Origin of the sequence: Sinomonas susongensis (genome assembly GCF_005877005.1) — a bacterium.
Classification (GTDB): Bacteria; Actinomycetota; Actinomycetes; order Actinomycetales; family Micrococcaceae; genus Sinomonas; species Sinomonas susongensis.
The window spans coordinates 14249-127411 of the sequence record NZ_SSNH01000009.1; the positions used below are offsets into that span (position 1 = coordinate 14249).

The window sequence follows — 113163 nt, forward strand, 5'->3', positions numbered from 1 at the left end:
CCAACCCGCGGGGACGCCGCCCCCCGCCCTCCGCGGGGGGGCGGCGCCTCCCGCGGGGGACGGCGCCGCCCGCCGTCGGTCTCTGTTAGCGGACGCCGACCTCTGGGAGGGCGGCTTGGCGCATCAGAGTGCTGAGGGTGCCTCGTGCTTGGGGTACACGCTGCGGAGGAGGTGGGCGGTTTCGGACGGCGTCTTGCCGACCTTGACGCCAGCGGCCTCGAGGGCCTCCTTCTTCGCCTGGGCCGTGCCGGAGGAGCCGGAGACGATGGCGCCGGCGTGGCCCATGGTCTTGCCCTCCGGGGCGGTGAAGCCGGCCACGTAGCCGACGACCGGCTTCGTGACGTTGTTCTTGATGAACTCGGCCGCGCGCTCCTCGGCGTCGCCGCCGATCTCGCCGATCATGACGATCGCCTTCGTCTCGGGGTCGGCCTCGAACGCCGCGAGGGCGTCGATGTGGGTCGTGCCGATGACGGGGTCGCCGCCGATTCCGATGGCGGTGGAGAAGCCGAGGTCACGGAGCTCGTACATCATCTGGTAGGTGAGCGTGCCGGACTTCGAGACGAGCCCGACGCCGCCCTTGCCCGTGATGTTCGCGGGGGTGATGCCGACGAGGGCCTCGCCCGGGGTGATGATGCCGGGGCAGTTCGGCCCGATGATGCGGGTGATCTGGTTGCCGTTGGAGTCCTTCTTGGACTGCGCAAGGGCCCAGAACTCGGCCGAGTCCTGCACCGGGACGCCCTCGGTGATGACGACGACGAGACCGATTTCGGACTCGATCGCCTCGACCACGGCGTCCTTCGTGAAGGCCGGGGGAACGAACACGATCGAGGTGTCCGCGCCGGTCTCGGCCATGGCCTCCTTGACGGAGCCGAAGACCGGGAGCTCGACCGGCGAGCCGTGCTGGTCGTCGTGCTTCACGGTGGTGCCGGCCTTGCGCGCGTTCACGCCGCCGACGACGTTGGTCCCCGCCGCGAGCATGCGCGCGGTGTGCTTGGAGCCCTCGCTGCCCGTGATGCCCTGGACGATGACCTTGTTGTTCTTGTTCAGGAAGATCGACATTTTGCGTCCCTTACTTCACGGAATTGGACGAGTTGGCGAGCTCGGCGGCCTTGTCGGCGCCCTGGTCCATGTTCTCGGCGAGGGTGACCAGCGGGTGGTTGGCCTCGTGCAGGATGCGGCGGCCCTCGTCGACGTTGTTGCCGTCAAGGCGGACCACGAGCGGCTTGTTCGCCGTGTCGCCGAGCTTGGAGAGGGCACCGACGATGCCGTTGGCGACGGCGTCGCACGCGGTGATGCCGCCGAACACGTTGACGAAGACGCTCTTGACCTGGTCGTCGCCGAGGATGATCGAGAGGCCGTTCGCCATGACCTCAGCCGAAGCGCCGCCCCCGATGTCGAGGAAGTTGGCCGGCTTGACGTTGCCGTGCTTCTCTCCGGCGTAGGCGACGACGTCGAGCGTGGACATCACCAGGCCCGCGCCGTTGCCGATGATGCCGACCTCGCCGTCGAGCTTGACGTAGTTGAGGTCGAGGGCCTTCGCCTTCGCCTCGAGCGGGTCCTCGGAATCCTTGTCCGCGAGCTCCTCGTGGTCCTTGTGGCGGAACGAGGCGTTCTCGTCGAGGGAGACCTTGCCGTCCAGCGCGACGATGTCGCCCGAACCGGTCTTGACGAGCGGGTTGACCTCGACGAGCGTGGCGTCCTCGCCCTTGAAGACGTCCCACAGCCTGACGATGACGTCGGCTACCTTCTCGCGCAGCTCCGGGGCGAAGCCAGCCGCTTCAACGATCTCGTTGGCCTTGGCCTGGTCGATGCCCGTAGCCGGGTCGACGGGGACCTTCGCGAGGGCGTCGGGGCGCTCGACCGCGAGCTGCTCGATCTCCATGCCGCCCTCGACCGAGCACATCGCGAGGTAGTTGCGGTTCGAACGGTCCAGCAGCACCGAGAAGTAGTACTCCTCGGCGATGTCCGCGCCCTGGGCGATCATGACCTTCTTGACCGTGTGGCCCTTGATGTCCATGCCGAGGATCTTCTGGGCGTGCTCGAAAGCCTCATCCGCGGACTTCGCGACCTTGACACCGCCGGCTTTCCCGCGGCCTCCGACCTTGACCTGCGCCTTGACGACGGTCACGCCGCCAATCTTCTCGGCGGCAGCCTTCGCTTCCTCAGGGGTATGCGCAACGATTCCGGCAAGCACGGGCACACCGTGTGCCTCGAACAGATCGCGCGCCTGATATTCAAACAGGTCCACGGTTCAGTGTCCTCTACGTCGAAGTAGTTCTGACTCGGAACAACCATGGTTCGCCGTTGGGAGCTCCCCGTCGGCGGGCCCAGTGCTCCAAGGGGAAACTTTAGCCCCTCACCATGGGAGCAGTCCCCCGGGGGCCCTTTTCGTGACCAACCGCACAGCTCTACATCGTGTAGAATTTAGGGCCCCGCTGAGCTGTCCGGCTTCTCCGCCGAACGCTCCAGCTTCTCCGCCGAACTCCCCGGGGGGGGGGGGGGGGACCCGGGCGAACCCGGGCGAGCGCCCCTCGAATCCCTCAGCTCACCTTGGTCAAGGGCGCGTAGCGCAGCAGGAGCCGCTTCTCCCCCACGGGGAACGTGACCTTCGCGACGGTCTTGTCCCCCGAGCCCTCGACGCCGATGACAGTCCCGTCGCCGAACGCCGTGTGGTTGACCTTGTCGCCGATGGCCACGGAGATGATCTCCTTCTGGGGCTGCACGCGGTTGGCCCGGACGGCGGCCGGGGGCGACGAGATCGCGTCGAACTGGGCATTCCGGCTTGAGCCCGAGCCCCAGTAGGAGCCCGAGTACCGTGACGAGAAACGATCCCCCGCAGTACCGACCGCCGGCGGCCGGGCAGAGCCCTCGCGCTTCCACTCGATGAGCTCGGCCGGCACCTCGCCGATGAACTGGCTCGCGGGGTAGTACTCGCTCTGTCCCCAGAGGCTGCGCACCTCCGAGCGGGTGAGGTAGAGCCGCTCGCGCGCCCTCGTCAGCCCGACGTAGGCGAGCCGCCGCTCCTCCGCGAGCTCGTCCGGATCGGTGGCCGACCGGCGGTGTGGGAACACCCCGTGCTCCATGCCGGTGAGGAATACGACGGGGAACTCGAGCCCCTTCGCAGTGTGGAGCGTCATGAGCGTGACGACCCCTTGGCGCTTGGCCTCGGCGACGGCGGCTTCGACCTCCTCCTGCGAGGCACCGGGCGCGTCGGGGATCTGGTCCGCGTCGGCCACGAGCGAGACCTGCTCGAGGAAGTCGGAGAGCGTTCCCTCCGGGTTGTCGCGCTCGTATTCGCGGACGACGGCGACGAGCTCGGCGAGGTTCTCGACGCGCGACTCGTCCTGGGGATCAGTCGAGTTGCGCAGCCCTGCGAGGTAACCCGTCTGTTCGAGCACGGCCTCGAGCGAGGCCACGGCTCCGGAACCGGCAGCCACGACGGCGAGGTCGTCGAGGAGCTTCACGAAGCCCTTGACGGCGTTGACCGAGCGGGTCGCCATGGCCGGAGCCTCATCGGCGCGACGCATCGCAGCCATGAACGGGATGCGGTCGCGCTCCGCGAGAGCGGCGAGTGCACCCTCCGCACGGTCCCCGATCCCCCGCTTCGGCTCGTTGAGCACGCGGCGCAGGTTGACGTCGTCGTCCGGGTTGACGAGGACCCGCAGGTAGGCGAGCGCGTCCTTGATCTCCTTGCGCTCGTAGAAGCGCGTGCCGCCGACGACCTTGTAGGGCAGGCCGACCCGCATCAGGATCTCTTCGAGGCTTCGGGACTGGGCGTTCGTGCGGTAGAAGACGGCGAAGTCGCCGGGCCGATAGTCGCCCGTGTCCACGAGCCGGTCGATCTCGCCGGCGATGAACCGGGCCTCCTCGTGCTCGTTCTCCGCGGCGTAGCCGATGATCTTCTCGCCGTGGCCCTCGGCCGTCCAGAGGGTCTTCTCGGGCCGGTTGGGATTGCGGGAGATGACGGCGTTCGCCGCCGAGAGGATGGTCTGGGTCGAGCGGTAGTTCTGCTCGAGCTTGATGGTCCGCGCGTTCGGGTAGTCCTTCTCGAACTCGACGATGTTGCGGATGTCGGCCCCGCGGAACGCGTAGATGGACTGGTCCGAATCTCCCACCACCGTGAGTTCCGAGGCTTCCGCGCCCTCGCCCACAAGCTCCCGCACGAGCGCGTACTGCGCGTGGTTCGTGTCCTGGTACTCGTCGACGAGCACATGGCGGAACCGGCGGCGATAACCCTCAGCAACGGCCGGGAACGCGCGGAACATGTACACCGTCTCCGCGATGAGGTCATCGAAGTCCATCGCATTCGACTGCCGCAGGCGCTGCGTGTAGCTCCGGTAGACCTCGGCCACGCCGGCCTCGAACGGGTCGTTCATGTTGGCGCGCGCCGAGAAGTCCTCGGCGTCGATGAGCTCGTTCTTGAGGGCCGAGATCTTGTGCTGGACCGCCTTCGGGGCAACCTTCTTGGGGTCGAGCTCGAGCGCCTTGTGGACGAGCGTGATGAGCCGCAGGGAATCGGCGGCGTCGTAGATCGAGAAGTTCGAGTTGAGGCCGACTGCGGAGGCCTCGCGGCGCAGGATCCGCACGCACGAGGAGTGGAACGTCGAGATCCACATCCGCTTCGCCCTGTCGCCGACGAGCGACTCGATGCGCTCGCGCATCTCGGCCGCGGCCTTGTTGGTGAACGTTATGGCGAGGATCTCGCCGTGGTGCGCCCGGCGGGTCGCGATGAGGTAGGCGATGCGGTGCGAGAGGACGCGGGTCTTCCCCGAGCCCGCGCCGGCGACGATGAGCAGCGGGCTTCCAGCATGCACGACTGCCTCGTGCTGCTGGGGGTTCAGCCCTTCGAGCAGCTGCTCGGCCCTGGCGTCGGGCAAGACGTCGCGGACCGGAGCCTCGACGTCGTCCGGTTCCTGCGCACCCCCGGGCGTGCCGGGCTTGGGCAGGTCAGCGTACGGGTCGAAGAGCATCTCCATGATGCTTCCATTTTAAGGCCGAGTCCCGACAGTTGTGGGCGCGGGCCCGACGGAGGGTCGTCCCGGGCGGATCACTGCGGGGCCTGATCCCCCTCGGGCGGCTTCCGGACACCGTAGCGGTGCCCTTCAGAGTCGGTCTGGACGTCGATCCCGTCGAGCTCGCGGGACTCCTTGAGGTCCTCGGGGTTGTGGCCGTGGCTCGTGTCCTCGCGCAGGTCCCGATGCGCCGCGGGACCGTAGACGCTCCGCAGGTGCCCCATCGTCCTCATGAAGTGGCCGAGCCGCGAGTGCGGAGCCCCGGGCTCGTGCCGCAGCTCCGCGCGATCGACCTTCGCGTGGTGCGGCGCCGCATCCTTCGGATACCCGGACTCGCCCGATGCGGCCCCTCCAGTCTGGCCACTGCCGTTCTGGCCACTGCCGTTCTGGCCAGTCTGCACGTGGCGCCCGCCTTCAGCCCTGGACTCGCTCATGGTTCCTCCATCCTCTCCAAACGCCCCGGCGCTCTCCATTCCGGCAAGCTCGGAATCCCGCAGCTCAATCCGTCGTCGCCTCGACAGTCTCGCTGCTCTCGAACACCTCGCCCAGGAGCCCCAGAATCCGGTTCCTCGCCGCGAGCAGCTCGACCAGGATCCCTTCGAGGCGCTCGGCAATGCGGGCCTGGAGCCAATCGCGCGCGTAGACGGCGAGCGGTTCGTACGCCGCGACCGATCCGTAGAGGACTTCGAGCGCCAACGGCAGCACGGCAAGGTCGAGGATCGACTTGTCCGTCTTGCGCAGCACGGTGTTCGCCTCGTGGTTCAGGCCGTCGGCGGTGTGCACCGCGGGCACGGCGACGTTCCGCTCGAGGTCGGCGAAGATGTCCTCGACGACGGCGGCGTGGAGGCGGGCATCCTCCTGGAGGTCCCTCATGAGGGCGGCAACGGCCCGTCGCTGGGCGTTCTGCTCGAGTGTCCCGAGCGTCACGATGGCCCTGCGGCTCGTGCCGCGTGCGACGCCCAGACGGTACACGAAGAGCTCGTGGGCTTCGGTGAAGTATTCGAACACAGCGCGACCTCGCTTTCCGCGGACCTGCGCACCACGGACGCCAAGGCAGCGGCCGTGCCGAGCAGTCCTGCCTCAATTTTCCCGCGGAGCGGAGAGTGCGGCAACGCCCGGCGCGGCCGGAGGCCTCAGGCGTCAGCGCTGCGCTGCTGCTCCGCGATGTCGGCCGGATCGGCCTCGACGACCGCGTCCTCGTCGTCGATCACGACGTCCTCCTCGTCCCACACCGGCAGATCTGGCTCCACCGAGTAGTCGAGCGACGGGTCCTCGTCTTCGCTGAGGCTGCGGACCGGATCCTGGTTTTCGATACTGGCCATGATGCCCCTCCTAGCGATCGCTGACTGGGTCTTTCCAGCACAGCATTGCTTGCGGGATGGGTCAAGGCCGCCGCGGGTCAGGCGAATTGCACCTCGGCGAGCGCCGTGAGGATCTCGCCGACGGCCGTCGGCCCTCCTGCGACAAACCACGTGAGCCCGTTGACGACGACGGTACCGGTCGTTCCGCCGGCGGCCCCGAGGATGGCCTTGCCCGGCAGCCAGTCCCATTGCGGGCAGGAGTGCTGGAACCAGGCTCCGATCTCCCCCTGGGCGACTCGGGCCAGGTCGCACGAGCCGGAACCGAGGATGCGGATGGAGGCGGCCTTGACCGCGGCGTTGTGCCAGGGCATCGCGGAGAGCGGCTGCTCGAGCCAGCGGGGCTGGATCGAGGTGGCGGTGCCGAGCAGTGCCAGCGGGGCGTCCGCGGGACCGGCGAGCGGCTCGCCGTTGAGGGTCGCCGGCACCCCCTTCCCGCCGACCCAGAGCTTCTCCTCCTGCGGCTGGAAGATCGCGCCGAGGACGACGTCGGGGTCGGCCTCGGTCGTCGCGGCCTCGCCCCTGAGCGCGATGGCAGAGCACCAGTAGTGCGAGCCTGAGAAGAAGTTGAACGTTCCGTCGACGGGGTCGATCACCCACGTGCGCCCGGACGACGAGGGTATCGAGGCGCCCTCCTCGCCGAAGACGCCGTCGTCGGGGCGGCATCGCTGCAGCTGCTCGACGACGTACGCCTCCGCCGCCTTGTCCGCGGCGGTGACGATGTCGGAGACCGAGGTCTTCCGCTCGGCCGAGAGCCCGTCCGTCCGCATCCGCAGGGCGAGGCCGCCGGCGTTGCGGACGAGGGCGGCCGCGAGGGCGGCGTCGTCGAGGGCAGGGTCCAAGGCCAGGTCTTCCGTCAACTGGGGCACCCCTCCAGCCTAGCGATAATGGAATCATGTCCAAGACCCCCGCCCAACGCGCCCGCAAGCATGGCGAGAGGGCCGCCGTCGCTCCCTCGGGGCACCAAGGCGACACCCGCATTCCCGCCCCCCAGACGACGAGCGCCCATCCGGGGGATGGCAACCCGAGGCTGATCATCATCGCCGCCCTCGGTGCCACGCTCTTCATGTTCTGGTACTTCCACCTGCTGACGCTCACGCAGATGACGCAGCTCAGCAACGGCCTCGCCATGCCCGACTCGCTCATCGGCGGCTTCTCGAGCGGCTACGTCCAGCAGCTCCGCGGAGCCTTGAACTCCGATGCCCTGGGCCAGCTCAGCTACGTCCACAAGACGGCTGGGACGATCTTCGTCGTCGTCTTCAGCCTGACGTTCCTCCTCGTCTTCGGGGCATGGGCCAGGTCCCGGGCGGTTCGCCGGGCGGGCTTCGCGGGAGTCCTGCTGTTCGCCGTCGTGAGCATCTGGGGGCAGATCGCGATCGACGACGCCCTCGGCGCGCACGCGTTCGACGCGGGCCTCGCCGCCCTTGCCTCGGTGCTCGTGGTGCTCGGGTGGGTGCTGTTCGTCGTAGTCGTGCTGGGAGGCGGCGCCGTCGCCCTGCTCAACTGGCAGCGGAAGAAGGACGCGCAGCCCGCAGACGCCTGATCTCGGTCCTCTGGCGCCGCGCACCCGCGAAGACCACGGCGCCCATTGCCGCTATGCCGAACGTGATCGGGTAGGCCATGAAGCGTTCGAGCAGGCCTGGTTCGGGCACGTGGAGTCGCGTCGCGGCGCCGATGGCCGTAGAGACGAGCGAGATCAGCCCGAGTCCCAGAACCGCCCAGCCCGCGCGCGTGTGCGCGAGCCACTGCGCGCCCAGGACGACGAGGGCGAGCGAGGCACCGCCGAAGTAGAACCCCGCTCCCGTGAGGTGCAGCGCGTCGATCGAATCCTCCGGGACGAGGCCGACGACGACGAGTCCCGCACCTGCCGCGGCGAGCAGGACGCGGACGGCGGTCGTCGCCGTGAGCCCCTTCGGGGAGGGAACGTCGGGCCGAGCGGCGACCCCGAGCACGGTGGAGGTGATGAGCACCGCCGCCAGGAGCATGCCGAGGCCCTGCAGGACGAACGAGCCGTTCATGAGCCAGTTGAGCGGGGAGCACACTTCCCTGCCCGAGTGGATTCCGCAGTGGAGCGCCCCGAGGTCGCTGATGAAATTCGCCGTCGGGCTGTAGGGAGCGGGCCCGGCCCAGTGGAGCGCGACAACGAACTCGGCCGCGAAGAACTGGACGACGCTCACGGCCGACCATGCGCCGAGGTAGTGCCGGACGTCCGCCGGGGCGGGGAAGGTCTGCCGGGAGCGCATGAGGCCACACTAGCCAGCGCCGCCGGGGAGGTGGCGGAACCCGGCGCGGGAAAACGATATGCTAGAGAGCGTGCCCGGGCACCCGGGCCCAAGGCCCCCGTAGCTCAGTAGGATAGAGCGGCCCTCTCCTAAAGGGCAGGCCATCGGTTCGATTCCGGTCGGGGGCACTTGTCGTATTCAGTCCCGGATCTGTCCGCCTACCTGAGCGGCGTATGGACGGTCGAACGGACCCTCGTCGACCGTGCGACCGGTGCCCGGGGCACGTTCTCCGGGACCGTCACCTTCGGCCCTCCCGAAACCGCGGGCGACGACGGCGCCCTCCTCCAGCGTGAGAGCGGCCGCCTCCGCTGGGGGCAGCACGAGGCCAAGGCGACGCGCGAATACGTCTGGCGCCCGACCGCTTCGCCTGACACCATGGACGTCTTCTTCCCCGACGGGCGCTTCTTCCACACCGTGCGCCTGGGCGCAGTTCGGCCGGGCGCGGGCGATGGCGGCGACCAGGGTCCTAGGTGGCAGGCCGAGCACTGGTGCGCGCCGGACGACTACCGGGTCGCCTACACGGTGCTCGGACCGGATGAGCTGCAGTACGAGTGGGATGTCCGGGGCCCCCGGAAGGACCAGCTCCTCACCACCAGGCTGCGGCGCGACGTCGGCAGGGTCGGCGGCCACCCCTCCCGCTGAATCTCAGACGTTCTTGTTGAAGACGTCCAGGCCGAAGCGGTTGAGCCCCGGCGTGTTCGCGTACCCGAGGTACGGGAGATGGAAGAGGTCCTCGATGCTCGCGAGGAGGCTGTAGTGGTTGTACGGCGTTGTCGACCACGTGCCACCCGCCGTGGACGGCGAGAGAACGAGCGTCCCGACCCGGCCCCCGCCCATTCCCGCGATTCCCGGCAAGGGAGCATTCGGGCCCGGGCCCTCGCCGCAGCACGCCGTCGAATCCTGCTGCGGGCTGTCCGACTCGTCGAACGTGATGACGAGCACGCCGTCCTGCTTGAAGGCCGGGGAACCGGTGATGACCGGGACCCACTGCTTGAGCCACGCATCGGCCGAGACGAGTCCGCCCGGCTCGCCGTCGACGCATGGCGAATCGTGGCCGTCGTGGCAGAGGTTCGGAGTGATGAAGGAGACGTCCGGGGTGGACGAGACTGACGCCACGTCGTGCGTGAGGGCCGAAAGGTCGACGTCGTTCGTGGCGCACGACGGCGAGCCTGTGATGCCCGCGAAGTACACGAAGGGGTTGTGCCGCGCGGCGTACTGGTCGCCGACGCGCGCCTTCTGGGTGTCGTCCACTGCGCCGAGCTGGGGATGTCGGCAGGCGGTTCCCATGTCCTCCATGTAGCCCTTCCAGGACTTCCCCGCCCCTGCGAGCTGGTCCGCGAGCGTCGGCACGCCCGTCGGGTAGACGCAGCCGCTGCCTACGGCTTGGCCCGGCGAGACGGTTCCCGTCTGGGCGAACGGGGTGTAGCTTTGGCAGTCCGCCTGCGTCTGGTCGTTGGGGCCCTGGCCGGAGATCTCGGCGATGTAGTTGTCGAGGGAGTTGTGCCCGATGCCGTAGTACGAGTTCAGGAGCACTCCCTGCGAGCGCAGCGTCTGGGAGAGATAGGGCGCCTGCGAGCCGGAGCCCCACGTTTCGTCGTAGCCCTTGTTCTCGAGATTGACAACGAACACGTGGGCGGTCGGCGGAAGGTACTGCGGCGTCTTGGACGCGGCGGTCGCCTGCCCGAAGCCTCCGCGGAGGAGCCCTGCCGCGACGAGGAGGATCACGGCGACGGCGGCAAGGACGATGGCGGGCACGCGCCGCCGTGGCACGGCGAGGAGGGGGAGGCGGTTCATGCGAGGTTCCATCCTTCCGCGACGGCCTTCGTCTTGAGGGGTGTCCATTCGTCCTCGGGGTCGCCGCCGGGGAGGGGCGTACACGCCGGACCCGCCACGAACGGCGGAACGGTGAAGGCCGGCGCCGAGAGGTTCGGCGCCGCCGAGAAGTCGAGGACCTGAGCAATGTTGCTCGCGTTCGCGTCTCGCGGGGTGAGCGCCGGAAGGCCCCAGCGCCACTCGATCGCCTTGAGCACCGACGTGTGGTCGTAGACTCCGGACGCGACCGAGCCCCGCCGGGCGTAGGGCGAGACGACGAGGGCTGGCACGCGGAAGCCGCGCAGGGCGGTCGTCTGGCTCACATCGGGGGCCGTCGATGGTGCCACGTGGTCGAAGAAGCCGCCCCACTCGTCGAAGTTCACGACGAGGAGCGTTCTCGACCAGGCGGGCGACGTCGTGACGGCGTGGTAGATCTCGTTCAGGAACAGCTCGCCGGAGCGGACGTCGGCGTGGGGGTGGTCGTCCCCGGAAGTGCCGGAGCTCTCGTCGGTGAACCTCGGATCGACGAAGCTCACCGAGGGAAGGGTGCCCGCCGCACAGTCGCTGAGGAACTGGGCGTAGGGCGACGAGATCGGGAGGTACTTCGTGCCCCACAGCGCGAGGAACGGTACGTCGGAGTAGTAGTACTTGCCGGTCACGCCGGCGGAGGACAGGCGGTCCCAGATCGTGGGCATGGTGGCCGTCACGGTGGAGTTGTGGAGCCGGTCCGTCTGGGCCGCGTGCTGGTAGAAGCGATTGGGGTAGGTCTCGGCCATGACGGCGGCGTAGTAGTTGTCGCACACCGTCCAAGCGGGCGCGGCCTGGGCGAAGAACGCGAGATCGGCCGACGTGTAGTAGCCCACCGCGAACTCGTCGTTGTCCCCTGCACGGAGCCAGCCGTCGCACTTTCCGTTGTTGAACTCGATCCGTCCGCCCTCGTAGGAGTGGTCGGGGTCGGGGTGGCTGCAGCCCTGGTAGTCCGTGAGGTGATGGGTGCCGTGCGGTACCCCGTAGCGGTCGATGTAGGTGAGGCCGGCCTGCCGGCCGTTGGCGCCGGGGAGCCAGCCGAGGAAATGGTCGAAGGACCTGTTCTCCATCATCACGACGACGATGTGGTCGATCCCGGATGCGCCCGGGGCGGGCAGCGGCGCCTGCGCGGCGCTGCGGGCAGTCTGCGGCACCGCGCCGGGGAGGGCGGCTGCGCCGGCAGCTGCCACCGTTGCGGCGGAGAGGAAGTTGCGGCGGGAGATGCTCACGGCCCCTAAACCTACCGGCTAGTAGAACCTGCCGGGCGGGATGTCACCGAGCGTTCACCCGGAATTCGCGTGCCTGACCGAATGTGCCGTGACCCCATGTGCCGTCAGGCGCGACGGCGGGCCGTGAGCGCGGGGACGACATGGTCGGTCAGAAGCGGGGCGAGGTCTCCCGGAAGCTCGGCAGCGAGGTCGAGCCATCGGAGTTCGGCGATCTCCGCCGAGGCATGGACCCTCGAGGGCTCGTAGGTGCCCGGCGCCGTGAACACCGTGGCCTCGATGTCCGTCCCAGCCTCGTTGGCCGCGCGGGCGATCCAGAAGCCCATCGGTTCGAGCTCCTCTGCCGCCACCGCGATCCCGACCTCCTCGGCGAGCTCTCTGCTCGCAGCCTCTGCCGGGCTCTCGCCCGCCTCCGGCTTGCCGCCCGGATGCATGAAGCGGTGTGTCCCGCGCTTGCGCACGGTCAGCAGTCGGCCGTCCGGCGAGAAGACGCAGACGGCAGAAACCACGATGGGAGGAACCACTCCGCGAGCCTATCGCGGGGCGGGCCCTCTCCCTCAGCGGGCGACGTCGAGCCCGGAGTCTTCGGCGACGGCGACGGCCTGGGCGAACTGGGTGTTGTAGAGCTCGGCGTACCGGCCCTCGGCCGCGAGCAGGTCCGCGTGCGTCCCCCGCTCCACGATGCGCCCGTCCTCGACGACGAGGATCTGGTCGGCAGCCCGGATCGTCGAGAGGCGGTGGGCGATGACGAGGGCGGTGCGTCCCGCGAGGGCCTCCGTGAGGGCAGCCTGGACAGCCGCCTCGTTCGTCGAGTCGAGCGAAGCGGTCGCCTCATCGAGGATCACGACGCGGGGCTGGGCGAGCAGGAGGCGGGCGATCGTGAGGCGCTGGCGCTCGCCGCCCGAGAGCCGGTATCCGCGCTCCCCCACGACGGTCTCGAGGCCGTCGGGCAACGACCGGACCATGCCGTCCAGCCGGGCCCGCCGAAGGGCGTCCCAGATTTCGTCGTCCGTGGCGACCGGAGCGGCGAGTCGCAGGTTGGCCGCGATCGATTCATGCAGGAGGTGGCCGTCCTGGGTCACCATGCCCACTGTGCGCCGGAGCGAGGCGAACGTCGTGTCCCGGACGTCGACCCCGCCGATCCGGACCGCCCCGGAGTCGACGTCGTACAGGCGCGCGATGAGCTGCGCCGTCGTCGACTTCCCGGCGCCCGAGGAACCGACGAGCGCTACCGTCTGCCCCGGCTCGACGGCGAACGAGAGCCCGTGGAGGACCTGTTCGCCCCCGCGGGTGTCGAGTACGGCCACCTCTTCGAGCGAGGCGAGCGAGACCTTGTCCGCGGACGGATACGAGAACCGGACGTCGTCGAACTCGACCGAGACGGGGCCGTCCGGGAGTGGGCGGGCCGAGTCCTTCTCGCGGATGAGGGGGACAAGGTCGAGCACTTCGAAGACCCGCTCGAAGCTCACGAGCGCGCTCATGACGTCGACGCGGGCGTTCGAGAGGGAGGTGATGGGCGCGTAGAGCTTGGTGAGCAGCAGCGCGAGCACGACGACGTCGCCCGCCGCCATCTGCCCGCTCACCGCGAGCGCGCCGCCGACCCCATAGACGAGGGCGAGGGCGAGCGAGGAGACGAGCGTGAGCGACGTGATGAAAGCGAACGCGAGGACGGTGCTGCGGACGCCGATGTCCCGCACGCGCGTCGCCTTCGCGGCGAACTCGGCCGACTCCTCGTCCGGGCGGCCGAAGAGCTTGATGAGGGTCGCTCCCGGCGCCGAGAACCGCTCCGTCATCTGATTGCCCATCGCGGCGTTGTACGCGGCCGCCTCGCGTCGCATCTCGGCGATCTTCGTGCCCATGCGGCGCGCGGGGAACAGGAAGAGCGGCAGCAGGAGGAGCGAGAGGAGCGTGACGAGCCACGACTTCTGGAGCATGACGGCGACCGTCAGGATGAGCGAGACGCTGTTGCTCACGACGCCGCTGAGCGTGCCGGCGAACGCCGACTGGGCGCCGATGACGTCGTTGTTGAGCCGGCTCACGAGGGCGCCCGTCCGCGTCCGCATGAAGAACGCAATCGGCATCTTCTGGACGTGGTCGAAGACGGCGCGGCGCAGGTCGAGGATCACGCCCTCGCCGATGAGCGAGGACATCCACCGGGAGAGCAGGCTGAAGCCGGCGTCGGCGACCGCGAGGAGGGCGATGAGGACCGCGAGGAAGACGACGGGGCCGAGGCCCGAACGCGCGACGATCGAATCGACGACCTGCCCCGCGAGGACCGGGGTGGCCACGGACGCGATGGCGTCGAGGATCGAGACGACGACGAAGACGAGGATGCGCCAGCGGTACGGCCTTGCGAACCGGAGGACCCGCTTGAGGGTGGCCCTGGTAAAGGGATTGGACCCGTCCTTCGCCTTGCCCATGGCGTGCATGTAGCTCCACGCCGCCCGGTCCATGCTCATGCGCCGGTCACCGCCTTTCCGTGCCTTGTCAGGATAGGCCCGGACGCGGATCCCTCACACAAGTGAAGCGCCCGCCGGCTCGCGATTGGGGGGTGCGCGAGCCGGCGGGCCTGAATTCAGCATAGATCACCCTGCGGCGGTCGTAAAATCAGACTCGGCCGACACGCCGTCTGCCCCGGGAGCCGCCCGACCTGACCAGAAAGGTGCTGAATGTCCGTCTCCGCCGTCGCGTTCCAGCGCTGGATCAGCCAGCTGGCGCCCGGGTCGAGCACGGCTGACGTGTGCCGCCAGTCGGGCGTCAAGCGGAGCACCCTTGCCCAGCAGCTCGTGCGGGGGAAGGTCGCGGAGACGACCGTCGTCGCCGTCGCGCGGGCGTACGGGCGAAACCCCGTACTGGGCCTCGCGGAGTTCGACCAGTACCGCGAGCTGGCAGTGAGCGTCGCGCCGCCGACGGACGCGGAGGTCCTGAGCCAGACCCCGACGGCGCGCCTCCTCCAGGAGCTCCTCGTGCGGGTGGGCGCCCAGCCGGCCGGCCCCGCACCGGCGGTCCCGGCGGACGAGGGCTTGGGCGAGCGGCCCGCGGTGAGGCAGTGGGTCGAGGCGATCGACGACGGCGAACTCCGGCACCGCGTGAGCCTCGCCGCGGGCATCGCCCCGCAGAACTACTCGGCGCAGCTGAGCGCGAACCGGCTCACGCCCGAGCTGGCGGTCCGGACAGCGCGGGAGGCCGGCGTCGGGCTCCGCAACGGCCTCGTCGTGACCGGGCTCGTCACGGCTGACGAAGCCGGGTGGCCGCCGTCGGCAGTCCAGGACGCCCTCGGGCGGCTGAGCGACGCCGAGCTGACGCTGCTCGCGTCGGAGCGCCTCGCCGTGCTGGGCCGCTCGCTCAAGCGCCAGGAACACGACGAGCGGGCCGCCCGGCGAGCATGGGACCATCTAGCGTGATCTGGCTACAGTGGGCGACCTGCGCGGTCGTCACGATCCTCCTGCTGACGCGGCTTCCCGCGTTCCTGCACGGCCACAACCGACTCATGTTCTGGCTCATGACACTGCTGGATCTCGCAGTCCTGCTGAGCATCGAGGGCCCCTACCTCGCCGTCGATCGCCTGCTCGGGGGCCACAACATGGCGAACCTCATCCTCCGCTTCGTCATCTACGGCTTCGTCCTCCTGCTCGGCGTTCGAGTGGCCCGGGCGTTCTCGGGCTACCGGGCGGAGCGCGCGCTCCTCGGGCCGTTCGGGCTCGGGCTGCTCGCCGCGTCGAGCGCAGTCCTCGTGGCCTCCTTCGTGCTTTCCGACGTGACCACCTCGCGCGTCGGGTTCAACACGCCCGACCTCGAACTGTGGCCGGCGGTCTACGGCACGATGGGACGGATCTACCCGACGTTCACGGGCATCGTGCTGCTTCCGGTCCTCGCCTCGACGGTGCGGCGCCCCGGCCCGCCCCTCCTGAGGTGGGCCGCCGCGTTCCTCGGCCTCGGCTACGTGGACCTCGCCGTCTCGAACATCATCACTGTCCTTCCGAAGGAGGACCTGTGGCTCTCGCAGAGCATCAACTACAGCACCATCCTGCTGATCTGCGTCGGCCTGGCGCTCGTGTGGGTGTCGTCGGTCCTGGGCAAGGCGCGCTCGCGCAACTTTGTCGGCGCCGACGAAAAAAATCCACACACTTGATGAATAGGTTCACATATTCATTACTCTGTGTGAGAATCATGGATGTGTGAACGCGGCCGTCAGGGGGATGGGCGCTTCAGCATTGGGGGGATGAGTGGCGGCGGCCTTCGGGCCGCCTCCACTCAGCCAAGGAGTGGGCCCTCCGGATCCGGCCCTACGCGTCTCTCCTGAACCTCAGTGTCACGAGCTGGAACGGCCTCAGCACCATCGCCGCGGAGCTATCGGGGCCGCGCTCAAGGCGGGCAGCGGCCGCCTCGCCGCTCGCCCACGGACGCTCGAGGAGGTCCACAGAATCGACCGACGCCGCCGGGAATCCCGGAACCACGTTCGCTTCCGCCCGTTCGCCGCGTGACTCGTAGAGCCGCACCACGACGTCGCCCGTGCCGTCCTCGGCGAGCTTGACTGCCTCCACCACGACTGCCGCATTGTCGACCGCCACGAGCGGAGCAGCTGGGCGGGCACCGTTCACGAACCTCGGCTCGAGGTTCGTCCGGTAACCCTCCTCGACCGCATCCGCGATTCCCGCAGCGGGCCGTACGGTCACCGTGAAGGAGTGCCGGCCCTGGTCCGTCTCCGGGTCCGGGTAGCGCGGGGAGCGCAGCAGCGAGAGCCGCACAAGCGTCGTCGTGCCCCCGTCCGAGCGCACGCTCCGCGTGACGTCGTGCCCATAGCTCGAGGAGTTGGTGAGCGCGACTCCGAACGATCCCTCGCCGACATGGATCCAGCGGTGGGCGCACGTCTCGAACCGGGCCCAGTCCCACGAGGTATTGGTTGCGATCGGCCGGAACACGTGGCCGAACTGGATCTCTGAGGCGGATCGTTCCGCCCTGAGGTCGAGCGGGAAGCCGAGCTTGAGGAGCTTCTCGCGCTCGTGCCAGTCGACGGTGGTCTCGATGCGGAGCGACGGCGAGCCCGGCGCCAGCACGAGGCGCTGGCTGACGCTCGAGCCGCCGAATTCCCGCCGCACCTCGACCGCCGCCTCACCGTCCGCACCCGCCGACGCGTTGACCGACGATGCTTCCTCAAGCCTTGTGCTGGCCCGCCGGTAGAACACGTCGACGTCCCACGCATCCCACTCGTTCGGAGTGTCACGGTGCAGTTCGAGCAGGTTCCCCGCGTGGCCCGGCGATATCGTCTCGCGGCCTCCCCCGGCCTCGCGCAGCGACACGAGCAGGCCGCGTTCGTCGACTTCCGCCCGTACGAGCCCATTGTCGAGGACCCACGTGCGTCCGTCGGGCGTCGTCTGCTCGCTCACGTGCGCGCCCCGAGCCGAGGGCGCGACGTCGCCGGCCCCCAGCGCTGGAACGCCCCCGCGGGCGTGCGGCGCAGCGTTGAGCAGGAGGCGAGTCTCCCCCTCGCCGACGACGGCGCGGGCGGCCTCGGCGATGATGCGCTCAAGCTCGGCCTCGACGGCGGCATAGTTGCGCTCGGCGTCGTGATGGACCCAGGCGATGGCGCTTCCCGGCAGGATGTCGTGGAACTGCTGCAGGAGCACCGTCCGCCAGAGCCGCTTGAGTTCGGCAGCGGGATAGGTGGCGCCCGCCCGGACGGCCGCAGTCGCGCACCAGAGCTCGGCCTCGCGCAGGAGGTGCTCGCACCGGCGGTTGCCCCGTTTCGTCGCCGCCTGGGTCGTGTAGGTCCCACGGTGCTTCTCGAGGTACATCTCACCGGTCCACACCGGCGCGTCGCTGTACTCGGCCTCCGCTTCCGCGAAGAAGTCGCCGGGGCGCCCGAGCTCGACCCGGGGCGAGCCCTCGAGGTCCCGCGCGCGGTGCGCGGCCGCGAGCATCTCGCGCGTGGGCCCGCCGCCCCCGTCGCCGTAGCCGAAGGGCACGAGGCCCATGGTCGCGCGGCCCTTCTCGCGGAAGTTCCGCTCGGCGTACGCGAGCTCCGAGGCCGCGAGGTCCGAGTTGTAGTTGTCGGTCGGCGGGAAGTGCGTGAAGACGCGGCTCCCGTCGATGCCTTCCCAGTAGAAGCTGTGGTGTGGAATCCGGTTGACCTGGTTCCACGAGGTCTTCTGGGTGAGGAAGTAGCGGGCGCCGGCGGAACGGACGATCTGCGGGAGGGAGGCCGAGTAGCCGAAGGAGTCCGGCAGCCAGCACTCCTCGCACTCGACGCCGAACTCCTCGAGGAAGAAGTGCTTGCCCTCGACGAACTGCCGCGCCATCGCCTCACCGCCCGGCATGTTGCCGTCGGCCTCGACCCACATGCCCCCGACGGGCACGAAGCGCCCCTCGGCGACCTTCTCCTTGATGCGTTCGAACAGGTCCGGGTAGAGCTCCTTGATCCATGCGAGCTGCTGGGCGGAGGAGCACGAGAACGTGAACTCGGGATCGGCGTCCATGAGGGAGACCACGTTGGAGAAGGTCCGGGCGCACTTGCGCATGGTCTCGCGGACGGGCCAGAGCCAGGCCGAGTCGATGTGGGCGTGCCCAGTCGTCACGAGCCGGAGCGAGCTCGCGGTGGCCGGGGCAGCGAGCACGCCGGCGAGCGCTTCCCGTCCGGCCGCCGCCGTGCCGGAGACGTCGTCGGGGTCCACGACGTCGCACATGCGCTCGAGGGCGCGGAGGATCTCGTACCGCCGCGGACGGTCCATGGGAAGCTCGTGCATGAGCCCGCGGCTGCTGTAGACGTCCTGCACGAGCTCCCACACCTCGTGGTCCCGCTCGGCGAGCACCATCGGCCCGAGGCGGTAGAGGGGCTCGCGGCTCGACGTCTCGAGGTCGCCCTGGGCCGTGGGCACGAAGCCCCAGTTCAATGCAAGGTCAGGGTTGGCGGCCGCTTCGACGTAGAAGACGACGCGCGAGCCGCCGCCGAGCTCGGCGAGCGGCACGTAGCGGTTGCGCGGGTTGATGGCCTTGATCGGCGTGGCCTCCGGCGACCATGCGAGCCCCTCGCACTGGAAGCCCGGAACCTGCGGCGAGAAGCCGAGGTCGACGACGGCCTCCACGTCGAAGCCCTGCCCGCCCCAGTCCTCGGGCACCTCGGCCGAAAGCCGCAGCCAAGTGGTTCCCCACGTCGGCCCCCAGGCATCGCCTTCGGCGGTGGGCCGGTACGCCTGCTCGAGCGCTTCGTTCACGGAGACAGGCTCACCGGGAGCGTCCCAGCGTTCCGCCCTCAGGGGGAGGCTGCGGCGGTAGACGGCCTGTTCGAGCCGGTCGCGGAGAAACCTGTCGATGCGCGCTTCAGTGATGAGCCGATCGTCGTGCACGTGCGCTCTCGCTCCAATCGATGGAGTAACGGACCCCTTTTCCAACCTACTCGACCGTAGTCAGGAGTGGAAGCGCCCGCCGTCGGCCGTGGGCGGAGAACCAGGGGTCAGGAGAGCAGCCGCTCGTGCCCTGCGTAGACGTTGAACCCGGTGCCCCGGCTGAACCCGATGAGGGTCACGCCGGACTCCTCGGCGAGCTCGACGGCGAGCGAAGAGGGCGCGCTCACCGCCGCGAGCACGGGGATTCCCGCCATGGCGGCCTTCTGCACGAGTTCGAAGGAAGCGCGGCCCGAGACCTGCAGCACGGTGCCCGCGAGCGGGAGGCTGCCCGAGCGCAGCCCCCAGCCGACGACCTTGTCCACGGCGTTGTGCCGCCCGACGTCCTCCCGGAGGCACAGCAGCTCGGCGGAGGTCCCGCCGTCGTCCACCCGGAACAGCCCCGCCGCGTGCACGCCGCCGGTCTTCTCGAAGAGGGCCTGGGCTTCACGGAGCCGGGCCGGGAGCCCCGCGACGAGCTCGGGGAGGAGGCGCACGCCGTCGTCCGCGGGGCTGTGGTGCCCCGCGCGCCGGACGGACTCGATCGAATCCGTCCCGCAGATCCCGCACGAGCTCGACGTGTAGACGGCACGTCCCTTCTCCGGCATGGGGACGTCCGGGCGCAGTTGGGCCTGCACGACGTTGAACGTCTGGCGGCCCTCCTCGTCCTCGCCGCCGCAGAAGCGCTCGGCGATGATCTGCCCCGGCTCCCAGACGACACCCTCCGAGACGAGGAAGCCTGCCACAAGGTCGAAGTCGTCCCCGGGAGTGCGCATCGTGACGCTGTACGAGAGGCTCCCGGAAGGCGCCGCGAGGCGGATCTCGAGTGGCTCCTCGACGGCGAGCACGTCCTCCTTGTCCCGCACCGGGTACTCGCTGTCGAGGACGAACTTGCGCACGCGGCGCCGCTGGCTCAGCCGGCCCATGGGAATCCTTCCGTCGATGCTCGTGGGACCATCCTGCCCCTCTCGGCTCCTGAAGGCGAGGCGGGCCGCGCTCGGGGCGGCCTCACGCGTCGAGCCCGCTCCAGTCGACGGGTTCCTTCGACGTGACGCTGCGTCGCTTCGGCTTCGGTACTGCCAGCGTGGCGGGTTCCGCGAGCGGCCGCCCCCACGGGAGAGGCAGCGCCTGCACGGGTTCGCCGAGCTGGACGCCGTGCGGCGGGATCACCATGACGCCGTCGGCGCGCGCGAGCCCGCGGAGCATGCCCGCCCCGCTCGCTCCTGCGGGCGAGGCCATGCCGTACATGCGCCGGAACGGGACGAGGCGGGTCCGTCTGAGCTCGGGCTCGAAGACCGTTCCGGACGGCAGTTCCACGGCCCCAAGCGGCTCGCGCCCCGCGAGGGAAGCGAGGAGCGGCTCCCCCACGGCCAGGAATCCCATGACGGCTGCGAGCGGGTTGCCCGGGAGCCCCACGAAGAACCGGCCGTCGGGCAGTTCCGCCAGGACGGTGGGGTGCCCTGGCCGCATCGAGATGCCGTCCACGAGCAGGCGTCCGCCGAGTCGGGCCACGACGTCCCGCAGGTGATCGGACTCGCCTTTCCCTGTGCCACCCGTGGTGATGACGACGTCCGCCGGGCCCAGGGGGCCGGCCCCCGGCGCTGCCGGACCGCCAGCATCGTCGTCGGCAAGCGCGGCGTGCCACTCCTCTGCGCCGTCGCCGATCTTGCGCTGGCCCACGAGGACGCCGCCGTGGGCGGCGACGAGCGGCGGGATGAGGAAGCTGAAGACGTCGCGGACGCGGCCCGGCGCGGGGACCCCGGACTCGACCACCTCGGAACCCGTCCGGACGATCCGCACGAGCGGCCGCCCCTCCACTGGGAGCTCGTCGTACCCAGCAAGCGCCGCAAGCGCGAGCTGGGCCGGGCCGAGCTCGGTCCCGGCCGCCAGCAGCACGTCGCCAGGCTGCGCCTCCTCCCCCGCCGGGCGGATGTCGGCCCCGCCGGACGGCGCCCCGGGCGGGGCGGCGGGGCTGAGGCGCAGGTGTGGGAGGCCCTCCTCGTCGGGCGCGATCTCACCGTGTTCGCGGCGCAGGACGGCGCGGGTCCCCGGCGGCAGGACACCACCGGTCACGATGGGGCTCGCCTGGTGCGCGGCAAGGGGCTCCCCACGCTCGGCGAGGATCCACGGGCCGCTCCCGCTCACGGCCCAGCCGTCCATGGCCGACGACGCGTAGTGCGGCATCGGGGTGAGCGCGGTGAGGTCCTTGGCGAGGGCGCGGCCCGCGCACACGGAAAGCGGGGCTTCGACGGGCGGGATGGGAGAGCCCGCGGCCGCCGCCGCCGCGCGGGCCTCCGACCACGAGTGGTGCAGGGAGTGCGCGGCGCCCGCGGCGCCGTCGGTCATTCCCCGGACCCGGACCGTTCGGCCCGCGACTTCAGGGTCTTGCGCGCGAGGTCGATGGCCGATTCCATGGCGGTCTTCTCCCCGGCCTGGCCGCTGCCTGCGGCGAACCCGGCCGCGTAGGCCGCGATGAAGGTCGTGAGCGGTGCGGCGGGGCGCACGACTCCGTGGGCCGCCACTCCCGCGAGACCGAGCACGGCGTCGATGTCGACTTCGAGCCCATCGAGCTCGAAGGCCTCGACCAGCTCGGCGCACCATGCCCGCAGGATCTCGTCGTTGTCCGTCTCGGGCATCTCGGGCTCCTCGAACTCGCTCTGCGCGCCCGGTCCGTCCGGGCGGCGGATGCCCCAACGCTCCGCGGAGGACCACGTGTCGACATCGTCGGCGAGGCCGGGCGTCAGGCGCAGGGGCTGCACCGACAGCCTAGCAATGAGATCCCGCAGTGGACGGTCGGCGAGGCCGCCGCCGTCGGCCAGCGCGGCGAGGGCCTGCTCGAGGGGTCCCGAGCGGTAGACGCTGAGCAGCGGCTGCTGCCGGCCGGCGTCGTCCTCGCCGAGCACGACGTCGGCAGCCGGCTCGCGCGCGCAGGCCTCGAGGAGCGGCGCGAGCGCCTCGTCCGCAAGCGGGAGGTCGGCCGCCAGGACGGCAACCCACGGCGCTGCCTCCTCTCCGCCCCCGTCCTCGTGTGAGGCCGTGAGCGCGGCGACCCCAGCGCCGAGGGCGGCCACCGGCCCAGCGAACCGCGGCGACTCGCGCGCCCAGCTGAGAGGAGGGGCCGTCCCTGCTCGGGAGCCGACGCGCTGGCGCGGGCCGACGACGACGACCCGGCGGGCATCGCCCACCGCGGCGAGGGCGCGCTCAAGGAGCGTGACGCCCTCGTACACGAGCTGCGGCTTGGGGTAGCCCCCGAGTCGTGAGGCCCGTCCTCCGGCCAGGATGACGGCGTCGAAGGCAGGAACCGCCTGGGGCGTGCTCAGGCCGCCGACTCCGGGAGGAGGAAGGGGCTCCACTGGGCCACCGGCTTCTCGAGCTCCTTGATCTGCCAGACGGTGCCGACCGGTGCCTGGGGAATGAAGCGGAGCTTCCACCCCATCTCGCCGGGAGTGTGGTCTCCCTTGACGTTGTTGCACCGCAGGCAGCAGGCGACCAGGTTCTCCCACGTGTCCTTGCCGCCACGCGACCTGGGCAGCACATGGTCGATGGTGTGCGCCGTCTTGCCGCAGTACGCGCACAGGTGCCCGTCCCTGCGCAGGACCCCGCGTCTGCTGACCGTCGCGGTGTGCGTTCTCCGGGGTCTGATGTAGCGGTTGAGCAGGATCACCGACGGGCGTCCGAGCACATCGCGTGGACCGACGACTGGCTCGCCGTCCTCCGCCACGATGCTCGCCTTTCCGGCGAGGACAAGCACGAGCGCTCGGCGGAAGCTGACCACCGCCAGCGGTTCGTAACCGGCATTCAGGACGAGTGTGCGCATGCTGCGTTCCTCTTCACGGCCGCACCCGATCAGGGGCACAGGGCCGGCTGCCCTGTGCATGGTCGGGCTGATCGACTCTCTTAGAGTACTGAACGAATTTGCAGTTGTACGAACTGGCGTCGTCTTGGGGTGCAAGCTGTATCCGACTGTTCACTCTCGTGACACCTCGCGGGGGCACTCGGGACGAGCCGCGACATCGGCCGGCGGGAACGCACAACGGCGCCCCTCCGTCAGGAGGAGCGCCGTTCGAGCGGAAGGTCCGGGATCAGCGGTCGACGTGGATGAAGACCGGGCCGGAGCCGACGTTCACGCTGTAGAGGACGGTGTTGTCGCCGTCCCAGCCGCCGTGCACAGCCATGCCGTTGCCGACGTAGACAGCGATGTGGGCCATGCCCATGCCGCCGTTCTGGTAGTACACGAGGTCGCCGGGCTGGGCCGCACCGGCGCTCACGATGTGGCCGAGGGACATGTAGTCAGCCGGCCAGCCGTGGAAGTAGATGCCGACAGCGGCAAGCGCGTTCGTCACGAGCATCGTGCAGTCCTGGTGGACGCCGAGCTGGGCGTACGCGGCAGCAGCGATCGCGGCACCCTTCCCGCTCGAGGACGCGGCGGGAGCCGTCTGGACGGCGGCCGTCGCGGTTGCGGTGGTGGCGGCCGCAGGCGCGGGGGTGGTGTCCGCAGCCTGCGTGATGGTCGTTGCAGCCTGCTGCACCGCGGGGGCGGGCGTCGGGTCCGCGACAGGAGCCGGGGCCGGAGCGGCCTCGGAACCGACAGCGGGACGCTCGAAGCTCACCTGAGCACCAGCATCGGCGGCGACGTGGGCGTCGACGGCAGTCTGAACCTGGAGGGCGGTCGGCGCGGAGGCCTCACGCTGAGTGGGGAGCTCGGCGGCGTTGGCGGCAACGCCGCTGGTCAGGACGAGGCCCGAGGCGGCAGCGATCACAGCAGCCTGGCGGCCCATGCCGCCGGCGTTCTCCGTCATAGCCTTCGCGATGATGGCGATGGACGAGGTGTTCTCGGCCCGGTGCCGAGCGATTCCAGCACGAGTGGACATCTGGGGCGTTTCTCTCTTTCGTCGCCCGCGTGCCGTTGGGGGTCTGGCACACGGATGGGGTCGCGGCCGTTGGGGACGGCCGTGAACCCTCACGGTCAGGGGGTCAGCGGAACGTATAGAAACCGGAACCAGCGGCTTGCGGATGCAGGCCGGAAACCGACTTCTTTGACGCGACGACGCCCGCGGTACGGGCGCTGTCGACGTCGGAGAGGACCGAGGCTTTGCGCTGCAGCTTGTTTGACACGGGCGAGCCCGTGGCAATGGTCAAGCGTGCCGCAGCGGCGACGGCCGTACGACCGACGATGCCTGCGTCGCCAGGGGTGGCCGGAGCGACAGCCGCGGTGCGGCTGCTGCGGACCGGCGTGGCCCGACGACGCGCAATGACGTTGCGTGACGACACAGAGGTAGCCTCTCCCAATGCCTGCGAGGTGAGCTGTCGGGTTCGGACTGGAAGTATCCGGCCTCCCGGTGCAAGCACCGGGCTGCTTTACCCCAAGGACCTCCGTGAGGAGGCCCGAAATTGGTTCCCCCGCCCCTGCCATACGGTTGTGCGAACGGATTCCGGCCAGCGGCAGAGCTAGGCAATCTGACCGGATGTTCCATCTTGGTTGGAGTTGGAACAGGAATGAGCGTAGCCGACTTCGCACGGAAAGTCACATTAGGATCACAGCAAGATCTCAGATGATCACGGCTGGGGCTCGCCCGAGGCCCGAAAAGGGCTGAGAACAGGGAGTTTTGGCCGATTTGAGCCGTGATCTCCCACTTTCGGCCTTCGTGGTGGCCCCGTGTCGTTCATCACTGGGAGGGGTGGTCGTGATCTCCCCGTAACCTTTACTGAGACATCGCTCGCGGCTAACCCGACGGTGATTGTCCAAGAACTGGATTTTCTCGTCTCGGCGTGTTCGAACGTGTGAGGTCTTCCGGAGCAGCTAAGGTGCCCACACGCACCCTCCTTGGCCGTCAAGCCAAGAGCACGCTACGGGAGCGAGACGAACACGTGCGCGGCGACCTCGACCGGAAGCTCGAGTGCGCCGTCGACCGTAGGGGTCCGCACGGAGATGTAGTCGCCGACGCGTTCGAGCGCGAGCTCGGCGCCTGGGCGGATGCCACCCTCGTCGAGCTGCGCGAGAAGCTCTGGATCCACCTGGATGGGCTCCGCCAGCCGGCTCACGACGACACGGGAACCCGTCACATACGCACCCATAGCATCGACGAGCGTGACGACTCCCGCAGTGAAACCAGCCGCCGGCTCTCCCCCGAGCGCCTCGAGGCCGGGAATCGGATTCCCGTACGGGGACTCGCTCGGGCGGCCCAGGAGGTCGTAGAGGCGCCGCTCGACGCGCTCGCTCATGACGTGCTCCCACCGGCACGCCTCCTCGTGAACGTAGGCCCAGTCGAGTCCGATGACGTCGGAGAGCAGCCGCTCCGCGAGGCGATGCTTCCGCATGACCTCGGTCGCACGCTTCCGGCCGTGGGACGTGAGCTCGAGGTGGCGGTCCCCCGTGACGACCACGAGGCCGTCGCGCTCCATGCGGGCGACCGTCTGGGACACCGTGGGGCCCGAATGCCGAAGACGCTCTGCGATGCGCGCCCGGAGGGGAACGATCCCCTCCTCCTCGAGCTCGAGGATGGTGCGGAGGTACATCTCAGTGGTGTCGATGAGGTCGGTCATGCGGTCAGCGGCTCCTTGGCGGCAGAACAGCGGGGCCCGTATCCGCGGGAGGAGCAGGCGGCACGAGGCGATGCAGGGCCAGTCTAGCTTATTTTGAACTGCTCAGATTAGGGTTGATCCCGTCGGTCCGGGGGGCAGGGGTGCGTCGTGCCCGCGTCTCCAATTGGCCCGGAATGAAACGGGTGCGGCAGACTGTTCGGGGGCGGAAGGAGCCTCCGCCCGGAATCGTCGCAAGGAGCACCGTGAGCGAAACGACCAAGCTGGACATTCCTGCCGACCTCCTCCCGGCCGACGGCCGATTCGGGGCCGGCCCATCAAAGGTGAGGCAGGAGCAGGTGGAGGCGATTGCGGAAGCTGGGGCAAAGCTCCTCGGCACGTCGCACCGCCAAGCTCCGGTCAAGAACCTCGTCGGCTCGATCCGCGAAGGGCTCTCCTCCTTCTTCAAGGCTCCCGAGGGCTACGAGGTGATCCTGGGCGTGGGCGGCTCCACGGCGTTCTGGGATGCCGCATCGTTCGGGCTCGTGCGTTCGAAGGCCCAGCACCTCTCGTTCGGCGAGTTCGGTTCGAAGTTCGCCAAGGCCACTGACAAGGCGCCGTTCCTCGAGGCTTCGAGCATCCGCACGTCCGAGCCCGGCACGCGCCCTGAGCCCGAAGCCGAGGCCGGCGTGGATGTCTACGCGTGGCCCCAGAACGAGACCTCGACCGGAGTCGCGGCTCCCGTCCGCCGCGTCGAGGGCGCGGACGAGGGCTCGCTCGTCCTCGTCGACGCGACGAGCGCCGCGGGCGGCCTGGACGTCGACGTCGCCGAGGCGGACGTCTACTACTTCGCCCCCCAGAAGAACTTCGCGTCCGACGGCGGGCTGTGGCTCGCGCTGTTCTCTCCCGCGGCGCTCGGACGCGTCGAGGAGATCAAGGCTTCCGGCCGCTGGATCCCCGACTTCCTCGACCTGAAGACCGCGGTCGACAACTCGAAGCTCAACCAGACGTACAACACGCCGAGCCTCACGACGCTCGTGGGCCTCAACACCCAGGTGAAGTGGCTCAACGACCAGGGCGGCCTCGACTGGGCGGCGAAGCGCACGGCGGACTCCGCCAACCGCATCTATTCGTGGGCCGAGGCCTCCGACTTCGCGACCCCGTTCGTCTCCAACCCCTCGGAACGCTCGAACGTGATCGCGACGATCGACTTCGACGAATCTGTCGACGCAGCCCAGGTCGCCAAGATCCTGCGCGCGAACGGGGTCGTCGACACCGAGCCCTACCGCAAGCTCGGCCGGAACCAGCTCCGGATCGCGACCTTCGTGGCCATCGAGCCCGACGACGTCACCAGGCTCACGCAGTGCATCGACTACGTGGTGGGCGCGCTGCGCGACTGACGCTCGCGCCCTCAGTCGATTTCGTCGTCGATGTCCGTGATGCCCTCGGCCTCGAGCTCCTCCTCGGGGTCGAGGGCGTCGCCTGCATCGACCGGGTGGCCCGCGCCCTCGTCGGACTCGGCCTCGTCGGACTCGCCCTCGGACTCGTCGGCTTCGGCCTCGTCGGCTTCGGCCTCGTCTGATTCAGCCTCGTCGGCGACCTCGATGCCCTCGGCGGCGGCGTCGAGGATTGCCTGCTCCCGCTCCTCGGGCCTAATCCGCTCCGACCACGGAACCCACTCGGGCGCCAGCACGGAGTCCTCGCTCGGCAGGACGCCCAGCTCGCTCACCGTGACGATCTTCGACCGCGAAACCCTCGCGACCGTCACGTACCACTGCCAGCCCCGGTAGCCCGGGCGCACGCACTCGAAGAGATGCGTGACGAGCCGTTCGCCTTCGCTCTTTGCCCCGAGATGCCGGCCGACCTGTTCTGGTTCGACGACGTCGAGGAGCGCGGCACGAGCCGTCTCGACGGCTCCCGCAAGGAGCGTGTCCGGCTTGCCGACCCGCCAGACCGGCACGCCCGCGCGGGGCCTGATCGCTGCGCCTGTCGCCGCACCGACCGCAGTGCTCGGGGAAGGATCCTGACGCGCCATGTCAGACGTCGAGCTGATCGGCGACGCGGCGGAGGGCGGCCGCAATGGTCGCGCCCTTCTCGGGGTAGGTCCCCTTGGCAAGCTGCCCGGAAAGGTCGTCGAGGACGCTCACGAGGTCCTGGACGATCGGAGCGAGCTCGCGAGCGGGCATGCGCTTGGCCCGTGCGACGGATGGGAGCTTCTCGAGCACCCGAACGCCGAGCGCCTGCGGGCCGCGCTTGCCCTCTGCCACGCCGTACTCGAGCCGGGTTCCGGTCTTGATCTCCCCCGCGCCGGCGGGGACGGCGCTGCTCGGCAGGAAGACCTCGTGCCCGTCATCGCCCGCGATGAACCCGAAGCCTTTCGCCTTATCGAAGAACTTGACCTTGCCAGTGGGCACCGCCCTGACCCCAATCTGTTGACTGCTCGAAGAAGAGAGATAGCGGGCGCGATAGGCGCGAGCCGCTCTTCCTAGATTACTGCGTCCCGGCCAGCCACGGACGCGCCGAAGGCGCTCGCACTGTTAGGTTTGGATTTATGGCGCCAACATTCCGCCGCGTCGCCTCGTGGGGCGGCGCCGCCGTCGCAGCCTTCTCCTTCGCGATGGTCGCGCTTGCGTTCGCCCTGGCCGCCTCGGGGAGGACGCCTCCCGGCTGGATGGCCGCCGTCGTGCTCTACGGTCTGCCGCTCGCGTTCGCCTGCATGGGCGCATCGCTCCTCGCGGCTTTCCTCGAGAGGAGGAAGCGCTAGGGGCATGTCATCGATCCGCGCACTCGCCGAAGAACTCTCCGCTCGGGGCAACGACGCTCTACGACGCCTCTTCGCCGCCAGGCCGGACCTCATCACGCCCGGCGTTCCCGACTTCGCCGCGCTCGCCGCCCGCGCCTGCGCGAGGGTCAGCCTCCAGCGGGCCCTCGAATCCCTCTCCAAGCCCCAGCTCCAAGTCCTCGAGGCGCTCGTCCTCACGACGGACGAGGACGAAGGCCGCAGCGGCAGCGCCGTCGAGCTGCGCCACGCCGTCGGCAATGCGACCCTCGGGACTCTCGACGCGATCCTCGGGGAGCTCTCCCAGCTCGCACTCATCTACCGGGCAGACCCGCCGGACTCGATCCACTCGGCCTCGGGGAGCCGGCGGCGCTATTACCAGCCCGTCGCACGCGTCAGGGAGGTGCTCGGAAGCTATCCCGCAGGGCTCGGCCGCTGCTACACCGAGCTCACGTCGGTCTCACAGTTCTTCGCGGAAAAGGCCGCGGACATCGTCAACGCGATCCCGGCCGCCGCACAGCAGCAGCACGTCGAGCACCACATCGCCGCTGCGTACGCCCTCGAGCGCTGGGCAGGGCTCCCCGAGGCCCTCGAGAGCGCCCCCGCCAAAGCCCGCGAAGTCCTCGCCAAGTTCACGAACTGGCCCGTCGGCGCAGTGCCCCACGCGGAGGCGCGCGTGCGTCCCGGGAGGAAGACCGACAATCCCGTCGACTGGCTCCTCTCGCACGGCCTGCTCGTCCCCCTCGACGACGAGCACGTCGAGCTCCCCCGCCCTGTCGGCCTCGCCCTGCGCGGCGGCCGCATCGTCCCCGAACTCGCGCTCGACCCGCCGCCCGCGCCCACGGCGACCACGAGCACGGCCCTCCGCCGCAACGCGGCGCTCGGCGCGATCGGCGAGATCCTTCGGCTCGTGAGCGGGCTGGCGGTCGAAGCATCCGGACGGCCCATCGAGACGCTTCGGGCAGGCGGAGTCGGGACGCGCGAACTGCGCCGGCTGACCGCTGCCCTCAGGGCGGAATCCGACCAGACGGTCCTCGCCCTCGAGGTCGCCGCTGCCGCCGCCATCATCACGCTCGACGTCGACACCTCGACCTGGCGCGCGACGGGAGCAGAGGAATGGCTCGCGCTCCCGCGCCCCGACCAGTGGCTCCTCTTGGCGGCCTCGTGGCTCGACACGCCCCGGGTCGCGTCGCTGGCGATGGCCAGCGCGGGCAGCGACCAGCTGGCCCCCCTTGCGGGCGAGGGGCAGCGCCCCGACGCGGCGGCCGTCCGACGGCGCGTCCTCGAAGTCGCGGCCGAACTCAGCGGTGAGGCGAGCAGCTCGGAGGGGCGCGCCGTCGTCGTCCGCGCCGAGGACATCCGGGCCCGCCTCGAATGGGCTCAGCCCCGCCTCGCGCGGCGCCTGCGCGGACTTCTGGACGGAGTGCTCGCCGAGGCCACGATGATCGGATTCATCGGGTCCGGCGCGATGACCAGGGCCGGATCCGCCGTCCTGCGCGGAGACTACGACGGCCTGCGCTCGCTGCTCGACGAAATCCTCCCGCCGAGCGTCGACCGCGTGCATCTGCAGGCCGACCTCACCGCCGTCGCCCCCGGATACCTCGAGCCGGGCCTTGCGCGGCGCCTCGCCCTCCTCGCCGATCCGGAGGGGCGAGGGCCTGCCACGATCTACCGGTTCTCGGCGGCAAGCCTCCGCCGGGCCCTCGACGCGGGCGAGGACGCGGCGTCGATCTCCGCGTTCCTCACCCAGCATGCCGAGGCGGGCCTCCCGCAGCCCCTCGCCTACCTCATCGAAGACACGGCGGGCCGGTACGGGCGCATCCGCATCGGGCGGGCAGGGTCGTTCATCGCGAGCGACGACGAGGCAGCCCTCGCCGGCCTCCTCCGCGAGCCCTCGGCACAGCAGCTCGGCCTCACCCAGATCGCACCGACGGTCCTCGTCAGCAATGCGACGCCGCAGGAGGCCGCGACCGTCCTCCGCGAACTCGGCCTGGCGCCCGCCGTCGACTCCTCCTTCGACCCGCTCGTCCGGCTCCAGCGGGCGCGGGGCGGCACGGGGGCCACGTCACTCGCGAGGCCCGAGCCCCGGCCGCCCGTCCCGGCCGCGGACGACGTCGAAGCCCAGCTCGCGATCCTGCGGAACCAGTCGGCGGTGGTCGCCAACGGCGACGAGGCTGCGCCCATGCTCGGGATCGAGACCCTCCAGAAGGCCATCCGCCTCAAGCGCGCAGTACGCTTGAATATCGTCGACGCGCTCGGCAACTCCACTGTGGAGGAGCTGCGCCCGGTCTCCATCTCCGCGGGCCGCGTGCGCGTCTTCGACCCCGAACGGGAAACCGAGCGCGTGCTCAGCGTGCACCGCATCATCGACGTCGAGCTGGCCTGAACTGCGGCCGGCCCGCAAGGGAGGCCAGCATGCCGCATACCAAGGAAGCGCCGAACGGCGGGGAGCTCCCGTGACCGACGGGCCCCTCATCGTCCAGAGCGACAAGACGATCCTGCTCGAGGTCGACCACGAGCAGGCGACCGAGGCGAGGCACGCCATCGCCGCGTTCGCCGAACTCGAGCGCGCGCCGGAACACGTCCACACCTACCGGGTGACCCCCCTCGGCCTGTGGAACGCGCGCGCCGCCGGGATCGACGCCGAGACGGTCCTCGACACCCTCCTGCGCTATTCCCGGTTCCCCGTCCCGCATTCCCTCCTCATCGACATCGAGGACACCATGTCCCGATACGGCAGGCTGCGGCTCGAGAAGGACCCGCAGCACGGCCTCGTCATGCGGACCGACGACTACCCCGTGCTCGAGGAAGTCATGCGGGCAAAGAAGATCGCACCGCTGCTGGGCCCGCGCATCGACGGCGAGACCGTCGTCGTGCATTCCTCCGAACGCGGCCAGCTCAAGCAGGCCCTCCTGAAGATCGGCTGGCCCGCGGACGACCTCGCCGGCTACGTGGACGGCACCCCGCACCCCATTGCGCTCGAGGAGAACGGCTGGGCCCTGCGCCCCTACCAGCGCCTCGCCGCGGAGAACTTCTGGGCCGGCGGCAGCGGCGTCGTCGTCCTCCCGTGCGGTGCAGGCAAGACACTCGTCGGCGCCGCCGCCATGGCCCAGTCCTCCACCACGACCCTCATCCTCGTCACGAACACCGTCTCCGCACGCCAATGGAAACAGGAGCTCCTCAAGCGCACGAGCCTCACAGAGGACGAGATCGGCGAGTACTCGGGCTCCGTCAAGGAGGTCCGGCCCGTGACGATCGCGACCTACCAGGTCCTCACCGTCAAGCGCGGCGGCCTCTACCCGCACCTCGAACTCGTCGACCAGAACGACTGGGGACTCATCGTCTACGACGAGGTCCACCTCCTGCCCGCGCCGATCTTCCGCATGACAGCCGACCTCCAGGCCCGCCGTCGTCTGGGCCTCACCGCGACCCTCGTACGCGAGGACGGCCGCGAAGGGGAGGTGTTCTCACTCATCGGGCCGAAGCGGTACGACGCGCCGTGGAAGGACATCGAGGCGCAGGGGTACATCGCACCGGCCGACTGCGTCGAGGTCCGCGTGGAACTCCCCCGCGAAGAACGCATGGCCTACGCGATGGCCGACGACGCCGACAAGTACCGCCTGTGCGCTTCGAGCGAGACGAAGACCGACGTCGTCGAACGCCTCGTCGCGCGGCATGCGAACGACCAGCTCCTCGTCATCGGGCAGTACATCGATCAGCTCGACGAGATCGGCGAACGCATCGACGCACCCGTCATCAAGGGCTCGACGAGCGTCAGGGAACGGCAGCGGCTCTTCGACGCGTTCCGGTCCGGCGAGCTGAACCGGCTCGTCGTCTCGAAGGTCGCCAACTTCTCGATCGACCTCCCGGAAGCGGCCGTCGCAATTCAGGTCTCCGGCTCGTTCGGCTCCCGGCAGGAGGAGGCCCAGCGGCTCGGCCGGCTCCTGCGGCCGAAGGCCGACGGCCGGGCGGCCCGCTTCTACGCGCTCGTCGCGCGGGACACGCTCGACCAGGAGTTTGCCGCGAAACGGCAGCGCTTCCTCGCCGAGCAGGGGTACGCCTACCGGATCGTCGACGCCGGCGACCTCGCCAAGGGGTGAGGGCAGGAGTCGTTCCGCTCAGGCCGTGCCCACCCGGAGCCCAGCCGCGCCGTCACCCGCTCACAGACGACCACCAGCCGATTCTCAGAAACCGGGAGCACCATGGGAGCGTGAAGAAGACGGGACCAGAAGCCAAGCTCCTTGTCGTGGATGACGAGCCCAACATCCGCGAACTGCTCTCGACCTCCCTGCGCTTCGCAGGCTTCGAGGTGATTGCGGCGAGCAACGGGCGCGAAGCGCTCGCGGCGGCCGAGGAACAGGCTCCGGACCTCATGGTGCTGGACGTCATGCTCCCGGACATGGACGGGTTCACCGTGACCCGGAAGCTCCGCGCCTCCGGACGGTACGTTCCCGTGCTCTTCCTCACCGCCAAGGACGAGACCGAGGACAAGGTCCAAGGCCTCACAGTGGGCGGCGACGACTACGTCACCAAGCCCTTCAGCCTCGACGAGGTCGTAGCGCGCATCCGCGCCGTCCTCCGCCGCACGCAGCCCATCCTCGACGACGACGCGGTGATCCGGGTGGACGACCTCGAGCTCGACGACGATGCCCACGAGGTCCGGCGGGGCGGAATGACCATCGACCTGTCCCCGACCGAGTTCAAGCTCCTGCGCTACATGATGCTCAACCCGAACCGGGTCCTCTCGAAGTCGCAGATCCTCGACCACGTCTGGGAATACGACTTCAACGGTGACGCGTCGATCGTCGAGTCGTACATCTCGTACCTCCGGCGCAAGGTGGACGCGAATGGACCGAGCCTCATCCAGACCAAGCGTGGTGTCGGCTACGTCCTCAGGACCGCCGAGAAGCGGTAGCGTGCTAGCCCGCTGGAAGGGGGCGTCGCTCCGCTCCCAGCTCGTCGCCATCATGATGGTGCTCCTCACCGCCGCCATCGTCTTCACGAGCGCCGGCACGCTGACCCAGCTCCACCAGTTCCTGCTCGGTCAAGTCGACGGCAAGCTCATCGACGCGTCCGACTATGCCCAGCAGAACCAGAACATCGACCTGCTCACGACCCCGAATCCCGAGCTTCCGACCGACTACGTCCTGGTCCTCTACACGAGCGGTGCGCCGCCGCGCACCTACCCAGTGCCCAACCCGAACCAGGCGCGGCCCGATGTCGCCATGATCACGCCCGATCAGGCGCAGCAGATGCAGAGCCAGCACATCATCCGGCAGGCCAACGGGACGGACGGTGTCTCGGACTGGCGCTACATCGCCATCCCCGTCCGGATCACGAGCACCGGCGAGCGGGCCGCGATGCTCATTGCGCTACCGCTCACGAGCGTCGACGACGCCATGAACCACACGCTCCTGCTCGAGATCGGTGTCGGCGTGCTCACGCTCGCCATCGTCTTCTTCGTCGCGTCCTGGACCGTGACGCGCGCGTTCCGTCCGCTCCGCCGCGTCGAGAAGACCGCCGCGGCGATCGCAGCCGGCGATCTCTCCCAGCGCGTCGACGAGGAGGCGCCCGGCACGGAACTGGGACGGCTGTCGACCTCCCTCAACGCGATGCTCGCCCACATCGAGCGAGCGTTCCGCGACCGGACTGAATCGGAAGCGCGGATGCGGCGCTTCGTCTCGGACGCGTCCCACGAGCTGCGCACTCCCCTGGTCACCATCCGCGGCTTCTCCGAGCTCTACAGGCACGGCGCTCTCTCGACTCCGGAAGACGTGGGGACGGCGATGGGCAGGATCGAGAGCGAGGCCAAGCGCATGGGGACCATGGTCGAAGACCTCCTCACACTCGCACGGCTCGACGAGCAGCGGCCCGTCCTCCTGCGGCCCGTGGACTTCCTCCCGATCGGGCACGACGCCGTCGTCGACGCCCAAGCCTCCGCGCCGGACAGGAGCGTGCGCCTCGTAGGCCTTGCTCCCGGGATCGGTCCGGCCCCGGCGCCGGCTCTCGGCGACGAAGGCCGGCTCCGGCAGGTGGTCGGGAACCTCGTGGGCAACGCCCTGCGGTACACGCCGCCGGGGTCGCCGCTCGAGATCGCGGTCGGCACCCGCCCGCAGGAAGGCAAGGCCTTCTCGGTGCTCGAGGTACGGGACCACGGCCCCGGCATCTCGGAGAAAGACGCCCCCAAGATCTTCGAGCGGTTCTATCGGGCCGACACCTCCCGGACGCGCGACACAGGCGGGACTGGTCTGGGGCTCGCGATCGTCGCCGCGATCGTCGGGGCCCACGGAGGCACTGTCCGACACCGGCCGACGCCCGGGGGCGGTGCGACGTTCGTCATCGAGCTTCCGCATCAGACGGCCCCGGAGCAGCAGTCCCTGCCGCCAGACAGCCTTCCGGCTCTCGACACGGGCGGCCTCCGCCACGTCGACCCCGACTCCTCTTCCCCCCAAGGCAGCCAGATCTCCTGAGTTGTCCACATACGACGGCGGCGGCCTCCGCCGGGACTCCGCGGCTCCCTAGGCTCGTGGCGACGCCGGGCGACGGACCGGGCGTGAAATGCAGAGCGAACGGGGATAGCCATGGCCGTGTTGAAGGCGGATACCGAGCACATGAACGCGAGCGCCCAGAAGGTTGCCGCGGCAGTCGAGCGCGTACGGGCTGAGGTTCGAAGCCTCCGCGGGGATCTCGAGGGACTCGGCGCGAGCTGGCAGGGGCAGGCGGCGGCCAATTTCCAAGGGATCGTGGCCCAGTGGGCCGGAACGCATGTCCAGGTCGAGACCTCGCTCGACGCGATTGGTCTTGCGCTTCAGCAAGCGAGTGCTGGGTATCAGGAAATCGAGAGCAGCAACGCGAGACTCTTCCTCTGACCGCTGCTCTCCGCCTTGGCCGGGCCCGCTGCGCAGCTGGAAGCGGGCCCGGCTCAGGTTGTCCCCCTGTTCTGGCAGGATTGACGGCATGACAATCACCGCCGCTGCAGACGGTTCTGCCTTGGGTAACCCCGGCCCCGCGGGCTGGGCGTGGTACATCGACGAGAACCGGTGGCACGCGGGCGGCTGGCCGCACGGCACGAACAACCAGGGCGAGCTCATGGCCGTCCTCGACCTGTTCCGCTCCACTGCCCACGTGCCACATGAGCCGCTGCGGATCCTCTGCGACAGCCAGTACGTGATCAACTGCGTCACGAAGTGGATGCCGAACTGGAAGCGACGGGGCTGGAAGAAGGCGGACGGGAAGCCCGTCCTCAACGTTGACCTCCTGCGACAGATCGACGAGGAGCTCGCCGGCCGCACTTACACGTTCGAATGGGTCAAAGGCCATGCGGGCCACGCGCTCAACGAAGCCGCAGACGAACGCGCCCGTGCCTGCGCAACAGCCTTCCAGGCCGGTGCCGCTCCCGTGGTGGGGCCGGGTTTTGACGGATCGCTGCCGCGCGAGCTCCCCGCCGCGGCTCCCAGGGCCGTCCCGGAACCCCCTGCCCAAGCCCCGGAACCTGTTCAGGACGACCTCTTCGGCGTCGAAGTCCCGGGGGCCGAGCCACGGGAGGTCGAGGCCGTGGTCGAACTCGAGCAGGAACTGCTTGATCCCGAGACGCGGAGCGACTTCGGCCAGCTGGCCTATCTGCTGCATCCGGAGTATCGCGAGATCGGTCAGTCAGGACGGCTTTGGGTCCGGGATGAGGTCGTGGACGCCCTCGTGCAGGACCCTGAGCTCAGCGTGAGCTTCGAGCTCGTCGAGGCGAGCGCACTCTCCCCCGATCTCATCCAGGTGCTTTACCGCACCGCGAGCGCCGAGGGCTCCGCCTTGAGGAGCTCCCTCTGGCAGCGGGCCGACGGCCGCTGGCGCCTCCGTTTCCACCAGGGCACCCCAGAAGCCTGACCCACCCTCCCCCACCCTCTCGGGTACACCAACTCCCCTCCCCCACCCTCTCGGGTACACCAACTCACCTCCCCCAACCTCTCGGGTACACCAACTCCCCCTCCCCCACCCTCTCGGGTACACCAACTCCCCCTCCCCCACCCTCTCGGGTACACCAACTCCCCCTCCCCCACCCTCTCGGGTACACCAATTCCAGGCGTCCTGACCGATGAGGATCTGACATCCATCCAGAGGGTGGTTGGCGTACCCGAAACGGAGGGAGACGAGACTTGGCGTACCCGAAACGGAGGGAGACGAGACTTGGCGTACCCGAGACGGGGGCAGAGGGGACTTGGCGTACCCGAGACGGGGCGAGAGGGTGGTTGGCGTACCCGAGACGTCAGGGGAAGCGAAGGCGGGGTCCCCACGTGAGTGGAGACCCCGCCTTCATGCTGACGAACTACGGCTGGCTTACTGCCTTCAGCCGAGTTCTAGCCGAGCCGCTTCTGTCAGAAGCCGCCCATGCCGCCCATCTCGTCGCCGCCCGGCATCGCCGGGGCAGCCTTCTCGGGCTTGTCGGCCACAACGGCCTCGGTGGTGAGGAAGAGGCCGGCGATCGACGCCGCGTTCTGCAGGGCAGAGCGGGTCACCTTGACCGGGTCGTTCACGCCGGCGGCGAGGAGGTCCTCGTACTGGCCGGTGGCAGCGTTGAGGCCGTGGCCGGCGGGCAGGCCGCGGACCTTGTCGGCGACGACGCCCGGCTCGAGGCCGGCGTTGAACGCGATCTGCTTGAGCGGAGCCTCGATCGCGATCTTCACGATGTTGGCACCGGTCGCCTCGTCACCCTCGAGGGTGAGGTTCGCGAACGCCTTCGCGCCGGCCTGGATGAGGGCCACGCCACCACCGGCGACGATGCCCTCCTCGACGGCAGCCTTCGCGTTGCGGACGGCATCCTCGATGCGGTGCTTGCGCTCCTTGAGCTCGACCTCGGTGGCCGCGCCCGCCTTGATGACGGCGACGCCGCCGGCGAGCTTGGCGAGGCGCTCCTGGAGCTTCTCGCGGTCGTAGTCCGAGTCCGAGTTCTCGATCTCGGCGCGGATCTGCGCGACACGGCCGGCGATCTGCTCGGCGTCGCCGGCACCCTCGACGATCGTGGTCTCGTCCTTGGTCACGACGACCTTGCGGGCCTTGCCGAGGAGTTCGAGCGTGGCGTTCTCGAGCTTGAGGCCGACCTCCTCGGCGATGACCTGACCGCCGGTGAGGATCGCGATGTCGGTCAGCATGGCCTTGCGGCGGTCGCCGAAGCCCGGAGCCTTGACGGCGACGGACTTGAAGGTGCCCTTGAGCTTGTTCACGATGAGGGTCGCGAGAGCCTCGCCCTCGACGTCCTCAGCGATGATGAGGAGCGGCTTGTTGGCCTGCATGACGCGCTCGAGGACCGCGACGAGGTCCTTCACCGAGCTGATCTTGGAGTTGACGATGAGGATGTAGGGATCCTCGAGCACCGTCTCCTGGCGCTCGGCGTCGGTCACGAAGTAGGCCGAGAGGTAGCCCTTGTCGAAGCGCATGCCCTCGGTGAGCTCGAGCTCGAGGCCGAACGTGTTCGACTCCTCGACGGTGATGACACCCTCCTTGCCCACCTTGTCGAGGGCCTCGGAGATGAGCTCGCCGATCTGGGAGTCGCCAGCGGAGATGGACGCGGTTGCGGCGATCTCCTCCTTGGTCTCGATCTCCTTGGCGGACTCGAGGAGCTCGGCCGTGACGGCGTCGACGGCCTTCTCGATGCCGCGCTTGAGGGAGAGCGGGTCGGCGCCTGCGGCGACGTTGCGGAGGCCTTCCTTGACGAGGGCCTGCGCGAGGACGGTTGCGGTGGTCGTGCCATCGCCTGCGACGTCGTCGGTCTTCTTGGCGACCTCCTTGACGAGCTCAGCGCCGATCTTCTCGTACGGATCGTCGAGCTCGATCTCCTTGGCGATGGAGACGCCGTCGTTGGTGATCGTGGGGGCGCCCCACTTCTTCTCCAGGACGACGTTGCGGCCGCGCGGGCCGAGGGTGACCTTGACAGCGTCGGCCAGCTGGTTGAGACCGCGCTCGAGGCCGCGACGGGCCTCTTCGTCGAATGCAATGATCTTGGCCATGACGGCTTCTGTCCTTTCGGGACGATCTTTGTGGTGAGCGCACCCGCTGCAGCGCCCGCGACGGCCGGCGCCAGCCTTCCGTTCCTTAACGGTCGGCGGACGCCTCACCCCAGCGAGGTGTTCCCTTCCCCCCGCGGACGACGGCGGCCCGGCCGGGTCTTGCGACCCCGCCGACTTAGCAGTCGACCAGTGGGAGTGCTAGGTCAATAATTAGCACTCTGCAGGGTCGAGTGCAAGCGCCAGCGCGGCGTCGTGCCCCGCGTGAACGGGCCGCGTTCCCAGCGGCGCTCGCGCCCGTCTGGACGTCAGCGGGCGACGGCCTGCGTGCCCGCCTGGTGGGCCATATTGTCGGCCCCGTACCCCATGACCGTGAAGCTCGCCGTCGTGATGTCCCCGTTCGCATCGAACGCAATAGGCCCCGACTGCCCGTCGTAATCGACGGTCTTCCCCTTGGACTCGAGGGCGAGGCAGTCCGCGAGCGCCGTGCACTTGGTGCGCCCGCCCGAACCCTGCGCACCGGCTGTGCCGCCCGAGACGGCGATGAGGTGCGAGGCGATGGAGGCTCCGGCGTCGTCCTGCGCCTCCGCGGCGGCGAGGATCGCGAGCGCAGCCGCGTCGTAGGCTTCGGCGGCAAACGTCATGTCGCGCAGCCCGGGAGAGAGCTTGAGGATCTCCGTCTGGAAGGCGGAGCCCGGGAAGACTCCGGGCACGACGCCCCTTGCCCCGTCGAGCGCCCCACCCGCGAGCCCTGTTCCGTACTGGGCGACAGCGCCGTCGGCGAGCAGGAGCTTCGGGCCGGGGACTCCGGCGTCGTGCACCTGGGCGAGCACGGCCTGTGCCTCATCGCGGGCGACGACGACCACGGCCCCCGTGCCGGCGGCCTGGGCGGCGGCCGCCGCGGCCCCCGCGTCGTGGCCCGTGAACTCGCCGCTGCCCTTCTCAGCGAGCCCCGCCGCCTTCGCCGCACCGGCGACGGCGTCGCCGACGGTCTGACCGTACGTGCCCTTCTGCCGCAGGACGGCGATGCTCTTGGCGTCCCCCTCCTTGGCGAGCGCGACGAGCGCAGCTCCCTCCGCGGTCTCGGAGGGCGCGGTCCGGAAGTAGTAGCCTCCGCTCGAGTAGCCCGAGAGCGCCGGATCGAGGTTCGCCGGCGAGATGAGGACCGTCTTGGCCTTGTCGAGGACGTCGATCGCGGCCGGCGCGCGGCTCGAGTCGGTCGGCCCGATGACGACGTCGGCTTTGGCAGCCACGAGCTGGCGCGCGGCTGCCGCGGTGTCCGAGGTCACGGACGGTTCGATGAACTCGATCGGGCGGCCCTTGTGTCCCCCTGCGGAGTTCGCCTGCTGGATGGCGAGCTCGACGGCGGTCTGCTGGGCGTTGTTGAGATAAGCCTGGCCGCCGGTGTTGTCGAGCAGCATGCCGATGCGCAGCACCCCGTCCCCGGACGCCTCTGTCCGCGCAAGGCGGGCGTTGGTCGCGAAAACCGAGCACGCCGAGAGGGCGAGCGCGGCCAGGAGGGCGCTCGCGGCCGCGAGCGCCGCGCCACGCCCGCCCCGCGGAGCGCCGGACACTAGCCCGTGTACCCCGGACCGACCACGGCAGCGAGCGGATAGCCGAGCTGCTGGGCCTGGAGGACCGTGGCGATCCCGAGGTCTGCGGCGAGGGCGTCTGCTGACGCCTTCTCGCTGGGGTCGCGGTAGAAGACGACCGACGTGTTGACGGGGCTTCCCGACCAGTTCCCGACCGCCGCAACCGTCCACCCCGCGGAGCGTGCCGTCGTCGCGACGCGGGTGCCGAGGCCCGCGGTCGTGGTTGCGTTGTAGACGCCGACGGCCAGGCTCCGGTCGGCAGCGGCGGCGGACGTCGGGGCCGACGACGCGGACGACGTCGACCCTGAAGCCGTGGAGCTCGACGCCGGCGCCGAGCTGGGGCTTGCCGTCGCGGAGGGACTGGGCGCGCTGCTCGCCGTCGTGCGTGACGTGCTGGCGGGCGCCGGCGCTGCGGTCGGATGGAGGAGCTTGGGGACGAGGAACAGCGCTACGGCGACGAGGACGACGACGACTGCCGCCGCCACGAGGACCCATGCGAACGCGCCGCGGCGACCGGTCGCCGCGACCGTCCGAGTCCGGTGCACTCCTTGGCGCCGTGGCGTCTCGGGGATGTCGTCGAACTCGTCGCGGGGGTATGTGCTCATGGCGTCAGGTCCTCGTCCGATGCTCCGCTGGGGGGACCGCGGCAGGCTCACGCGCTGCCGCTCAGGCGACGGGCCGTGCGCGCGCGCTGCCGCGACGTCCTAAGTCTACGCAACCTCTTCACGAGCATCGGGTCGTGGGCGAGCGCAGCCTCGGTGTCGATGAGCGCGTTGAGGAGCTGGTAGTAGTGGGTCGCTGAGAGGTCGAAGAGCTCCCGGATGGCCTGTTCCTTGGCGCCGGCGTACTTCCACCAGTTGCGCTCGAGGGCGAGCATCTGGAGCTCGCGCTCCGTGAGCCGCCGTGGATCACCGAGTCCGGGCGCCTCGTGGTACTCGCCGTCGTGCTCCGCTGCCTCGCCCGACTCCGCTGCGCCCACGTCCACTCCCTTCGGCCCGCCTTCCGTGCTCCGACCAGTCTAGGAGGGAACTACACGCCTGTCATTCGCAGCCCGGGGCGCGCCCCCTCAGACGCTGCAGGTGCGAGACTGGGGACGTGATCGACACCGAGCCGCTCTTCGACCTCCCCGGCGAGGAGCCCCCCCGGGCCGCAGGCGACCACGCCAGCGCAGTGCTGCCGACTCCCGCGGAGGAGGCCGAGCACCTCGCCGCAATGGCCAGCGCGCCGCTCGATTCGCTCGTGCACCCCGAGTGGGCCGCGGCGCTGGCACCCGCAGAGCAGGCGCTCCGCAGGGCGCTGCGGGCAGCGGCCATGGACGCCGCGGCCGGCGCGGTCATCCTCCCGCCGCCAGACGCCGTCCTCCGCGCGTTCCGCGATCCGCTCTCCGCAGTCCGTGTCCTCGTCATCGGCCAGGATCCCTATCCCACCCCCGGGCACTCGATGGGGCTGTGCTTCTCCGTGCGTGCGGAGGTAGCGCCGCTCCCCCGGAGCCTCGCCAACCTGTTCCGCGAACTGGCGGACGACGTCGGCGCGTCGCCGTCCTGCGGCGACCTCACCCCGTGGGCGCAACAGGGCGTCCTCCTGCTCAACCGAGTGCTCACGGTGAGGGCCGGCGAGTCCGGCTCCCACCGGCGCGTCGGCTGGGAGGAAGTGACCGACGTGGCGGTGCGTGCCGTCGTCGCCCGCGGCGTTCCCCTCGTCGCCATCCTGTGGGGCAAGGACGCCCAGACTGTGCGCCCGCTCCTGGGCACGACGCCGGTCATCGCCTCCGCACATCCCTCGCCGCTGAGCGCGTCACGGGGGTTTTTCGGTTCCCATCCCTTCAGCCGGGCCAATTCGTTACTTGTCGAACAGGGCTCGGAACCGGTCGGGTGGTCCTGAACGGCTATTCTGGGCCGCATGACTTCAGCCACCACCACCACGGCTCCCGCCAAGAAGCCCCGCCCCACACTGGACCTGGTGGTGGCGCGGACCGAGTGGCTCACGCCGCACCTTGTGCGCGTCGTCGCGGGCGGTGCGGGGTTCAACGCCTTCGCCGACAACGGCTTCACCGACAAGTACGTCAAGATCGCGTTCCCCACGGAGCTGCCCGACGGGGTCTGGCCGGAGGGCCCCGTGGACCTCGCGGGACTCCATGAATCGCTCCCTTCCGAGCAGTGGCCCGTGACCCGCACGTACACGGTGCGCTCCTTCGACGCGGGGGCGCAGGAGCTCGCGATCGACTTCGTCGTGCACGGCGACGAGGGGATCGCGGGGCCGTGGGCGGCCGCCGCCAAGCCCGGTGACCGGCTGGTCTGCAGCGGCCCGGGAGGCGGCTACTCCCCCGATCCGGAAGCGGAATGGCACCTGTTCGCCGCCGACGAGTCCGCCCTGCCCGCCGTCGCGGCCGCCCTCGAGGCCCTGCCCGCCACGGCGCGCGGGATCGCGTTCCTCGAGACCGGGTCGGGCGCGGACGTCATGGAGCTCGAATCGCCGGCTGGTGTCGACGTGCGGTGGATATCCCGCGAGGGCGAGCCTGCCGGCGAGACGGTCGTCCTGGCGCAGGCCATCGCCGACGCCGAGTGGCTGCCGGGCACGCCGAGTGTCTTCGCCCACGGCGAGCGCGGGGCCATGAAGGAGCTGCGGGCGATCTTCAAGCAGCGCGAGCTGCCGCGCGAGAAGCTCTCGCTCTCCGGCTACTGGGCGCACGGCCGCGTCGAGGACCAGTTCCAGGCCGAGAAGAAGATGCCGGTCGGCCAGATCTGACCTGCCTGCCTCCACCGGCGCCCAACCGGTGGCGCCTGCCACAGGGGCGCCTGACCGGCGGCATACGGCCCGTCAGCGGCGCATCCACCGCCGGCGTCGGTCGACAGACCCCGTCTTCTGCGTGAACGGGCGGGCAAGGTGGTCGCCGAGCACGATCCCAGCCGCCGCCCCGAGGATGATCGCCATCGCTGTGAGCATGCCGCCCGCCCCGGTGTTCGTCTGGTTGACGTCGAGCGTCGCGACGTACATAGAGCGGAAGATCGTGAGGCCGGGCAGCAGGATGAGCGCTGCGGGCACGGCCACGACGAGCTGGGGGGCACCCATCCTGAGCCCGACGATCCGGGCCAGGAAGCCGATGACGACGGCGCTCGCCGCCGGGGCGACTCTGTCGCCGATGCCGACCAGCTGCACGCCGGTGAGGACGAAGTAGCCGACGACTCCCACGAGCGCCGTCGGGATCACGAGCCGCCGCGACGTCTGCTCGGTGACGGCGATGGCCGCGACCGATGCGCCGATGAGGATGACCTGGACCCAGTACGGATACGCGGGCGGGAACGTCTGTGTGACGTCGATCCGGGAAACCCCCAGGAGCTGCCCTGCGAGGAACGCTACGGCGATGCCTGCGACGAGCGCAGCGAACGTGAGGAAGGCCGAGAGGAAACGGCCCGCCGCCGTGACGGGGAAGCCGTTGATGGCGTCCTGCGTGGCGGAGACGAGCCGGGAGGTCGGCAACAGCAGGAGGATTCCCCCGACGACGACGATGGCCGGCGCGACCGTGATCTGGGCCCAGAACATGAGCAGCGCGATGAGCGTCACGAGGAACGCGCTCGCGAGCGTCGTGAAGAAGTCCGGCACGCGCCACCGCCCCATGACCCGGCTCACGAGCGAGACCCCGAGATTGCTGAGGAACGCGATGAGCGAGGCCATCAGACCCCCGCCGAGCACGCCGACGAACAGCGCCGCGAAGAGCGAGTAGGCCGCGGTGACCGCCCAGCGGGGAAACGGTTTGGACCGCTTCGTGATGCCCTGGAGGCGACGCATTGCCTCGTCCCGTCCCACGCCGCCCGCGGCGATCTCGCTAACGAGCTGGTGCACGAGGGCGAGGCCTGCGTAGTTGCTCGTCCAGGAGCGGACCACGCGGAGGAGCTGGATGGGGGTCTGGTCCCGGGGAGAGTAGTTGATCGCGACCGACTGGTTCGTGATGTCGACCTCGATGTGCTGGAGTCCGAGCGCGGCGGTCACCGCGATCATCGAGGACTCGACCTCGAGCGCGCCGGCGCCGTACCGGAACATCGTCTCGGCGAGGAGCAGTGCGAAGTCCAGGGTCCGGCGGGCAGACTCGTCCACTCCGCCGACCCGGATGGTCGGGTTCGCGTACGGGCTGCCCGCAAGCCGGTCAACGATCGAGAGGGGCGCCGTGGGCGGGCTGTCGCCCGAGATGAGCCGCCGCAGCATCCTGACTGCGGCGGCGTTGTTCGCCCGCGCCTGGGCTGGCGAGATGTGAGGCAGCGGCCGGGTGCGTGGATCCTCTTCTCCCATGGTGCCGGCCCTCAGTAGAACTGCTGGCCCGTGCGCCGGGTGTAGAGCTGGCGCGCGACGCGCTCGCCCGCCGTCGTCCACGCGGTGTAGCGGGGGACGTCGATCACGTAGTCCCACACCCCGACGAAGTCCGTGACCGACTTTGTGAAGGAGGTCTTGAAGAGGCCGAGGCCGTGGAACGGGTGGGACGTGTCCTTGAGCTTGTCGGCCGGCGGGGTGCCGCAGAAGTCGTATTCCGTGCAGCCGAGGGTCTTCATGTCGAGGATCGCGGTCCACTGGACGAGGTGCGAGTCGCCGTACTGGGTGCGGTGCTGGAGCGAGCCGCCGTCCTTGTAGGTCGCCTTGCGCCCGTAGTTGATGACGAACGCGCCCACCGAGGGGCGCCCGTTCTCGTACACGAAGTACAGCCGGCCCTGCCCCCGAGAAGTGAACTCCGTCCAGAACTGGCGGTAGTACTCGAAGCTCCGGACCTGCGCCCCGTTGCGGGACTTGGTGTTGAGGGTCCCCGTCATGAGGGAGTGCATCGTGCGGTAGTTCGCGAGGGTCGGCTCGGCCACCTCGACCTCGACGCCCTCGCGCTCGGCGCGCCTCACGGCGTTCCGCCCGCGGGAGTGGAGGCTGCGCAGGAGCGGACCCGGTTCCGGCGTGATGTCCAGGATCGCGGTCGAGTCGTTGGGCTGGAGGTTGAACGACTTCACGAGGCCTGCGTCCGTGAGCACGGCACGCGCCTCGTCCGTGTCCACGATGTCCGGCTCGATCTTGACCGCGAAGACCCCGAGCTTCTCGCGGGCCACGAATTCCCTGACGGCCTCGAGGGCCGGCGGTACGTCGTGCACGGAGGCCACGTCCGGCCCCTTGATGAGGTACCAGAGGCGGCCCATGAGGGGGAACGACTTCTCGAGGACGAGGTTGTAGCTGCTCGCGTCCGGGCCGTCGAGGACGAGATACCGGATGTCCCAGCCGAAGTTCTTCTTGACGGCGGCAAACGCGGCCGACTGCAGCAGGTTCCCGCCGTTGGGGTTCGCGGTGACGTGCTTGTCCCAGTGCTCGATCTCGTCCTGGCTCGCGAAGCGCGCGGTGAAGCTGCTCAAGGTAGGGTGCGTCCCTTCAAGTCGGGTCTCGGGGCCCTGCCCAGTCTAGTCGTCCGCGCGTCGGCGGTTTACGCCGGTGCGAGTGGGTAGGGACGACTTATGGCGAACAACATCAGTGGAAAGAAAGTTGCGTTCCTCCTGACCAACGGGGTCGAGCAGGTCGAGCTGACCGAGCCGTGGAAGGCCGTCCAGGAGGCTGGCGGCCAGCCCGTCCTCATCTCGCCCGAGGAGGGCGAGATCACGGCCATGAAGGGCGACTGGGAGTACGGGGACACGTTCCCCGTCGACCAGCAGCTCGCCCAGGCGAAGGCCGATGACTTCGACGCGATCGTGCTCCCCGGGGGCACGGTGAACGCCGACAAGATGCGGCTCGAGCCCGACGCCGTGGCGCTTGTTCAGGCGTTCGCCGAGGCCGGCAAGCCGATCTCGGCAATCTGCCACGCTCCGTGGCTCCTCATCGAGGCGGAACTCGTGAAGGACCGGAACATGACGTCGTACGCGTCGCTCGAGAGCGACCTCAAGAATGCGGGGGCGAACTGGGTCGATGAGGAGGTCGTGACCGACCGAGGCCTCACGACCTCGCGCAATCCGGGCGATCTCGAGGCCTTCTGCAGCAAGATGCTCGAGGAGATCTCGGAAGGACGGCACGCGGAGGTCTGATCCTCGGGTGCGCCCCTAGCACTCCACCACGTTGACGGCGAGGCCACCCATCGCGGTCTCCTTGTACTTGCTGCTCATGTCGCGGCCAGTCTCGCGCATCGTGACGATGACCTCGTCAAGCGAGACCCGGTGGGAGCCGTCGCCCCACAGCGCCATCTTGGCGGCGTTGATCGCCTTCGCCGCCGCGATGGCGTTGCGCTCGATGCACGGGACCTGGACGAGACCCCCGATCGGGTCGCACGTGAGGCCGAGGTTGTGCTCCATCGCGATCTCGGCCGCGTTCTCGACCTGGGCGGGGGTCCCGCCCATGACTTCCGCGAGCCCCGCCGCAGCCATCGACGACGCCGATCCCACCTCTCCCTGGCAGCCCACCTCGGCGCCGGAGATCGAGGCCTGCTCCTTGTAGAGCACGCCGACTGCGCCGGCTGCGAGGAGGAAGCGCACCACGACGTCGTCGCGGTGTCTCTGGGCGTCCCGCCCGGTCGCCCCCGCCATCCCGGGCGCGTAGTTCAACGCGTAGTACAGGACGGCGGGGATGATCCCGGCCGCCCCGTTGGTCGGCGCGGTCACGACACGGCCGCCCGAGGCGTTCTCCTCGTTCACAGCGAGGGCGATGAGATTGACCCACTCCTGCCAGTACAGCGGGTCGCGGTCCTTGTCCTCCTTGAGGAGGCGCTCGTGCCAGTCGGGCGCACGACGGCGGACCTTGAGCCCCCCGGGCAGCAGCCCCTCGCGCTTGAGGCTCGACTCGACACAGGCCTCCATGACGCGCCAGATGTGCAGGAGCCCCTCGCGGATCTCTTCCTCGCTGCGCGACGCCTTCTCGTTCACGAGCATTATGTCGCTGATCTTCAGGCCCTTCGAGGCGCACCGGCCCAGGAGCTCGGCGGCGGTGTGGAAGGGGAACGGGAGCTCCTTCTTGGACTCCTCGAGCTCCTTCTGGGCCGTCTCCTCCTCGCCCTCGCGGACGATGAAGCCGCCTCCCACGGAGAAGAACGTCGCCTCGTGCAGGGTGGCGCCCGCGTCGTCCGCGACCTGGAACCTCATGCCGTTCGTGTGCCGCGGCAGGACCGTGAGGGGGTGCAGGAGCATGTCGTCGACGGTGTAGTCGAGCTCGCGGCTCCCCGCGAGGTTGAGCCGGCCCGTCTGGGCCATCGCCGCGAGCCGTTCCTCGACCTGCTCGGGGAGGATCTCCTCGGGCTCGAATCTCTCGAGCCCGAGGAGCACAGCGGTGAACGTGCCATGCCCCCGGCCGGTGGCGGCGAGCGAGCCGTAGAGGTCGACCCGGAGCGACGCGACCTCCTCGAGCAGCCCCCGCTCGCGCAGCTCTCGAGCGAAGACGGCGCCGGCCCTCATCGGCCCCACCGTGTGGGAGCTCGAGGGGCCGATGCCCACCGAGAACAATTCGAAGACGCCGACGGCCATGTCGGATTCCTTCCTGAGAGTCGGGTGCCCAACGGGATGATGCGCCGGACGGGGACCGCGGTCGGCCCTAGAGCTCGCCGCCGTTCTTGGAGGCGTACTCCTCGGGGGAGAGCAGCGGGCCCTCAGCCGTGACGTCGACGGTGAAGAGCCACCCCGCGCCGTACGGGTCCTCGTTGACGAGGGCCGGGTTGTCGATGACCTCCTGGTTGACCTCGACGACCGTTCCCGTGACCGGGGAGTAGAGGTCGGAGACGCTCTTCGTGGACTCGATCTCACCGCACGTCGTGCCGGCGCTCAGCTCACTGCCGACTTCGGGAAGGTCGAGATAGACGACGTCGCCGAGCGCTTCCGCGGCGACGGCGGAGACTCCCACCTTCGCGGGGGCAGCGTCGGTGTCGAGCCACTCGTGCTCCTCGGAGTAGCGGAGGCCGCTCTGGACTTTGCTCATGGGATTACCTCTCACGCTTGTAGAACGGAAGTGCTACTACCTCGAAGGGCTCGGCCTTGCCGCGGAGGTCGACCTCGAGCTGGGTGCCGGGTTCGGCGAGTTCGACGTCGACGTAGGCGAGGGCGACAGGGTAGCCGAGGGTCGGGCTCGGCTGGCCCGAGGTGACCTCGCCGACCTGCCTGCCGTCCTTGAGGACGGTGTAATGCGAGCGGGCCGCGCGTCGCCCGAGGCCGCGGAGGCCCACGAGCCGCCTGCCGCCCGTGGTGCCCGCGCCGTCGTCCTTCTTGGCCTGCAGCGCTGCCCGTCCGACGAAGTCGCCGTCCTTGGACTTGAGGGCGACGACGCCGCCGAGGCCCGCCTCGAAGGGCGTGACGTCCCGGGAGAGCTCGTTGCCGTACAGCGGCATCCCGGCCTCCAGGCGGAGCGAGTCGCGGGCCGCGAGGCCGCACGGGATGAGGTCCCGGCCCTCGCCCGCCGCGCGGATGGCGTCCCACAGCCCGGCTGCGTGCTCATTGGCGACGAAGAGCTCGAAGCCGTCCTCGCCGGTGTAGCCCGTGCGGGCCAGGAGAACCGGGACGCCGCCGTCCCTGAGCTCGAGCTCGAGCCCCAGGGAGGCGTAGTACTTGAGGCCCGTGACGGCGTCGGCCTGATCCGCGGCGACGAGGGAAAGGACGATCTCCTGCGCGTTCGGGCCTTGGACGGCGATGAGGGAGGTCTCCGCTGAAGCGTCGCGCAGGCTCACCCCGCCGCCGTCCGAACCGAAGGCTTCGCGGCGCGCCTCGAGCTCGGCGGCCACCGTGTCGGCGTTGCCGGCGTTGGGGACGACGAGGTACTGCTCGGGGGCCACGCGGTAGACGATGAGGTCGTCGATGATGCCGCCGTCCTCGGCGCAGATGAGCGAGTACTTGGCCTTTCCGACCGCGATCGCGGAGAGCTTTCCGACGAGCGCGTAGTCGAGGAACGCGCCCGCGGCGGGGCCCGTGGCCCAGACCTCGCCCATGTGCGAGAGGTCGAAGAGTCCGGCGGCCTCCCGGACCGCGCGGTGCTCGGCGAGCTCCGAGCCGTACTTGAGCGGCATCTGCCAGCCGCCGAAGTCGGTGAAGCTTGCACCGAGCGCTTCGTGCCGCCCGTAGAGCGCGGTCCGCTTCTCGGTGGCCCCAGCTGTGGCCGGAGTCGTTGCCTGGGTTCCTGCAGTCATAGTCCGGTCCTTAGTTTTCGAAGGCTTCGAGGGGCGGGCACGCGCACACGAGGTTGCGGTCGCCGGCCGCGCCGTCGATGCGGCCCACGGGGGCGAAGTACTTGTCCTGGCTAGGGGTCCGGCCGGGGAAGGCGGCCTGCTCACGGGTGTAGGGACGGTCCCAGTCGCTGGCGACGACGGCGGCCGCCGTGTGGGGTGCGCGCCGCAGCGGGGAGTCCGCCAGCGCGAAGTCGCCGTGGGCGACCTGGTCGATCTCGGCCGTGATCGCGATCACGGCCTCGATGAACCGCTCGATCTCCCCGAGGTCCTCGGACTCGGTCGGCTCGACCATGAGGGTGCCCGCGACCGGGAACGCGAGGGTCGGGGCGTGGAAGCCGAAGTCGATGAGCCGCTTCGCGACGTCCTCGGCGGTCACCCCCGTCTTCGCGGTCAGTTCGCGCAGGTCCAGGATGCACTCGTGCGCCACGAGGCCGCCCTCGCCCGTGTAGAGGACCGGGAAGTAGGGGTCGAGGCGCTTCGCGACGTAGTTCGCCGCGAGCAGGGCCGACTTCGTGGCCTCGGTGAGGCCGTCTGCGCCCATGAGCTTCACGTACGCCCAGGAGATGGGCAGGACCCCGGCAGAGCCGAACCGGGACGCCGAGACCGGCAGGTCGTGCTGGTCCTGGCCGTCCTCGGTCCGGCCGGTCCAGGTCGCGGCGTCGCCCGGCATGAACGGGGCGAGGTGGGCCCGGGCCGCGACCGGGCCCACACCCGGGCCGCCGCCCCCGTGCGGGATGCAGAACGTCTTGTGCAGGTTCAGGTGGGAGACGTCCCCGCCGAACTTCCCGGGCTGGGCGAGGCCGACCAGGGCGTTCATGTTCGCCCCGTCGATGTAGACCTGGCCGCCCGCGGCGTGGACCGCGTCGCAGACCTCGCGGACGTCGGCGTCGTACACCCCATGCGTGGAGGGGTAGGTGATCATGATGGCCGCGACCCGGCCATCGTTGGCCTCGATCTTGGCCGCGAGGTCCCCGTGGTCGATCGTGCCGTCCGAGGCCGTCGCAACGACGACGACCTTCATCCCGGCCAGGACTGCCGAGGCCGCGTTGGTCCCGTGCGCGGAGGCCGGGATGAGGCACACGTCGCGCTGCGCCTCGCCCCGGGAGTGGTGGTAGCCGCGGATCGCGAGCAGGCCCGCGAGCTCGCCCTGCGAGCCGGCGTTGGGCTGGATCGAGACCTGGTCGTAGCCGGTGATGGAGGCCAGATCCTTCTCGAGGTCGGCGATGAGCTCGCGCCAGCCCTCCGTCTGCGAATCCGGGGCGAAGGGATGGATGCCGGCGAACTCGGGCCACGTGATGGCCTCCATCTCGACCGCCGCGTTGAGCTTCATCGTGCACGAGCCCAGGGGGATCATGGTCCGGTCCAGCGCCAGGTCACGATCTGAGAGGCGGCGCAGGTAGCGCATCATCTGCGTCTCGGACCGGTAGGCGGAGAACACCGGGTGCTTCAGGTACAGGCTCGTCCGGTGCACGGCGGGCTCGAGGCCGAAGGCGGGCGATGCCCCGCCGGTGGGCGCGTCCTGGCCGTCGCCCGCGGGGCCGGCGCCGAACACCCCGGCCACGGTGGCAACAGTGTCGGCCGTCGTCGTCTCGTCGCACGAGATCCCGACCGTGTCCGCGTCGACGAGGCGCAGGTTGATCCCCTTGGCCTCCGCCGCGGCCACGAGGGCTGCGGCGCGGCCGGGAACGCGGGCGGTGACGGTGTCGAAGAAGCTCCGGTGAGCCACCTCCACTCCGGCGGACTCGAGCGCGGCGGCGAGGGTGCGGGCGTGGGAGTGGGTGCGCTGCGCGATCGCCTTCAGGCCCTCGGGACCGTGGTAGACCGCGTACATCGAGGCCACGATCGCCAGCAGCGCCTGGGCCGTGCAGATGTTCGACGTCGCCTTCTCCCGGCGGATGTGCTGCTCACGGGTCTGCAGCGCGAGCCGGTACGCGGGCCGGCCGGCGTCGTCCTTCGAGACCCCCACCAGGCGACCCGGGAGCTGGCGCTCGAAGCCCTGGTGGACGGCCATGAACGCCGCGTGCGGACCCCCGTAGAACAGCGGGACCCCGAAGCGCTGGGCGCTGCCGACCGCGATGTCCGCCCCCTGCTCGCCCGGAGACTTGATGAGGGTGAGCGCCAGGAGGTCCGCCGCGACCGTCACCATCGCCCCGCGGCCCTTGGCTTCCTTGATCAGCTCGGTGGCGTCCGCGACCCTGCCGGACGCGCCGGGCTGCTGGATGACGAGACCGTTGATAGGCCCCTCCGGCAGGCCCTCGCTCAGGTCCGCGACCTCAACCTCGAAGCCCAGCGCCCGCGCACGGCCGGTGACGATCGCGATCGACTGCGGGAACAGGTCCGCGTCCAGCACCGTCCTGCCCTGGGAAGCGGCCTTGTCCCTGTTCGCGCGCCGCATGAGCAGCACCGCCTCCATCACCGCCGTCGCCTCGTCCAGCAGGGAGGCGTTCGCGATGGCCAGGCCCGTGAGGTCCTCGACCGCGGTCTGGAAGTTCAGCAGCGCCTCGAGCCGGCCCTGGGAGATCTCGGGCTGGTACGGGGTGTACGCCGTGTACCAGGCCGGGTTCTCCACGATGTTCCGGCGGATCACCGCCGGGGTTACCGTGTCGTAGTAGCCCTGCCCGATCATCTGAACGCGGGGCCTGTTCTTGCCTGCGAGTCGGCGGAGCGCCGCGAGCACCTCGGCTTCGCCCAGCGCCGGGGCCAGCACGAGCGGGCTCCCCTGCCTGATGCTCTCGGGGACTGCGGCGTCGGCCAGCGCATCTGCGCTGTCATGGCCGACCGCATTCAGCATGTGCTTGATGTCCTCGTCGCGCCGCGCACCGATGTGCCGGTCGACGAAGGCTGCGGGAACTGCGTGATCCGTCACGGGGGAACTCCAATACTCGGGCCGCGCACGCACGGCATCGATCGCGTTCCTCCCCGCTCTGTATCGGACCTGAGAGATTCCGCCGGCCCTGCGGGCCGGCTTGCACCGTCGGTGAGCCCGCGGCCGAAACCGGGACTTCTTTCCAGAGGCGCCTTGCCGCGGCGGTACAGGTGCCTGAGAGATTCCTGGGGAGGTGTTGCTCCTACGGCGCCTGCTTGCTCATGCTTGCAGGACTCTCCCGCCGCAGATCAGAGGCATGTTCAGTTGTGGGTATGCGGAAAGCCTGCCGCACAGCCCAATTCTGCTATGCCTCTTCCCGCTGAGCAAACGAAGTCTCCGTGGAGCGGACCTCGCCTACGGGTCAGCCGAGGCGGCGATAGCGGATGTGGGTGGCCAGCGGCGAGTGAAGCGCCTCGACGGGTTCGAAGCCGAAGGATTCAGCCCCCTCGAAGATGCGCTCGCCAGAACCGAGCAGGACCGGTGCGACGTCGAGGGTGAGCTCGTCGATGACGCCGGCGTCCAGGGCCTGCCTGACGGTCGAGGCCCCGCCGGCGATGTCCACGCCTCTGTCCCCTGCGGCCTGGCGCGCTGCAGAGTAGGCCGCGTCGAAGCCCTCGGTGACGAAGTGGAACGTCGTCCCGCCGTCCATCTGGATCGGGTCATGGGCGTGATGGGTCAGCACGAAGACCGGCGCATGGTACGGCGGTTCGGGTCCCCACCAGCCGAGCCATTCCTCGTCCCAGTCACCGCGGATCGGCCCGAACATGTTCCGGCCCATCACATACGCGCCACGCGGTCGCATGAGCCACCCGTTCGCGACCCTGTCGGCGTCGTTGGCCCGCGCGTCGCCCATGTGCCAGCCGTGCAGCTCGTGCCCCCGCTTGCCGAGGGGGTTCTCCCGGCTCTGGTCCGGTCCGGCCACGAAGCCGTCCAGCGAGATCGACATATGGCAGGTGGTGTCCGGCACCGCGAGCCTCCTGATTGATCGCGACGTGCACACGGTCGTCTGGGGAATTCGGGGGGAGCGTAGCACGCGCGGGACTGAGAAGCGATGGAGCAGCAGGGAACGCTGAAGGCCACCCCCGGAGGGAGGTGGCCTTCAGCCTCGTGGGGTTCAGTTGCAGCTCTGCGGCGCGACGTCGATGCCGAGGACGTTCGTCCCGCAGCCCTTCGACGGGGAGGGCGTGGGCGACGGCGATGCTGCACTCCGCGAAGGGGTGCCGCCCGACGTCGTCGCGGGTGCAGCACTCCGCGAGGGAGCAGCCGTCGGCGCCGCCGAGGGCGACGCCGCCGCGGCGGGGGTCTGGGGCTGCGCAGCCCCGCCGTTGCTGGCCGGAGCCCCTCCGGCCGACGAGCCGCCCGCCGCCGGGGCGGCGCCACCCGTGCCGGAAGTCCCCGAGCCGGGAGCCCCTGTACCCGACAGCGGGGCAGAGGACGGGGCGAGGGGAGGCCTTGGCGCCGCGAGCGCCGGCGGCGGCGTGAGGCCCGCCTGAGAAAGGCTGGGCAGGGACGACGGCGAGACGCTGCCGACGATCGACGCCGGCGCCGAGACGGCGCCCGACGGCGACTGCCCGGCGGAGAGCGGGCTCGAGAACCTGGCAGGGTTGGAGCCGAGCTGGACCGTCGGCGCGGGGGGCGCCGCGGTCGGCGCGCTCCCTTGGGGGAGCACGCCCCGCACAGCAACAGCGCCGGCCGAGAGGACCAAGGCCCCAAGGGTGGTCCAGAGGAAGGCCATGGGCACGACACCGGAGCCGCCGGCGCGGCGGGAGCTCAATCGCCAGAAGGAGGCGACAACCAGGACAAGGCCACAGGCCAGCATGACGGCAACGGGGACAGTTGCGAGGGCGAACAGGACGCCGGCCACTGCAACAGCCCCCGCGAACCAGAGGGGCGGGCGGCTCCAAGGGCTCGCTCGTCGGCGAGGCCGCCTCAGCCAAACAGGCGTTTCGGCGGCGTCCTTACGGGGACGGTTAGGAAACGACACCGTTGCAATGCTTCCAGAGCCAGCCCTGTCTGGCCAATCGAACGACCTAGTCCCGGGCCGCCCACTCCCCTCGGAGCACCCCGTAGACCACTGCGTCATGCAACTCGCCGCGCACCATGCGGGCCCGGCGGAAGCGGGCCTCCTCAGTGAAGCCGAGCTTCTCCCCCACCCTGCACATCCCCGTGTTTCCGCTCCAGGTGGCGAAATCCAGCCGCTCGCTGTCCGTGGCCCGGAACAGGTACGAGGTCCAGAGCTCAAGGGCTTCCGTGCCGTAGCCGCCCGACCAGTGCAGCGGGTCGAAGATCACAAGACCGAGCCGGCGCCACGGGAGGAGCCTCGTCCCGTCCGGCGACGGGTCGCCCGGCTTCTCCTCCCAGTACCACGACACCTGTCCCACGAACTCGTCCGTTGCCGCGTCCACGACCGCGAGGTTCTCGCGCACGTGCGGCCACGCGCCGTCGTGCGCCTTGAGGAGCAGCCCATCGCACCAGCGGTTCGCGCCGTCCGCGGTCCACCGCCCGTAGAACGGTCCGTCGTAGAGCTGCCAATCGTGCACGCCGCCGCCCTCGGGGGGCACGATCCACCGGCGGTATGCCTCGATGTCCGCCCGCGACCAGTCGCGGAGGGTCACGCGTTCGCCCCTGATGGTGAGGTCTTCGGCCACCGAGCCGCTCACTTCGTCAGGCCTGCGCGCCTCAGTGCCTCGGCGAGTGCGGTGTCGGGCGCGCCCTGAGGCCCGCGTCCGCGCCCGCGGTCGCCGCCGCGCGAGCGGTCGCCCGCCGGTGCCCCGTCGCCCTTCTGCGGACGACGCCGGTCCTCCCCCGCGCGCCGCTGCTCACCCTGCCGAGCCTGGCCCGGGTTCCGGTCCCGCGGCGTCCTGTCGTCGCGGTTCCTCTCCTCGTGGTTCCTGTCCTCGCCTGCGCGCCGGCCCTCGCCCGGGCGGGACACTTCGTCGTCGAGCCGCAGCGAGAGCGAGATGCGCTTGCGCGGCACATCGACGTCGAGCACCTTCACGCGCACGACCTGCCCCGATTTCACGACCTCCCGGGGATCTGAGACGAACTTCGAGCTCATGGCCGAAACGTGGACGAGCGCGTCCTGGTGGACCCCGATATCGACGAAGGCACCGAAGGCCGCGACGTTGGACACTGTTCCCTCGAGCACCATCCCCGGCTTGAGGTCCGCGATGGTCTCCACGCCCTCCTTGAGCACCGCGGTCACGAACTCCGGCCGCGGGTCCCGACCCGGCCGCACGAGTTCTGCCATGACGTCCTTGACCGTGGGGAGGCCGAAGCGCTCGTCGGCGAACTGCGCGGGATCGAGGGTCGCAACCGCCCCCGCCGTCGCCGCCCCCGGCGTCGCACTGCTTCCGGACCCCGCCTTCGCGCCGACTGCAGCGAGAATGCGGTGCGCGAGGCCGTAGGCCTCGGGGTGGACCGCGGAGGCGTCGAGGGGCTCGGAACCGCCCGTGACGCGAAGGAAGCCTGCGCACTGCTCGAACGCCTTGGCACCGAGCCGCGGGACCTTCGTGAGCTCGGCGCGGCTCGCGAAGGGCCCGTTCGCGTCGCGATACTCGACGATGCTGCGGCTGAGCAGCGGTCCGACGCCGGCAACGCGGGCCAGCAGGGACGGCGAAGCCGTGTTGACGTCCACGCCCACCGCGTTGACACAGTCCTCGACCACCGCGGCCAGGGAGCGCTCGAGCTTCGCCGGTGCGAGGTCATGCTGGTACTGCCCGACCCCGATCGACTTCGGCTCGATCTTCACGAGTTCCGCGAGCGGGTCCTGGAGCCTCCGGGCGATCGAGACTGCGCCGCGGAGTGAGACGTCGAGGTCCGGGAGCTCCGCCGAGGCAAGGGGCGACGCCGAATAGACCGATGCGCCGGCCTCGGACACGATGACTTTCGCGGGCTTGAGGGCAGGGCCGTCCGTCTGGCCACCCTGGTTCTGGTCGTCGTCCGTCTGGGCTGGTGCCGGATCCGCGTGCTGCGCGAGCCTGGCCAGAAGCTCGCCCGCGAGCCGGTCAGTCTCGCGGCTCGCTGTCCCGTTGCCGACGGCCACGAGCTCGATCCTGTGCTTGAGCGCGAGGGCTTCGAGCGTCGCGAGGGATTCCTTCCACTTCTTCGCCGGCGCGTGCGGGTAGATCGTCGCAGTGTCCACGACCTTCCCGGTCCGGTCGACGACTGCCACCTTGACTCCCGTCCGGAGTCCCGGGTCGAGGCCGAGCACAGCCCGGTTCCCAGCGGGCGCGGCGAGCAGGACGTCGCGGAGATTCGCGGCGAATACCTTGACAGCCTCCTCTTCGGCGGCTTCGAAGAGCCGCGAGCGGAGGTCCGATTCGAGGCGAGGCTGGAGACGGCCACGCCACGCGATCCGCACTGTCTGCGCAAGCCACTTCCCGCCCGGGGTGTCGGCTCCTCCGCGGATCCCCAGCGAGCGCGAGACGGCGTTCTCGTACCCAGCCCGGGCTTCGTCGAGCCCCGCCTCGTCGCGTGGATCGGCCTCTGCCACGGCGACGGTGAGGGCCCCCTCGCGTTCGCCGCGGAGGAGCGCGAGCACGCGGTGCCCGGGGAGGTTCTCGAGTGGCTGGACGTAGTCCGCGTAGTCCGCGTACTTCCCGGCGAGCTCGGGGGTCGCGCCGTCCGCGGCCTGTGCACGGACCCGTCCTCGTGCCCAGAGCCGTTCCCGCAGCTCGTGGACGAGCTCGGTGTCCTGGCCCACTCGCTCGGTGAGGATTGCCCTCGCCCCCGCGAGCGCCTCGGCCGGGCCCGGCACGCCCTTCTCGTCGCTCACAAAAGCGGACGCAAGCTCGTCCGGAATCCTCGCCGGGTCCGCAACCAGCATGTCAGCAAGGGGTTCGAGGCCCGCCTCACGCGCGATCTGCGCTTTCGTGCGGCGCTTCGACTTGTAGGGGAGGTAGAGGTCCTCGAGCTCGGCTTTCGTTGCCGCCTTCGCGACGGCGTCCCGCAGCTGGTCGGTAAGGGCGCCCTGCTCCTGGACCGCGGCGAGCACTGCCGCCCGTCGGTCTTCGAGCTCGCGGAGGTAGCGGAGCCTCTCTTCGAGGTCGCGGAGCTGCGCATCGTCGAGCGTCCCAGTGACCTCCTTGCGGTACCGGGCGATGAACGGCACCGTGGATCCCCCATCGAGCAGGCCCACGGCAGCGGCGACCTGCCAGGCCTTCACGCCGAGCTCGTCCGCGATGGTGCCGTTGATCTTCTCGGCGGTCTCGTCAGCGACCATCGCTCGGGGTGCACTCCGGCGTGCTTCCTGGGCTGAGGCCTTCTGGTCGGGGACTGAAGGCACGGATTTCGGGCGTGAAGGAGCGGGAACAACAGGCTGGGTCACGAAGACTACTCTGCCCTACGCGTCCGACATTCCGCACGCCGGCATCATCAGGCCTCAGCGCGCTCCCCACGTGGCGGCGACCGTCGCGACGCCCGCCCGGCCCAGCGCCCAGATGGCGCTGCCCACCCCTGTCAGCGCGTAGCCGCTCACGGGCACGAGCATGAGCCGCTCCCTCCAGGAACCGGCGTCGCCGAGAACAGGGAACGAGACGTGGCCTCCTGGTCGCCACATCCAGGAAAGCAGCGGGATGCGGGAGAGGCGGCGGGGCCGGCGAAACGCGATCGGCCACAGGAGGTTGCACCCGCCCGTCGTGAGCATGTCCCCTGCGATGTGGACGGCGCACCCGAGGGCGACGGCGAGCGGGAACCAGTCCTGCTCGTGGGGTGCGAAGACCGTGATGAATCCCGCGAGGGGTACCGCGACGAGCCACGGAATCCGCCGTACACCTTCGGGGAAGACGCCCAGGACCTTCGCAGCGAAAGCAACGAGCAGGAGCGAGACGAGACCGGCCCCGACATGGAGTGTCCCGATCCCCGCTATCCCCGCTATCCCCGCGGTCCACCGGCCGGCGGCCCAGGCGATCGCAGTGAAGGCCGCGATCCCGAGAAGGGAGTGGGTTCCGTTGCGGTGGCCCCCTGCGACGGCTCCGATCCCCTCGCAGACCAGCCGCGAGACCGGCGGGAGCGAATGCGCGATTGTTGCGCTCCGATGGTCGGCGTCCGGGAGCAGCGCTGCGCCGGCCGTCACGAGAGCACCGGCGACGACGCCGAGGGGCGAAGCGTGCAGGAGGGGAAGGCCGAGATCGAAGCGGGCCGGACCCCAACCGAGGACCGCCGACAGCGGTGAAAGGTCAAGGTGGACCCGGGTCGTCACAGCGACCCAGGCCGCGGCGCCGCACGCAGCGTGGTGAGGGCCCATCATCCGTGCCGGATCCTCCTCTGACCTGCGGACACACGCTGAGTGCGCCGTCCCACCGTACCCTCCTCAGGCTGCTCTGCCCTCACCGAGAGGCACCTTCGGGAGGCGCATCGGTGGGGTCAGGCGAGGCAGTCGGTGCAGACCCCGGCGTCGACGTCTGCGTCCCGGAGCACGGCGCCGCAATCATGGCATTCTGCATGGGCGGCGAGGTCGGCGCAGTCGGCGCAGCGGACCTCGTAGGATTCGGCAAGCGCCGCCCTGCAGTCCATGCAGGCATCCTCGGAAGGAGCTGCGGAGCGGTCGGGCAGTCGGTGGAGTTCGAGTTCTTCAACAGCAAGTGCGCTCATACTTCGAGGCTAGGTTTCCCCTCCGACAAAATAAGGACCCTGCCCCGGCGCGCCGGGAATCCGCGTAGGCTCGGAGGATGGCGCGCTACTTCGACGTCCACCCGGTGGACCCCCAGCCCCGCCTGATCGGCCAGATCGTGAGGATCCTGCAGGAGGGAGGGCTCATCGCCTATCCCACCGACTCCTGCTACGCGCTGGGTGCCCAGATGGGCAACCGGGCCGCACTCGACCGCATCCGGCAGATCCGTCGCCTCGACGACAAGCACCACTTCACCCTCGTCTGCCGCGACTTCGCCCAACTAGGACAGCTCGTGAGCATCGACAACGACGTGTTCCGCGCCATCAAGGCCGTCACTCCCGGCCCGTACACATTCATCCTCCCCGCGACGCGGGAGGTTCCACGACGCATGCTGCACCCGAAGAAGAAGACGGTCGGCGTCCGCATCCCCGACAACAACGTCGTCCGAGCGCTCGTCGCGGAGCTCGGCGAGCCCATCCTCTCGTCCACCCTTCTCCTGCCCGGCGACGAGGACCCGCTCATCGACGGCTGGGACATCAAGGACCGCCTCGACAACGTCCTCGACGCCGTCGTCGACGCGGGGGACTGCGGCACCGAGCCGACCACGGTGATCGACTTCTCGAACGGGTATGCAGAAGTGGCACGCGAGGGAGCGGGCGACACTTCGCGCTTCGAGTGACTCCTCAGGATCGGAGGCCTGGAGCACGTCGCAGGCCGTGAAGCAGCGCCCGCAAGCCTAGAATGGAAGGGCGAGAGGAGGGCCTCCGTGGCACGGTTCCACTACCGCAGTCCCAAGAGCTCCCGGCACTTCCAGCAGCCGCGGCAGCAGGCTCGTCCGCGGCCGGTTCCGCCGCCTCAACAACCAGTTCCGCAGCAGCAGGCGGTTCCGCCGCTGCAACCGACCCCCAGCCGCCGCAACCCGCTCGACGCCCCGTCTCCTGAGGCCACCGAGCGATGGCGTGAGCTCCTCGCCCCGGATGGAACGCCGCCCGCTCTCCCGTACCAGATCGACTATGTCCGTTCGGCTGTCCGCCAGGAGACGGGTGTCCGGCCGAGCCTGCGTGGCCTCACGGTGGGTCAGGCCGAGCGTATCCTCGCGGCGATCAACGTCGATCCCCGCCCGCTGTGGCGGAGCGGCCGGGACAGCTGGGTCATGAACGTGCTCGCGATCTTCGGGAAGTGGCTCGCCGTCGCGCTGCTCTTCATCGTGATCCTGTCCCTGGGGCGAGCGGATGGGATGCCCGTGGTCGTGCTCATTCTGATGGGTTTTGGGCTCTCCGCGGTTCGGCGGCAGCGCCGGCAGGCGTTCGAGAACCGCCGCTACCGCCATGCGCGCCTCGAAAGGCCTGCGGTGCCGGAGGCGTACGACGGCGGCACCGGCGGCCCGGTTGCTGGCTCACCCGAGCCCGGCGGCGGGGCCGAGGACCCGGGCAGCCCCTACGACGTCGAGACGTACCTCAAGCGGCTCGGCCGGGACGGCCGCTAGCGGCCCCTGCATGTAGAGCCGGACCCCTAGGAAGGATCTTCCCCGGCACTGAGCCTTCGTCTTCTATTGCTAATGTTTCTCATTAGCAATAGAAGGCGGTGTTCAATGTCAGCTCTTGAAGTGGAGGACCTTCGGATCTCCTTGCGGGGAACCGTCCTCGTCGACGGCGTCTCATTTGCCATCCGAGACGGGGGCCGCGCGTGCCTCCTCGGAGCGTCCGGATCGGGGAAGACGCTCATCGCTCGAGCCGTCGTCGGCCAGCTCCCTGCCGGCGCCGTGGCAACCGGGAGCGTGCGGGTCCACGGGACGGAGGTTCTCGGCGTGCCGACCTCGAAACGGCCGCCGGGCGCACGACCCGCTATGGTCTTCCAGGACTCGGCCGTCGCACTCAACCCGCTTGTCCGCGTGCGGGAGCAGCTCGCGCACCCGCTGCGCAGGCGCCGGGCGCTCCCGCGCGCCGAGGCCTTCCGCGCTGCGGCCCGGCTCGGCGAGCGCGTGGGCCTCCCCGCCGAGCTCCTGGACGCGTTCCCCCAGGAGCTCTCTGGCGGGCAGCGGCAGCGGGCCTGCCTTGCGCTGGCCCTCGCGTGCGAGGCCCGCCTCCTCGTCGCGGACGAACCGACGACGGCGCTCGACGTCGTGACGCAGGCCCAGGTCCTCGACGTGCTCGGGGCCGAAACCGCCGCTGGGGCGGGCACCTCCGTCCTGTTCATCACGCACGACTTCGCCGTCGCTGCCGCCGTGTGCCGCGATGCGGTCGTCCTCGACTCGGGACGCGTCGTCGAACGCGGGCCGCTCCGCGAAATCTTCGGGAAACCTCAGGACCCGTGCACCCAGGTCCTCGTCGGCGCCGCACGCGCGGCGTCGCTCGACGGTGCGCGAGGCCCGCGCGCGCCGCACGCCGCCGAGGCCAGGCAGACCGCCGGCCCCGCTCGGGATGGCCGCCCCTTCTTCGAGCTCGACCGGCTGAGCAAGGCCTTCCCGGCGAGGTCCAGGGCAGCACGCGGGTGGTCCCGTCCGGGGCCCGCGCCGGCAGCCAAGCAGTCGGCCCTCGCCGCAACCGCCCTGCACCCGACAGATCTCGCCATCGCCCCCTCTGAACGCGTGGGCATCGTCGGCGTGTCCGGTTCCGGCAAGACGACCCTGCTGAGGATCATGCTCGGACTCGAGCCCGGCGATCACGGCAGCGTGCGCTGCGACGGGCGCGCGGTCCTTCCCGCAGGCGCGCGGGAGCTCCGGTGGTACCGGCGCCGCGTGCAGTACGTCCCGCAGGATCCCGCGAACACGCTCGATCCGCGCATGGAGGTGCGGGACCTGATCGCGGAACCGCTCGTGGGCCTCGGGCACGACGGCGACCGCGAAGCGGCGGTCCTCGAGGCCCTCGAATCCGTGGGCCTCAGCCGGCATCACCTTGCGAGGCGGCGCGACGAGCTGTCCGGGGGCCAGGCGCAGCGTGTCGCGATCGCCCGCGCCATCGTGACGCGCCCGGACTTCCTCCTCGCCGACGAACCCGTGAGCGGATTGGACCTCCCGAACCGCGAGCGCGTCGTCGGCCTCCTCGCACGGCTCGCCGACGAGCGCGGCATGGGCCTGCTCGTCGTCTCGCACGACCTCTCCGTCGTCGCGAGCCTGTGCGAACGCGCCCTTGTCCTGGACGCGGGCCGCATCGTCGAGGATCGCCCGACACCCGACCTCCTGAGCCGTCCCGCCCACTTCCGCACGCGGGAGCTCCTCGCCGCAGTCCCACCGCTGCCTGTCTGAGCCTCACTGTCTGAGCCTCACTCCCGCACCCGAGAAAGGACCAACACACCATGAAGACCACCCGTGCCCTGCGCGCCGGGGGCGCCGCACTCGCGCTCGCGGCCGCCATGTCAGGCTGCTCGCCCAGCGCTCCGAGCGCGGAGGACGACGGCGGCCGGATCCGCCTCGCCATGCTGCAGCCCCCGCGCTCGGGGCTCACGCCGTTCAGCGACGACGCGTTCAAGCTCTCGCGCTGGGGAACGGCAGAGACGCTCGTGATGCTGGACGAGAACGGCGAGGCCCTCCCTCATCTCGCGACAGGATGGAAGCGCGTGGGCGAAAACGCCTGGGAGTTCACGCTGCGCGACGACGTCGAGTTCCACGACGGGACCAAGCTGAGCGCTGCCGCGGTCGCGAACACGCTCACCCGCGCGACGAAGGCCGCACCCAAGCCCCGGATCCTCGATGGCGTCGAACTCACCGCCGCGGCAACCGGCCAGCTCACCGTGCGCGTCGCGACGGCCGCGGTCGATCCCCTCCTCCCCCAGCGCCTCTCGAGCCCCCAGCTCGCGATCCTCGCCGAGAGCGCCTATCGCTCCGACGGCACGGTGAGCCCCGTGGGCACGGGGTCGGGGCCGTTCAGGCTCGTCGCCGTCAACGGCACGTCCACCGCGACGCTAGACCGCTTCGACGGCTACTGGGGAAAGCGTTCGACGGCGCCCGGCATCGACGTCTCGTTCGTGCCCGACGGCACGGCCCGCGGCGCGGCCCTCCGCACAGGTTCCGCCGACGTGGTCGAGGCGATTCCGGTCTCCCAGGCGCCCCTTCTGGACGACAGCCTCATTCACGAGGTCCCGATGCCGCGGACGAACACGCTCTACCTCAACAACGCGATGGGACCCTTCGCGGACTCCAGCCTCCGCGCGGCGGCGCGGAAGGCGCTGAACCCCGATGGCATCGTCAAGACGGTGTACGAGGGGCGGGCCGACGTCGCGGCGGGGCTTCTCGGACCCGCACTGCCGTGGGCAGCGACCCTTCGCGCCGGAGGCGAGTCCGCCACGGCATCGGGCTCCCCGGCGGGCGCACGGATTCGGCTCGGGACCTTCTCCGACCGGGCGGAGCTGCCCGAGGTCGCGGTGCTCGTGGAGCAGCAGCTCGAGGCGGCAGGCTTCGTGGTAGAGCAGGTGGTCCGTGAGTACGCGCACTTCGAGAAGGACATGCTCGCGGGCGCGTTCGACGCCGTCATCCTCTCCCGGGCCACGGTCCTCGACTCGGGCGACCCAGTCGCGTACATGTTCAGCGACTTCTCGTGCAAGGGCTCGTTCAACATTGCGCACGTGTGCGATCCGGAGATCGACCGAGCCCTCGCGAAGGCGTCGTCCGCGGAGCCGGGACCGGAGCGGAGGGCAGCGATCATGGCTGCCGAGGCGGAGATCCTCAAGCGGGACGCAGCGCTCCCGATGCTCCACGAGCGGGTGATCCAGGGCGAGGCGGCGGGCGTGTCCGGTGTCTCGCGCGATCCCAGGGAGCGCGCGCTCATCACGGGCGAGAGCGCGGCAGTGCGCGGGGAGCGCTGAGGATGGGCCGCATCCCCGGGCGCGGGGATGGCGTACGACGACGCCGCACGCACCGGCGGAGCGCCGCATGGCCGCGAGCACACTCGGCTGTTGCCGCAGCCTCCCGATCCGTGACCGTCGCGCTCGTCGTGTTCCTGCTCGGCATCCTGCCGTGGCTCTCCTCGCACGACCCCGCGCTCGCGATCCTGCGCGCAAGGTCCGCCGAGCAGGAGGCGACTCCCGAGGCGCTCGGCGCGATCCGGCAGGAGCTCGGCCTCGACGCCGGCCCGTTCGCAGTCTTCGCGGGGTGGCTCGGGCGGGCGCTGACCGGCGATTGGGGTGTCTCCTGGGTCAGCGGAAGGCCCGTGCTGCCCGGTATGGTGCAGGCGATGCTCGTCTCGCTCGGGCTCATGGCCGCCGCGCTCACGGTCGCCCTCGTGGTCGCTGCAGCACTCAACGTTTCGGCCCTCCGCCGCGGCCTCGACGGGCGAACAGCCAGGACGTCCGGAGCCCTGGCCGCGGCGCTCACGTCCCTGCCCGAGTTCCTGCTCTCGGCCCTCCTGCTGGTGGCGGGCGCTGTCTGGCTCCGCTGGTTCCCGCCGTACGGGTGGTCTGGCCCGTCGTCGGCGGTGCTGCCGGCGCTGGCCCTCGGCGTCCCCGCCGGCGGCCTCCTCGGGAGGCTCGTCTCCGATTCCCTGGCCAGTGCCCTGAGTGAGCAATGGGTGGCGACGTGGATCGTCTCGGGCTATTCGCGTCGCGCAATCGCCCTCAACGCGCTCCGCCGGAGCCTGCCGTCGGTCCTTCCGCAGCTCGCGCTCGTTCTCGTCGGACTCGTCGGCGGCGCCGTCGCCGTCGAACGCGTCTTCGCGATCCCGGGCATCGGCCGCGCGACCCTGGGCGGGGTGTCGGCCCAGGACGTCCCGACCATTCAGGCGGGCGTCATGCTGCTCATGCTGCTCTCGACGGCGCTCGGGGGCGCCGCGGGCCTCCTCAGACGGGTGCTGCTCGGGCCGGCGATTCGGGCCTCCGCCGTCCCGGCGCCCGCGCCCGTCCCCGCCGGCACACGCCGCACGTGGCTCGTCCCCGCCGCGTCCCTCCTCGCCCTCGCCGGCCTTGTCGCCGCAGGACTGCCGCGGGACCCGTACTCGACGGCGCACGGAAGGCTCGCACCGCCGTCGGTCGTCATTCCGCTCGGGGCGGACGCGAGCGGCCGCGACCTGCTGGCCCGCGTGGCACACGGTGCTCTGACGACCATCGGAACCGCCGCCCTCGTAACGTCGGTCTGCCTCGCCATCGGGCTCGCCCTCGGCCTGTGCGGGCGCGCCGCCCTAGGACCCATCGAGGTCGCGAAGGCGGTTCCGCCCGTGATCGCCGGGCTCGTCGTCGTCGCCCTCATCGGGGCGTCGGCAACCGGCGCGGCGATCGCCGTTGCGGCCGTCGGCTGGGCTCCGCTCGCGGCGCACACAGCGGCGCTCACCACCGAAGCACGCGCTCAGGCGCACGTGCAGATCGCACCTGTGCTCGGCACGGGCCGCGCACGCACGATGCTCGGCCACGTCCTGCCCGGAGTCGTCGGGCCTGTCGTCCGCCACGCGGCGCTGCGCCTGCCGGGCACGGTGCTCGCGCTCGCAGCGCTCGGCTTCCTCGGGATGGGCCCGCAGCCGCCGCATCCCGACTGGGGCCTGGTCCTCGCAGAGGGCATGGCCTACGTCGAGCGCGCGCCGTCCGTGGTCCTCGGGCCCCTCTGCGCGCTGGTGCTGCTCGCCGTCTCGGCTGTCTCACTGTCAGGGCTCTCCGCAGACCTCGGACGGAGGTCCGAGGCCGGGTGAGCTGCTCCGACGAATATCGGTTCAGGGGCTCGCGCCCGCACGGTCGCCGTGCTGGACTGGGTCGGGCGGCAGAGGCCCACCCGGGCACTGCCGCCCATCGAACCGGCCGAGGGCGGCCGCGCCGCCCGGGAAGGACCAATAGGCCCATGGCAACGTACAGGATCGGCTACCTCGTCGGCAGCCTTGCTTCTGCTTCCATCAATCGCACCCTCTCAAAGGCCCTCATCCGGTTGGCCCCGGAAGAGCTCGAGTTCGCCGAGATCCCCATCGGAAACCTCCCGCTGTACAGTTCCGACTACGACGCCGACTACCCGCCCGAAGGCCGCTCGTTCAAGGACGCGGTTGAAAGCTCGGACGGCATCCTGATCGTCTCCCCCGAGTACAACCGCTCGATTCCCGGGGTGCTCAAGAACGCGATCGACTGGGGATCCCGGCCGTGGGGCACCAATTCGTTCGCCCGGAAGCCCACGGGGATCATCGGGGCCTCGCCTGGCAACATCGGCACCGCGGTCATGCAGTCGTCGATGCGCGCGGTGCTGAGCTTCCTCGACGCGCCACAGCTGAACTCCCCCGAGGGCTACATCAAGTTCGACCGGGCGGTCTTCGGCAACGACGGCTCCGTCTCGGACGAACAGACCGAGAGCTTCCTGCGCCACTACATGTCGGAATACGCCGCCTTCGTGGCACGGGTCCTTGCCGCGGACGCACCCGGGCACATCGGCGACCGCGATCCGTACGCCCACGCGTGACCCCTAGCCCGGGCGGCCGTCCCTGCAACCGGGTGTCACAAGCGCCCTGCGTCAAGCCGGCCGTCCGGGGTACACCTTCGATGTCCAAGCAACCACGTCGGACCATCTGAAGGAGAAGCCATGAGTTTCGAACCGCGCACCGCCATCGTCACCGGCTCCGATTCCGGAATCGGTCAAGCGACCGCCGTCGCGCTCGCGGCAGCGGGAATGGACGTGGGCGTCACGTGGCACTCGGACGAGAAGGGCGCCCAGGAGACCGCCGAGGAGATCCGCAGGCACGGCCGGAAGGCGTACGTTGCCCAGCTGGACGTCGCCGACACGCCAGCCTGCGGTGACGTGATCGACGATCTGGTCTCACAGCTCGGCGGCTTCGACGTCTTCGTGAACAACGCCGGCACGGGCGCGAACGAGCCGTTCCTCGACATGGAGTACGAGCGCTGGCGGGAAATCGTCGCCACCGACCTTGACGGGGCCTTCGTCTGCCTCCAGCGGGCAGCGCGACACATGGTTCAGGCCGGCAATGGCGGGCGCCTCATCGCAGTGACGAGCGTGCACGAGCACCAGCCTCGGGTCGGCTCGTCGGCGTACGACGCCGCGAAGCACGGCCTCGGGGGCCTCATCAAGACGATCGCCCTGGAGCTCGGCGAGCACGGCATCACGGCGAACTCCGTGGCGCCGGGCGAGATCGCGACGCCCATGACCGGCCAGGAGGACGAGGACCCGCACGGTGTCTCACGTCCCGGGGTCCCGCTCGGCCGCCCGGGAGACGCGCGCGAGGTGGCGGCCGTCATCGCGTTCCTTGCCTCGCCCGCTTCGAGCTACGTCACGGGTGCTTCGTGGCCCGTCGACGGCGGCATGCTGCAGATGGGTCCGCAGGGCGGCTCGCACATCACGGGCGACGACTGGCGGAAGGGCTGAGCGAGGGGGCTGCGAAGCCCTAAGCCGCGACCGTGAGCAGGCGGGCGCTGCCGTCCGCCTCGCCCACGAGGCGGACCCGCAGCCGCCCGAAGGAGACCTCGCCAGTCACGAGCAGCGCGAAGTACCGGAACAGCTGCTCCTCCCGCGAGAGCGCCTGCAGGAGCGCGCCCGCGTGCTCGAAGAACGCCTCGGCCACGACGAGGCCGGCCACCGCCCGGTTCCTCACCGCCGTCATGAACGCGTCCACCCGCCGGAACAGGTCGGGCACGAACAGGAGCACGACGGCGAAGATCCCCGCAGCGACGACACTGATCCGATCCGTCACGACCACGTACGCAAGCGCAAGGCCGACGACGACGACGAGGACGCGGCTGGCCACGTTCAGCACTCTGGCGAGGGTGCGGTGCGACTTCACCCGCTCGAGCACCGCGTAGTCTGCGGCGAGGGCGAGCCGCTGCCCGGCCGCGAGGATGGTCTCACGCACAAGGCGCGTCCCATCTGGAAGGAGTGTCCCTTGCGCTCCGAAAAGTTGGCGTGTCATCTGTCCCCTCGCGTTGCCCGGCCCGGTGAGTCGACTACTATTCTCCCACGCGCCGTCGACCGCGGGGCAAACTGCGACGTCATGGCCCGACTCGCACGGTCCCGGCCGGAGCCGCCCGCGCCTGCTTACCCCTCGGGGTCAGCGCTCAGGGTCAGTTGCTGTCAACCCGACTGAGGGTCTCCCTGGTCTTTGCGAGTCGGCGGGGCCTGCCTTCCCGATGCTCCGCCTCGGCCGCCGCCTCCCGGGGCCGAAAAGGGGCCAGATGCTGCCCTCCGTTGCTGCGCAGGCTTTCGTCGTTGCTGCGCAGGCTTCCGCCGCGCGGATTCCGGTGGCTCTCGCTGCGCTGCCCGTCCTCGTGCCTGTTCCCGCCGCTGGACTCGTCCCCGCTCGCAACGCGATAACCCTGCCCCTGCTGTTGCCGCTGCCGGTGATGCTCTATGAGCAGGCGCGCCATGAGCCGGGCGCGCTCGGCGGCACGCGTGTCGCCCTCTGCGTCCGCGACCATCGCGCCCTTGATGAGGATGTGGCACGACCAGGCGAAGCCGTCCGGGTCGTCGAGCCCGGCCGCGATGGCGATCGCTGCGAGCTGGTCCCGCGTCCGGCTGAGGTATTCGATGCTGGCCTTGCCCAGAGGGTGGTCGGGACCCATCTCGATCATGACGTGGAGGAAGGCGCTTGCCTCGGCCTTCCCTCGGTGGAACCAGTCGTCGAGTACGCCGAACACCGCGAGCAGGGCCTCGTCGCGGCTGTCGATGCTCTTGGTGGCCGCCTCGACGGCGGCACTCCTCGCAAGGAACCACCGGTCCAGATAGGCCAGGACGAGTGCGTCCTTGGATGGGAAGTGCCGGTAGAAGGTTGCCTTCGCAACCCCTGAGCGGCCGATGATCTCATCCACACCGACGTCGCGGATACCACGCCGGGCGAAGAGCTCGTACGCAGTGTCCACTATTCTTTCGCGCGCACCAGGCTTTCTGCCCGTGGCCGCGCGAGCATCGCCCCGAGCGTCCATGCTGGCCATCCTATCGCATTGACTGGACAGACAGGTCTGTCTACATGTAGAAAATTCTTGAGCAGACAGACCGTTCTGTCTCAACCGGGCCGACAGGGCGTCGGCCCTCCGCGGTGAGTAGGAGGACGCTGTGACTGAGCTGATGAGCCGGCTGCCCCTCGGCGGGGCCGCTTCCAGGGCTGTGTCCCCTTCAGCGGCGCTCGCGGGAGAGCGCGTGGACGAGGCGGAAGAACTGCGCGAAGTGGCGCAGTTGGCCCTGGCGATGGCTCTCCGCCGCTACCGAGAGGGTGCCGAGAACTCGCCTAAGGCCTGCGCGTGAGGCAGCAACTGGACCCCAAGGGGGAAATGAGGCGCGCCCTCGCGGGCGACCGCAAGGTCATCGTCGACGGACGCAACGCCGAACTGCACTGCTACTTGGTGGCAGCTGGGGTGCAGTCGGCGCGCGTCGTGTGGACGACGGCGTCAGGGCGGCGCAGGCAGCGAATCGTTCAACTCGCGCAGGTCCGGCTTCCGGACCCGGCGACGCCGTGGGAGGGAGTGGAGATCTCCCCCGACCGGATTCCCTTCGCCTCCCCCGCCCGCCTCTGAGGCGTACAGCGAGGAGAGCGGGAAGCCCGACTGGGCCCCAGGGGCCGGACTCCGAGGAGCGGAGCGGCCTGTGGGTCTAGGCTCGGGCGTGTGGGCGACGCAGCCGGCGCTCGCTCGAGAGGGAGTTCCATGGCCGAGCTCGATCCGCAGCGCCTGTCCTTCAAGTACCGCCTTGTGCAGGATGGCCTCCTCGACGCTGACGAGTCGCCGGAAGACTATCCGCAGGAGTGGTGCTTCTCCGTCTCGGCGACCGTCTACCACCGCTTCGACGACGACGGCCGCGAACGCCGGGTCGGCCGCGGCCGCGTGTATGTCGTTCCGGATGCGACCGACATCGACCTCTTCGAGGTCCTCGACGCGCACAGCCAGGAGCTCGCCGACGTCGCGGCCATGCTTCTCACAGACCGTCCTGACCTCTTGGCTGCCCTCGCGGCGGGCACCCGCCACGACCTGATGTACGTCGCGGACCTCGAACTCCACCGGGAGTTCCGCGGGCAGGGGCTCGGGCGGAGCATCCTCCGCGCGCTGCTCGAGGCTGTGGGCCGCGGGGTGGGTCTCGTCATCCTTCAGGCCGCGCCCCAGCTGAGCGGCGAGCTGGACGACGACGGGGACGCCGGCATGGGCATCGGCCGGACCGGCAGAGTGGCCACAGGCGAAACTGGAATCGACGGCGCAGTCGCCCGCCGTCGTGCGAAGCGCTCCTTGGCGCGATACTGGCAAGCAGCAGGTTTCGAACGAGCTGCCGGCGACTACTACGCCCGGCTGGTCTGAGGAAGCAGTCGACATGGACGATGTGGCACGGCCATCCGGGACACAACCGCGCAGCGGCGGCTATCTCGACCGCCCGCACTCGAGTTCGCTGGCCGACGTGCTCAACGTGATCCTCGACAAGGGCCTCGTCATCGACGCCTACGTGCAGCTCTCCCTCCTCGGTGTAGACGTCCTCACGGTCGACGCGCGCTTCGTGGTGGCGAGCGTGGACACCTATCTCCGCTACGCGGAGGCGACCAGCAGGCTGAACCTGGCGAAGCAGACCGAAGGGAAGGGACTCCCGGAGCTGGGCAAGAAGGCCATCGACCGCACCGTCGAGACCGTCGCCCACGAGGTCGCCCAGAGGAAGACCGAGGACTTCGTGGGAAAGGTCAAGGATTTCTTCACCCCGGACTGACCTGTTCGACGTCGGGCCAGCATAGGATCGCCCCGTGGACACGACACCTCCGCGCCTGGACGCTGCGACCCTCGCCCTGCACATAGAACGGAACCCGGAGCTCATCGGCGTCGGCATGGCCGCACCGGTGGTCGTGCGCATCGTCCCGCACCCGGAACCCGACCGCTTCGCCGTCGTCCTCGCCGAGCCCGACGGCGGCGCCCGGCACGTCGTCGAAGTCCAGCTCGGCGAGGCGGACGAGGACCAGATGCTGCGCGCGCTCTCACACTGGGCCGTCGAGCGCCAGGCGCTCCCCGACGTCGAACACCACGCCGCGATCGTTGCGGAGACTGTTCCCCCTCAGGTGGCGCGCGCCGTGGCCCTCGCCCGCCGCATAGCCCCCATCGAGGCGCTCGAACTCGAGGTCGGGCAGGGGCACGGGGACCTGGCGCTGCATGCCGGGCCGGTCGAACCGCCCCCCAGCGCCGATCCGGAGGCCGAGCTCGCGAGCGCCCTGCGCCTGCGCCGTTTCCTCGAATCGCTCGACCCCTCGGACCCGCTTGCGGCACGGGTCATGGGGCCGCGTCCGACGACCCTCGACCGAGGCGAGGGCTGATTCGGGCCCGCTCCCCTTCCCGCCCGCTTCTTCCAGCCGTGGCCCGGTTGGCCGGCCGGCGGGCGGGTAACGCTGGGGGACGTGAAGGTCAGCGCCGTAAGGAGAGCATCATGATCGAGCGAGGCAGCAACAAGCACGGACCGCAGCTGGACGACGAGATGAAGCACGAGGACCAGGGCACGATCCGCAGCGGGCGTCCCGGCCACGTCGAGGACTTCCGGCAGACCGAGCCCTTCCCCGACGATACCGACAGCCCGGAGACGCAGGCAGCGATGGGGCATGGACTCGGCGTGCCCGAGGGCGAGGAAGGCGGAGAAGGCGAAGATCTCGGCGGCGAACCCGAATGATGTGACTGCTCCTCCGGCATGGGTAAGGAGCCGTCATGGAGGTCCTGCCAGCGGAGCACATCTACGCGGAGATCCTTGCGCGGCTCACCGCCGCCAGACGCAGCGGTTCGCTGCGGGAGTCGGTTGAGGCGGAAGTCTGGGAGCCGGCGGCCGAGAGCCATCGGCCCTCGACTCCCCGGGTCGGCGATCCGTGCGAGGGCTGCGGCGAGCCATGGCCGTGTCCGGTGGTGCGGGACCTGCTCAAGTCGGGCGTCGTGGCCCCGCTCGAGGAGATCGCCTCAGCCCTGCCGCCTCCCCTAAGTGCGGCCGCAGCGGGACCCGCGGACCACCACGTGCTCCGCCGCCGTTGGGTGCCGCGGCACCGCCGCCGGCAGCCGCGCCGCTTCCCGCCGGCCTCGTGACGCCACCCCGGGGCCACAGCCAGTTGAAAGGTGCCCCAAAGCCCGCGGACACCTGCCCCGAGGACAGTGGAACGTACACCCACTGGACCCGAGGAGGCAGGAATGATCATCTACCGGCCCATTGCCCGGCTGGAGGTCGACGACGGCGGGCTGAGGTCTGCCTTGAAGGCCATGGCGTGGACGGCGCTGCTGGGCGCACCCCCTTGCGGTGATTCGCCTGACGGCGACTCACCCGAAGAAGACTCACCCGATGAGGCGAGGACGGTCAGAGGGGCGCAGGAACTGCAGCCTTGCGAACGGCGGCGAGCCGCTCGTCGTTCGTCAGAGCATGCGAGAACGGCGTCGCCCGTCGCAGCCGAGCACCCCGCTCACCCGGCGCGAGCATCGCATCGATAAGCGACTCAGCGTCCCCGTCGAGCAGCCGCGCCCACTCCGCATGCACGTCCTCGTGCATGTCCTCGGTGCAGACGCTCGCCGTGGATAGGGTCCCTGTGCTGACGGCTCCCGAGGGGACGGCTCCCGGGCTGACGGCCCCCGAGGGGACGGCTCCCGCAGATACCGTCCCTGCGGCCACTCCCTCCAAGGCCATCTCCCCCGGGGACCCGTCAGCCATCTGGCTGGCCATCCCTCCTGTGCCGGCCAGCGGTGCCGCCGCAAGGTTCGCCCGGGCGGCGGCGAGGACCGGCCCCGCGTCATCGCGCAGCTTGTCCACGACCGCGCGGTGAAGCTCCCACGCGACGCGCTCGTCATGGCTCTCGAGGACGGGGCGCCTGCCCCGTGCCTGCTCTATGTCGTCCTGGACGGTCAACACGCTGCATCCGAGGATGTGGGCGATATCGCCGAGCGGGACGCCCGCCGCGTAGAGGCCGAAAATCGACTCGCAGCGGTCCCCCTCGGGGATCGATGTGCCCTCGCCCGCAAGCAAGGGATCCTCGGACGAGGTGACAGCCTGCTCGAGCAGGGAAGCGATGAAGGGTCGCAGCATGCCGGATGGGTACCCAGCTTCTGCGAAACCACGCCGAACGGCCCGCAGCTGAAACTGCCGCTCGAGAAGACGGCTGCTCCTGCCTGAAGCTGCTCGAGAAGACAGCTGCTCCGCACCTTCCGCCGAGGGGTCGGAGGAAGGTGCGGAGCAGCCGATTCGGAGGTGCGCCGGGTGCCTAGAAGGCCCCGATGCCGTTAGGTGTCCCGAGACCCGTCGGGCCGTCCCAGCCGGTGCGGGCGGCGCACCACTGAGGCGTCGTGCACGTGCCGTTGCTGCCCGAGGTGACGTCGAAGAGCGACGCCGCGTGGGCATAGGGGATGCTGTTCGCGTAGGTCCCGCTCGCCTTCGACCCGGTGTTGCCGGACAGCGCGTACACGGAGGCGATGATGGGCGCAGCCTCGCTCGTGCCACCGAACTGGCCCCACGACGAAGCCGTGCTCGAAGTCGGGTAGAGGACCGCGAGGCCGCCGTTGTTCGGATCCGCGACCGCTGCGACGTCATTCATGGCGCGCTTTGCGCAGCCCGTTCCGACGTTCGCCGCAGCCGGGAGCGCTGCGTTGTACGACGAGCAGCCCGACCCAGTGCCGCTCCACACCGTCTCCGACCAGCCGCGCGCTGTCGAGGACTTGACGAGGGACGTACCCCCGACAGCCGTCACGTAGCTCGACGTCGCGGGGTACGCCGCGCCCTGATAGCCGTTGTCTCCCGCGCTCGCCGTGACCGCGATGCCGGGGAAGCTGTAGTACTTCCCGTACGTCGCATCCGAGGCGTCGGAGCCCCCGTAGCTGTTGGAGATGGCGACGACGCCGGGCTGCTTCGCGGCGGTCTGCTCGGCCGTGCCGAGGTCGGCGAACGAGGTCGAGGACGCCTGGACCACGACGATCTTGCAGTCCGGGCAGGACGCGGAGACCGCGTCCACGTCGAGGGCCTGTTCCTGGGCCCAGCCGACGTTGAACGCCGGCGCGGCCGTCCCGCCCGACTCGTTGAGGACGCGCAGGCAGCCGGTGCTCGCCGTGCATGCCGGGAGGCCGAACTGCTTGCGGTAGTTCGCGAGGTCGCTCGCGAGGTTCGGGTAGCCGTAGGCGTCGACGATCGCGACGGTGCGGCCGCCCGAGGCGGTGCCCGTGAGCTTGTACGCGTCCCGGAGCTGAGCCGGAGTGAGCGCGCTCGCCGGGGGCGTCGTCGTCGTCAGCGGCCGGCCCTTGGTGTCGGTCACGACGCGCGCGGTGCACGCCGCCTGGCCGGCGGCGGGAAGCGAGCACACCTTGGCCGAGTGCTCGAGAGCCTGTGCTGATGGTGCCGCCATGGCGGCGCTGGTGCCGGCGAGGAGCCCGACTGCGACAAGCAGCGCGAGGCCGACGGCGGAGAGCAGCTTCCTGATGGGTAACGCCCCCTTCGGGTCTGAGAGTCTGGGAGCTCGCACTGCTGCAAGCTCGCCTACATCGACGCTAGGGGGAGGCCGCACCCGGACCGCCGCAATTGGGCAGAAGCTGCGGAAAGCCTTGCAAGGACCTCAGGCCAGCCCGCGGTCCGGACAATCTGGGACGCCGAAAGGGCACGGAAAAGGAGGGATTCCCTTCCGGGGACCCCTCCCTGTCCCGCTCTCTCGTCAGAGGGGGCGGATGCTCTGTGCCTGCGGGCCCTTCTGGCCCTGGCCGACTTCGTACTCGACCTTCTGGCCCTCTTCGAGGTTCTTGAAGCCGCGGCCTTCGATCTGCGTGTAGTGGGCGAACAGATCCGCCGAGCCGTCATCGGGGGCGATGAAGCCGTAGCCCTTCTCGCTGTTGAACCACTTGACGGTGCCTGTAGCCATGGTGCTGCCTTTCCCGGGCAGCGCCGTGGCCGCTCATGCGGCCGGATCCCACGCCGTCCTAGACGTAAGCCTAATGTGGGGGTGCGGCAGTGCCAAACGGTCAACTCGCCCGCGTGGCGGGCAATATGGGCCTATGGATGCAGTCGAGGCTCTGAATGAGATCGCCTTCTGGCTCGAGCGCGAGCTCGCCCCGAGCTTCAAGGTCAAGGCGTTCCGCAATGCTGCCGCCGCAATCTCGGGCCTGACGGACGACGACGTCGCCGCCCGCGCGCGCGACGGGCGACTCCGACGGACGAAGGGAATCGGGAACCGGACCTTCGAGGTGATCCTCCAGGCGACCGAGGGCGGGATCCCCGACTACCTCCAGGCGCTGCGCGAGCGGGCCAAGCAGCCGTTGGCCACGGAAGGCCGCGAGCTGCACTCGCTCCTGAAGGGGGACCTGCACAGCCACAGCGACTGGTCGGACGGCGGCTCCCCCATCGAGACCATGGCACAGGCCGCGAGGATCCTCGGCCGTGACTACCTCGCTCTCACCGACCACTCGCCGAACCTCACGATCGCGAATGGCCTGAGCAGCGAGCGCCTCTCGCAGCAGCTCGACCTCGTAGACGGCTACAACGAGACGGCAGCCGACGGTTTCCGCCTGCTCACCGGGATCGAGGTGGACATCCTCGAGAACGGGACGCTCGATCAGGACCCCGGGATGCTGGACCGCCTCGACGTCGTCGTCGCGAGCGTGCACTCGAAGCTTCGCTCCGAGGCGCGGGTCATGACACGCCGCATGCTCGGCGGTATCGAAGATCCGCATACCGACGTGCTCGGCCACTGCACCGGACGGCTCGTCACGGGCTCACGCGGAAGCCGTCCAGAGTCGGAATTCGACGCCGAGCGCGTCTTCGCGGCCTGCGCCGAGAACGGGGTCGCTGTGGAGATCAACTCGCGCCCCGAACGGCAGGACCCGCCCGACGACCTCATTCAGCGAGCGCTCGACGCCGGATGCCTCTTCAGCATCGACAGCGACGCCCACGCCCCCGGCCAGCTCGACTTCCTGCAGTACGGGGCGGCACGGGCCGCCGCAAACGGAGTCCCCGCCGACCGGATTGTGACGACCTGGCCGCTCGAGCGACTCCTCGAGTGGACCGGGCGGCGGCGGTGAGCCTCCGGTCCGGTCGGGGCAGATCCGCCTCCGGATCGTGACATTCCGACACCCCTAGACGGCCGGGACGCCCTCCTATAATCCGAGCCATGGGCTTTGCCTCGAGTGCCGCGAGAGGGTTGGGGAAGCTCCTCGCGTTCTTCTTGGTCAGCGCGGTCTGCGGGGTGCTCGTGGCGGCGCTCATGGCCCCGGCTGTTGCGAGCGCGTGGGCCGCGGCCGACGGCTCGGTCCAGTTCTTCAACAGCCTGCCCAGCCAGCTCACCGTGACGCCGCCGGACCAGGTGACGAGGATCCTCGCGGCAGACGGTTCCCAGATCGCGACCCTCTTCGACGAGAACCGGACCTCCGTACCCCTGGACCAGATCTCCCCCACTATGAGGAACGCGATCGTCGCGGTCGAGGACTACCGGTTCTACGAGCACGGGGGGATCGACACGACAGGCATCGCCCGCGCCCTCATCGCCGACTTCCGCGGCGACCGTCAGGGCGCGTCGACGCTGACGCAGCAGTACGTGGCGAACGTGCTCAAGGAGAACGAGATCGCCCAGGGTACGAGCGCCGACGTCGTGCTCAACGGCCAGAAGACCATCGGGGACAAGCTGCGCGAGATGAAGCTCGCGATTTCGCTCGAGCAGCGCTACACGAAGGATCAGATCCTCCAGGGCTACCTCAACATCGTGTTCTTCAACACCAACGCCTACGGGGTCGAGGCCGCGAGCGAGTACTTCTTCTCCGTCCATGCCAAGGACCTCACCCTCCCTCAGGCGGCCCTCCTGGCCGCCCTCGTGAACGGGCCGTCGGTGTACGACCCCACCGTGCACCCCGACAACGCGGTCACCCGGCGGAACCTCGTGCTGGATGCGATGCTCCAGCACGGCTACATCGACCAGAAGCAGCATGACGACGCGGTCGCGACGCCGCTCCAGCTCAAGGTCAGCCCGCCCAAGCAGGGCTGCCCCTACGCAACCCAGGCCCAGTACTTCTGCGACTACGTCCTGCACGAGATCCTCAACGACCCTGCGTACGGCGCGACGCAGGCCGACCGCCTGCAGAAGGTCATGCGCTCGGGCCTCACCATCACGACGACGCTCGATCCCCGCCTTCAGGGGCCCGCCCAGGCGCAGGTCGACGCGACCGCCGGTGCCAACCCGGACAAGTGGGGCACGTCGCTCGTCACGGTCCAGCCCGGCACGGGTCGGATCCTCGCGATGGCGCAGAACAGCCGCCTGCTCCCGGGGCAGGGCCTGAACTACGTCACGAGCTACAACTTCAACGTCGACAAGGCTGACGCGCACGGCAATCCCCTCGGAGGCGCCGGCGGCATGCAGCCCGGTTCCTCGATGAAGCCCATAACGCTCACCGCGTGGCTCACCGAGGGCAAGACGACGAACACCATCGTGGACGCATCGCACCGCGTGTACCCGCTGAACTACCCTTGGAAGGACAGCTGCGGCAAGGTGGTTGGCGCCTACGACGACGCCGAGGTCAGCCTCGGTGCGGCGCCGAACCTGCAGAACGACGAGCCCGGCTGGTACGAACCCATGACCGTCCGGGAGGGCGTGTACCAGTCGATCAACACGGCGACGTTCGCCTCGGCCGCCGCCCTCAACGACTTCTGCGACATCCAGCGGGCGGCCAACGCCCTCGGCATGGAGGACGGCGGGGGCAATGGCCAGATGATCGACATGTCCACGCTCGGCGACCTCCTCGGCGGCATGAACGTCGCACCCCTCACGATGGCCAACGCGTACGCCACGTTCGCCAGCAACGGCACCTACTGTGTGCCGATCTCCATCGCGAGCGTGACCGATGCGCAGGGCAAGAAGATCGGCGGACAGGCCCAGTCGTGCCGGCCCAACTCGATCCGTCCCGACGTGGCGAAGGCCGTGACAGACGTCCTACAGGACGTGCTCACGAAGGGTTCCGGGTACAACATCAAGGACAGCGCAGGCCACACCATCACGCTCGGCGTTCCCGACGCGGCCAAGACGGGCACCAATCAGTACAACAGCGAAACGTGGCTGATCGGCTACACGCGGGGCCTCTCGACGGCGTCGTACTTCGGTGAAGCGCTCGGCAACCCGGAGGACCATCTGGGCCGCAACGTGATCGTGAACGGCAGGTTCTGGCCCGTGATCGACGGCGCATACATCGCCGGGCCGCAATGGGCGTACTACATGCAGCATGTCCTCGGCCTGTACGACCACGGCCCGTTCGATCCGGCGCCCCCAAGCCTCATCGGACCGCCGGTTCCCCCAGTGCCCCAGGGCACAGGCCCGTAAGGCTGCTGAAGCTCGCGCATGCGGCGGTGCCGGGCCGTCGAAGGGGCCCGACACCGCCGCAGCGCTGGCTGAGGAAGGCTACCGCTGGCCCTCGACACCGTCGGCGTCGATGTGCTCCTTGGCGACCTCCTCGTTCACGGTCTCCTGCCCAGTGGTGCTCTCCTTGCCGAGCCGGACACGCTCCACGGGAACCGTCTCCTTCTCCACGACGGGCCGCTCTTCATGGAGGACCACCTCGTGCTCCTCCTCGGAGAGCTCAGGACCGGCCAGGGCTGCGTCCCGGTTGGCCTCCGTGATGGGCTCGCGCTCAAGCCTGACCTCTTCCCGCTGGACCGGGACCGTCTTGGTCACATTCTCCGTCGTGACGTACTTCCGCAGGCGGGCCCGACCCGTCTCCTGCTGCTCGGTGCCGACGTGGAGACGCTGCTCGGAACGAGTCATCGCATCATCGGTGCTGGGTCCGGACGTGTCGCGCCCAACGGTCCCGGGGGCGTCTTGGGCTGCCTCGCGCCCGCTTACGCCACCGCCGGTGGCCGCGTATCCCGTGCCTGTCGTCGCGGCGTCGGCCGTGGGAGTGTCCATCCCCTGGCCCTCGCCGACGGTGCGATCCGTGCCCGCACGGCCACCCGACCATCCGAGCCCTCGGTAGTACTCGTACAGCCGTGCTTCCTCATCGACTTCCAGGTGCCGGTCAGGATCGACCCGCGGCGCGTCCTTGACCTGCTCCTTCGTATAGGGCACGACGAGGTCCTCCCCTTGAAGCCGGGCCTCGTCAAGAGGCACGAAGGACTCATGCGTTCCGAAGAGCCCGGTCTTCACGGTGACCCAGTTCGGCTCGCCGGTTTCGTCGTCGAGGTAGAACTGCCCAATTCCCCCAAGCTTCTCGCCGTCGGGGGCGACGACATTTCCGCCATTGCTGATGAGACGATCAATGTGCTCCTTGGTGACCACTGGTCCTCCTTGGATTGGTGCGTCGGATTCTTCTGTCGTGACGCCGTCCGGACGACGCTGTCGACGAGATACCCCCGCCCATGCACCGCAACCATCCAGTAACACGGCTCTCATTTCCGCGTCCAAGTCCCATGGATGGCTCCAAGGACGATTGTTGGCTCCAAGGACGAGGACAGGCCCTCGCGTTATGCTCTGCCTAGTGGGGGCGCGGGAGGTGCTCCGGGTACGCCGAGAAGGAGCACTCCGTATGAGCGATCAGCTGAGCGACCAGCAGGGCCGCCCTCGTCCATGGCCGCCTGAGTCCGGCCTCGGCCGTTCGCCACAGCGTTCGCCCCTGCGTAACGGTGACGACCAGCTGGCGGCTCCGACTGGTCTCTCCCCGGAGGACGCCGAGGCTTCCCGCCGCTGGCGCGTGGTCGTCGGCATCAGCTCGCTGGTCCTCGCTCTCGCCTGCGGCTTCTACGCGTTCACGAACACCATCGCGGTCGTCAGCGCTACGAGGGCCATTGAGGCGGCCGGCGGCTCGGTCCCGCAGAGCGCGATGGCCATGGCCGTCGCGATCATCGTGGTCTTCGGCCTGCTTGCCCTCGGCTACGCCGTGATCGGCATCTGGAACATCGTCGCCCGCACAGCGACGTCTGCTGCGCCCCTGGTGGCAGCGATCGTGCTCGCCGGAATCTCGCTCGTCCTCACCGTGCTCTACATGCTCAGCACGGGCTCGATCGGCCTCCAGGCAGTAGGCCTGGCCCTGAACGCGCTGGTCATCGTCCGGGCGGTCCGACTGCTCCGGATGAAGAAGGCCGCCGCCGTCTAGTCCTCAACGTGCCGGCCCCAGAATGAATCAGAAGGAAGGGGTTTCCGATTGATCGACTACCTCACCGCCGTCGGGCAGGGAACGGTCCGATTGGACCGGGGTCCCCGGCCCGAGCTGGCGCCGGGGCACGTGCGGGTGCGCGTGGCCTTCGTCGGCGTGTGCCATTCGGACACCGCCATGGTGAGGGAAGGCCAGGGCCCCTTCCCGTCACGCCTCGGGCATGAGGTCTCGGGCACCATCGTCGAGAGTCGCGACCCGCAGCTGCCCGAGGGAACCAGGGTCGCCGCGTACATCAGCGACGGCTACGCCACAGAGGTGGAGGTTCCCTCGGAACGGATCATCCCGCTCCATCCAGGGTGCTCGCTCGCAGACGCCGCGCTCTCGGAGCCCCTCGCGTGCGCCATCGGTGGCGTGGAGATGCTCGATCTTGCCAGCACGCCGCACGTGGTCCTCGTCGGGGCCGGCTTCATGGGCCTGCTCGCGCTGCGCCTCATGGTGGGCCGGGGCCTGCAGGTCACGGTCGTCGAGCCGCGGGAGAGGACCCGTGGCATCGCCGCCCAGTGGGGTGCGGAAACCACGTTGGCCCCCGGTGACGTCCCGGCCGAAATGCTCGCGAGCAACCCCGTCGTCGTCGAGGCCACGGGCTCGGCGGGCGGTCTTGAGCTGGCGAGCAGCCTCGTCCAGATCGCCGGGACCCTCGGCATCCTCGGCTACCACCAATCGAACCAGGGGCGGCGAACGGTCGACATGGAGAGCTGGAACTACCGCGCGCTGCGGGTCCTGAGCCTCCATCACCGGAATCCAGCGGACGTGATGCGGTGGATGGACCGGGCCCAACGACTCAGCGCACACGGCATCGTCGTCCCTTCGCAGCTCGTCGACCGGCGCATCGCATTGGCCGAACTCCCCGAGCTGTTCATGGGCGGGGAGCACGGAGACACCGTCAAGACCCTCCTCGACCTCGGTTCCGGTGTCACGGACTGAGCAGAAGAGCCTCTGGCTGCAGAAGAGCCTATAGTCGGTGAGCATGGAAGAGCGCGTGCTGGGACGGACCGGCCGGAAGGTGTCCGCAATCGGGTTGGGAACGTGGCAGTTGGGCTCGGACTGGGGTGACGTCGGCAGGTCCGAAGCGCTTCAGGTGCTCGACGCCGCCGCTGCATCCGGGGTGACCTTCTTCGACACTGCCGACGTCTACGGCGACGGTCGCAGCGAGCAGATCATCGGGGAGTGGCTCGCCGCGCATCCGAATGACGGCGTCATGGTGGCGACCAAGATGGGGCGCCGCGTGCCGCAGCTGCCGGAGAACTACACGCTGGAGAACTTCCGCGGGTGGCTGGACCGTTCCCGCCGGAATCTCGGCCGGGACACCCTGGACCTCGTGCAGCTGCACTGCCCGCCGACCCCCGTCTACTCGAATGACCGGGTCTTCGACGCCCTCGACCAGCTCGTCGAGGAGGGCGTGGTGCGCAACTACGGCGTCAGCGTGGAGACAGCGCAGGAGGCGTTGACAGCGATCGCACGCCCGGGCGTTGCATCCGTCCAGATCATCTTCAACCCGTTCCGGCTGAAGCCGAAGGACGAGGTCCTCCCCGCCGCGCAGGCTGCCGGGGTCGGGATCATCGTGCGGGTGCCCCTTGCCTCGGGACTGCTCAGCGGCAAGTACAGCCGCGACACCAGGTTCTCGGAGAACGACCACCGGAACTACAACCGCGACGGCTCCGCCTTCGACGTCGGCGAGACTTTCTCCGGGGTGAACTTCGAGCGCGGCCTCGACGCCGTGTCAGAGTTCCAGGAGCTTGTCCCGGACGGTGTGACGACGGCGCAGGCTGCCCTTGCCTGGATCCTCGCCCAGCCCGGGGTGACGACGGTCATCCCCGGCGCGAGGAACACCGCGCAGGCGCAGGCGAACGCCGCCGCGGCCGACGCCGTCGGCCGCTTGGGCCCGGAGTTCGACGATGGCGTCCGGCGGATCTACGAGAAGCACTTCCGCGAGGCCGTCCACCCGCGCTGGTAGACGCCGCCTGCCCTCATTCGAGGTCCTCCGACGTCTCCGGCTGGTGCACGGACATGATCCACACCCCGGCGACTGCCGCAGCTCCCGCCGCGACGAAACCGACAAAGGCCACCGGCGGGGCGCTGGCTGCCTCCCCGAGCACGGTGATCGCCAGCGTGACCGCGACGAGCGGGTCGATCACTGTCAGCCCCGCCACTACGAGTTCATTGCTGCCGCTCGCGTGTGCCTTCTGGACAAGGCTCGTCCCGAGGGCCAGGGCGATGCCCAGCCCTGCCAGTCCCGCGAGCGCAAGCCATTCGAAGTCGCCTTGGACGATGCGCCCGATCACGGCCTTGGCGAGGGTTGCGACGAATCCGTAGAGGACGCCAGCTCCCGCCGTGGCGGCCGCCGCGCTCGGATGGCGGCGCGTCAGCACCCACACGACGAAGGCCGCCACGATGGCGCAGCACATGAGGATCAGCACCTCGAGCATGTGCTGCTGGTCGACTTGAATGTCCTCGGCCGAGAGCGCGGCTACAGCGACGAAGGCGCCGATGCCCGCGATGCAGAGGATGATCGAAAGGCTCTCCCGCTTGCCGGGCATCCGGTGGGAGCGCGCGCCGTTTGCCACTGCCGTCACGACCAGGGCGGCAGCGCCGATGGGCTGTACGACCATGAGCGGGGAGAATCTCAGTGCGGCCAACTGCAGGATGATGGCCGCACCTATCAGCCCCGTCCCGACGAGCCAGGCCCGCCGGCGCACGAGACCACGGAAGCTGGTCTCCTGCTCACCCTCGGCCTCGACACCCCGGCTTTGGTAGATCGTTCCGAGGGCGAGGAAGACGGCGCCGAGCAGCGCTATCGGGATACCCAGCCAGTGGGTGGAGGAGAAGACGCTCAGGCCCTCGGCCAACGCGACCCTGACCGTCAGCATCAGCCGCTACCTCTCTGCGCTGCCACGCACGGGCCGCTCACACCGCCGGGATACCCGCGGGGTCCGACTCAAAACGGACGCGCCGCGGGCACCGGCCCGGCTCGCGCTTCTACGCGGGCATCTCGAGCTCCCAGTCCTTCACGTCGGCGAGCGGGGTGAAGATGCTTCCGTCGAGTTCGTCGAGGGCCAGATTGGCGCGGACGCGCGACGGCCAGTTGCGGTTCGCGAGCGCAGCCTTGCCGAGCGCGACGACGTCGGCCGTTCCTTGCTCGAGGAGGCGGGCGGCCGCTTCGGGGGCATCCAGATTGCCGTTCGCGATCACGGGCAAGCCGGAGTGGCGCCTGGCGAGGGCTGCCAGAGACTCCCCGCTGTCGCCGAACGCCGGGGCAGCAGCCCGGTACTCCGTCGTGTGGATGAAGTCGATTCCGGTGGAGCCCAAGGTGGAGAAGATGATCCGGGCTTCTTCGGCGCCGCCACTCCATTTGTGGTCGTTGTCGCTGACCTTGGCCTGGGAGATGCGGATTCCCACGGTCATCTCCGGCCCCACGGCCGCACGGACAGCCTCGCAGACCTCGGCTGCGAACCGCACGCGGTTCTCCGGGGAACCCCCGTAGCTGTCGGTCCGCCTGTTGAGGTAGTCCGTGAGGAACTGGTCGATGAGATATCCGTTCGCGCCGTGGATCTCGATCCCGTCGAAGCCCGCTTCCTTGGCCCGCAGTGCGGCCATGGCGAAGCCTTTGCGGACGTCCTCCATCTGGCCGGGGGTGATCTCCGAGGGAACGGGAAAGGGGCCTTCACCGCGGTAGAAGCCCAGCTGCATTCCCTTGGGTGCGACAGCGGAAGGACCGATGGTGGAGTCCCTGAAGCGGTTCCCCTGGGACTGGGCGCCGGCGTGCATGAGCTGGGCGAAGATCACCGCCCCGGCGGAGTGGACGCCGTCGACGACCTTGGTCCAGGAGTCCGCCTGCTCGCCCGTGGCGATGCCGGGCTGGAACAGGTAGCCCTGGCTGTAGGCCGTGTCCGGGTAGATGCCTTCCGTGATCAGCAGACCGAAGCCGCCACGCGCGTAGGCGGCGTAGTAGGAGGCCATCCTTTCGGTTGCGAGACCTTCCTCGGTTGCGCTGATCCGTGTCATCGGGGCCAGCGCGACCCGGTTCCCGGCCTCGGTGGAGCCGATCCTGATGGGCTTCCACAGTGAGGGGAAGTTGGGCACTGATTTCTCCTTCTCATTCCTTCAGGACATGGAGGCGCGCGGCCTCGAGTCCCGCAGCGATCACTGCTTGCAGCAGCCGGTGCTCAGCCCGGCCGCCGTGTCGGCCCTCCTGCTCGTCGGGGAGGCCCTCCTGCTCGTCGGGGAGGCCGTCGAGGACGACGGCGCGGGCGGGCGCTGCCGCGAAGACCGCGGCCCACGCCTCGCCCACGGTGGAGCACAGCTCCTGCCGCCTGCCCGGCTGGGAGACGACGAATCCGTCAGCGTGCCCCCCGACCTTGACCCTCGGGGTGACGGACGAGCACAGCTCGTTGATCATCTGGGCCGCGATCAGGTTCCCCCGGAGGGTCCGCCCCTCGGGAAAGACGGGGTCGGCTGCCACGTGCCTTCCGCAGGCTCCGCACATTCCGGTTCCTTTCGCTTCAGGGCATCACGTCGCCGGAGTTCGGCCCGAGGGTCTGCCCGACGAAGAGGTTCCCGCCCGGATCGCTCGCAAGGAGGACGGCAGTCGGTGCGACCTCCGCCGGCGTGCCGAACCGCCCGAGCGGCAGTTCGGCGCGCTTTGCCCTCTTCCAGTCCTCAGAGATCCCGTCCACGAGGGGCGTCTCGATGGGTCCGGGCGCGATGCTGTTGACGAGGACGTTGTCTGCGGCGACCTCGAGCGCCAGGGCCTTGGTGAATCCGATGACGCCCGCCTTCGCCGCGCTGTAGTGGCCGAGCCCCACCCCGCCCTTGATGCCCAGCTGGGATGCAACGTTGATGATCCTCCCCCAGCCCTGCTGGCGCATCGGCTTGAGGACTTCGCGGCTGCACAGGAAGACACCCGTGAGGTCGACGCTGATGGTCTCATTCCACATCGCGAGGTCCATGTCCTCCACAGGAGACTCCGTCAGGAGTCCGGCGGAGTTGACCAGGACGTCGATCGTGCCGAACTGTTCGCGCACCGACGAGAACGCAGCACGCACCCGGCCCTCGTCCGCGACGTCCACCCCGATCACCCCTGGTGAGTCGGTCCGGTCGAGGACGGCGACGCGGTCGCCGTTCTCGCGGAACGCCTCGGCGATGGCCTTGCCGATGCCGCTCGCGCCTCCGGTCACCACCACGGTGCGACCGGAGGCGCGCCCGCCGCTGAGCGGCGCGCTCATGCCCGCATCTTGACGGTCAGACCGCCGTCGACGACGACAGCCTGGCCGGTCACGTAGTTGGCGGCCGGCGAGGTGAGGAAGCCGATGACCTCGGCCACCTCTTCCGGACGGCCGACCCGCCCCCAAGGGATGTCGTCCCCGGCGCGCCTGAGGCCCTCCGGACCGAGCGAGTTCACCGGATCGAGCGACTGCGGGGTCTCGATGAGGCCCGGGATGACGGCGTTGGCCCGGATCTGCCGGGGGCCGAGCTCCACGGCGACGCTGCGGACCAGGCCCAGGACGCCAGCCTTCGCCGCAGCGTAGTGCGCGTGTTCCTCCCACCCGTACACGCCTCCGGCGATCGAGGACACCGCGACCATGGCCCCGCCGTCACCCATCCGGGACGCCCCGGCCCGCAGGGTGCGGAGGACGCCGGTGAGGTCGACGTCGAGCATGTCGTGCCAACGCTCGTCCGAGAGCTCGGCCAGGGGCGCGTTCCGGAGGATTCCGGCGTTGGCCACCGCGTAGTCCAGCCGCCCGAATTCTTCGACCGCGCGCTCGGCAAAGGCCTCCACCGAATTGGTGCTGCGCACGTCGACCTCATGGATCACGGCCTGGCCGCCGGCATCCTTCACCCGTCGGAGCGTCTCTTCAGGATCGTGGGGGTCGCCGGGGAACGTGCCAATCACGGTGCGGACGTTCCGTCCCGCGTAGTGGACGGCGAGTGCGCGTCCGATTCCGCTGGCCGCGCCCGTGACGATCGCTGCTTTCGCTTCAGGCATGGGGATGGTCCTCCAGGAGTGCTTCGACGGGCGGCTTCGCGGCGAGCATCAGGAGACCCGAGACGAGGGTGCCGAGGGCACCCACCCACAGGGCTGCGGTGCCGGTGCCCGAGCCCGCGGCGATGGCCGTGAAGAGGGCGCCGCCGATGATCGTGCCGGGCTGGCTCATGGCTCCGATGAACGAAGTCCCCGTCGCCCGGCAGCTGACCGGGTAGCACTCGGCCATGAAGTACTGGATGGCCGCATACGGACCGACCAGGAAGAAGAGCCCCGCGCCGTAGGTCAGGATGATGAGGAACGGGTTGGACGCGATCGGGCTGAGCATGACGCCGAAGGAGAGGCCCGAGATGATCCAGCCGATGATGATCGTCTTCTTGCGCCCGATCCTGTCGCCGAGCCATCCGTGGAAGACGTACCCGAAGTAGGCGAGCAGGTTGATGACGATGAGCATCCAGAACGCGTCCGAGAGCTCGACGCCCTTGGCGTTCTTCAGGACAGAGCTGCCCAGGACGCTGAAGATCGCGATGCCGAAGAAGTTGATGATCCAGGCGAGCGAGAACACGATCGTGTTGCGGCGCAGGTGCGGCTCCCAGAGGCGCTTGAGGGGCGCCGTGGAGGAGTGCTCGACGCCGTACGTGGCGGCGAGGGCGTGGGCCTCCTCGGGCCTGCCCTCCTTCTCGAGCTCGGTGAGCTTCCGGTGCAGCTCGAACTGGGGCGTCTCCCTGAGCTTGCGCGCGATGAGCCACACGATGATGGCCGCGGGAACAGCGGCCATCACGTAGAGGCCCCGCCAGCCGGCGGTGGGTAGGAACGCGAGGGCGAGGGCGCTCGAGAGGAGGAATCCGAGAGGCCAGCCGCCCTGGATGAAGGAGTAGTGGAAGCCGGGGCGCTTGCGCCTCTTCTCGTCCTCGGTGACCTGGTAGACCTCGTTCATGTAGGTCGCGTTCACCGCCTGCTCCGAGAAGCCGAGGCCGCCGAAGGAGCGGACCACGCTGAGCAGGACGTTGCTGGCGGCACCCAGGCCGGTCGGAAGGACCGCAGTGAGGGTGGAGACGACGGCGGTGCCGCCGATCGTCGTCATCATGCCCTTGCGGCGCCCGAGGCGGTCGATGACCGGCCCGATGGCGAAGCACACCACGGCCGTTCCGACGGCGATCCAGGTGTTGATCGCGTATGCCTCCGAGGCGCTCCAGCCGAACGATTCCTGCATCGCGGGCAGGAGCGTGCCGAAGAGGCCGTAGTCGAACACGGCAATCGTCCAGGCCAGGAGGGCGAGAATGGTCGCCGTGCGAGTGGCGCGCTTCGAGAACGTCGGGAACCGACGCTTCTCGTTGACGGCCGGAGCCGACAGGTCGATCGTTGAACGGGTGCTCACTTCGAGGTTTCCTTCCGGGGGCTGCGGGCGAGGAACGAATCGGCGATCTGGTCGAACGTGAGCCAGCTGACGCCGTCGTGGCTGTTGATGTGCTCGATGAGGCGCTCGAGCATGAGGAGGACCTGCGGACGGCCGGAGACGTCCGGGTGGATGGTCATGGTGAAGACGGCCTGGTCCATCTCGCGGTAGACCCAGTCGAACTGGTCACGCCACATCTGCTCGATGTCCCTCGGGCTCACGAAGCCGTGGGAGTTGGGCGAGGCCTTGATGAACATCATGGGAGGCAGGTCGTCCAGGTACCAGTTCGCGGGGATCTCGACGAGGTCGGTCTCCTCGCCCCGGACGAGCGGCTGCATCCACGTCTCGGCGGGCTTGGTGTAGTCGATCTTGTCCCAGCTGTCCCCGACGCGGACGTAGTACGGCTCGAAGTCGCGGTGCATGAGGGAGTGGTCGTACTTGATGCCGCGCTCGAGGAGGATCTCGTTGGTCACGGGCGAGAACTCCCACCACGGGGCCACGTAGCCGGTCGGCCGGCGGCCGGAGACCTTCTCGATGAGCTCGATCGAGCGGTCGAGGATCGCCGTCTCCTGCTCGCGCGTCATCGCGATGGGGTTCTCGTGCGAGTAGCCGTGGGCGCCGATCTCGTGCCCTGCATCCACGATCATGCGGGTGAGGTCGGGGAAGGTCTCGATCGAGTGCCCGGGGACGAACCACGTGGCCGGCAGCGAGTATTTCTCGAAGAGGCGGAGCAGTCGGGGGCCGCCTACCTCGCCGCTGAAGAGGCCGCGCGAAATGTCGCACGGCGAGTCCTCGCCGCCGTAGGAGCCGAGCATGCCGGCGACAGCGTCGACGTCAACGCCGAAGGCGACCTGGATGTCTTTCGTCATGGTTGGGCCTTTCTGGATGGGTGGAACCGGAGGGTGGGGAAAGCTGTGTGCTCAGCGGAACGGATCAGGGGTTGCCTCCTCTCGCTGCGAAGGACTCGGCAATCTGCTCCGGGGACCTGCCCAGTCGCAGGAGGAGGGACAGGAGCACCAGCGACTGTGAAGGGCGGAGGAGGCCCGACGGGATGGCTCCCGCGGCGAGCAGGTCCTTCCCGCCCCCTGCGCCGTACACGGGAAGCACTGGTCCGGCGTGCACCCGTGTGCTGGTGACCACGACGGTCCCGCCTGCCGTTGCCTCGCCAACCGCCCGGCAGAGCTCGGGGTTCGTGTTCCCGCTGCCCGTGCCTTGGAGGACGATCCCGTCGGCACCGGCCGCCAGTGACGCACTGAGGTGCGCGGCGTCGGCGCCTGGGTACGACGCGACGACGTCGACACGGCAGGTCTGCCCGGCAGCGTCGTCGGGCAGCGGCAGCGGCTCACGATGCGCGGCCGGGGCCGCGGCGAGCTTGACCTCTCCGCCATCGCCCACGCTCCCAGCGGAGCCGTAGTCGGGATTGCTGAAGGCCTGCTGGCGGACGGTCTCCGTCTTGCGCACGCCGCGAGCGGGGAACACGTCGCCCGCGAAGGAGACCAGCACTCCACGCCCGCGTGCCTCGGCCGACCCGGCAAGGGCGATGGCCCGCGCCAGGTTGCCAGGGCCGTCGGGGTCCTCGGAGTCCGCTGCCCGCTGGGCGCCGGTGAAGACCACGGGGCGGGGGTCAGCATGCACGAGGTCGGCGAGGAACGCCGTTTCCTCCATGGTGTCGGTGCCATGGGTGACGACGATGCCGACGACGTGCGGGTCCAGGAGCACCTCCTGGATGCGCCTGCACACGAGGAGCATGTCGTCGAAGTCCAGGGCGTAGGAGCCGAGGCGAAGGACATCGACCACTCGGACCGGGAACAGGTGTCCCTCGCCCGCGCTGCGCAGCAGCTCATCCGCTCCGTCGGACGCGACCGCTGCCCCTCCGAGATCCTGACGGGTCCGGGAGGAGATCGTTCCGCCGGTCGCGAGCAGCACGAGGTGCTCGTCGGACGGGCTCGTTGTCATTCTTGCTCCTGCTTCTGCGTCTCGCGGCTGCTCGTGGCCCAATCGTTTGGGTGGGCCCGAGCGTAGCGAGGCGATGTTTCGTGGAAAGGCTGGGATCGGTTTCGGCAGGGTTACTTCCAGAGGGAGGCAGCTTCCCGCATCGAGCGCTTACCCAATCGATTGGGTAAGCTTCGATTGACTTTACGATGTGGTCCCGATCACGGTCAAGGTCCTCTTGGAACATGACTTCGGGGACGGGACAAGAGGTTGCCGTGCAGAATGGAAGGCGAACGGAGAGAGCTGGGGCATGGACAACAACACGAGCGAGAGGGCGGTGACCCTCAAGGATCTGGCGCGGGAGCTGGGCATCCACCCGTCCACGGTCTCCCGCGTGCTGCACTCTGACGCGGAGTCGGCGAGGGGCGCCGCCTCCGAGGCCACGGCACAGCGGATCCGCGAGCTCGCAGCGGAAGTCGGCTACTCCCCGGACCCCCAGGCCACGAGCCTCCGGACCCGCAGGACCAAGCTGCTCGGCGTCGTCGTCCCCCGCCTCTCCGACCTCGTGCTCGCCATCATGTACGAGGGAATCGAGGAAGCGGCCGCCCGGATCGGCTACTCCGCCTTCGTCACCAACTCCCGTGACGACGTCGACGAGCAGCGCCGCAAGGTGGAGATGATGCTCGCCCGCAGGGTCGACGGGCTGATCATCGGCGACTCGCACCTCGACGGGGACGTCCTGCCCGACCTCAAGCGCCGGGCCATCCCCTTCGTGCTCATCAACCGACGTCATCCCGGCTTCCCCTCCGCGACCTGCGACGACACGCGGGGCGGGGAGCTCGCTGCCGAACACCTCTGGGACAAGGGCCATCGGCGGGTGTCGGTGATAGCAGGCGAACCGTATGCGAGCACGGCCGTGGACCGCACGTCCGGTTTCGTGGGCCGCTGGCGGGCCCTCGGCGGTGACATCACGGATGACTCCATCGTCTGGTCGCGATTCGATACCCAGGGCGGGCGAGAGGCGGCGGAGAAGATCCTGGCCGCAGGCCCTGCACCGACGGCCATCTTCGCGGTCAACGACTTCGCGGCCATCGGAGCGATGGGCACCCTCCGGACCCACGGGATGATCGTGGGTCCGGACTGCGCCGTCGTCGGGTACAACGACACATCGCTCGCCGCCGAGCTGCCCATTCCGCTCTCGTCCGTCCGCTCCCCCATGGCCGAGATCGGCCGCAGCGCCGTCCGGCTGCTCCAGGACACGCTCCGGGGCAAGCCGGTCGAGTCGGTCCGGCTCGAGCCGACCCTGCAGGTGCGCGAGAGCAGCGCCTGAGCGCTGACGCGTCGGCGCCTTGCCTCTAAGTCGGCGCCTTGCCCCTAGGCCTCGGCCAGAGAGGTCAGCGCACGATCGCGGTACGCGGCGCGCTCCCTGCGTGCCTCCAGCGCCTCCTCGAGGCTCACCTCGACGAAACGCGTCGCGGTGCCCGGCGCTGCCCGGGCAAGCAGGTCCATGTCGGCACTGATCACGGTCGCGACCATCGCGTAGCCGCCGCCGGAGACTGCATCGCGGTGGAGGATGATCGGCTGGGTGCCGCCCGGGATCTGGATAGAGCCCACGGCATAGCCGGCGTCGACGATGTTGGACGGATCAGAGCCTGCCCCGAAGGGCTGCTCCCGCTCCTTCCACTCGACCCCCGGTCCCGAATAGCGGATCCCCATGCGGTCGGCGACGGGCGTCACCTTCCACTCGCTCGACAGGAGGCTCTCGCGCCCCGCCTCGGTGAGCCGGTGGTCGTAGAGGCCCATCACGATCCGGACGGACTGCTCCTTGGCGAAGGTGGGGCGGAACTCCTCGGGCAGGGTTCCCGCGCCCGGGGGCTCGGTCTCCGACGTCCCGATCGGGACGACGTCGCCTGCCTCGAGCTTGCGTCCGTTCACCCCTCCAATCCCGCCGAGGATGTAGGTGGACCGGCTGCCCAGGACCTCCGGGACATCGATTCCCCCGGCGAAGGCGATGTAGAAGCGCGTGCCGCCACCGAGCGTGCCGAAGCTCAGTTCGTCGCCCGCCTCCAGTGCCAGGCGCGTCCACCCTGGGCGTTCCTCGCCGTTCACCTTCACCGGGACGGGCGCCCCGGTCACCGCGATGGTTGCCGCCTCGGTGAGGCGGAGGACGGGCCCGAGATACGTGCACTCGAGCACCGCAGCCTCGGGAGGATTCCCGACCAGGGCGTTGGCCAGCTCAGCGGAGTACCGGTCCATCGACCCGCCTTCTGGGATGCCGACGTTGTAGTAGCCCGGCCGACCGCGGTCCTGCACCGTGGTCGAAAGCCCCGGGCTGATGACCTCACATGCCATTGAGGGCCTCCAGGAGTTCTCGGTTGTAGCCCTCGGGATCCTCGAGGGCCCTGCGCAGCTCGAAGGCGACCGGGGCCTGCCGATACCGGAAGGTCCCGTTCTCGACTTCCGTCTGGATCGCGTTGTACTCCTGCTCGTCGAGAGGCTTGAACTTGACGATGTCGCCCGGCCGGAAGAAGACCATGAAGTCCTTGAAGTCGGCGAGTTCCTGCGCGGGGTCGTAGATGGGAGCGGCAGCGATGCCGAACATCTGGTACCCGCCCGCACCGCGCACTGAGTAGATGGCGCCGAAGCAGCCGCCGTGGCCGACGGTCAGCTTCGGGGTGTCGGTGCGCGGGCTGAGGTACTTCGGGACCTCGAGCTGATTCTTGCGGTCCACGAGCTGGAACAGGAACGGCAGGCCTGCGACGAACCCGACCATGGACACGAGCCAGGGCTGCTCGTGGTGGCGCCGGATGAATTCGGCGGCATCCTTGAGCCCGTTGACCTTGGCCGCGTATTCGAGGTCGCTGCCTTCGGGTTCCTGGTGGAAGCCTTCGCGGAACCGCTGGGCCACCTCGGCTGTGAAGGGGTCGTCGTACCAGACGGGCACCTCGATGATGCGGGTCTCGAGCGTGTCCGCGCCGCCGGCAGCCGCCTCCTGCTCGAACGTCCGCACGGCTGCCTCGAGCTCCGCGGGAGGAAGGACGTCCGGGTCGAAGCGGATCAGGAGGGACGCGTTCGCCGGACAGACGTCCGTCACTCCGGGCAGCCCGGCCTCCGCGAGCTTCGACGCGATGGTCATCACTTTGAAGTTGGCCGCGAGGCTCATGGCCTCGTCGACCTCGACGAAGAGGAATTCGTCGCCGCCCCACGTGTAGCGGGCCTCGCGCCGTTCCAGGATCGGGGTGCTCATGGCGTCTCCAGCAGGTCGGGAGCGGTTTCGATGAACTTGGAATGATGGCTCACCCGTGCGAACTCCGGGCGGGACAGGAGCCTGGAGTGCAGGGGGATGGTCGTTTTGACGCCGCTGATCTCGGTGCCCTCGAGCGCCTCGAGGATCCCCGCGACAGCCGAGGCCCGATCGGGAGCGTGCACGATGAGCTTGGCGAGCATCGAGTCGTAGTAGGGCGTGACGGTCGAGCCTTCCTCGACCCCACTGTCGACCCGGATGCCCGGCCCGTGCGGCCAGCGGAGGTGCTGGATCAGGCCCGGGCTGGGGAAGAAGTTCCTGTCCGGGTCTTCCGCGTTGATCCTGCATTCGATCGCGTGCCCGTTGAACGTGACCTGCTCCTGGGAGAGGGACATCGATCCTTCGTACGCGATCAGGAGCTGCTCGCGCACCAGGTCGACGCCCGTGATCTGCTCCGTCACGGGGTGCTCCACCTGGATGCGGGTATTCATCTCGATGAACGCCGCCTCCTCGCGGACCGGGTCGTAGAGGAACTCCACCGTGCCTGCGCCCGTGTAGCCGCACTGGCGCGCGAGTTCGACCGACGACTCGCGGATCGTCTCGCGGACGGCGTCGGGCAGCTCGGGCGCGGGGGCCTCCTCGATCATCTTCTGCGAGCGGCGCTGCATGGAGCAGTCGCGGTCGCCGAGGTGGACGAACCTCGTCCCGTCGCCGAGGACCTGCACCTCCACGTGGCGTGCGGACTCGACGAAGCGCTCGAGGTAGACAGCCGGGTCCCCGAAGACGGCCGCGGCTTCGCCCCGCGCCATCTCGATGGTCGGGAGGAGCTCGGACTCGTCGTGGATGAAGCGGATGCCGCGACCTCCGCCGCCAGCCGAAGCCTTCACCACGAGCGGGTAGCCGATCTCCCGGGCGGCCTCGACGGCATTCGCGGAAGGGTCGAGCTGCCCGTCAGTCCCCTTGAGGATCGGGACGCCAGCACGGCGTGCTGCCTCGCGCGCCTGAGCCTTGTTGCCCATCGTCTCGATGGCCTCGGCCGAGGGCCCAACCCAGATGAGGCCGGCTGCGGCAACCTTCCGGGCGAAGTCGGCTTTCTCCGAGAGGAAGCCGTAGCCGGGGTGGACGGCGTCGCAGCCCGTTTCGAGGGCCGCCGCGACGACCGCGTCCTGGTTGAGATAGCTTGCGAGCGCCGGTGCCGGTCCGAGGACGACGTGCTCGTCAGCGGAGTGGGCGGCGAGCGAGTCGACGTCGGCCTCGCTGACTCCGACCACGGTGGCGATGCCCATTTCCTTGGCGGTCCGGGCGATGCGGACCGCGATCTCGCCGCGGTTGGCGATGAAGAGCTTCCTCATGCGGTGGCCTCACGGACGACGACGAGGGTGTCGCCGGGATTGACCATCGCCCCGTCGTCGGCCTCGAAGGACTCGATGACGCCGGCGGTGTCGGACTGGATCTCCGTGAACTGCTTCATGATCTCCACAATCCCGATCGTCTGGCCGGCCTCGACGGCGTCTCCCACCTCGACGAACGGGTCCTTGCCTGGACCCGGCTTGCGGTAGAAGATCCCGGGCAGCGGCGAAATGACGGTAGCCATGCAATTCCTGCTTCCTGCTGAGCGTGCTCAGCGCTGGGTGAGTACTTCGCGGACCGCCGAGGCGACCGCGACGGAGTTCGGGGCGTCCGAGTGGACGCAGACGCTGCTGAACGTGATGCTGAGGGGCGAGCCGTCGACCGCGAGGACTGGCTCGCCGTCGATCGCCCGGCGGACACGGTCCGCGGCAGCCTCGGGGTCAGTGGGCTCCGGGCGACGCTGGATGAGCAGCTGGCCTTCCGGCCCGTAGTTCAGGTCGACGTAGAGCTCGGGAACGAATTCCACCCCGGCCGCCCGGCACACCGACTCATGGAGGGTGCCAGCGAGGCCGTAGAACGGTACGCCGAACTGCTTGGCCACGGAGGCCGCAGCCACCATGAGCTCCTCGTTGCCGGCCAGCATTCCGTAGAGCGCACCGTGGGGCTTGATGTGGCTGAGTTCGAGGCCGTGCTTGGAGAGGAAGGCCGTCAGCGCGCCGACCTGGTAGAGGATGATCGATTCGACCTCCTCCGGGGCGAGCGCCATGCGACGGCGGCCGAAGCCGGCAGGATCCGGAAGACCGGGGTGGGCACCGACCGCAACGCCGTTCTCGGCGGCGAGGGCGACGGTGCGGTCCATCACGTCCGGGTCGCCGGCGTGGTAGCCGCAGGCGACATTGGCGACGTCGATCAGCTTCATCAGCTCGGTGTCGTTCCCGAACTCGTGGAGCCCGAACCCCTCGCCCATGTCCGAGTTGAGCAGCACGCGCCGTGACGTGCCAGAGGTCACATTGTTTGGCATGTCATTTACCCTAGCCAAACGATTGTGCGAGCAGGAACTGGTCCGAACGCCGAACAACTGGTCCCGGTCTATGCTGTTTGCACAATCTCGCCAAGCACGTGAGGGAATCCCATGCGCCTCTCGGCCCTCGCCGATCTCCCCGATCTGGACATCTGCCTTCGCGTGAGGGGATCCGACGAGCGGCTCTCGAGGCCCATCGCCTGGTGCGCCCCCACGGAGCACATGGATCCGACGCCGTTCCTCTCAGTGAACGCACTTGTGCTCACGAGCGGCATGGGGCTGAACGTCAAGGACTATCGCATCTGGGACGCCTACGTGGAGCGTCTCGCGTCCGTGCCCGTCGCGGGGCTCGTGTTCGGAACGGGCAGCGCCCACCGGGAAATGCCGGACGGGCTCATCAAAGCGTGCGAGGCACACGGCGTGCCCCTCTTCGAGCTTCCGCCCCACGTCCCTTTCATCCTCGTCATGCGCCACGTCGAGCAGACGCTCGCGACAGAACGGTACGACGAGCTCCGGCGCGGGTGGGACCTCGCCGACGAGTGCACGCGCCTCGCCGCCCAAGGCCGCTCACTCGTCACTGTGCTGGACCGCGTCGCGGAAGCGATCCGGGCGCGCGTCGCGGTGACGGACCAGACTGGATTCGAACTCGTCAGCGCCGGGCGGGCGCAGGCGGGCGCACCCCGTTCCAGCCTGCGCCTCCCCAGTGGCGAGCCGCATTTCTTCCGCCTCCAGATCCAGGGGGTCAAGAGCAACGTTCTGCTCCAGCCGCTCTTGGGTCCCGTGGCCGCCGTCCTCGCCGTCCAGCTCAGCTATACCCTCGGCTCGAGAACTCCGCTTCATTCACGCGAGGCGTCACGGTTCATGGATGCCCTGTACGACGACCAGCCCGTGCCGGAAGGGACACTCGAGCGCCTGGCCACGGAGACGGGATTCAAGCCGCATGAGGCCTGGGGTGCCCTCCTCATCAAAGCGACCGAAGGGACGGACCGCTTCCGGCTCCGGGCACTGGCGTGGCGCGCCCGCGTCCGACTCGAGGAAGTCTTCGCCACAGTGCGGTTCATGGAGGAACCCCTCATGACCACGCTCCTCGTCCAAGAGCCGACCGACAATGTGAGCCTCCAAGACCAGGCACGTTCCCTCTTCGCCGACACCCCCGGACTCTCGATCGTCGTCGCCGAAGCTGGAACCTTCGACGAGCTGCCCCTCTCGCTCAAGCTGGCCCGACGCCAGACAGGCAGACCCGGCCTCACCGCTGCCCCCGCGGCAGACCTCACCTCGATCGTCCAAGGACTGCCGCGCCCAGGACTCGTCGCGCTTGCCGAGAAGATGCTCGCTCCGCTCGACGCCGCGGATCCCAAGGCAGCCCTCCGACAGACCCTCGAGTCCTATCTGCGGAACGCCGCCAATTCGCGAGCGGTGTGCAGTGAGCTCTTCATCCACCGCAACACCCTGTCCTACCGCCTCCGCCGCATCGAGGACTTGCTGCAGGTCGACCTGTCCGACGGCGAAGTCCGCACGACCTGCATGCTCGCCCTCCGCGTCCTGCGGCAGGACTGAGCGCTCCCAGCACTGACTGTCCTGTGCATCGCGTGTTTCCTGCGTGTTCACGTGCGACCGCTATGACTTTGCGGAAGCATTCGACATCGGAAGCAATTCACCATCGGGTGAGGGGACGCATGCGTGAAGGTAGTGGCGGCGAGATGCCGTCGCGGCGCGCCGCGCTGGCAGCTTTGGGCGCGGGAGCCGTTGGCCTGGCCATGGCGGGGTGCGGGTCGTTCGGGACATTGCCGGGCGACGGCGGGGAGGCTCCGGGCACGGCGAAGGGGAGCTCAGCCGCGCCGAGCAGCACGCCGCTGCGGACGACAGAGGCAGAGGTTCCGACTGCGGCTCCGGTCGTTGCCCCGGCTCCCGCACCTTCCTTCGCCTCCGACTTCACTGTCCCGCCCATCCGAGGCGGTCTCGTCCCGGTCATCACCCGGATCACCACCGCCCAGCCGGTTGTCTTCCTGACGATCGACGACGGCATCACCAAACGCCCGGAGGCCATCGCCCTCCTCAAGGCGCACGGCTATCCGGTGACGATGTTCCTGACGAAGAACTTCGTCCAGGACCAGCCGGACTACTTCCGGGACCTGATGCGCGAGGGCGACTTCGTCGAGAACCATACGGTCAGCCACGACACCCAGATGTGGTCCAAGTCCTACGCATACCAGCTGGCGGAGATCACAGGCATGCAGGACTACGCCCAGACCACCTACGGTCGACGCCCCACCCTCTTCCGACCGCCCGGTGGAGCGTACTCTGCCACGATGCGGAAGGCGTGCGCCGACGCGGGCCTCAAGGCCATTGTGGATTGGGAGGCGAAGTCGAACGCGGGCCACATGGACTACCAGGCCGGCAACGCGCTGCGGCCCGGCGATATCGTGCTCATGCACTTCCGGCCGGAGTTCGCGTCAGACCTTGATGCCTTCCGATCTGCCCAGCTCAGCGCCGGACTCACGGTGGTCAGCCTCGAACGGTTCATCGGCGCCGAGTAGGCCGGTCGCCGGTTCGGCGAGCCGGTCCGGGAGGGAATCAGGAGCCAGTGGGGCGGAGACCAGCGGGCCCGACGCCTCGCTGACCCCTAGGCTGCCCAGCGTGAGGAGCTGGCCCTCACGTTCGACGCCGTCGCACGACACGAGCATGTCGAGCGCACCCGCCGTGTGGACAACGGACGCGACAAGGCCGGCCCCTTTAGGGTCTGCATCGACTTCGGCGATCAAGGCGGGCGCGATGTTCAACATCCCGAAAGGCAGGGACCACAGGTCCAGCAGGCTCATCTGATGGCCTCCGTAGCCATCGAGCGCGGTCTCGATGCCCGCCTCCCGGAGCCGGAGCAGTTCCTCTCTCGCATGGCCGAGCCCGGAGGAGGGGATCTGGCCGACGAAAGAGACACGCAGCCACGCCGCTGGGATCTCGTGGGCGGCCAAGGACGCAATGATGTGGGCCGCGAACGGTCCATCATGCAGCCAGGCCGAGGAGATCCTGATTCCCACTTTCCACGGGAATCCCTGCTCGATCCAAGTGCGAGCCTGACGGCAGACGTGTTCCAGCTCCCATCGCCCGATCGCTGCGAGCTGCCCTCCCCGCTCGGCCACCGGGATGAACTCGTCGGCCGTGATTCGGCCGAGGCCCGGCGCGTCCCACCTGAGGGCCGCCTCGACCCGGTTGCAGGTGCCGGTGCGCAGGTCCAGGATCGGGCGGTAGACAAGGGTGAACGCGTCCTCGTCGAGCGCGGTCAGAAGCCGACGCTGGACCATCGCGCGCCGGGCGAACGGATCCACCCGGCCGGCGGGGGCCCGTTGGACGCGCTGCTTGCCGGACTTCTTTCCGGCCAGCATGGCCCCGTCGGCGTGCCGCAGGAGGACGTCGAGGGGGCTGAGCTCCTCGTCCTGGGCGATGTCGGCGGCCGTGGCCACCCCTATGGTGGCCGAGACCTGCAGGCTGTGACCGGCCTGATCGAAAGGCAGTGACGTGGCCTCGAGTACCCTGGCGGCCACCGCCTCCGCCCCAGCTCCGGTCGCACCTAGGAGGATTGCGGCGAATTCGTCCCCGCCGAGGCGCACCGGTATGTCCTGGTCGCGCAGGCAGACGCGGAGGCGCCGGGCGAACTCTGCGAGCAGCGCGTCCCCCGCCTCATGCCCGTAGGTGTCGTTGACGACCTTGAAGTTGTCGAGGTCGATGTAGAGGATGGCGGTCCGCTGGGGGTCCGACTTCTCCAGCAGCAGCGGGCCGCGGTCTGCGAGCCATCGCCGATTCGCCAACCCCGTGAGTCCGTCATGCCACGCTGCATGCCTGAAGGAGGCGGAGAGCTGTTCGAAGACCTCAGACACCGTGATCAGCTGAGGACCGGTGGGGGCCAGGATCAGCATGTCTTCATACCTGCTGGATTCCGGACGGTTCAGGGCGAGATCTGCTGCTGCGTCAAGGCTCATGTCCTCGGCCAGGACGAGCGTCTGCGGAGGGAGCAGGTCTGCGGCCGCGCTGCGGGCGTGCAGGGCCCGGCCGTAGCCCAGGCGGCCGGAGAAGTGGAATTCCGTCCTCTGGCGGGTCAGAAGGCCGGGTCCTCCGGGGCCGTCCAGTACGGCGACCCCCCGCAGCTCCGGGCTCATCCTGAACAGCCCGTCCACCTCGGCGGCAGGCGTACCCGCAGGCACAGATGGGACAGGACGGCCCAGCCGCCGGACCCCCGCCAGATCGGATGGAGATCCGCTGCGGACGGGGGCGTCTTCGCCCCCCACGGCGCCTCCTCCGAGCACGGGTTCCCTCTCAGGCATGCGGCATCTCCGGGTCTCAGGATGGCAATGGCAGGCACAGGGATGTCCCCGCCCATCGAGTGGAACAGTCACGGTGCCCGGCGTGAGTCTAGCCCCGGGCGGCGCCTCCCAGTCGAAGCCTGCTCCAACAGCTGGTGAACATCTGTTGCTGCTTGGAGCTTGTTCCGAACCTGGCTCACGCTTTCAGCTACGCTCCCGGCACAGTGGGAAGAGGCTGATGATGGGCCCGGACGGCGAGCCGGTCGCGTGCTGTGTGCTCCACCAGCAGCGGGACGTAGTCCCGGATCGGGCCGGTCATCTCGGCCTGGGCCGTCCGGACGGCGGCGGCGACGACCTCCTGGTCCAACTCCGGAAACCGTCCCGCCAAGCGAGCCTGAACATCGGCCAGTGCCTGATCCTCAGTGCGCTCCTGCATTCACCGATGTTGCCACACGCTGCCCGTCAGGGCCAGAGGATCCGAGAGCCCGCGGAGCTGTCCATTCACCGGCCGGTCGGTTCCCATTAACCGGCATCACGTACACCTCATGCTCGGATCGGCTGGGGCCGCGCCCAGCGCCCCGCGCCCGGCGGCCCACTGCCGAGAGGCCCCGCACGCCCTGACTCCTCGAACGGACTTCATGACCTGGATGACTTACCCGACCGTGGCGGCAGAGACCATCCAGTTCCTCGATGAAGTCGGAGCAGCAGCATCGTGGGCGGCCCGGAGCGGCGGCGGGCAGTCTGTCCTGCTGCTGCTGGACACCGGTTTCTCCGGGTGCGGCCCCTTCGGGCTCGGCGCGGTGCCGCTGCAGCGGTCCCTCGAGGTCGTCGAAGAGTGCATCCACGGCACCGTCGGCGAAGAGAGGGTCCTCGTGGCCTTCGCCGGAGGCAAGCTGGCCGTGCTGGTCCGGCGTTTCGGACCCCGCAGGGCCGCTGCGCTCGCCCGCAGAATCCAGCAGTCCCTCGCCGCCGCCCGAGGTGTCGGCGGCATCGTGCCGGCACCCCTCGGCAGCGTCGGCGTCAGGACCGTCGAACCCGGAACCGCGCCGGAGGACGTGCTGGAGGAGGCCTGGATCGCTCTGGAGGAGGCGCGCACGCTGGGGCCGGGCTCGGTCCAGGTCTTCGATCCGGAGATGCTCAGGCGTCGACGCCGCCGCAGCGCCCTCGCCGAGGATCTGGAGGCCTCGATCAGGACTTCCCAGGTCCAGCTTGCCTACCAGCCGATCGTCAGGCTTCCGACTGGCGCCGTGTCCGGAGCCGAAGCGCTCGCGCGCTGGCGCCACCCCGTGCTCGGGTCCATCCCGCCTCTCGAGTTCATCCCCCTCGCCGAGGAATTCGGCCTCGGCCCGGAACTTGCCCAGCTCGTGGTCACGACCGCCCTCGGGCAGCTGCGGGCCTGGACGGATTCCCGTTCCGTCGGGCCGGGTTTCACGCTCTCGGTGAATGCCAGCAACAGCCAGTTGGCGTCCATTGTCCAGACCGATGCCCTCCGGCACGTCCTGTCGACTACAGGGATCGACCCGGAAAGCTTGGCGGTCGAACTGACCGAGGAGTCGTTCGTGTCCGGAACCGAAACCGACACGGCGGCCATGCGGAGGCTGCGTGCCCTGGGCGTAGGACTGCACATCGATGACTTCGGGTCCGGGTATTCCTCCATCGGCTACTTGAGCCGCCTCCCGGCCACCTTGGTCAAGGTCGACCGGACCCTCTTGGGCGACCCCGCGGGAAATCCGCGGGACCGCAGGCTCGTCGCGGCGGTCCTGGACATCGTCGGCGCCTACGGCCTGGAAGCCGTGTTCGAGGGGATCGAGAACGCGGGCCAGGCGGAGGAGCTCTGGCGCCTGGGGGCGGTCATGGGGCAGGGCTACCACTTCAGCGTGCCACTCCACCGGGAAGCGATGACCGCCTTCCTCCGGAGGCGGCATCTGCCGACGCAGGGCCATTAGCCGGAGCCGGGCACCGGGGCCCGAGCTCCAGCGCGAGAGCGGCTCGTTCCGTTCATCGTCGCGTTGCCAGCGGTAAAGGTCCGAGTCCTAGCCTCGGGGTGGCTCCCGCTCCCGGCGGCGCATTTGCTGCGGGGCACCAGAGGGTAGGAGGCAGTGGATGACCATCGAGGCACCGGCGATGCCACCCGCCGCCCCGGCTGAGGCACCGCCAACGGCTCCCGCGGCCTCTCCTGATCCCCCCAGAGCCCCTCGCGCTCCAGTCCCGGGCCTTGGGCGGTCCCGCACTCGGCGCGGGCCCCGACCGCGCGGTGGCGAGGGCCGACGCCGTCGTGCGAGCCTCGCGGATCTCCGCCGCGCCGGCATCGCCGGATGGGCAGCGCATCTTGGTGCACCGACCGCCGAGGAGGTCTGGACACGCCGCATGGCCCGGGTCGGAGGGGTCGTGGCAGCCGCCGCGCTCTGCTTCTATCTCGTGTGGCGGATCGTGTTCACCCTGCCCACGGATCCCTTGGACGAGGTTGCAGCCTGGTCCATGGTCGTGTTCGAGTCTCTGCCGCTGCCCGGCATGATCCTCAACACCGTCACGTGGTGGAACATCGACGCCAGTGCGCCGCCGCCGAGCGGGAAGGGCGGGGGGCGGACCGTCGCCCTGCTGATCCCCACGTACAACGAACCGGCCGAGGTCCTCGCCCCGACAGTGGCCGCTGCCTGCGAGCTGGAGCCCGCCCACGAGACCTGGGTTCTCGACGACGGGGACCGCTCGTGGGTCTCCGACCTGTGCCGCGCCTACGGCGCCCGGTACGTGAGACGCGACGTGCACGATCACGCCAAGGCCGGGAACATCAACCACGCGCTCGGCCTCATGGAGCGCGAGGCCGCAGCCGGTGCCGTGGCCGTCGACATCATCGCGGTGCTGGACTGCGACCACGTTCCACTCCCGACCTTCCTGAGCTCGACGCTCGGATGGTTCGGGGACCCTGACATCGCCCTCGTCCAAGGGCCCCAGTCCTTCTACAACAGCGGCGCGTTCGACGACGACGGCGTCACCGGCGAGCAGGGGCTCTTCTTCAACGTGCAGATGCGGGCGCGCAACGCGGCCGGCGCAGGCTCGTTCTGGTGCGGATCCACCTCACTGCTGCGTGTCGAGGCCCTCCGCGAGGTGGGCGGAGTGGCGACGGAGACCATCACCGAAGACATGCACACCACCCTGAAGCTCATCCGGCGAGGGTGGAGGACGGTCTACCACCACCAGACCCTGGCGCTGGGCCTCGCGCCCGCAACCCCGGAGCAGTACCTCCTCCAGCGCAGGCGCTGGGGAATGGGGGCCATGCAGATCCTCACCCACGAGAAGCTGTGGGCGGCGAAGCGGTGGATGTCCTGGCGGAACTTCCACGAGTACCTCAATGGGACGCTCTGGTGGCTCGAGGGGATCGGGACCCTCTTCGCCTTCCTCATCCCGGCGCTCGCGCTGGTCTCGGGTGCGCAGACCTCGACGGCCGACCCCCTGACGTTCTCGGCCGTGTTCGCAGTGACGTTCGCGGCTCGCCTGTGGGGAGCGAAGCGCCTCATGCGCCACCAGATCCACTGGCCCACGGCCTTCGCCCTGAGGATCTTCCGCATACCGATCGGCATCGCGTGCGTCTGGTGGCTGGCCACACGACGGCACCTCCGCTTCGAAGTGACCCCAAAGGGCGCAGCGGACAGTCGGGCCCGAGGAGCTCTGCCCCCCATCCTGATGGTGCTCGCGCTGGGGATCGCCTCGCTCGTCCTGTACTGCGGTCTGGGCCTCGCCGGAGTGATTGCCTGGAGGGCCACGCTCTCCTCCACCGTCGCCGCCGGCGCGTGGCTGCTGCTCTCGGCCGCCGTGATCGCGCTCGGTGTCGCCAGGATCCGTTCCGAGAAGTTCGCGACCTCCCGCAGGAACGCCCACCGCGTCGCCGTCTCCGCCGCGGTGACGGTGAACGGGGTCGACGGGCAGCTGATCGACATCTCCGTGGGCGGGGTGAAGGTCCACCTGCCCGTGGCCGTCCTCCCGCCCGAAGGGCAGGCGAAGCTCACGCTTCCTGAAGCGCCCGCCGTCGAGCTCGAGACGGTGAAAGTCTCAGCCGACGGTGACGGCGGGCAGACCGCATCACTGCGGGTGCGCCCCGGCGACTGGAACGCGCACAAGGTCCTGTCCCTGTGGCTCTTCCACACCCCTCCGGGTGCCGTGCCCGGCCTAGGCCATGGCATCCCCGCCATCGCCTCCGTCGCCCGAGCGCCAGGTCCCGCGTCCCGCTGACGTCATCGCGGGCTCGCGAGCCGCACGACCCGGGAACGCCGAACCTTCTCAGCCCCCCTGGTGGCGGACCGGCGTGAGCGGAACATCGTTGGGCGGGGGCAGCGTCCCGCCGCCGCGGAGGACGACAGGTCCCACCGGCTTCGAGGCAGGGACGGGCGGAGGCGGAAGGGGAGCCGGCTTTCGAGGAGGATTCGGAGCGGGAGGGATGTCCGCCGTCGTTCCGTAGGACGGCGGAGCCGGATTGTGCACGGAGGGGTCGACGAGGTCCGCGAGCCCGTGGTCGCTGTCCACCCTGTCCACCCCCAGTTGCGGCAGCCCGAGCAGCTGTATCACCGTCCGCGGGACGGTGGCGTGGTTGGACCACCTGCTGTCGATCCCGGCCTTGACCGGGCCGCCGAACATGAGCAGCGGGACCCTGGGGCCGTAGGCGAGCTGGACGCCGTCGGGCGTGTGCTCCACGTTCGGGGTGGCGACATGGTCATCCCAGCCCCCCCAGTCGTCCCACGTGAGCATGAACACCGTCTCGTCCCAACCGCCGGACTTCACCACTGCGTCCACGCCCTCCCAGACCTTGTTCATCCCGATCGTGACGTCGGCGGGCGGGTGCTCGTCTTGGGGTGAGTCGTGCCACAGGTAGACGAGCGGCGGCAGGCTGCCGGCCGCTGCGTCGGATACGAACCGGGCGTTCGGCAGGAGGTTCGGAGAGCCGTGGAGCTGCGGGTAGAACCCGGCCGGGTAGCTGTTGCTTCCGGTGTAGCAGCGCCATGCGATGCCGGCTTCCTCGGCGAGGCCCGGGACGGACGGCATATCCCACAGCGGGGGCGGCTGGGTCCGCGACGGGTTGCGCAGCGTCGGGGACTGCCCTCCGAGCAGCAGGAGGTGGTTCGGCGTCGAGTTGGTCCCGAACCCGCTGCAGTGGTTCTCGAGGAAGGCCCCGGTCAGTGCCAGATGGGCATAGAAGGGCAACACCGCCGTCGTGTCGAACTGGGTATGCGTCGCGGCGTGGTGGCCGGTGAGCCAGTCGTGGTAAGCGCGCCGGTCGTGGGGCTGGTCGGACGAGGGCGGGTTGGGCTGGATCGGCCAGTCGGCGACGACGTTCGCCCCGTACGGAGCGAGTCCTCGGAAGTAGTTGTCGGTCGTGTGGTTCTCCTGCACCATCACGATGACTCGCTTCACCCTGCTGTCCGCCATGATTCCCATCCTCTCGACCCCTCCGGACCTGCGTTCTCTGGCGATTCTTCTCCCGCCCTCGCCGCGCCGTCACCGGTTGGCGCTCGGCTTTCACGGCATGTTCATCCGCTGGCCAGCTGCCTCATGTGTGGGCCCGTCGTGCCCGGGTACCAACCGCGTGGCACCCCAACCGAAGCGGAACGTGCTTCGGATCGTCGAAAGGATCCCCCATGCGAGCAGCGCAGATCAGCTCCCCCGGCGCCGACCTCGAACTCGTCGAGCGCGACATCCCCGATGTGCCTCGCGGCCACGTTCTGGTCAAGGTCGCGGCCAACGGCATCTGCCACAGCGACTCCATGCCCGCGGCCGGCATGGCCTCCTCCTACCCCCGCATCCCCGGCCACGAAGTCGCCGGAACCATCGAGACCCTCGGTGAGGGCGTCACCCAGTGGGCACCCGGCCAGCGGGTCGGCATCGGATGGTTCGGCGGAGCTTGCTTCGAGTGCGACTCCTGCCGCCGCGGTGACTTCGTCTCCTGCCACGTCGGCAAAGTCACCGGACTCACCTCCGACGGCGGCTACGCCGAGTACCTCGTCGCCCCGGCCGACGCCCTCGCCGCCATCCCCGACGAGCTCGGCTTCGCCGAGGCCGCACCCCTCATGTGCGCCGGCGTCACCACGTTCAACGGCATCCGCTCGAGCGGTGTCCGCCCGGGCGACCGCGTCGCAGTCCTCGGCCTCGGCGGCCTCGGCCACCTCGGCGTCCAGTTCGCAGCCAAGCTCGGCTTCGAGACCATCGCGATCGCCCGCGGAGCAGAGAAGGCCGACTTCGCCCGCGAGCTCGGTGCCGACCACTACATCGACAGCACCACCTCGGACGTCGCCGCGGAACTGAAGGCCCTCGGCGGAGCCGACCTCGTCCTCGCGACCGTCACCGACGCCGACTCGATGTCTGCCACGATTCCAGGGCTCGCGGCCCGCGGCCGCCTCGTCGTCCTCGGCGTCCCGCACGAGCCCCTCGCCGCCAACGCGGGCGAGCTCGTCCAGGGCGGACGCACGGTGGCCGGTCACGCCTCCGGCACTGCCAAGGACTCCGAGGACACTCTGCGCTTCGCGGCCCGCACCGGGGTGCGCCCCCTGATCGAGACCTACCCCCTCGAAAAGGCCGCCGACGGCTTCGATCGCATGATGTCCGGCAAGGCTCGCTTCCGCGTAGTCCTCACCACCGACTGACTCCTCGCGCCGAGCAGTGTGCACTAAGCACCCTGCTCGGCCTTTTCAGTGCACCATGCATATGTGATCCGTACCTCAACCTGAATAGCCTGACGGTCATCAGCCCATCTTCTTGGAAGGACCACGATGGCTAGCCAGGTTCACTCTGATGACTTCGCTCTCTCTCGGGTGACGCCCGGGGCCCGGAAACCGTGGTTTGGCATCGCGGTCCAGCGCTTCGGGCAGGTCTCCGCACTCTCGCAGTTCCTTTTGGGCGCAACGCTCGGCTACAGCATGACCTTCGGCGAGGCGGCCCTGGCGCTGCTGCTCGGTTCCGTCATCCTCGAGGTCATCATGTGCATCGTGGGCATCATCGGTCAGAAGGAGGGCCTGAACACGGCACTCCTGGCCCGATGGACAGGCTTCGGGGAAATCGGCGCATCGCTTGTCGGCCTCGCGATAGGCATCAGCCTCATCGGATGGTTCGGGATCCAATCCGCTATCTCGGCGCAGTCCCTCGACGCGCTCATGCCGGGCGTCCTGCCCGCCTGGGTCTGGAGCCTCCTCTTCGGACTCGGAGTCACCGCAATCGTAGCCTTCGGCTTCGTCGGCATGCAGTGGCTCGCCAACATCACCGTGCCGCTGTTCCTGATCCTCGTCGGCTGGTCCGTGCTCAGCGAGTTGACCCGCCACGACTTCGGGACGCTCCTCACCGGCCCCGCACCCGGGCCGGCCATGAGCGTGTGGCAGGGCACCGGGATCGTCGCGGGCGGTCTGATCGTCGGTGCGATCATCACGGCCGACATGACCCGCTTCAACCGCTCCAAAGCCGATGTGGTGAAGCAGACCGTCGTCGGCGTCAGCCTGGGCGAATTCGTGATCGGGCTCGCAGGCGTGCTCCTGGCCCACGCGGCGGCAACAGGTGACATCGTGGCCATCGTCACCTCTTCCATCGGCTTCGTCGGTCTCGTCATCGTCATCACCGGCACTCTCAAGATCAACGACTGGAACCTCTATTCCTCCACACTCGGGCTGGTCAACTTCATCTCGACCGCGTTCGGCAGGAACCTGCACCGCATGTCCGCCACGATCGTCTTGGGCGTCGTCGGATCGATCCTCGCCGCAGCGGGCATCCTCTCCCAGTTCGCCGGGTTCCTCATGATCCTCGGGGTCGCATTCCCTCCCATCGCGGGAATCATGGTCGCCGAATACTTCGTCGTGAAGCGGTGGCGCGGCGAGCTCGACGCCACGCGTGCCACAGGTGCCCTGCCTGCCACCGCCCCTCGGATCGTCCCGGCCACCATCGTCGTCTGGCTCGCTTCCGCCTTGGTGGGCTACTTCACCACCTGGGGGATCCCTCCCCTGCTCAGCCTGCTGCTGTCCATGGTGCTCTACATCGGTGCCGGGAAGCTCGGCTTGGTCCGCGGCCTCGGGGCCGCCGTCACGAAGCAGGCCCCACCCGCCGTCGTCGCTGACGCAGCAGCCTGACACAGACCCCATCCAACGAGAAAGCGAGAATCATGCACATCGGCATCGACGTCGGCGGCACCAACACAGACGCTGTCCTCATGGAGGGCACCCGAGCAATAGAGGGGGTCAAGCACTCGACCACTCCCGATGTCACCTCCGGCATCGTGCAGGCCATCGAGGACCTCCGAGCGAGGCATCCCTTCCAGGACACCCAGATCGACGCGGTGATGATCGGCACGACCCACTTCATCAACGCCCTCGTGCAGGCCAATCGCCTCGCACCCACAGCGGCCCTGAGGCTCGGGCTCCCTGCGACCAAGGCCCTCCCCCCGCTTGTCGACTGGCCGGAGGCGCTGAGCAGCGCCATCCAGGGCCGAAGCTATCTCGCCCACGGGGGCTACGAGTTCGACGGGCGCCCCATCTCGCCCCTGGACCCAGAGGAGCTGCGGAAGCACGCGGCGGACATGAAGTCGAACGGCATCCGCTCTGTCGCGGTTTCCTCCGTGTTCAGCCCTGTGAACCATGATCTGGAGGTCGAGACCGGCCGAATCCTGGCCGACGAGCTGGGCCCGGAGGTCGCCATCTCGCTCTCCCACGAGATCGGCCGGATCGGGCTGCTCGAGCGCGAGAACGCAACGATCATCAACGCAGCGCTGCGGGAACTCGCCTCGGAAATCGTCGACGGCCTCACGGCCGCCGTCCGAGCCGAGGGGATCAGCGCTCCGATCTTCCTCAGCCAGAATGACGGGACGCTCATGGACGAGGACTACGTCCGCCTCTACCCCGTGGCCACCTTCGCCTCAGGCCCCACAAACTCCATGCGCGGGGCCGCCGTCACGAGCGGGCTCGCGACCTGTGCGGTTGTAGATATCGGAGGAACGACAACCGATATAGGCCTTCTCATCAACGGGTTCCCCCGTGAGACCGCCAATGAGGTGAAGGTCGCAGGCATCCGAACGAACTTCCGCATGCCGGACGTGCTCTCCATCGGAATCGGCGGCGGGAGCATCGTCGATCCCGTATCGGGTGAGGTCGGCCCCGAGTCCGTGGGCTACAGGCTCACGACGGAGGCGCTCGTCTTCGGCGGATCGACCCTGACAGCGACAGACATCGCCGTGGCAGCGGGGCGTGCCGACATCGGTGACCCGTCGAAGGTCGCTCACCTCGATCCGGATTTCATCCGCCGGGTGCTCGACCGGATCGCCGAGCGGATCTCGGAGGCGGTAGACCGGATGCGCACCTCGCCTGATCCCATCCCCGTGGTCGCGGTTGGAGGGGGTTCGGTCCTCCTGCCTGACCGGTTGCCGCTCTTCGGCACAGTGCACCGGCCGGAGAACTACGCCGTTGCCAATGCGATCGGCGCCTCGATCGCACAGGTCGGCGGCGAGATCGACAAAGTGTTCGCCGTCGAACCCGGGCACCGTGAGGAGACCCTTGCCCAGGTGCGGGCCGAGGCCTCGGACAAGGCGGTAGCTGCCGGCGCCAAACCCTCCACGGTCATGATCGTAGACTTCGACGAGGTGCCCCTCCCCTACCTTCCCGGCAACGCCACGCGCATCCGCGTCAAGGCCGTCGGCGACCTCGATATGGGGGCGTGAAATGGCCTGGACAATGACAGCGGGCGACGTCGAGAACGTCGCCCGGGGCGCAGCCGTCCTGGGCACCGGTGGGGGTGGAGATCCCTATATCGGGGCGCTCCTGGCGACCCGCGCGCTTCAGGAACACGGGGAAATCCCCGTGGTGACGCTCGAGGAGCTCCCCGAGGACGCGCTGGTGCTCACCGTCGCGATGATGGGCGCACCCACCGTCATGGTCGAGAAGCTCCCAAGCCTCGAGGAGGTCATCGCCCCCGTGCGTGAACTCGGCGCGTACCTCAGCCGACCCGTGACTCACATCGCGTGTGCCGAAATCGGTGGAGTCAACTCCACGATCCCCGTCGCGGCCGCAGCCGCCCTGGGGCTGCCGCTCCTCGACGCCGACGGCATGGGGCGGGCATTCCCCGAGCTGCAGATGGTCCTTCCCACGCTCTACGGTGTGACCGCTTCCCCACTGGCCTTCGGAGACGAGAAGGGCAATGTCGGCGTCCTCCAGACTGTCGACAACAGCTGGACGGAGCGCATCGCAAGGGTCGCATGCGTCGAGATGGGCTGCTCCGTCATGATCTCCGGCTTCCGGATGACCGGTTCCCAAGCCCGGGAATCGCTTGTCGAGGGCTCGCTTTCGAGGTGCATCGCGATCGGAAAGGAGATCGTCCGGGCACGCGCGGCAAAGTCCGACCCCGTGGCGGCCGCCGTCGAGCTCCTGGGCGGCCGCGAGCTGTTCGCGGGCAAGGTCGCCGACGTCCAGAGGGCTACGACGAGAGGCTTTGCCCGCGGGCAGGCTCGAATCGACGGGCAGGACGCAGTCCTCATGCTCTCGTTCCAGAACGAGCATCTTGTCGCGGAATCCGACGGCAGGATCCTCGCCACGACTCCGGACCTCATCATCGTGCTCGAACACGAGACCGGCGAACCCATTACAACCGAGGGCCTCCGTTACGGGCAGCGCGTCCGCGTGGTCGCAGCACCTTCGGACGAACGGTGGCACACGTCCGCGGCCCTGGCCATGGTCGGTCCCGGCTATTTCGGCTACGACCACCCTTCCTACCGTTTCGACGGCTCGGTGGAAGACCTGGCGGAGGCGATCGCGTGAGCTGGCAGCTGAGAGCGTCCGACCTCCCCGATCTCGCGCGCGGCGCGACGCTTCTTGGGACCGGAGGCGGAGGCGACCCCTACATCGGAAGGATGCTGGCCGAGCGGGTGCTCGGGGACCGGGCTATCACGGTCCTCGACCCGGACGACCTCGCAGACGAAGCGTTCGTCATCCCGACCGCGCAGATGGGCGCACCCACCGTCATGGTCGAGAAGATCCCCGCCGGAACCGAACCCACTCTCGCCCTTCGGACACTCGAGGAACACCTCGGCAGGAAGGCCGACGCGACGATGCCGATCGAATGCGGAGGCATCAATTCGATGATCCCGCTCATCGTCGCAGCCGAGACCGGGCTCCCCGTGGTGGATGCCGACGGCATGGGCCGGGCATTCCCCGAGCTCTACATGGAGACGTTCGCTGTCTACGGCGTTCACGGCTCCCCCCTTGCCATCGCCGGAGAGCGCGGCGAGCGGGTTGTCATCGACACGGGTGACGACGACCGGCAGATGGAATGGCTCGCCCGGGGGATCACCATCCGACTCGGCGGCGTGGCCCACATCGCCGAGTACGCGATGACCGGGGCCGAGGTCAAGCGCACAGCAGTGCCTCGGACCCTGTCCATGGCACTGTCGCTGGGGCGCTCGATGCGCTTGGCCCGCGAAGAGCACCGGTCTCCGTTCGACGCCATCGCCCTCACCCTGGCAGGGACTCAGTACGCTCATGTCCGCGAGCTCTTCGTCGGCAAGGTCACGGACGTGGAGCGCCGAACCACGGACGGCTTCGCGAAGGGGCGGGCCGTGATCTCCGGCACGGGGGACGGGGAGGACTTCGAGATCGAGTTCCAGAACGAGAACCTCATCGCGCGCCGGGGCGGGGAAGTGGTGGCCATCGTGCCAGACCTCGTCTGCGTCGTCGACCACGAGTCGGCGGAGCCGATCACCACGGAAGGACTCCGTTACGGCCAACGGGTGCGCGTCCTCGGAATCTCCACTCCCGAAATGATGCGGACGCCCGAGGCCCTCGAAGCATTCGGGCCGTCGTCCTTCGGTCTGAAGGAGGACTTCGCACCCGTCGAGGGAGCGGCCGTGGCACTCCGCCCGTAGGCTGACAGCATGGCCAGAACCCTCGAACGGCCCCAGCTGCCTGCTCTCGCCCGGGGATTCGCACTTCTGGGGTCCGGCGGTGGCGGTACTACCACAATGCTCGAGCTGATGCTCGGACGCTCCCGCGGTTGGCCGATCGCCATCGCCGGACCGGAAGAGTTGGATCCGACGACGCCGTGCCTCGCCGCGGCGTTCGTCGGTTCGACAATCCTGCTCGGCGAACGCCTGCCCGGCGACGCACCGTTCGAGCCGCTGGTCCACGCCGTCGAACGATGGTTGGGCATCCGCGTCCCCGCGGTGTGCTCCCTCGAGGGCGGCGGGCTCAACGGCCTGGTTCCTCTCACCTTCGCGCCCGACCGCATCGTCGTGGATGCGGACTGCACCGGTAGGGCCGTCCCGGGACTTGACCAGATATCGTTGTTCGTCGACCGCCTCCCAGGCATCGTCGCCGCGTGCGACACCGGGGCTGGTGGGGCAATGCTGGTCAGCACCGACCGGGCCATAGACGCCGAGCGCGTCATCCGTTCGGCGATCATCCAGGCCGGGGGTGCAGGCGGGGCGGTCTTCGCAGGGTTCACAGTCGGAGACCTCATAGAGCACGCGATTCCAGGTCACCTCGACGTGGCGCTCCGGCTCGGAAGCGCATACCTGAGCTCTGCCCATTGGCCTCCGGCAGCGCTGGCTGGCGCCCTGGGCGGACGGCTCCTGGGGCACGGGCGGATCACCTCCGTCGACACCGATGACCGGGATCCCTTCGTGAGGACCGTTGAATTGGCCGGTGTCAACGGCGAGGTCCACCGGATCGTCTCGCGGACAGAGACCCTTGCGTTCATGACCGACGGCCGGCTCGAGGCGTCCGCGCCGACCGTCATTGCCCTGCTCGATGCGGTGTCCCGCGAGATCCTCGAGGTCACCGACCTGACCCTCGCCCGGCACATCGTGGCGATCGAGCTGCCGGGCCCTGCGTGGTGGCACGCCTCACCCCACAGGCTCCGACGGGTCCAGCCCTCGGCCTACGGACTGACAGAACTGGACGCGATCACGTGACCGCGGAGCAGCTCACGCTTGAGGCTCTGCTCGCCCACCCCGCGAATGGCGGACTCCGCATGATCGTGGGGTCGGGCTCCACTGTCTGGGACCAGGCCGTCGTCGAACAGGACGAACCCGGACTGCCCAGCAGCGGGCGAGGCCAGCTGGCCATCCTCACCACGGCCCTGTCCTCAGCCCCTTGGCAGCAGGACGCCCTCATGCGCCGCGTCCACGAGCGTGGATTCCCAATCGTCGCCCTCCCCCGGGCCGAACGGCTCAGCGCGGGCGCCCGGCAGATCGCCGAACGCCTAGGGCTAGCCGTCCTCGACGTCGACCGCCCCATCGACCTCACCAAAGCCTGCTGGGAACTGTCCGAGGCCGGGGACGCCCTCACTCTCAGGTATGTGCGCAGAGTTGCACAGTCATTCGCGTACTCGGCCGAGGATCTGGCTGGCCTCCTCCGCCATCTCGCCGGAAACGTGGGCCATGGCCTCGCCGTCGTCGACGCCTCTGGTGTACTCCATGAAGCAGGCGGCCATCTCGAGGACAGCCTGCGCAAGGACATCCGTTTCGACGCCTGGCTCGACGTCGCCCGATCCGGATCCTCCAGCGCCGTCTCCGTCCGCATCGAGAGCCCCACCCACACGGGCCTACGCCTCGTCCTTTTCGGACAGGGGCTCAGCAGCGCTCAGCTCAGGGCTCTCTCCGCAGCCGCCGAGATAGCCATGCCCGCCATCGCGGCACGCATCCTCATCGACGATGTCGCCGCCGTCAACGACGCCGCGGCCTCATCGGGACTGCTCAGGGACTTCCTCGACTTGCGCGGCGGGTCCGATCCCGAGGTCGAACGGCGGATGCTCGAGCACGGGTGGAAAACTGCCGGATACCACCTCGGGTTCCGGGTGATCGGTCGTGGTCGCGTCGATCCCTTCCAGCTGCTGCGCCACGTCGCTCAGGGTTTGGGCCGCCTCGGCACCGACTCCCACGCGACCACAAGCGGCCGAGGGGTCACCGGATGGTTGAGCTTCCCTGACATGCCCCCTCCGAACCAGGTGGAGAAGGCAGTGTCGGCACTGCGCGAGCTCCACACCCAGACACGCAGATCCTTCAACATCGCCACCGGCGTCGGATCGATGCAGCACGGATCACCCGGCCTGGCTTCGACGCTCGGTGAGGCCGCGGACGCGGCACGCATTGCCGCCGACCGGGCATCCACTGGATGGTTCCTCCGCGTGGACAGCCTCGGCCTCGATCAGCTGCTCCTCGCATGGACCGGCAGCGACACATTCATCCCGGCAGCCGAGTCCCTGCTCGCTTCGCTCCGCAAGGACCGAAACGAACTCCTCACGACCCTCTCGGCCTACCTCGACCACGAATCGAACATCGTCGCCACCGCGACGGCCCTCAACCTCCATCGCAACACCGTCGCAACCCGAATCCACCGGGCGCAGGAGATT

The 113163-nt window shown here is 69.5% G+C and carries 106 protein-coding genes, 1 tRNA gene and 3 riboswitches (1 of these 110 running past the window's edge); of the genes, 47 read left to right on the forward strand and 60 right to left on the reverse strand.

What is annotated here, in order from left to right:
* Positions 1-123 precede the first annotated feature (123 nt).
* The 7 genes from sucD to E6A21_RS12895 form a co-directional block, all read right to left on the reverse strand.
* The gene (gene sucD, locus E6A21_RS12865) at positions 124-1059 is read right to left on the reverse strand and encodes a succinate--CoA ligase subunit alpha (protein ID WP_138444561.1); all 936 of its coding nucleotides are present in this window, start codon (positions 1057-1059) and stop codon (positions 124-126) included.
* Between the two features lie 10 nt (positions 1060-1069).
* Positions 1070-2248 (reverse strand): ADP-forming succinate--CoA ligase subunit beta, encoded by a 1179-nt coding sequence (gene sucC, locus E6A21_RS12870; protein ID WP_138444562.1) that lies wholly within the window; start codon positions 2246-2248, stop codon positions 1070-1072.
* 292 nt (positions 2249-2540) lie between these two features.
* Complete coding sequence (gene pcrA, locus E6A21_RS12875) at positions 2541-4976, reverse strand: DNA helicase PcrA (RefSeq protein WP_138444563.1); 2436 nt, start codon at positions 4974-4976, stop codon at positions 2541-2543.
* Between the two features lie 71 nt (positions 4977-5047).
* Positions 5048-5446 carry a hypothetical protein gene (locus tag E6A21_RS12880; RefSeq protein ID WP_138444564.1) on the reverse strand — a complete coding sequence of 133 codons (399 nt, stop codon included), beginning with the start codon at positions 5444-5446 and terminating at the stop codon, positions 5048-5050.
* Positions 5447-5510: 64 nt separating this feature from the next.
* On the reverse strand, positions 5511-6020 hold the full coding sequence (locus E6A21_RS12885) for a DUF892 family protein (RefSeq protein ID WP_138444565.1): 510 nt from the start codon (positions 6018-6020) through the stop codon (positions 5511-5513).
* Positions 6021-6145: 125 nt separating this feature from the next.
* Positions 6146-6334, reverse strand: coding sequence for a hypothetical protein (locus E6A21_RS12890; RefSeq protein ID WP_138444566.1), 189 nt, complete (start codon positions 6332-6334; stop codon positions 6146-6148).
* A gap of 77 nt (positions 6335-6411) precedes the next feature.
* Positions 6412-7230 carry an inositol monophosphatase family protein gene (locus E6A21_RS12895; RefSeq protein ID WP_281281579.1) on the reverse strand — a complete coding sequence of 273 codons (819 nt, stop codon included), beginning with the start codon at positions 7228-7230 and terminating at the stop codon, positions 6412-6414.
* A gap of 35 nt (positions 7231-7265) precedes the next feature.
* On the opposite strand from E6A21_RS12895, the gene E6A21_RS12900 reads away from it, so the two are divergent.
* Positions 7266-7913, forward strand: coding sequence for a hypothetical protein (locus E6A21_RS12900; protein ID WP_138444567.1), 648 nt, complete (start codon positions 7266-7268; stop codon positions 7911-7913).
* Here E6A21_RS12900 and E6A21_RS12905 read toward each other — a convergent pair.
* Positions 7870-8613, reverse strand: a complete 744-nt coding sequence (locus tag E6A21_RS12905; protein ID WP_138444568.1) for a DUF998 domain-containing protein — start codon at positions 8611-8613, stop codon at positions 7870-7872. The genes E6A21_RS12900 and E6A21_RS12905 overlap by 44 nt on opposite strands.
* Positions 8614-8706: 93 nt before the next feature.
* Here E6A21_RS12905 and E6A21_RS12910 point away from each other — a divergent pair.
* Together E6A21_RS12910 and E6A21_RS12915 are read left to right on the forward strand one after the other, a co-directional pair.
* Positions 8707-8780, forward strand: a tRNA-Arg gene (locus E6A21_RS12910).
* 1 nt (position 8781) lies between these two features.
* The gene (locus E6A21_RS12915; RefSeq protein WP_138444569.1) at positions 8782-9294 is read left to right on the forward strand and encodes a DUF6314 family protein; all 513 of its coding nucleotides are present in this window, start codon (positions 8782-8784) and stop codon (positions 9292-9294) included.
* 3 nt (positions 9295-9297) lie between these two features.
* On the opposite strand, the gene E6A21_RS12920 is transcribed toward E6A21_RS12915, so the two are convergent.
* From E6A21_RS12920 to E6A21_RS12935, 4 genes are all read right to left on the reverse strand, one after another.
* Positions 9298-10446, reverse strand: a complete 1149-nt coding sequence (locus tag E6A21_RS12920) for an alkaline phosphatase family protein (protein ID WP_138444570.1) — start codon at positions 10444-10446, stop codon at positions 9298-9300.
* The gene (locus tag E6A21_RS12925; RefSeq protein ID WP_138444571.1) at positions 10443-11720 is read right to left on the reverse strand and encodes an alkaline phosphatase family protein; all 1278 of its coding nucleotides are present in this window, start codon (positions 11718-11720) and stop codon (positions 10443-10445) included. Before E6A21_RS12925 ends, E6A21_RS12920 begins: the two co-directional genes overlap by 4 nt.
* A 104-nt stretch (positions 11721-11824) precedes the next feature.
* Complete coding sequence (locus tag E6A21_RS12930) at positions 11825-12241, reverse strand: NUDIX hydrolase (protein WP_138444572.1); 417 nt, start codon at positions 12239-12241, stop codon at positions 11825-11827.
* A gap of 33 nt (positions 12242-12274) precedes the next feature.
* The gene (locus E6A21_RS12935; RefSeq protein ID WP_138444573.1) at positions 12275-14176 is read right to left on the reverse strand and encodes an ABC transporter ATP-binding protein; all 1902 of its coding nucleotides are present in this window, start codon (positions 14174-14176) and stop codon (positions 12275-12277) included.
* Between the two features lie 210 nt (positions 14177-14386).
* Between E6A21_RS12935 and E6A21_RS12940 the strand changes: the two genes are divergently transcribed.
* Complete coding sequence (locus E6A21_RS12940) at positions 14387-15121, forward strand: hypothetical protein (RefSeq protein WP_138444574.1); 735 nt, start codon at positions 14387-14389, stop codon at positions 15119-15121.
* The gene (locus E6A21_RS12945; protein ID WP_138444575.1) at positions 15118-15849 is read left to right on the forward strand and encodes a hypothetical protein; all 732 of its coding nucleotides are present in this window, start codon (positions 15118-15120) and stop codon (positions 15847-15849) included. Before E6A21_RS12940 ends, E6A21_RS12945 begins: the two co-directional genes overlap by 4 nt.
* A gap of 154 nt (positions 15850-16003) precedes the next feature.
* On the opposite strand, the gene E6A21_RS12950 is transcribed toward E6A21_RS12945, so the two are convergent.
* The 8 genes from E6A21_RS12950 to E6A21_RS12985 form a co-directional block, all read right to left on the reverse strand.
* On the reverse strand, positions 16004-19060 hold the full coding sequence (locus E6A21_RS12950; protein WP_138444576.1) for an alpha-mannosidase: 3057 nt from the start codon (positions 19058-19060) through the stop codon (positions 16004-16006).
* A 107-nt stretch (positions 19061-19167) separates the two neighbouring features.
* Positions 19168-20022 (reverse strand): formate dehydrogenase accessory sulfurtransferase FdhD, encoded by an 855-nt coding sequence (fdhD, locus tag E6A21_RS12955; RefSeq protein ID WP_138444577.1) that lies wholly within the window; start codon positions 20020-20022, stop codon positions 19168-19170.
* Positions 20023-20104: 82 nt separating this feature from the next.
* Positions 20105-21442: a molybdopterin molybdotransferase MoeA gene (locus E6A21_RS12960; RefSeq protein WP_138444578.1), complete on the reverse strand. Its 1338-nt coding sequence runs from the start codon at positions 21440-21442 to the stop codon at positions 20105-20107.
* Positions 21439-22449, reverse strand: a complete 1011-nt coding sequence (locus E6A21_RS12965) for an NTP transferase domain-containing protein (RefSeq protein WP_246036487.1) — start codon at positions 22447-22449, stop codon at positions 21439-21441. The genes E6A21_RS12960 and E6A21_RS12965 overlap by 4 nt, the downstream gene beginning before the upstream one ends.
* On the reverse strand, positions 22413-22913 hold the full coding sequence (locus E6A21_RS12970) for an HNH endonuclease (RefSeq protein ID WP_138444579.1): 501 nt from the start codon (positions 22911-22913) through the stop codon (positions 22413-22415). Before E6A21_RS12970 ends, E6A21_RS12965 begins: the two co-directional genes overlap by 37 nt.
* Before the next feature lie 265 nt (positions 22914-23178).
* On the reverse strand, positions 23179-23967 hold the full coding sequence (locus E6A21_RS12975) for an NlpC/P60 family protein (protein WP_138444580.1): 789 nt from the start codon (positions 23965-23967) through the stop codon (positions 23179-23181).
* Between the two features lie 103 nt (positions 23968-24070).
* On the reverse strand, positions 24071-24367 hold the full coding sequence (locus E6A21_RS12980; protein ID WP_138444581.1) for a hypothetical protein: 297 nt from the start codon (positions 24365-24367) through the stop codon (positions 24071-24073).
* 4 nt (positions 24368-24371) lie between these two features.
* Positions 24372-24544, reverse strand: a riboswitch (cyclic di-AMP (ydaO/yuaA leader).
* 399 nt (positions 24545-24943) lie between these two features.
* On the reverse strand, positions 24944-25639 hold the full coding sequence (locus E6A21_RS12985) for an iron-dependent transcriptional repressor DtxR (protein WP_138444582.1): 696 nt from the start codon (positions 25637-25639) through the stop codon (positions 24944-24946).
* Positions 25640-25881: 242 nt separating this feature from the next.
* On the opposite strand from E6A21_RS12985, the gene serC reads away from it, so the two are divergent.
* Complete coding sequence (serC, locus tag E6A21_RS12990; protein WP_246036488.1) at positions 25882-27015, forward strand: phosphoserine transaminase; 1134 nt, start codon at positions 25882-25884, stop codon at positions 27013-27015.
* An 11-nt stretch (positions 27016-27026) separates the two neighbouring features.
* Here the strand turns inward: serC and E6A21_RS12995 are convergent, their stop codons facing one another.
* Positions 27027-27650, reverse strand: coding sequence for a DUF3027 domain-containing protein (locus E6A21_RS12995; RefSeq protein WP_138444584.1), 624 nt, complete (start codon positions 27648-27650; stop codon positions 27027-27029).
* A 1-nt stretch (position 27651) separates the two neighbouring features.
* Positions 27652-28029, reverse strand: a complete 378-nt coding sequence (locus E6A21_RS13000; protein WP_138444585.1) for a cold-shock protein — start codon at positions 28027-28029, stop codon at positions 27652-27654.
* A gap of 137 nt (positions 28030-28166) precedes the next feature.
* Between E6A21_RS13000 and E6A21_RS13005 the strand changes: the two genes are divergently transcribed.
* The 7 genes from E6A21_RS13005 (at position 28167) to E6A21_RS13035 (ending at position 36272) form a co-directional block, all read left to right on the forward strand.
* Positions 28167-28379, forward strand: coding sequence for a hypothetical protein (locus tag E6A21_RS13005; protein WP_138444586.1), 213 nt, complete (start codon positions 28167-28169; stop codon positions 28377-28379).
* A 4-nt stretch (positions 28380-28383) separates the two neighbouring features.
* Positions 28384-30780 (forward strand): helicase-associated domain-containing protein, encoded by a 2397-nt coding sequence (locus tag E6A21_RS13010; RefSeq protein ID WP_138444587.1) that lies wholly within the window; start codon positions 28384-28386, stop codon positions 30778-30780.
* A gap of 70 nt (positions 30781-30850) precedes the next feature.
* Positions 30851-32494 (forward strand): DNA repair helicase XPB, encoded by a 1644-nt coding sequence (locus E6A21_RS13015; RefSeq protein WP_138444588.1) that lies wholly within the window; start codon positions 30851-30853, stop codon positions 32492-32494.
* Positions 32495-32604: 110 nt separating this feature from the next.
* Positions 32605-33309: a response regulator transcription factor gene (locus tag E6A21_RS13020; RefSeq protein ID WP_138444589.1), complete on the forward strand. Its 705-nt coding sequence runs from the start codon at positions 32605-32607 to the stop codon at positions 33307-33309.
* 1 nt (position 33310) lies between these two features.
* A complete protein-coding gene (locus tag E6A21_RS13025; protein ID WP_212745936.1) occupies positions 33311-34864 on the forward strand; it encodes a sensor histidine kinase in 1554 nt (517 codons plus the stop codon).
* A 111-nt stretch (positions 34865-34975) separates the two neighbouring features.
* Positions 34976-35263 carry a WXG100 family type VII secretion target gene (locus tag E6A21_RS13030; RefSeq protein ID WP_138444590.1) on the forward strand — a complete coding sequence of 96 codons (288 nt, stop codon included), beginning with the start codon at positions 34976-34978 and terminating at the stop codon, positions 35261-35263.
* Positions 35264-35351: 88 nt separating this feature from the next.
* Positions 35352-36272 carry a ribonuclease HI family protein gene (locus tag E6A21_RS13035; protein ID WP_138444591.1) on the forward strand — a complete coding sequence of 307 codons (921 nt, stop codon included), beginning with the start codon at positions 35352-35354 and terminating at the stop codon, positions 36270-36272.
* Positions 36273-36760: 488 nt separating this feature from the next.
* Here E6A21_RS13035 and groL read toward each other — a convergent pair whose 3' ends face one another.
* The 4 genes from groL to E6A21_RS13055 form a co-directional block, all read right to left on the reverse strand.
* Positions 36761-38389 (reverse strand): chaperonin GroEL, encoded by a 1629-nt coding sequence (gene groL / locus E6A21_RS13040; RefSeq protein WP_138444592.1) that lies wholly within the window; start codon positions 38387-38389, stop codon positions 36761-36763.
* A 305-nt stretch (positions 38390-38694) separates the two neighbouring features.
* Positions 38695-39960 (reverse strand): ABC transporter substrate-binding protein, encoded by a 1266-nt coding sequence (locus E6A21_RS13045; RefSeq protein WP_138444593.1) that lies wholly within the window; start codon positions 39958-39960, stop codon positions 38695-38697.
* Entirely contained in the window at positions 39960-40583 is a 624-nt protein-coding gene (locus E6A21_RS13050) for a LytR C-terminal domain-containing protein (protein WP_138444594.1), read from the reverse strand. Before E6A21_RS13050 ends, E6A21_RS13045 begins: the two co-directional genes overlap by 1 nt.
* A 47-nt stretch (positions 40584-40630) precedes the next feature.
* A complete protein-coding gene (locus E6A21_RS13055; RefSeq protein WP_246036490.1) occupies positions 40631-40957 on the reverse strand; it encodes a DUF3263 domain-containing protein in 327 nt (108 codons plus the stop codon).
* 233 nt (positions 40958-41190) lie between these two features.
* Between E6A21_RS13055 and E6A21_RS13060 the strand changes: the two genes are divergently transcribed.
* Positions 41191-41859, forward strand: coding sequence for a uracil-DNA glycosylase (locus tag E6A21_RS13060; protein ID WP_138444706.1), 669 nt, complete (start codon positions 41191-41193; stop codon positions 41857-41859).
* An 18-nt stretch (positions 41860-41877) separates the two neighbouring features.
* Positions 41878-42723 (forward strand): siderophore-interacting protein, encoded by an 846-nt coding sequence (locus tag E6A21_RS13065; RefSeq protein ID WP_138444596.1) that lies wholly within the window; start codon positions 41878-41880, stop codon positions 42721-42723.
* 72 nt (positions 42724-42795) lie between these two features.
* Here the strand turns inward: E6A21_RS13065 and E6A21_RS13070 are convergent, their stop codons facing one another.
* Both E6A21_RS13070 and E6A21_RS13075 read right to left on the reverse strand, forming a co-directional pair.
* The gene (locus E6A21_RS13070) at positions 42796-44262 is read right to left on the reverse strand and encodes a threonine/serine exporter family protein (protein ID WP_138444597.1); all 1467 of its coding nucleotides are present in this window, start codon (positions 44260-44262) and stop codon (positions 42796-42798) included.
* A gap of 11 nt (positions 44263-44273) precedes the next feature.
* The gene (locus E6A21_RS13075; protein ID WP_138444598.1) at positions 44274-45353 is read right to left on the reverse strand and encodes a lipid II:glycine glycyltransferase FemX; all 1080 of its coding nucleotides are present in this window, start codon (positions 45351-45353) and stop codon (positions 44274-44276) included.
* 99 nt (positions 45354-45452) lie between these two features.
* Here E6A21_RS13075 and E6A21_RS13080 point away from each other — a divergent pair, with 99 nt between their 5' ends.
* On the forward strand, positions 45453-46013 hold the full coding sequence (locus tag E6A21_RS13080) for a type 1 glutamine amidotransferase domain-containing protein (protein WP_138444599.1): 561 nt from the start codon (positions 45453-45455) through the stop codon (positions 46011-46013).
* Between the two features lie 15 nt (positions 46014-46028).
* Here the strand turns inward: E6A21_RS13080 and E6A21_RS13085 are convergent, their stop codons facing one another.
* From E6A21_RS13085 to E6A21_RS13130, 10 genes are all read right to left on the reverse strand, one after another.
* Positions 46029-47438: an L-serine ammonia-lyase gene (locus E6A21_RS13085; RefSeq protein WP_138444600.1), complete on the reverse strand. Its 1410-nt coding sequence runs from the start codon at positions 47436-47438 to the stop codon at positions 46029-46031.
* A 67-nt stretch (positions 47439-47505) separates the two neighbouring features.
* Positions 47506-47886, reverse strand: a complete 381-nt coding sequence (gene gcvH / locus E6A21_RS13090; RefSeq protein WP_138444601.1) for a glycine cleavage system protein GcvH — start codon at positions 47884-47886, stop codon at positions 47506-47508.
* A 4-nt stretch (positions 47887-47890) separates the two neighbouring features.
* A complete protein-coding gene (gcvT, locus tag E6A21_RS13095) occupies positions 47891-49084 on the reverse strand; it encodes a glycine cleavage system aminomethyltransferase GcvT (RefSeq protein WP_138444602.1) in 1194 nt (397 codons plus the stop codon).
* 10 nt (positions 49085-49094) lie between these two features.
* Complete coding sequence (gcvP, locus tag E6A21_RS13100) at positions 49095-51989, reverse strand: aminomethyl-transferring glycine dehydrogenase (RefSeq protein WP_138444603.1); 2895 nt, start codon at positions 51987-51989, stop codon at positions 49095-49097.
* Positions 51990-52045: 56 nt separating this feature from the next.
* A riboswitch (glycine riboswitch) is annotated at positions 52046-52137 on the reverse strand.
* Between the two features lie 4 nt (positions 52138-52141).
* A riboswitch (glycine riboswitch) is annotated at positions 52142-52240 on the reverse strand.
* A gap of 110 nt (positions 52241-52350) precedes the next feature.
* On the reverse strand, positions 52351-52956 hold the full coding sequence (locus E6A21_RS13105) for a dihydrofolate reductase family protein (protein WP_138444604.1): 606 nt from the start codon (positions 52954-52956) through the stop codon (positions 52351-52353).
* Positions 52957-53103: 147 nt separating this feature from the next.
* Positions 53104-53853, reverse strand: coding sequence for a hypothetical protein (locus E6A21_RS13110; protein WP_138444605.1), 750 nt, complete (start codon positions 53851-53853; stop codon positions 53104-53106).
* 166 nt (positions 53854-54019) lie between these two features.
* Positions 54020-54649: a GNAT family N-acetyltransferase gene (locus E6A21_RS13115; RefSeq protein ID WP_246036492.1), complete on the reverse strand. Its 630-nt coding sequence runs from the start codon at positions 54647-54649 to the stop codon at positions 54020-54022.
* On the reverse strand, positions 54646-57213 hold the full coding sequence (locus E6A21_RS13120) for a Tex family protein (protein WP_138444708.1): 2568 nt from the start codon (positions 57211-57213) through the stop codon (positions 54646-54648). The genes E6A21_RS13115 and E6A21_RS13120 overlap by 4 nt, the downstream gene beginning before the upstream one ends.
* Before the next feature lie 159 nt (positions 57214-57372).
* Positions 57373-58239, reverse strand: coding sequence for a metal-dependent hydrolase (locus E6A21_RS13125; protein WP_138444606.1), 867 nt, complete (start codon positions 58237-58239; stop codon positions 57373-57375).
* 116 nt (positions 58240-58355) lie between these two features.
* Complete coding sequence (locus E6A21_RS13130; protein ID WP_138444607.1) at positions 58356-58583, reverse strand: hypothetical protein; 228 nt, start codon at positions 58581-58583, stop codon at positions 58356-58358.
* A gap of 77 nt (positions 58584-58660) precedes the next feature.
* Here E6A21_RS13130 and E6A21_RS13135 point away from each other — a divergent pair, with 77 nt between their 5' ends.
* From E6A21_RS13135 to E6A21_RS13165, 7 genes are all read left to right on the forward strand, one after another.
* Positions 58661-59281, forward strand: coding sequence for an L-threonylcarbamoyladenylate synthase (locus E6A21_RS13135; RefSeq protein ID WP_138444608.1), 621 nt, complete (start codon positions 58661-58663; stop codon positions 59279-59281).
* An 87-nt stretch (positions 59282-59368) separates the two neighbouring features.
* Positions 59369-60088, forward strand: a complete 720-nt coding sequence (locus tag E6A21_RS13140; RefSeq protein WP_138444609.1) for a hypothetical protein — start codon at positions 59369-59371, stop codon at positions 60086-60088.
* Between the two features lie 105 nt (positions 60089-60193).
* Complete coding sequence (locus E6A21_RS13145) at positions 60194-61846, forward strand: ABC transporter ATP-binding protein (protein WP_171041392.1); 1653 nt, start codon at positions 60194-60196, stop codon at positions 61844-61846.
* A 50-nt stretch (positions 61847-61896) separates the two neighbouring features.
* The gene (locus tag E6A21_RS13150) at positions 61897-63402 is read left to right on the forward strand and encodes an ABC transporter substrate-binding protein (protein ID WP_138444611.1); all 1506 of its coding nucleotides are present in this window, start codon (positions 61897-61899) and stop codon (positions 63400-63402) included.
* Positions 63403-63512: 110 nt separating this feature from the next.
* Entirely contained in the window at positions 63513-65210 is a 1698-nt protein-coding gene (locus E6A21_RS13155; protein WP_246036494.1) for an ABC transporter permease subunit, read from the forward strand.
* A 146-nt stretch (positions 65211-65356) separates the two neighbouring features.
* Complete coding sequence (locus E6A21_RS13160) at positions 65357-65959, forward strand: NADPH-dependent FMN reductase (RefSeq protein ID WP_138444613.1); 603 nt, start codon at positions 65357-65359, stop codon at positions 65957-65959.
* 120 nt (positions 65960-66079) lie between these two features.
* A complete protein-coding gene (locus E6A21_RS13165; RefSeq protein WP_138444614.1) occupies positions 66080-66877 on the forward strand; it encodes an SDR family oxidoreductase in 798 nt (265 codons plus the stop codon).
* A gap of 19 nt (positions 66878-66896) precedes the next feature.
* On the opposite strand, the gene E6A21_RS13170 is transcribed toward E6A21_RS13165, so the two are convergent.
* Both E6A21_RS13170 and E6A21_RS13175 read right to left on the reverse strand, forming a co-directional pair.
* Positions 66897-67361 carry a hypothetical protein gene (locus E6A21_RS13170; RefSeq protein ID WP_138444615.1) on the reverse strand — a complete coding sequence of 155 codons (465 nt, stop codon included), beginning with the start codon at positions 67359-67361 and terminating at the stop codon, positions 66897-66899.
* A 208-nt stretch (positions 67362-67569) separates the two neighbouring features.
* Positions 67570-68364 carry a TetR/AcrR family transcriptional regulator gene (locus tag E6A21_RS13175; protein ID WP_246036496.1) on the reverse strand — a complete coding sequence of 265 codons (795 nt, stop codon included), beginning with the start codon at positions 68362-68364 and terminating at the stop codon, positions 67570-67572.
* Positions 68365-68557: 193 nt separating this feature from the next.
* On the opposite strand from E6A21_RS13175, the gene E6A21_RS13180 reads away from it, so the two are divergent.
* The 7 genes from E6A21_RS13180 (at position 68558) to E6A21_RS13210 (ending at position 71526) form a co-directional block, all read left to right on the forward strand.
* The gene (locus E6A21_RS13180) at positions 68558-68746 is read left to right on the forward strand and encodes a hypothetical protein (RefSeq protein ID WP_138444617.1); all 189 of its coding nucleotides are present in this window, start codon (positions 68558-68560) and stop codon (positions 68744-68746) included.
* Entirely contained in the window at positions 68743-69015 is a 273-nt protein-coding gene (locus tag E6A21_RS13185) for a hypothetical protein (RefSeq protein ID WP_138444618.1), read from the forward strand. The genes E6A21_RS13180 and E6A21_RS13185 overlap by 4 nt, the downstream gene beginning before the upstream one ends.
* A gap of 129 nt (positions 69016-69144) precedes the next feature.
* Complete coding sequence (locus E6A21_RS13190) at positions 69145-69786, forward strand: GNAT family N-acetyltransferase (RefSeq protein WP_138444619.1); 642 nt, start codon at positions 69145-69147, stop codon at positions 69784-69786.
* Positions 69787-69799: 13 nt separating this feature from the next.
* The gene (gvpJ, locus tag E6A21_RS18435; RefSeq protein WP_138444620.1) at positions 69800-70183 is read left to right on the forward strand and encodes a gas vesicle protein GvpJ; all 384 of its coding nucleotides are present in this window, start codon (positions 69800-69802) and stop codon (positions 70181-70183) included.
* A gap of 34 nt (positions 70184-70217) precedes the next feature.
* Positions 70218-70778: a hypothetical protein gene (locus tag E6A21_RS13200; RefSeq protein WP_138444621.1), complete on the forward strand. Its 561-nt coding sequence runs from the start codon at positions 70218-70220 to the stop codon at positions 70776-70778.
* A gap of 110 nt (positions 70779-70888) precedes the next feature.
* The gene (locus E6A21_RS13205; RefSeq protein ID WP_138444622.1) at positions 70889-71125 is read left to right on the forward strand and encodes a hypothetical protein; all 237 of its coding nucleotides are present in this window, start codon (positions 70889-70891) and stop codon (positions 71123-71125) included.
* A 35-nt stretch (positions 71126-71160) separates the two neighbouring features.
* Positions 71161-71526, forward strand: coding sequence for a hypothetical protein (locus tag E6A21_RS13210; RefSeq protein WP_138444623.1), 366 nt, complete (start codon positions 71161-71163; stop codon positions 71524-71526).
* A gap of 265 nt (positions 71527-71791) precedes the next feature.
* Here E6A21_RS13210 and E6A21_RS13215 read toward each other — a convergent pair whose 3' ends face one another.
* The 3 genes from E6A21_RS13215 to E6A21_RS13225 form a co-directional block, all read right to left on the reverse strand.
* Positions 71792-72511 carry a hypothetical protein gene (locus tag E6A21_RS13215; RefSeq protein ID WP_138444624.1) on the reverse strand — a complete coding sequence of 240 codons (720 nt, stop codon included), beginning with the start codon at positions 72509-72511 and terminating at the stop codon, positions 71792-71794.
* Between the two features lie 175 nt (positions 72512-72686).
* Complete coding sequence (locus E6A21_RS13220; RefSeq protein ID WP_212745937.1) at positions 72687-73934, reverse strand: S53 family peptidase; 1248 nt, start codon at positions 73932-73934, stop codon at positions 72687-72689.
* A 186-nt stretch (positions 73935-74120) separates the two neighbouring features.
* The gene (locus tag E6A21_RS13225) at positions 74121-74324 is read right to left on the reverse strand and encodes a cold-shock protein (RefSeq protein ID WP_043120608.1); all 204 of its coding nucleotides are present in this window, start codon (positions 74322-74324) and stop codon (positions 74121-74123) included.
* Between the two features lie 133 nt (positions 74325-74457).
* Here E6A21_RS13225 and E6A21_RS13230 point away from each other — a divergent pair, with 133 nt between their 5' ends.
* Positions 74458-75480, forward strand: a complete 1023-nt coding sequence (locus E6A21_RS13230; protein ID WP_138444625.1) for a PHP domain-containing protein — start codon at positions 74458-74460, stop codon at positions 75478-75480.
* Between the two features lie 89 nt (positions 75481-75569).
* Complete coding sequence (locus tag E6A21_RS13235) at positions 75570-77762, forward strand: transglycosylase domain-containing protein (RefSeq protein WP_138444626.1); 2193 nt, start codon at positions 75570-75572, stop codon at positions 77760-77762.
* 78 nt (positions 77763-77840) lie between these two features.
* Here E6A21_RS13235 and E6A21_RS13240 read toward each other — a convergent pair whose 3' ends face one another.
* Positions 77841-78713, reverse strand: coding sequence for a DUF2382 domain-containing protein (locus E6A21_RS13240; RefSeq protein ID WP_138444627.1), 873 nt, complete (start codon positions 78711-78713; stop codon positions 77841-77843).
* Positions 78714-78960: 247 nt separating this feature from the next.
* On the opposite strand from E6A21_RS13240, the gene E6A21_RS13245 reads away from it, so the two are divergent.
* Genes E6A21_RS13245 through E6A21_RS13255 form a run of 3 tightly spaced genes read left to right on the forward strand, consistent with a single transcriptional unit; the run spans position 78961 to position 81541 of the window.
* Positions 78961-79527: a hypothetical protein gene (locus tag E6A21_RS13245; protein ID WP_138444628.1), complete on the forward strand. Its 567-nt coding sequence runs from the start codon at positions 78961-78963 to the stop codon at positions 79525-79527.
* Positions 79528-79575: 48 nt separating this feature from the next.
* Positions 79576-80511 (forward strand): alcohol dehydrogenase catalytic domain-containing protein, encoded by a 936-nt coding sequence (locus E6A21_RS13250; protein ID WP_138444629.1) that lies wholly within the window; start codon positions 79576-79578, stop codon positions 80509-80511.
* Positions 80512-80554: 43 nt separating this feature from the next.
* Positions 80555-81541, forward strand: a complete 987-nt coding sequence (locus E6A21_RS13255; RefSeq protein ID WP_138444710.1) for an aldo/keto reductase — start codon at positions 80555-80557, stop codon at positions 81539-81541.
* 13 nt (positions 81542-81554) lie between these two features.
* Here the strand turns inward: E6A21_RS13255 and E6A21_RS13260 are convergent, their stop codons facing one another.
* The 8 genes from E6A21_RS13260 to E6A21_RS13295 all read right to left on the reverse strand — a co-directional run bounded on the left by E6A21_RS13260 (position 81555) and on the right by E6A21_RS13295 (position 88919).
* The gene (locus E6A21_RS13260) at positions 81555-82454 is read right to left on the reverse strand and encodes a DMT family protein (RefSeq protein WP_138444630.1); all 900 of its coding nucleotides are present in this window, start codon (positions 82452-82454) and stop codon (positions 81555-81557) included.
* A gap of 109 nt (positions 82455-82563) precedes the next feature.
* Positions 82564-83667: an oxidoreductase gene (locus E6A21_RS13265; protein WP_138444631.1), complete on the reverse strand. Its 1104-nt coding sequence runs from the start codon at positions 83665-83667 to the stop codon at positions 82564-82566.
* 13 nt (positions 83668-83680) lie between these two features.
* Complete coding sequence (locus tag E6A21_RS13270; RefSeq protein ID WP_138444632.1) at positions 83681-84046, reverse strand: hypothetical protein; 366 nt, start codon at positions 84044-84046, stop codon at positions 83681-83683.
* 40 nt (positions 84047-84086) lie between these two features.
* Complete coding sequence (locus E6A21_RS13275) at positions 84087-84809, reverse strand: SDR family NAD(P)-dependent oxidoreductase (protein WP_138444633.1); 723 nt, start codon at positions 84807-84809, stop codon at positions 84087-84089.
* Positions 84806-85570 (reverse strand): SDR family NAD(P)-dependent oxidoreductase, encoded by a 765-nt coding sequence (locus tag E6A21_RS13280; protein WP_138444634.1) that lies wholly within the window; start codon positions 85568-85570, stop codon positions 84806-84808. The genes E6A21_RS13275 and E6A21_RS13280 overlap by 4 nt, the downstream gene beginning before the upstream one ends.
* A complete protein-coding gene (locus E6A21_RS13285) occupies positions 85563-86945 on the reverse strand; it encodes an MFS transporter (protein WP_138444635.1) in 1383 nt (460 codons plus the stop codon). Before E6A21_RS13285 ends, E6A21_RS13280 begins: the two co-directional genes overlap by 8 nt.
* Positions 86942-87832 carry a polysaccharide deacetylase family protein gene (locus E6A21_RS13290; RefSeq protein WP_138444636.1) on the reverse strand — a complete coding sequence of 297 codons (891 nt, stop codon included), beginning with the start codon at positions 87830-87832 and terminating at the stop codon, positions 86942-86944. The genes E6A21_RS13285 and E6A21_RS13290 overlap by 4 nt, the downstream gene beginning before the upstream one ends.
* 64 nt (positions 87833-87896) lie before the next feature.
* On the reverse strand, positions 87897-88919 hold the full coding sequence (locus tag E6A21_RS13295) for an asparaginase (protein ID WP_138444637.1): 1023 nt from the start codon (positions 88917-88919) through the stop codon (positions 87897-87899).
* Between the two features lie 286 nt (positions 88920-89205).
* On the opposite strand from E6A21_RS13295, the gene E6A21_RS13300 reads away from it, so the two are divergent.
* Positions 89206-90225, forward strand: a complete 1020-nt coding sequence (locus E6A21_RS13300) for a LacI family DNA-binding transcriptional regulator (protein ID WP_138444638.1) — start codon at positions 89206-89208, stop codon at positions 90223-90225.
* A gap of 44 nt (positions 90226-90269) precedes the next feature.
* Here E6A21_RS13300 and E6A21_RS13305 read toward each other — a convergent pair whose 3' ends face one another.
* The 5 genes from E6A21_RS13305 to pxpA are packed head-to-tail and all read right to left on the reverse strand — an operon-like array spanning position 90270 to position 94510.
* The gene (locus E6A21_RS13305) at positions 90270-91247 is read right to left on the reverse strand and encodes a 5-oxoprolinase subunit C family protein (RefSeq protein ID WP_138444639.1); all 978 of its coding nucleotides are present in this window, start codon (positions 91245-91247) and stop codon (positions 90270-90272) included.
* Positions 91237-92142: a 5-oxoprolinase subunit B family protein gene (locus E6A21_RS13310; protein ID WP_138444640.1), complete on the reverse strand. Its 906-nt coding sequence runs from the start codon at positions 92140-92142 to the stop codon at positions 91237-91239. The genes E6A21_RS13305 and E6A21_RS13310 overlap by 11 nt, the downstream gene beginning before the upstream one ends.
* Entirely contained in the window at positions 92139-93491 is a 1353-nt protein-coding gene (locus E6A21_RS13315) for an acetyl-CoA carboxylase biotin carboxylase subunit (protein ID WP_138444641.1), read from the reverse strand. Before E6A21_RS13315 ends, E6A21_RS13310 begins: the two co-directional genes overlap by 4 nt.
* The gene (locus E6A21_RS13320; protein ID WP_138444642.1) at positions 93488-93733 is read right to left on the reverse strand and encodes an acetyl-CoA carboxylase; all 246 of its coding nucleotides are present in this window, start codon (positions 93731-93733) and stop codon (positions 93488-93490) included. The genes E6A21_RS13315 and E6A21_RS13320 overlap by 4 nt, the downstream gene beginning before the upstream one ends.
* A gap of 27 nt (positions 93734-93760) precedes the next feature.
* The gene (pxpA, locus tag E6A21_RS13325) at positions 93761-94510 is read right to left on the reverse strand and encodes a 5-oxoprolinase subunit PxpA (protein WP_138444643.1); all 750 of its coding nucleotides are present in this window, start codon (positions 94508-94510) and stop codon (positions 93761-93763) included.
* 111 nt (positions 94511-94621) lie between these two features.
* Here pxpA and E6A21_RS13330 point away from each other — a divergent pair, with 111 nt between their 5' ends.
* Positions 94622-96067, forward strand: a complete 1446-nt coding sequence (locus tag E6A21_RS13330; RefSeq protein ID WP_138444644.1) for a PucR family transcriptional regulator — start codon at positions 94622-94624, stop codon at positions 96065-96067.
* Positions 96068-96186: 119 nt separating this feature from the next.
* Entirely contained in the window at positions 96187-97047 is an 861-nt protein-coding gene (locus E6A21_RS13335; RefSeq protein ID WP_246036498.1) for a polysaccharide deacetylase family protein, read from the forward strand.
* On the opposite strand, the gene E6A21_RS13340 is transcribed toward E6A21_RS13335, so the two are convergent.
* Both E6A21_RS13340 and E6A21_RS13345 read right to left on the reverse strand, forming a co-directional pair.
* On the reverse strand, positions 96964-98706 hold the full coding sequence (locus E6A21_RS13340) for a putative bifunctional diguanylate cyclase/phosphodiesterase (protein ID WP_171041393.1): 1743 nt from the start codon (positions 98704-98706) through the stop codon (positions 96964-96966). The two genes, E6A21_RS13335 and E6A21_RS13340, sit on opposite strands and share 84 nt — an antisense overlap.
* Positions 98707-99013: 307 nt before the next feature.
* The gene (locus E6A21_RS13345) at positions 99014-99241 is read right to left on the reverse strand and encodes a three-helix bundle dimerization domain-containing protein (RefSeq protein WP_138444646.1); all 228 of its coding nucleotides are present in this window, start codon (positions 99239-99241) and stop codon (positions 99014-99016) included.
* A 202-nt stretch (positions 99242-99443) separates the two neighbouring features.
* On the opposite strand from E6A21_RS13345, the gene E6A21_RS13350 reads away from it, so the two are divergent.
* Both E6A21_RS13350 and E6A21_RS13355 read left to right on the forward strand, forming a co-directional pair.
* Positions 99444-100751, forward strand: coding sequence for an EAL domain-containing protein (locus E6A21_RS13350; protein ID WP_138444647.1), 1308 nt, complete (start codon positions 99444-99446; stop codon positions 100749-100751).
* Positions 100752-101193: 442 nt separating this feature from the next.
* Positions 101194-103032 carry a glycosyltransferase family 2 protein gene (locus E6A21_RS13355; RefSeq protein ID WP_171041394.1) on the forward strand — a complete coding sequence of 613 codons (1839 nt, stop codon included), beginning with the start codon at positions 101194-101196 and terminating at the stop codon, positions 103030-103032.
* Positions 103033-103080: 48 nt separating this feature from the next.
* Here E6A21_RS13355 and E6A21_RS13360 read toward each other — a convergent pair whose 3' ends face one another.
* Positions 103081-104223 (reverse strand): alkaline phosphatase family protein, encoded by a 1143-nt coding sequence (locus E6A21_RS13360; protein ID WP_138444649.1) that lies wholly within the window; start codon positions 104221-104223, stop codon positions 103081-103083.
* 209 nt (positions 104224-104432) lie between these two features.
* On the opposite strand from E6A21_RS13360, the gene E6A21_RS13365 reads away from it, so the two are divergent.
* The 7 genes from E6A21_RS13365 to E6A21_RS13395 all read left to right on the forward strand — a co-directional run.
* Entirely contained in the window at positions 104433-105434 is a 1002-nt protein-coding gene (locus E6A21_RS13365; protein WP_138444650.1) for an alcohol dehydrogenase, read from the forward strand.
* A gap of 126 nt (positions 105435-105560) precedes the next feature.
* Positions 105561-106901 (forward strand): purine-cytosine permease family protein, encoded by a 1341-nt coding sequence (locus tag E6A21_RS13370; protein ID WP_138444651.1) that lies wholly within the window; start codon positions 105561-105563, stop codon positions 106899-106901.
* Between the two features lie 32 nt (positions 106902-106933).
* Positions 106934-108481: a hydantoinase/oxoprolinase N-terminal domain-containing protein gene (locus E6A21_RS13375; protein WP_138444652.1), complete on the forward strand. Its 1548-nt coding sequence runs from the start codon at positions 106934-106936 to the stop codon at positions 108479-108481.
* Position 108482: 1 nt separating this feature from the next.
* A complete protein-coding gene (locus E6A21_RS13380; protein ID WP_138444653.1) occupies positions 108483-109574 on the forward strand; it encodes an S-methyl thiohydantoin desulfurase family protein in 1092 nt (363 codons plus the stop codon).
* The gene (locus tag E6A21_RS13385) at positions 109571-110677 is read left to right on the forward strand and encodes an S-methyl thiohydantoin desulfurase family protein (protein ID WP_138444654.1); all 1107 of its coding nucleotides are present in this window, start codon (positions 109571-109573) and stop codon (positions 110675-110677) included. Before E6A21_RS13380 ends, E6A21_RS13385 begins: the two co-directional genes overlap by 4 nt.
* A gap of 9 nt (positions 110678-110686) precedes the next feature.
* Positions 110687-111724, forward strand: coding sequence for an S-methyl thiohydantoin desulfurase domain-containing protein (locus tag E6A21_RS13390; RefSeq protein ID WP_138444655.1), 1038 nt, complete (start codon positions 110687-110689; stop codon positions 111722-111724).
* On the forward strand, positions 111721-113163 hold the 5' portion of the coding sequence (locus tag E6A21_RS13395; protein ID WP_246036500.1) for a PucR family transcriptional regulator. The gene runs 72 nt beyond the window's last position; 1443 of the gene's 1515 nt are visible here — the first part of the coding sequence; the start codon lies at positions 111721-111723; its stop codon lies off the right edge, out of view. Before E6A21_RS13390 ends, E6A21_RS13395 begins: the two co-directional genes overlap by 4 nt.

Excerpts from the sequence above, each read along its gene's own strand:
- sucD (WP_138444561.1), bottom strand. The coding sequence starts at position 1,059 with ATGTCGATCTTCCTGAACAAGAACAACAAGGTCATCGTCCAGGGCATC.
- pcrA (WP_138444563.1), bottom strand. The coding sequence starts at position 4,976 with ATGGAGATGCTCTTCGACCCGTACGCTGACCTGCCCAAGCCCGGCACG.
- E6A21_RS12880 (WP_138444564.1), bottom strand. The coding sequence starts at position 5,446 with ATGAGCGAGTCCAGGGCTGAAGGCGGGCGCCACGTGCAGACTGGCCAG.
- E6A21_RS12890 (WP_138444566.1), bottom strand. The coding sequence starts at position 6,334 with ATGGCCAGTATCGAAAACCAGGATCCGGTCCGCAGCCTCAGCGAAGAC.
- E6A21_RS12900 (WP_138444567.1), top strand. The coding sequence starts at position 7,266 with ATGTCCAAGACCCCCGCCCAACGCGCCCGCAAGCATGGCGAGAGGGCC.
- E6A21_RS12905 (WP_138444568.1), bottom strand. The coding sequence starts at position 8,613 with ATGCGCTCCCGGCAGACCTTCCCCGCCCCGGCGGACGTCCGGCACTAC.
- E6A21_RS12920 (WP_138444570.1), bottom strand. The coding sequence starts at position 10,446 with ATGAACCGCCTCCCCCTCCTCGCCGTGCCACGGCGGCGCGTGCCCGCC.
- E6A21_RS12935 (WP_138444573.1), bottom strand. The coding sequence starts at position 14,176 with ATGAGCATGGACCGGGCGGCGTGGAGCTACATGCACGCCATGGGCAAG.
- E6A21_RS12940 (WP_138444574.1), top strand. The coding sequence starts at position 14,387 with ATGTCCGTCTCCGCCGTCGCGTTCCAGCGCTGGATCAGCCAGCTGGCG.
- fdhD (WP_138444577.1), bottom strand. The coding sequence starts at position 20,022 with ATGGGCCGGCTGAGCCAGCGGCGCCGCGTGCGCAAGTTCGTCCTCGAC.
- E6A21_RS12960 (WP_138444578.1), bottom strand. The coding sequence starts at position 21,442 with ATGACCGACGGCGCCGCGGGCGCCGCGCACTCCCTGCACCACTCGTGG.
- E6A21_RS12970 (WP_138444579.1), bottom strand. The coding sequence starts at position 22,913 with ATGCGCACACTCGTCCTGAATGCCGGTTACGAACCGCTGGCGGTGGTC.
- E6A21_RS12975 (WP_138444580.1), bottom strand. The coding sequence starts at position 23,967 with ATGTCCACTCGTGCTGGAATCGCTCGGCACCGGGCCGAGAACACCTCG.
- E6A21_RS12985 (WP_138444582.1), bottom strand. The coding sequence starts at position 25,639 with ATGACCGACCTCATCGACACCACTGAGATGTACCTCCGCACCATCCTC.
- E6A21_RS12995 (WP_138444584.1), bottom strand. The coding sequence starts at position 27,650 with ATGGCGCGTCAGGATCCTTCCCCGAGCACTGCGGTCGGTGCGGCGACA.
- E6A21_RS13005 (WP_138444586.1), top strand. The coding sequence starts at position 28,167 with ATGGCGCCAACATTCCGCCGCGTCGCCTCGTGGGGCGGCGCCGCCGTC.
- E6A21_RS13010 (WP_138444587.1), top strand. The coding sequence starts at position 28,384 with ATGTCATCGATCCGCGCACTCGCCGAAGAACTCTCCGCTCGGGGCAAC.
- E6A21_RS13030 (WP_138444590.1), top strand. The coding sequence starts at position 34,976 with ATGGCCGTGTTGAAGGCGGATACCGAGCACATGAACGCGAGCGCCCAG.
- E6A21_RS13035 (WP_138444591.1), top strand. The coding sequence starts at position 35,352 with ATGACAATCACCGCCGCTGCAGACGGTTCTGCCTTGGGTAACCCCGGC.
- groL (WP_138444592.1), bottom strand. The coding sequence starts at position 38,389 with ATGGCCAAGATCATTGCATTCGACGAAGAGGCCCGTCGCGGCCTCGAG.
- E6A21_RS13050 (WP_138444594.1), bottom strand. The coding sequence starts at position 40,583 with ATGAGCACATACCCCCGCGACGAGTTCGACGACATCCCCGAGACGCCA.
- E6A21_RS13060 (WP_138444706.1), top strand. The coding sequence starts at position 41,191 with ATGGCCAGCGCGCCGCTCGATTCGCTCGTGCACCCCGAGTGGGCCGCG.
- E6A21_RS13065 (WP_138444596.1), top strand. The coding sequence starts at position 41,878 with ATGACTTCAGCCACCACCACCACGGCTCCCGCCAAGAAGCCCCGCCCC.
- E6A21_RS13070 (WP_138444597.1), bottom strand. The coding sequence starts at position 44,262 with ATGGGAGAAGAGGATCCACGCACCCGGCCGCTGCCTCACATCTCGCCA.
- E6A21_RS13080 (WP_138444599.1), top strand. The coding sequence starts at position 45,453 with ATGGCGAACAACATCAGTGGAAAGAAAGTTGCGTTCCTCCTGACCAAC.
- E6A21_RS13085 (WP_138444600.1), bottom strand. The coding sequence starts at position 47,438 with ATGGCCGTCGGCGTCTTCGAATTGTTCTCGGTGGGCATCGGCCCCTCG.
- gcvH (WP_138444601.1), bottom strand. The coding sequence starts at position 47,886 with ATGAGCAAAGTCCAGAGCGGCCTCCGCTACTCCGAGGAGCACGAGTGG.
- gcvT (WP_138444602.1), bottom strand. The coding sequence starts at position 49,084 with ATGACTGCAGGAACCCAGGCAACGACTCCGGCCACAGCTGGGGCCACC.
- E6A21_RS13120 (WP_138444708.1), bottom strand. The coding sequence starts at position 57,213 with ATGGTCGCTGACGAGACCGCCGAGAAGATCAACGGCACCATCGCGGAC.
- E6A21_RS13125 (WP_138444606.1), bottom strand. The coding sequence starts at position 58,239 with ATGATGGGCCCTCACCACGCTGCGTGCGGCGCCGCGGCCTGGGTCGCT.
- E6A21_RS13130 (WP_138444607.1), bottom strand. The coding sequence starts at position 58,583 with ATGAGCGCACTTGCTGTTGAAGAACTCGAACTCCACCGACTGCCCGAC.
- E6A21_RS13135 (WP_138444608.1), top strand. The coding sequence starts at position 58,661 with ATGGCGCGCTACTTCGACGTCCACCCGGTGGACCCCCAGCCCCGCCTG.
- E6A21_RS13145 (WP_171041392.1), top strand. The coding sequence starts at position 60,194 with ATGTCAGCTCTTGAAGTGGAGGACCTTCGGATCTCCTTGCGGGGAACC.
- E6A21_RS13150 (WP_138444611.1), top strand. The coding sequence starts at position 61,897 with ATGAAGACCACCCGTGCCCTGCGCGCCGGGGGCGCCGCACTCGCGCTC.
- E6A21_RS13160 (WP_138444613.1), top strand. The coding sequence starts at position 65,357 with ATGGCAACGTACAGGATCGGCTACCTCGTCGGCAGCCTTGCTTCTGCT.
- E6A21_RS13165 (WP_138444614.1), top strand. The coding sequence starts at position 66,080 with ATGAGTTTCGAACCGCGCACCGCCATCGTCACCGGCTCCGATTCCGGA.
- E6A21_RS13190 (WP_138444619.1), top strand. The coding sequence starts at position 69,145 with ATGGCCGAGCTCGATCCGCAGCGCCTGTCCTTCAAGTACCGCCTTGTG.
- gvpJ (WP_138444620.1), top strand. The coding sequence starts at position 69,800 with ATGGACGATGTGGCACGGCCATCCGGGACACAACCGCGCAGCGGCGGC.
- E6A21_RS13205 (WP_138444622.1), top strand. The coding sequence starts at position 70,889 with ATGATCGAGCGAGGCAGCAACAAGCACGGACCGCAGCTGGACGACGAG.
- E6A21_RS13210 (WP_138444623.1), top strand. The coding sequence starts at position 71,161 with ATGGAGGTCCTGCCAGCGGAGCACATCTACGCGGAGATCCTTGCGCGG.
- E6A21_RS13215 (WP_138444624.1), bottom strand. The coding sequence starts at position 72,511 with ATGCTGCGACCCTTCATCGCTTCCCTGCTCGAGCAGGCTGTCACCTCG.
- E6A21_RS13225 (WP_043120608.1), bottom strand. The coding sequence starts at position 74,324 with ATGGCTACAGGCACCGTCAAGTGGTTCAACAGCGAGAAGGGCTACGGC.
- E6A21_RS13230 (WP_138444625.1), top strand. The coding sequence starts at position 74,458 with ATGGATGCAGTCGAGGCTCTGAATGAGATCGCCTTCTGGCTCGAGCGC.
- E6A21_RS13235 (WP_138444626.1), top strand. The coding sequence starts at position 75,570 with ATGGGCTTTGCCTCGAGTGCCGCGAGAGGGTTGGGGAAGCTCCTCGCG.
- E6A21_RS13245 (WP_138444628.1), top strand. The coding sequence starts at position 78,961 with ATGAGCGATCAGCTGAGCGACCAGCAGGGCCGCCCTCGTCCATGGCCG.
- E6A21_RS13255 (WP_138444710.1), top strand. The coding sequence starts at position 80,555 with ATGGAAGAGCGCGTGCTGGGACGGACCGGCCGGAAGGTGTCCGCAATC.
- E6A21_RS13260 (WP_138444630.1), bottom strand. The coding sequence starts at position 82,454 with ATGCTGACGGTCAGGGTCGCGTTGGCCGAGGGCCTGAGCGTCTTCTCC.
- E6A21_RS13275 (WP_138444633.1), bottom strand. The coding sequence starts at position 84,809 with ATGAGCGCGCCGCTCAGCGGCGGGCGCGCCTCCGGTCGCACCGTGGTG.
- E6A21_RS13280 (WP_138444634.1), bottom strand. The coding sequence starts at position 85,570 with ATGCCTGAAGCGAAAGCAGCGATCGTCACGGGCGCGGCCAGCGGAATC.
- E6A21_RS13290 (WP_138444636.1), bottom strand. The coding sequence starts at position 87,832 with ATGACGAAAGACATCCAGGTCGCCTTCGGCGTTGACGTCGACGCTGTC.
- E6A21_RS13295 (WP_138444637.1), bottom strand. The coding sequence starts at position 88,919 with ATGACAACGAGCCCGTCCGACGAGCACCTCGTGCTGCTCGCGACCGGC.
- E6A21_RS13300 (WP_138444638.1), top strand. The coding sequence starts at position 89,206 with ATGGACAACAACACGAGCGAGAGGGCGGTGACCCTCAAGGATCTGGCG.
- E6A21_RS13305 (WP_138444639.1), bottom strand. The coding sequence starts at position 91,247 with ATGGCATGTGAGGTCATCAGCCCGGGGCTTTCGACCACGGTGCAGGAC.
- E6A21_RS13310 (WP_138444640.1), bottom strand. The coding sequence starts at position 92,142 with ATGAGCACCCCGATCCTGGAACGGCGCGAGGCCCGCTACACGTGGGGC.
- E6A21_RS13315 (WP_138444641.1), bottom strand. The coding sequence starts at position 93,491 with ATGAGGAAGCTCTTCATCGCCAACCGCGGCGAGATCGCGGTCCGCATC.
- E6A21_RS13320 (WP_138444642.1), bottom strand. The coding sequence starts at position 93,733 with ATGGCTACCGTCATTTCGCCGCTGCCCGGGATCTTCTACCGCAAGCCG.
- pxpA (WP_138444643.1), bottom strand. The coding sequence starts at position 94,510 with ATGCCAAACAATGTGACCTCTGGCACGTCACGGCGCGTGCTGCTCAAC.
- E6A21_RS13330 (WP_138444644.1), top strand. The coding sequence starts at position 94,622 with ATGCGCCTCTCGGCCCTCGCCGATCTCCCCGATCTGGACATCTGCCTT.
- E6A21_RS13335 (WP_246036498.1), top strand. The coding sequence starts at position 96,187 with ATGCGTGAAGGTAGTGGCGGCGAGATGCCGTCGCGGCGCGCCGCGCTG.
- E6A21_RS13345 (WP_138444646.1), bottom strand. The coding sequence starts at position 99,241 with ATGCAGGAGCGCACTGAGGATCAGGCACTGGCCGATGTTCAGGCTCGC.
- E6A21_RS13350 (WP_138444647.1), top strand. The coding sequence starts at position 99,444 with ATGACCTGGATGACTTACCCGACCGTGGCGGCAGAGACCATCCAGTTC.
- E6A21_RS13360 (WP_138444649.1), bottom strand. The coding sequence starts at position 104,223 with ATGGCGGACAGCAGGGTGAAGCGAGTCATCGTGATGGTGCAGGAGAAC.
- E6A21_RS13365 (WP_138444650.1), top strand. The coding sequence starts at position 104,433 with ATGCGAGCAGCGCAGATCAGCTCCCCCGGCGCCGACCTCGAACTCGTC.
- E6A21_RS13370 (WP_138444651.1), top strand. The coding sequence starts at position 105,561 with ATGGCTAGCCAGGTTCACTCTGATGACTTCGCTCTCTCTCGGGTGACG.
- E6A21_RS13375 (WP_138444652.1), top strand. The coding sequence starts at position 106,934 with ATGCACATCGGCATCGACGTCGGCGGCACCAACACAGACGCTGTCCTC.
- E6A21_RS13380 (WP_138444653.1), top strand. The coding sequence starts at position 108,483 with ATGGCCTGGACAATGACAGCGGGCGACGTCGAGAACGTCGCCCGGGGC.
- E6A21_RS13390 (WP_138444655.1), top strand. The coding sequence starts at position 110,687 with ATGGCCAGAACCCTCGAACGGCCCCAGCTGCCTGCTCTCGCCCGGGGA.